This window comes from Sulfurospirillum sp. MES, assembly GCF_000789415.1.
Lineage (GTDB): Bacteria > Campylobacterota > Campylobacteria > Campylobacterales > Sulfurospirillaceae > Sulfurospirillum > Sulfurospirillum cavolei.
In genome coordinates this window covers 230,686-345,528 of the sequence record NZ_JSEC01000002.1, presented here as the reverse complement: position 1 = coordinate 345,528, position 114,843 = coordinate 230,686, and the positions used below count along the sequence as shown (strand labels likewise).

The 114,843-nt window shown below is 43.4% G+C and carries 115 protein-coding genes (2 of these 115 cut by a window edge); 71 read left to right on the top strand and 44 right to left on the bottom strand.

The window, feature by feature from the left end; all coding sequences use genetic code 11:
* The 4 genes from OA34_RS05245 to OA34_RS05230 all read left to right on the top strand — a co-directional run.
* A protein-coding gene (locus OA34_RS05245) for a primosomal protein N' (RefSeq protein WP_039673089.1) crosses the window boundary here: on the top strand, window positions 1–1,833 show its 3' portion. The gene continues 6 nt to the left of window position 1, outside the view; 1,833 of the gene's 1,839 nt are visible here — the last part of the coding sequence; its start codon lies beyond the left edge, outside the window; it ends in the stop codon at window positions 1,831–1,833.
* 146 nt (window positions 1,834–1,979) lie between these two features.
* Window positions 1,980–3,044: a flavodoxin-dependent (E)-4-hydroxy-3-methylbut-2-enyl-diphosphate synthase gene (gene ispG / locus OA34_RS05240; protein ID WP_039673087.1), complete on the top strand. Its 1,065-nt coding sequence runs from the start codon at window positions 1,980–1,982 to the stop codon at window positions 3,042–3,044.
* Complete coding sequence (dnaB, locus tag OA34_RS05235; RefSeq protein ID WP_286682865.1) at window positions 3,041–5,488, top strand: replicative DNA helicase; 2,448 nt, start codon at window positions 3,041–3,043, stop codon at window positions 5,486–5,488. The genes ispG and dnaB overlap by 4 nt, the downstream gene beginning before the upstream one ends.
* The gene (locus OA34_RS05230; RefSeq protein WP_039673085.1) at window positions 5,488–6,750 is read left to right on the top strand and encodes a ComEC/Rec2 family competence protein; all 1,263 of its coding nucleotides are present in this window, start codon (window positions 5,488–5,490) and stop codon (window positions 6,748–6,750) included. The genes dnaB and OA34_RS05230 overlap by 1 nt, the downstream gene beginning before the upstream one ends.
* Here the strand turns inward: OA34_RS05230 and OA34_RS05225 are convergent.
* The 3 genes from OA34_RS05225 to OA34_RS05215 are packed head-to-tail and all read right to left on the bottom strand — an operon-like array spanning window position 6,712 to window position 9,596.
* The gene (locus OA34_RS05225) at window positions 6,712–7,491 is read right to left on the bottom strand and encodes a YihY family inner membrane protein (protein ID WP_039673083.1); all 780 of its coding nucleotides are present in this window, start codon (window positions 7,489–7,491) and stop codon (window positions 6,712–6,714) included. The two genes, OA34_RS05230 and OA34_RS05225, sit on opposite strands and share 39 nt — an antisense overlap.
* Entirely contained in the window at window positions 7,491–8,873 is a 1,383-nt protein-coding gene (gene glcD, locus OA34_RS05220) for a glycolate oxidase subunit GlcD (RefSeq protein WP_039673081.1), read from the bottom strand. Before glcD ends, OA34_RS05225 begins: the two co-directional genes overlap by 1 nt.
* 3 nt (window positions 8,874–8,876) lie before the next feature.
* Window positions 8,877–9,596 (bottom strand): plasminogen-binding N-terminal domain-containing protein, encoded by a 720-nt coding sequence (locus tag OA34_RS05215; RefSeq protein ID WP_286682864.1) that lies wholly within the window; start codon window positions 9,594–9,596, stop codon window positions 8,877–8,879.
* Window positions 9,597–9,796: 200 nt separating this feature from the next.
* Here OA34_RS05215 and OA34_RS05210 point away from each other — a divergent pair, with 200 nt between their 5' ends.
* Genes OA34_RS05210 through OA34_RS05200 form a run of 3 tightly spaced genes read left to right on the top strand, consistent with a single transcriptional unit; the run spans window position 9,797 to window position 12,585 of the window.
* Window positions 9,797–10,978, top strand: coding sequence for a peptidoglycan DD-metalloendopeptidase family protein (locus tag OA34_RS05210; RefSeq protein WP_039673079.1), 1,182 nt, complete (start codon window positions 9,797–9,799; stop codon window positions 10,976–10,978).
* A gap of 53 nt (window positions 10,979–11,031) precedes the next feature.
* The gene (gene corA / locus OA34_RS05205) at window positions 11,032–11,994 is read left to right on the top strand and encodes a magnesium/cobalt transporter CorA (RefSeq protein ID WP_039673077.1); all 963 of its coding nucleotides are present in this window, start codon (window positions 11,032–11,034) and stop codon (window positions 11,992–11,994) included.
* A gap of 3 nt (window positions 11,995–11,997) precedes the next feature.
* Window positions 11,998–12,585 carry an NUDIX hydrolase gene (locus OA34_RS05200; RefSeq protein ID WP_041963586.1) on the top strand — a complete coding sequence of 196 codons (588 nt, stop codon included), beginning with the start codon at window positions 11,998–12,000 and terminating at the stop codon, window positions 12,583–12,585.
* On the opposite strand, the gene OA34_RS05195 is transcribed toward OA34_RS05200, so the two are convergent.
* The 5 genes from OA34_RS05195 to OA34_RS05180 form a co-directional block, all read right to left on the bottom strand.
* Window positions 12,578–13,003: a TOBE domain-containing protein gene (locus tag OA34_RS05195; protein WP_039673075.1), complete on the bottom strand. Its 426-nt coding sequence runs from the start codon at window positions 13,001–13,003 to the stop codon at window positions 12,578–12,580. The two genes, OA34_RS05200 and OA34_RS05195, sit on opposite strands and share 8 nt — an antisense overlap.
* A gap of 109 nt (window positions 13,004–13,112) precedes the next feature.
* Window positions 13,113–13,274, bottom strand: a complete 162-nt coding sequence (locus OA34_RS13565) for a hypothetical protein (RefSeq protein WP_156143411.1) — start codon at window positions 13,272–13,274, stop codon at window positions 13,113–13,115.
* 145 nt (window positions 13,275–13,419) lie between these two features.
* Window positions 13,420–14,256, bottom strand: coding sequence for a hypothetical protein (locus OA34_RS05190; protein ID WP_039673073.1), 837 nt, complete (start codon window positions 14,254–14,256; stop codon window positions 13,420–13,422).
* The gene (locus OA34_RS05185) at window positions 14,253–15,782 is read right to left on the bottom strand and encodes an AAA family ATPase (protein WP_039673071.1); all 1,530 of its coding nucleotides are present in this window, start codon (window positions 15,780–15,782) and stop codon (window positions 14,253–14,255) included. The genes OA34_RS05190 and OA34_RS05185 overlap by 4 nt, the downstream gene beginning before the upstream one ends.
* Before the next feature lie 69 nt (window positions 15,783–15,851).
* Window positions 15,852–16,724: a carbon-nitrogen hydrolase gene (locus OA34_RS05180; RefSeq protein ID WP_039673069.1), complete on the bottom strand. Its 873-nt coding sequence runs from the start codon at window positions 16,722–16,724 to the stop codon at window positions 15,852–15,854.
* Window positions 16,725–16,830: 106 nt separating this feature from the next.
* Between OA34_RS05180 and OA34_RS05175 the strand changes: the two genes are divergently transcribed.
* Together OA34_RS05175 and feoB are read left to right on the top strand one after the other, a co-directional pair.
* Window positions 16,831–17,058, top strand: a complete 228-nt coding sequence (locus OA34_RS05175) for a FeoA family protein (protein ID WP_039673067.1) — start codon at window positions 16,831–16,833, stop codon at window positions 17,056–17,058.
* Window positions 17,055–19,154, top strand: a complete 2,100-nt coding sequence (gene feoB, locus OA34_RS05170; RefSeq protein WP_039673065.1) for a ferrous iron transport protein B — start codon at window positions 17,055–17,057, stop codon at window positions 19,152–19,154. Before OA34_RS05175 ends, feoB begins: the two co-directional genes overlap by 4 nt.
* Here feoB and OA34_RS05165 read toward each other — a convergent pair.
* Complete coding sequence (locus OA34_RS05165) at window positions 19,151–20,062, bottom strand: cation diffusion facilitator family transporter (protein WP_039673063.1); 912 nt, start codon at window positions 20,060–20,062, stop codon at window positions 19,151–19,153. The two genes, feoB and OA34_RS05165, sit on opposite strands and share 4 nt — an antisense overlap.
* Window positions 20,059–21,054, bottom strand: coding sequence for an agmatine deiminase family protein (locus OA34_RS05160; RefSeq protein ID WP_039673062.1), 996 nt, complete (start codon window positions 21,052–21,054; stop codon window positions 20,059–20,061). The genes OA34_RS05165 and OA34_RS05160 overlap by 4 nt, the downstream gene beginning before the upstream one ends.
* A 108-nt stretch (window positions 21,055–21,162) precedes the next feature.
* Between OA34_RS05160 and OA34_RS05155 the strand changes: the two genes are divergently transcribed.
* The 6 genes from OA34_RS05155 to OA34_RS05130 all read left to right on the top strand — a co-directional run bounded on the left by OA34_RS05155 (window position 21,163) and on the right by OA34_RS05130 (window position 28,074).
* Window positions 21,163–22,377, top strand: a complete 1,215-nt coding sequence (locus tag OA34_RS05155; RefSeq protein ID WP_039673060.1) for a sensor histidine kinase — start codon at window positions 21,163–21,165, stop codon at window positions 22,375–22,377.
* A gap of 2 nt (window positions 22,378–22,379) precedes the next feature.
* The gene (locus tag OA34_RS05150) at window positions 22,380–23,057 is read left to right on the top strand and encodes a response regulator transcription factor (RefSeq protein ID WP_039673059.1); all 678 of its coding nucleotides are present in this window, start codon (window positions 22,380–22,382) and stop codon (window positions 23,055–23,057) included.
* 131 nt (window positions 23,058–23,188) lie between these two features.
* The gene (locus OA34_RS05145; protein ID WP_039673057.1) at window positions 23,189–23,503 is read left to right on the top strand and encodes a DUF485 domain-containing protein; all 315 of its coding nucleotides are present in this window, start codon (window positions 23,189–23,191) and stop codon (window positions 23,501–23,503) included.
* Window positions 23,500–25,140 (top strand): cation acetate symporter, encoded by a 1,641-nt coding sequence (locus OA34_RS05140; RefSeq protein ID WP_039673055.1) that lies wholly within the window; start codon window positions 23,500–23,502, stop codon window positions 25,138–25,140. Before OA34_RS05145 ends, OA34_RS05140 begins: the two co-directional genes overlap by 4 nt.
* Before the next feature lie 173 nt (window positions 25,141–25,313).
* Window positions 25,314–27,263: an acetate--CoA ligase gene (acs, locus tag OA34_RS05135; protein ID WP_039673053.1), complete on the top strand. Its 1,950-nt coding sequence runs from the start codon at window positions 25,314–25,316 to the stop codon at window positions 27,261–27,263.
* 121 nt (window positions 27,264–27,384) lie between these two features.
* On the top strand, window positions 27,385–28,074 hold the full coding sequence (locus OA34_RS05130; protein WP_039673052.1) for a SapC family protein: 690 nt from the start codon (window positions 27,385–27,387) through the stop codon (window positions 28,072–28,074).
* Between the two features lie 58 nt (window positions 28,075–28,132).
* On the opposite strand, the gene OA34_RS05125 is transcribed toward OA34_RS05130, so the two are convergent.
* Window positions 28,133–28,816 carry a flavodoxin family protein gene (locus OA34_RS05125; RefSeq protein WP_039673050.1) on the bottom strand — a complete coding sequence of 228 codons (684 nt, stop codon included), beginning with the start codon at window positions 28,814–28,816 and terminating at the stop codon, window positions 28,133–28,135.
* Between the two features lie 111 nt (window positions 28,817–28,927).
* Here OA34_RS05125 and OA34_RS05120 point away from each other — a divergent pair, with 111 nt between their 5' ends.
* Window positions 28,928–29,290, top strand: a complete 363-nt coding sequence (locus OA34_RS05120; RefSeq protein WP_039673048.1) for a winged helix-turn-helix transcriptional regulator — start codon at window positions 28,928–28,930, stop codon at window positions 29,288–29,290.
* Between the two features lie 54 nt (window positions 29,291–29,344).
* Here the strand turns inward: OA34_RS05120 and OA34_RS05115 are convergent, their stop codons facing one another.
* Together OA34_RS05115 and rpoD are read right to left on the bottom strand one after the other, a co-directional pair.
* Window positions 29,345–30,028, bottom strand: a complete 684-nt coding sequence (locus OA34_RS05115; protein ID WP_039673046.1) for a hypothetical protein — start codon at window positions 30,026–30,028, stop codon at window positions 29,345–29,347.
* A 2-nt stretch (window positions 30,029–30,030) separates the two neighbouring features.
* On the bottom strand, window positions 30,031–31,944 hold the full coding sequence (gene rpoD, locus OA34_RS05110; protein ID WP_256497168.1) for an RNA polymerase sigma factor RpoD: 1,914 nt from the start codon (window positions 31,942–31,944) through the stop codon (window positions 30,031–30,033).
* Between the two features lie 117 nt (window positions 31,945–32,061).
* On the opposite strand from rpoD, the gene OA34_RS05105 reads away from it, so the two are divergent.
* The 5 genes from OA34_RS05105 to OA34_RS05090 are packed head-to-tail and all read left to right on the top strand — an operon-like array spanning window position 32,062 to window position 34,884.
* Window positions 32,062–32,865, top strand: a complete 804-nt coding sequence (locus OA34_RS05105; RefSeq protein ID WP_039673042.1) for a flagellar hook-basal body protein — start codon at window positions 32,062–32,064, stop codon at window positions 32,863–32,865.
* A gap of 16 nt (window positions 32,866–32,881) precedes the next feature.
* Window positions 32,882–33,670 carry a flagellar basal-body rod protein FlgG gene (gene flgG / locus OA34_RS05100; protein ID WP_039673040.1) on the top strand — a complete coding sequence of 263 codons (789 nt, stop codon included), beginning with the start codon at window positions 32,882–32,884 and terminating at the stop codon, window positions 33,668–33,670.
* An 8-nt stretch (window positions 33,671–33,678) separates the two neighbouring features.
* Entirely contained in the window at window positions 33,679–33,849 is a 171-nt protein-coding gene (locus OA34_RS13560) for a hypothetical protein (RefSeq protein WP_156143417.1), read from the top strand.
* A 47-nt stretch (window positions 33,850–33,896) separates the two neighbouring features.
* Window positions 33,897–34,571 carry an AzlC family ABC transporter permease gene (locus OA34_RS05095; protein WP_039673038.1) on the top strand — a complete coding sequence of 225 codons (675 nt, stop codon included), beginning with the start codon at window positions 33,897–33,899 and terminating at the stop codon, window positions 34,569–34,571.
* On the top strand, window positions 34,561–34,884 hold the full coding sequence (locus tag OA34_RS05090; protein WP_039673037.1) for a branched-chain amino acid transporter permease: 324 nt from the start codon (window positions 34,561–34,563) through the stop codon (window positions 34,882–34,884). Before OA34_RS05095 ends, OA34_RS05090 begins: the two co-directional genes overlap by 11 nt.
* Before the next feature lie 55 nt (window positions 34,885–34,939).
* On the opposite strand, the gene OA34_RS05085 is transcribed toward OA34_RS05090, so the two are convergent.
* Both OA34_RS05085 and OA34_RS05080 read right to left on the bottom strand, forming a co-directional pair.
* On the bottom strand, window positions 34,940–35,281 hold the full coding sequence (locus OA34_RS05085) for a zinc ribbon domain-containing protein YjdM (protein WP_039673035.1): 342 nt from the start codon (window positions 35,279–35,281) through the stop codon (window positions 34,940–34,942).
* A gap of 38 nt (window positions 35,282–35,319) precedes the next feature.
* Complete coding sequence (locus OA34_RS05080) at window positions 35,320–35,802, bottom strand: YajG family lipoprotein (protein WP_039673033.1); 483 nt, start codon at window positions 35,800–35,802, stop codon at window positions 35,320–35,322.
* 96 nt (window positions 35,803–35,898) lie between these two features.
* Between OA34_RS05080 and OA34_RS05075 the strand changes: the two genes are divergently transcribed.
* The 6 genes from OA34_RS05075 to OA34_RS05050 are packed head-to-tail and all read left to right on the top strand — an operon-like array spanning window position 35,899 to window position 40,151.
* A complete protein-coding gene (locus OA34_RS05075; RefSeq protein WP_039673031.1) occupies window positions 35,899–36,315 on the top strand; it encodes a DUF1924 domain-containing protein in 417 nt (138 codons plus the stop codon).
* A 10-nt stretch (window positions 36,316–36,325) separates the two neighbouring features.
* Window positions 36,326–36,781, top strand: coding sequence for a diheme cytochrome c (locus OA34_RS05070; protein ID WP_039673029.1), 456 nt, complete (start codon window positions 36,326–36,328; stop codon window positions 36,779–36,781).
* Window positions 36,778–37,878 carry a cytochrome b/b6 domain-containing protein gene (locus OA34_RS05065; RefSeq protein ID WP_286682863.1) on the top strand — a complete coding sequence of 367 codons (1,101 nt, stop codon included), beginning with the start codon at window positions 36,778–36,780 and terminating at the stop codon, window positions 37,876–37,878. Before OA34_RS05070 ends, OA34_RS05065 begins: the two co-directional genes overlap by 4 nt.
* A gap of 4 nt (window positions 37,879–37,882) precedes the next feature.
* On the top strand, window positions 37,883–38,260 hold the full coding sequence (locus OA34_RS05060) for a Spy/CpxP family protein refolding chaperone (RefSeq protein WP_039673027.1): 378 nt from the start codon (window positions 37,883–37,885) through the stop codon (window positions 38,258–38,260).
* Window positions 38,257–38,931, top strand: coding sequence for a response regulator transcription factor (locus OA34_RS05055; protein ID WP_039673025.1), 675 nt, complete (start codon window positions 38,257–38,259; stop codon window positions 38,929–38,931). Before OA34_RS05060 ends, OA34_RS05055 begins: the two co-directional genes overlap by 4 nt.
* Window positions 38,931–40,151 (top strand): ArsS family sensor histidine kinase, encoded by a 1,221-nt coding sequence (locus tag OA34_RS05050; RefSeq protein WP_060825591.1) that lies wholly within the window; start codon window positions 38,931–38,933, stop codon window positions 40,149–40,151. Before OA34_RS05055 ends, OA34_RS05050 begins: the two co-directional genes overlap by 1 nt.
* Here the strand turns inward: OA34_RS05050 and OA34_RS05045 are convergent.
* Window positions 40,138–42,072, bottom strand: a complete 1,935-nt coding sequence (locus OA34_RS05045; RefSeq protein ID WP_039673023.1) for a diguanylate cyclase domain-containing protein — start codon at window positions 42,070–42,072, stop codon at window positions 40,138–40,140. The genes OA34_RS05050 and OA34_RS05045 overlap by 14 nt on opposite strands.
* Entirely contained in the window at window positions 42,072–42,902 is an 831-nt protein-coding gene (locus OA34_RS05040) for a PhnD/SsuA/transferrin family substrate-binding protein (protein WP_286682862.1), read from the bottom strand. The genes OA34_RS05045 and OA34_RS05040 overlap by 1 nt, the downstream gene beginning before the upstream one ends.
* Before the next feature lie 180 nt (window positions 42,903–43,082).
* On the opposite strand from OA34_RS05040, the gene OA34_RS05035 reads away from it, so the two are divergent.
* The 5 genes from OA34_RS05035 (at window position 43,083) to OA34_RS05015 (ending at window position 47,476) form a co-directional block, all read left to right on the top strand.
* Window positions 43,083–44,381, top strand: a complete 1,299-nt coding sequence (locus tag OA34_RS05035) for a DEAD/DEAH box helicase (protein ID WP_039673021.1) — start codon at window positions 43,083–43,085, stop codon at window positions 44,379–44,381.
* Window positions 44,378–44,851: a hypothetical protein gene (locus OA34_RS05030; RefSeq protein WP_039673019.1), complete on the top strand. Its 474-nt coding sequence runs from the start codon at window positions 44,378–44,380 to the stop codon at window positions 44,849–44,851. The genes OA34_RS05035 and OA34_RS05030 overlap by 4 nt, the downstream gene beginning before the upstream one ends.
* A complete protein-coding gene (locus tag OA34_RS05025) occupies window positions 44,848–45,351 on the top strand; it encodes a PaaI family thioesterase (protein WP_039673017.1) in 504 nt (167 codons plus the stop codon). Before OA34_RS05030 ends, OA34_RS05025 begins: the two co-directional genes overlap by 4 nt.
* Window positions 45,352–47,145: a DNA helicase RecQ gene (gene recQ, locus OA34_RS05020; RefSeq protein WP_039673016.1), complete on the top strand. Its 1,794-nt coding sequence runs from the start codon at window positions 45,352–45,354 to the stop codon at window positions 47,143–47,145.
* Between the two features lie 133 nt (window positions 47,146–47,278).
* Window positions 47,279–47,476 carry a YwbE family protein gene (locus tag OA34_RS05015; RefSeq protein WP_039673014.1) on the top strand — a complete coding sequence of 66 codons (198 nt, stop codon included), beginning with the start codon at window positions 47,279–47,281 and terminating at the stop codon, window positions 47,474–47,476.
* 17 nt (window positions 47,477–47,493) lie between these two features.
* Here the strand turns inward: OA34_RS05015 and OA34_RS05010 are convergent, their stop codons facing one another.
* From OA34_RS05010 to OA34_RS04985, 6 genes are all read right to left on the bottom strand, one after another.
* On the bottom strand, window positions 47,494–48,309 hold the full coding sequence (locus tag OA34_RS05010) for a phosphate/phosphite/phosphonate ABC transporter substrate-binding protein (RefSeq protein ID WP_039673012.1): 816 nt from the start codon (window positions 48,307–48,309) through the stop codon (window positions 47,494–47,496).
* Entirely contained in the window at window positions 48,299–49,771 is a 1,473-nt protein-coding gene (locus tag OA34_RS13555) for a diguanylate cyclase (RefSeq protein WP_286682861.1), read from the bottom strand. Before OA34_RS13555 ends, OA34_RS05010 begins: the two co-directional genes overlap by 11 nt.
* Entirely contained in the window at window positions 49,755–50,615 is an 861-nt protein-coding gene (locus OA34_RS05000) for a phosphate/phosphite/phosphonate ABC transporter substrate-binding protein (RefSeq protein ID WP_039673010.1), read from the bottom strand. The genes OA34_RS13555 and OA34_RS05000 overlap by 17 nt, the downstream gene beginning before the upstream one ends.
* 216 nt (window positions 50,616–50,831) lie before the next feature.
* Complete coding sequence (gene nrfD, locus OA34_RS04995; protein ID WP_286682860.1) at window positions 50,832–52,046, bottom strand: NrfD/PsrC family molybdoenzyme membrane anchor subunit; 1,215 nt, start codon at window positions 52,044–52,046, stop codon at window positions 50,832–50,834.
* Window positions 52,047–52,055: 9 nt separating this feature from the next.
* Window positions 52,056–52,619 carry a 4Fe-4S dicluster domain-containing protein gene (locus OA34_RS04990; protein WP_039673008.1) on the bottom strand — a complete coding sequence of 188 codons (564 nt, stop codon included), beginning with the start codon at window positions 52,617–52,619 and terminating at the stop codon, window positions 52,056–52,058.
* Window positions 52,620–52,621: 2 nt separating this feature from the next.
* Window positions 52,622–55,015 (bottom strand): molybdopterin-dependent oxidoreductase, encoded by a 2,394-nt coding sequence (locus OA34_RS04985; RefSeq protein ID WP_039673006.1) that lies wholly within the window; start codon window positions 55,013–55,015, stop codon window positions 52,622–52,624.
* A gap of 761 nt (window positions 55,016–55,776) precedes the next feature.
* Between OA34_RS04985 and OA34_RS13550 the strand changes: the two genes are divergently transcribed.
* The gene (locus tag OA34_RS13550) at window positions 55,777–56,157 is read left to right on the top strand and encodes a hypothetical protein (RefSeq protein WP_286682859.1); all 381 of its coding nucleotides are present in this window, start codon (window positions 55,777–55,779) and stop codon (window positions 56,155–56,157) included.
* Between the two features lie 77 nt (window positions 56,158–56,234).
* Here OA34_RS13550 and OA34_RS04980 read toward each other — a convergent pair whose 3' ends face one another.
* The 5 genes from OA34_RS04980 to OA34_RS04960 form a co-directional block, all read right to left on the bottom strand.
* Window positions 56,235–56,558: a hypothetical protein gene (locus OA34_RS04980; protein ID WP_286682858.1), complete on the bottom strand. Its 324-nt coding sequence runs from the start codon at window positions 56,556–56,558 to the stop codon at window positions 56,235–56,237.
* Window positions 56,559–56,626: 68 nt separating this feature from the next.
* Window positions 56,627–57,019: a tetratricopeptide repeat protein gene (locus OA34_RS13545; RefSeq protein WP_286682857.1), complete on the bottom strand. Its 393-nt coding sequence runs from the start codon at window positions 57,017–57,019 to the stop codon at window positions 56,627–56,629.
* A 129-nt stretch (window positions 57,020–57,148) separates the two neighbouring features.
* Window positions 57,149–57,508 (bottom strand): hypothetical protein, encoded by a 360-nt coding sequence (locus OA34_RS04970; RefSeq protein WP_039673001.1) that lies wholly within the window; start codon window positions 57,506–57,508, stop codon window positions 57,149–57,151.
* 9 nt (window positions 57,509–57,517) lie between these two features.
* Window positions 57,518–57,832, bottom strand: coding sequence for a hypothetical protein (locus tag OA34_RS04965; RefSeq protein ID WP_039673000.1), 315 nt, complete (start codon window positions 57,830–57,832; stop codon window positions 57,518–57,520).
* Between the two features lie 229 nt (window positions 57,833–58,061).
* On the bottom strand, window positions 58,062–58,640 hold the full coding sequence (locus tag OA34_RS04960; protein ID WP_039672998.1) for a hypothetical protein: 579 nt from the start codon (window positions 58,638–58,640) through the stop codon (window positions 58,062–58,064).
* Between the two features lie 887 nt (window positions 58,641–59,527).
* On the opposite strand from OA34_RS04960, the gene OA34_RS04955 reads away from it, so the two are divergent.
* The 6 genes from OA34_RS04955 to OA34_RS13540 all read left to right on the top strand — a co-directional run bounded on the left by OA34_RS04955 (window position 59,528) and on the right by OA34_RS13540 (window position 62,773).
* On the top strand, window positions 59,528–60,016 hold the full coding sequence (locus tag OA34_RS04955; RefSeq protein ID WP_039672996.1) for a hypothetical protein: 489 nt from the start codon (window positions 59,528–59,530) through the stop codon (window positions 60,014–60,016).
* The gene (locus OA34_RS04950) at window positions 60,006–60,521 is read left to right on the top strand and encodes a tetratricopeptide repeat protein (protein ID WP_039672994.1); all 516 of its coding nucleotides are present in this window, start codon (window positions 60,006–60,008) and stop codon (window positions 60,519–60,521) included. Before OA34_RS04955 ends, OA34_RS04950 begins: the two co-directional genes overlap by 11 nt.
* An 820-nt stretch (window positions 60,522–61,341) precedes the next feature.
* Window positions 61,342–61,719, top strand: coding sequence for a hypothetical protein (locus tag OA34_RS04945; RefSeq protein WP_039673302.1), 378 nt, complete (start codon window positions 61,342–61,344; stop codon window positions 61,717–61,719).
* 408 nt (window positions 61,720–62,127) lie between these two features.
* Entirely contained in the window at window positions 62,128–62,373 is a 246-nt protein-coding gene (locus OA34_RS04940; RefSeq protein ID WP_039672992.1) for a hypothetical protein, read from the top strand.
* Window positions 62,370–62,609, top strand: a complete 240-nt coding sequence (locus tag OA34_RS04935; protein ID WP_286682856.1) for a type II toxin-antitoxin system RelE family toxin — start codon at window positions 62,370–62,372, stop codon at window positions 62,607–62,609. The genes OA34_RS04940 and OA34_RS04935 overlap by 4 nt, the downstream gene beginning before the upstream one ends.
* Before the next feature lie 35 nt (window positions 62,610–62,644).
* Window positions 62,645–62,773 (top strand): hypothetical protein, encoded by a 129-nt coding sequence (locus OA34_RS13540; RefSeq protein ID WP_286682855.1) that lies wholly within the window; start codon window positions 62,645–62,647, stop codon window positions 62,771–62,773.
* Window positions 62,774–62,821: 48 nt separating this feature from the next.
* Here the strand turns inward: OA34_RS13540 and OA34_RS04930 are convergent, their stop codons facing one another.
* Window positions 62,822–63,421 carry a LysE/ArgO family amino acid transporter gene (locus OA34_RS04930; protein ID WP_039672991.1) on the bottom strand — a complete coding sequence of 200 codons (600 nt, stop codon included), beginning with the start codon at window positions 63,419–63,421 and terminating at the stop codon, window positions 62,822–62,824.
* Window positions 63,422–63,585: 164 nt separating this feature from the next.
* Here OA34_RS04930 and OA34_RS04925 point away from each other — a divergent pair, with 164 nt between their 5' ends.
* Entirely contained in the window at window positions 63,586–65,199 is a 1,614-nt protein-coding gene (locus OA34_RS04925) for a methyl-accepting chemotaxis protein (RefSeq protein WP_039672989.1), read from the top strand.
* A gap of 74 nt (window positions 65,200–65,273) precedes the next feature.
* On the opposite strand, the gene OA34_RS04920 is transcribed toward OA34_RS04925, so the two are convergent.
* Window positions 65,274–65,612: a c-type cytochrome gene (locus OA34_RS04920; RefSeq protein WP_039672987.1), complete on the bottom strand. Its 339-nt coding sequence runs from the start codon at window positions 65,610–65,612 to the stop codon at window positions 65,274–65,276.
* Window positions 65,613–65,853: 241 nt separating this feature from the next.
* On the opposite strand from OA34_RS04920, the gene OA34_RS04915 reads away from it, so the two are divergent.
* On the top strand, window positions 65,854–67,839 hold the full coding sequence (locus OA34_RS04915) for a TonB-dependent receptor (RefSeq protein ID WP_039672985.1): 1,986 nt from the start codon (window positions 65,854–65,856) through the stop codon (window positions 67,837–67,839).
* Window positions 67,840–67,842: 3 nt separating this feature from the next.
* Here the strand turns inward: OA34_RS04915 and OA34_RS04910 are convergent, their stop codons facing one another.
* From OA34_RS04910 to OA34_RS04895, 4 genes are read right to left on the bottom strand one after another with little or no spacing between them, the layout of a single operon-like run.
* Window positions 67,843–68,397: a protein-methionine-sulfoxide reductase heme-binding subunit MsrQ gene (locus OA34_RS04910; RefSeq protein WP_286682854.1), complete on the bottom strand. Its 555-nt coding sequence runs from the start codon at window positions 68,395–68,397 to the stop codon at window positions 67,843–67,845.
* Window positions 68,394–69,320, bottom strand: coding sequence for a protein-methionine-sulfoxide reductase catalytic subunit MsrP (msrP, locus tag OA34_RS04905; protein ID WP_039672983.1), 927 nt, complete (start codon window positions 69,318–69,320; stop codon window positions 68,394–68,396). Before msrP ends, OA34_RS04910 begins: the two co-directional genes overlap by 4 nt.
* Before the next feature lie 21 nt (window positions 69,321–69,341).
* Window positions 69,342–70,994 carry a GMC family oxidoreductase gene (locus OA34_RS04900; protein ID WP_039672981.1) on the bottom strand — a complete coding sequence of 551 codons (1,653 nt, stop codon included), beginning with the start codon at window positions 70,992–70,994 and terminating at the stop codon, window positions 69,342–69,344.
* The gene (locus tag OA34_RS04895; protein WP_039672979.1) at window positions 70,991–71,479 is read right to left on the bottom strand and encodes a hypothetical protein; all 489 of its coding nucleotides are present in this window, start codon (window positions 71,477–71,479) and stop codon (window positions 70,991–70,993) included. Before OA34_RS04895 ends, OA34_RS04900 begins: the two co-directional genes overlap by 4 nt.
* A 111-nt stretch (window positions 71,480–71,590) precedes the next feature.
* Here OA34_RS04895 and OA34_RS04890 point away from each other — a divergent pair, with 111 nt between their 5' ends.
* From OA34_RS04890 to OA34_RS04880, 3 genes are all read left to right on the top strand, one after another.
* Entirely contained in the window at window positions 71,591–71,806 is a 216-nt protein-coding gene (locus OA34_RS04890; protein WP_039672977.1) for a hypothetical protein, read from the top strand.
* Between the two features lie 69 nt (window positions 71,807–71,875).
* Window positions 71,876–72,532, top strand: a complete 657-nt coding sequence (locus tag OA34_RS04885) for a response regulator transcription factor (RefSeq protein WP_039672974.1) — start codon at window positions 71,876–71,878, stop codon at window positions 72,530–72,532.
* On the top strand, window positions 72,525–73,688 hold the full coding sequence (locus OA34_RS04880) for a sensor histidine kinase (RefSeq protein WP_286682853.1): 1,164 nt from the start codon (window positions 72,525–72,527) through the stop codon (window positions 73,686–73,688). The genes OA34_RS04885 and OA34_RS04880 overlap by 8 nt, the downstream gene beginning before the upstream one ends.
* A 19-nt stretch (window positions 73,689–73,707) precedes the next feature.
* Here the strand turns inward: OA34_RS04880 and nudC are convergent, their stop codons facing one another.
* Complete coding sequence (gene nudC, locus OA34_RS13535; protein WP_286682852.1) at window positions 73,708–74,511, bottom strand: NAD(+) diphosphatase; 804 nt, start codon at window positions 74,509–74,511, stop codon at window positions 73,708–73,710.
* Between the two features lie 213 nt (window positions 74,512–74,724).
* Here nudC and OA34_RS13530 point away from each other — a divergent pair, with 213 nt between their 5' ends.
* Window positions 74,725–74,901, top strand: a complete 177-nt coding sequence (locus OA34_RS13530; protein WP_286682851.1) for a hypothetical protein — start codon at window positions 74,725–74,727, stop codon at window positions 74,899–74,901.
* 86 nt (window positions 74,902–74,987) lie between these two features.
* Here the strand turns inward: OA34_RS13530 and OA34_RS04870 are convergent, their stop codons facing one another.
* Entirely contained in the window at window positions 74,988–75,302 is a 315-nt protein-coding gene (locus OA34_RS04870) for an ArsR/SmtB family transcription factor (RefSeq protein WP_039672972.1), read from the bottom strand.
* Between the two features lie 105 nt (window positions 75,303–75,407).
* Here OA34_RS04870 and OA34_RS04865 point away from each other — a divergent pair, with 105 nt between their 5' ends.
* Complete coding sequence (locus tag OA34_RS04865; RefSeq protein ID WP_039672970.1) at window positions 75,408–76,040, top strand: LysE family translocator; 633 nt, start codon at window positions 75,408–75,410, stop codon at window positions 76,038–76,040.
* 97 nt (window positions 76,041–76,137) lie between these two features.
* Here OA34_RS04865 and OA34_RS04860 read toward each other — a convergent pair whose 3' ends face one another.
* A complete protein-coding gene (locus tag OA34_RS04860; RefSeq protein WP_039672968.1) occupies window positions 76,138–79,239 on the bottom strand; it encodes an efflux RND transporter permease subunit in 3,102 nt (1,033 codons plus the stop codon).
* A 110-nt stretch (window positions 79,240–79,349) separates the two neighbouring features.
* Between OA34_RS04860 and OA34_RS04855 the strand changes: the two genes are divergently transcribed.
* The 11 genes from OA34_RS04855 (at window position 79,350) to OA34_RS04805 (ending at window position 88,871) form a co-directional block, all read left to right on the top strand.
* Window positions 79,350–80,141 carry an ABC transporter ATP-binding protein gene (locus OA34_RS04855; protein WP_039672966.1) on the top strand — a complete coding sequence of 264 codons (792 nt, stop codon included), beginning with the start codon at window positions 79,350–79,352 and terminating at the stop codon, window positions 80,139–80,141.
* 63 nt (window positions 80,142–80,204) lie between these two features.
* The gene (locus tag OA34_RS04850) at window positions 80,205–80,693 is read left to right on the top strand and encodes a 3-isopropylmalate dehydratase small subunit (protein WP_039672964.1); all 489 of its coding nucleotides are present in this window, start codon (window positions 80,205–80,207) and stop codon (window positions 80,691–80,693) included.
* Window positions 80,690–81,763 (top strand): 3-isopropylmalate dehydrogenase, encoded by a 1,074-nt coding sequence (gene leuB, locus OA34_RS04845; RefSeq protein WP_039672962.1) that lies wholly within the window; start codon window positions 80,690–80,692, stop codon window positions 81,761–81,763. Before OA34_RS04850 ends, leuB begins: the two co-directional genes overlap by 4 nt.
* Complete coding sequence (locus tag OA34_RS04840; RefSeq protein WP_025345259.1) at window positions 81,760–82,008, top strand: tetratricopeptide repeat protein; 249 nt, start codon at window positions 81,760–81,762, stop codon at window positions 82,006–82,008. Before leuB ends, OA34_RS04840 begins: the two co-directional genes overlap by 4 nt.
* A 4-nt stretch (window positions 82,009–82,012) precedes the next feature.
* Window positions 82,013–82,387 carry a CiaD-like domain-containing protein gene (locus OA34_RS04835; protein ID WP_039672959.1) on the top strand — a complete coding sequence of 125 codons (375 nt, stop codon included), beginning with the start codon at window positions 82,013–82,015 and terminating at the stop codon, window positions 82,385–82,387.
* Entirely contained in the window at window positions 82,384–83,508 is a 1,125-nt protein-coding gene (locus OA34_RS04830) for a tRNA nucleotidyltransferase/poly(A) polymerase family protein (protein ID WP_039672957.1), read from the top strand. Before OA34_RS04835 ends, OA34_RS04830 begins: the two co-directional genes overlap by 4 nt.
* A gap of 3 nt (window positions 83,509–83,511) precedes the next feature.
* Entirely contained in the window at window positions 83,512–84,354 is an 843-nt protein-coding gene (gene purU, locus OA34_RS04825) for a formyltetrahydrofolate deformylase (protein WP_039672955.1), read from the top strand.
* 121 nt (window positions 84,355–84,475) lie between these two features.
* Entirely contained in the window at window positions 84,476–84,955 is a 480-nt protein-coding gene (locus OA34_RS04820; protein ID WP_039672953.1) for a tRNA (cytidine(34)-2'-O)-methyltransferase, read from the top strand.
* A 131-nt stretch (window positions 84,956–85,086) separates the two neighbouring features.
* A complete protein-coding gene (locus OA34_RS04815) occupies window positions 85,087–86,223 on the top strand; it encodes a BaiN/RdsA family NAD(P)/FAD-dependent oxidoreductase (RefSeq protein ID WP_039672950.1) in 1,137 nt (378 codons plus the stop codon).
* 28 nt (window positions 86,224–86,251) lie between these two features.
* Entirely contained in the window at window positions 86,252–86,839 is a 588-nt protein-coding gene (locus tag OA34_RS04810) for a CHASE domain-containing protein (RefSeq protein WP_039672949.1), read from the top strand.
* Window positions 86,799–88,871, top strand: a complete 2,073-nt coding sequence (locus tag OA34_RS04805) for a putative bifunctional diguanylate cyclase/phosphodiesterase (RefSeq protein ID WP_286682850.1) — start codon at window positions 86,799–86,801, stop codon at window positions 88,869–88,871. Before OA34_RS04810 ends, OA34_RS04805 begins: the two co-directional genes overlap by 41 nt.
* On the opposite strand, the gene ppnP is transcribed toward OA34_RS04805, so the two are convergent.
* Window positions 88,831–89,142 (bottom strand): pyrimidine/purine nucleoside phosphorylase, encoded by a 312-nt coding sequence (gene ppnP / locus OA34_RS04800; RefSeq protein ID WP_039672947.1) that lies wholly within the window; start codon window positions 89,140–89,142, stop codon window positions 88,831–88,833. The two genes, OA34_RS04805 and ppnP, sit on opposite strands and share 41 nt — an antisense overlap.
* Before the next feature lie 222 nt (window positions 89,143–89,364).
* On the opposite strand from ppnP, the gene OA34_RS04795 reads away from it, so the two are divergent.
* The 11 genes from OA34_RS04795 (at window position 89,365) to OA34_RS04745 (ending at window position 101,671) form a co-directional block, all read left to right on the top strand.
* Window positions 89,365–90,009, top strand: coding sequence for a carbonic anhydrase (locus OA34_RS04795; RefSeq protein WP_039672945.1), 645 nt, complete (start codon window positions 89,365–89,367; stop codon window positions 90,007–90,009).
* Window positions 90,009–90,941: an endonuclease/exonuclease/phosphatase family protein gene (locus OA34_RS04790; protein WP_039672944.1), complete on the top strand. Its 933-nt coding sequence runs from the start codon at window positions 90,009–90,011 to the stop codon at window positions 90,939–90,941. The genes OA34_RS04795 and OA34_RS04790 overlap by 1 nt, the downstream gene beginning before the upstream one ends.
* A gap of 74 nt (window positions 90,942–91,015) precedes the next feature.
* Window positions 91,016–91,219 (top strand): DUF2892 domain-containing protein, encoded by a 204-nt coding sequence (locus OA34_RS04785; RefSeq protein ID WP_039672942.1) that lies wholly within the window; start codon window positions 91,016–91,018, stop codon window positions 91,217–91,219.
* Window positions 91,220–91,582: 363 nt separating this feature from the next.
* On the top strand, window positions 91,583–93,634 hold the full coding sequence (glyS, locus tag OA34_RS04780; RefSeq protein WP_039672941.1) for a glycine--tRNA ligase subunit beta: 2,052 nt from the start codon (window positions 91,583–91,585) through the stop codon (window positions 93,632–93,634).
* 129 nt (window positions 93,635–93,763) lie between these two features.
* On the top strand, window positions 93,764–95,452 hold the full coding sequence (locus OA34_RS13525) for a bifunctional diguanylate cyclase/phosphohydrolase (RefSeq protein WP_286682849.1): 1,689 nt from the start codon (window positions 93,764–93,766) through the stop codon (window positions 95,450–95,452).
* 40 nt (window positions 95,453–95,492) lie between these two features.
* Window positions 95,493–97,241 carry a molybdopterin-dependent oxidoreductase gene (locus tag OA34_RS04770; RefSeq protein ID WP_039672938.1) on the top strand — a complete coding sequence of 583 codons (1,749 nt, stop codon included), beginning with the start codon at window positions 95,493–95,495 and terminating at the stop codon, window positions 97,239–97,241.
* Window positions 97,193–97,951 carry a hypothetical protein gene (locus OA34_RS04765; RefSeq protein ID WP_286682848.1) on the top strand — a complete coding sequence of 253 codons (759 nt, stop codon included), beginning with the start codon at window positions 97,193–97,195 and terminating at the stop codon, window positions 97,949–97,951. Before OA34_RS04770 ends, OA34_RS04765 begins: the two co-directional genes overlap by 49 nt.
* Window positions 97,952–97,956: 5 nt before the next feature.
* The gene (locus OA34_RS04760) at window positions 97,957–99,837 is read left to right on the top strand and encodes an McrB family protein (RefSeq protein WP_286682847.1); all 1,881 of its coding nucleotides are present in this window, start codon (window positions 97,957–97,959) and stop codon (window positions 99,835–99,837) included.
* Window positions 99,834–101,069: an McrC family protein gene (locus tag OA34_RS04755; protein WP_286682846.1), complete on the top strand. Its 1,236-nt coding sequence runs from the start codon at window positions 99,834–99,836 to the stop codon at window positions 101,067–101,069. The genes OA34_RS04760 and OA34_RS04755 overlap by 4 nt, the downstream gene beginning before the upstream one ends.
* Before the next feature lie 103 nt (window positions 101,070–101,172).
* Complete coding sequence (locus OA34_RS04750) at window positions 101,173–101,457, top strand: BrnT family toxin (RefSeq protein ID WP_039672935.1); 285 nt, start codon at window positions 101,173–101,175, stop codon at window positions 101,455–101,457.
* Window positions 101,444–101,671, top strand: a complete 228-nt coding sequence (locus OA34_RS04745) for a BrnA antitoxin family protein (protein WP_060825633.1) — start codon at window positions 101,444–101,446, stop codon at window positions 101,669–101,671. The genes OA34_RS04750 and OA34_RS04745 overlap by 14 nt, the downstream gene beginning before the upstream one ends.
* 80 nt (window positions 101,672–101,751) lie before the next feature.
* Here the strand turns inward: OA34_RS04745 and OA34_RS04740 are convergent, their stop codons facing one another.
* Window positions 101,752–102,090 carry a P-II family nitrogen regulator gene (locus OA34_RS04740; RefSeq protein WP_025345241.1) on the bottom strand — a complete coding sequence of 113 codons (339 nt, stop codon included), beginning with the start codon at window positions 102,088–102,090 and terminating at the stop codon, window positions 101,752–101,754.
* 12 nt (window positions 102,091–102,102) lie between these two features.
* Window positions 102,103–103,419 carry an ammonium transporter gene (locus OA34_RS04735; RefSeq protein WP_039672933.1) on the bottom strand — a complete coding sequence of 439 codons (1,317 nt, stop codon included), beginning with the start codon at window positions 103,417–103,419 and terminating at the stop codon, window positions 102,103–102,105.
* A gap of 349 nt (window positions 103,420–103,768) precedes the next feature.
* On the opposite strand from OA34_RS04735, the gene OA34_RS04730 reads away from it, so the two are divergent.
* Window positions 103,769–105,703: a sulfatase-like hydrolase/transferase gene (locus tag OA34_RS04730; RefSeq protein WP_039672932.1), complete on the top strand. Its 1,935-nt coding sequence runs from the start codon at window positions 103,769–103,771 to the stop codon at window positions 105,701–105,703.
* Here the strand turns inward: OA34_RS04730 and OA34_RS04725 are convergent, their stop codons facing one another.
* Together OA34_RS04725 and OA34_RS04720 are read right to left on the bottom strand one after the other, a co-directional pair.
* Window positions 105,704–106,585 carry an EamA family transporter gene (locus tag OA34_RS04725; protein WP_039672930.1) on the bottom strand — a complete coding sequence of 294 codons (882 nt, stop codon included), beginning with the start codon at window positions 106,583–106,585 and terminating at the stop codon, window positions 105,704–105,706. It abuts the gene before it with no gap.
* A gap of 11 nt (window positions 106,586–106,596) precedes the next feature.
* Entirely contained in the window at window positions 106,597–107,217 is a 621-nt protein-coding gene (locus tag OA34_RS04720) for a LysE family translocator (protein WP_039672928.1), read from the bottom strand.
* 165 nt (window positions 107,218–107,382) lie between these two features.
* On the opposite strand from OA34_RS04720, the gene OA34_RS04715 reads away from it, so the two are divergent.
* A complete protein-coding gene (locus OA34_RS04715) occupies window positions 107,383–108,567 on the top strand; it encodes a methyl-accepting chemotaxis protein (RefSeq protein ID WP_039672926.1) in 1,185 nt (394 codons plus the stop codon).
* A 15-nt stretch (window positions 108,568–108,582) separates the two neighbouring features.
* Here the strand turns inward: OA34_RS04715 and OA34_RS04710 are convergent, their stop codons facing one another.
* On the bottom strand, window positions 108,583–110,466 hold the full coding sequence (locus OA34_RS04710; protein ID WP_039672924.1) for a methyl-accepting chemotaxis protein: 1,884 nt from the start codon (window positions 110,464–110,466) through the stop codon (window positions 108,583–108,585).
* A gap of 306 nt (window positions 110,467–110,772) precedes the next feature.
* Window positions 110,773–112,137 carry a hypothetical protein gene (locus tag OA34_RS04705; protein ID WP_039672922.1) on the bottom strand — a complete coding sequence of 455 codons (1,365 nt, stop codon included), beginning with the start codon at window positions 112,135–112,137 and terminating at the stop codon, window positions 110,773–110,775.
* Between the two features lie 80 nt (window positions 112,138–112,217).
* On the opposite strand from OA34_RS04705, the gene metH reads away from it, so the two are divergent.
* Window positions 112,218–114,843, top strand: partial view of a methionine synthase gene (metH, locus tag OA34_RS04700; protein ID WP_039672920.1) — the 5' portion only. The gene runs 845 nt beyond the window's last position; 2,626 of the gene's 3,471 nt are visible here — the first part of the coding sequence; its start codon is at window positions 112,218–112,220; its stop codon lies off the right edge, out of view.

The following is a 114,843-nucleotide window of genomic DNA, read 5'->3' as shown; positions in this document are numbered from 1 at the left end:
TACTACCAAATCTCTCTTTTAAAATCTCCGCTTTCGCCTTTAAGCTATAGCTCCGATGCGCCGCTTGCACGAGGTACGCTGGTGGAAGTGTCGCTTTCGCGTCGAACGATGCGCGGCGTCGTGTTGGAAAGCGTTGAAGAACCCTCCTTTACATGTGAGTGCATCGGATCTACATGTGAGCTTTTTTATCCTCCTAAAATCATCGAGCTTGCCCGTTTTATCGCGGAGTATTACGTCTGTTCTTTGGGGGAAGCTTTAGCCTTGTTCGTTCCTTACGACACGCACGCGTCTTGCGAACTGAAGGTACAAACGAGCACGTCGATTGTGCTTTCTTCGGAACAGCAAAAAGCGTTGGATTTTATTCAAGAGCATTCTTCGTCGTTGCTTTTCGGAGATACGGGAAGCGGTAAAACCGAAATCTATATGAAACTTTTCGAACAGTGCATTGACGAGGGCAAGCAAGCGATCTTTTTGCTTCCCGAAATCGGCTTAACCCCGCAAATGAAAGAGCGCTTGAAGAAGCATTTCGGTTCCCATGTCGCCATTTGGCACTCCAAAATTAGCGCGAAGAAAAAAGAGCAGATTTTAAGCGATCTTTCTGAGGGCAAAATCGCCGTCGTGGCGGGAACGCGTTCGGCACTTTTTTTACCGTTTTCGCATTTAGGGTTTATCGTCGTTGACGAAGAACACGACGAAAGTTACAAATCGGGTTCACGTCCACGCTATAACGCCAAAGACTTGGCACTTTTGTTCGGGCAGAAATTAGGCATTCGCGTGCTTTTGGGTTCGGCGACGCCAAGCCTTGGAAGTTTTCAAAAACTGCCGACGTTTCGACTCAAAGGGACGTTTTTCCCTTCGCAAAGCAAGGTTTTGTACGATGAGGGCGAACACGGCATTTCGTACGTGATGACGCAAGCGATTCAAAACGCGCTTAAAGCGCACCGTCAAGTCGTCGTCTTTTTACCGACGCGCGCCAACTTCAAATACGTGACATGTAAAAAGTGCGGCGCGCATATCGAATGTCCGTTTTGCAGTGTTGCGATGAGCTTGCACCATGCCGCAAACGCGTTGAAGTGCCATTACTGCAATTACGCCGAGACGATTCCGAGCGTTTGCCCGACGTGCGGTCACGACGAGATTATCGCCGAACGCTTAGGAACGGCGGAAGTCGCCCAAAAACTCCAAGCGCACTTTGAAAGCTTTGTCGTTCAACAGTTCGACCGCGACGTCGTGCGTACCGAAAAGCATTTAAGCGAAATTTTAACGCGCTTTAACGAACATCGCATCGACATTATGGTCGGAACGCAAATGCTCTCCAAAGGGCACGACTACCACGACGTCGGGCTTGCCGTTATTTTAGGAATCGACGCCTTAATGGCTATGAGCGATTTTCGAGCCAGAGAAAAAACGCTGGCGTTGGTCAAACAAATCGCGGGAAGAAGCGGGCGTAAAGGTTACGGAGAGGTACTGATTCAAACCAAAAACGCCGCTTTTTTCAAGCGTTATTTAGACGATTTTGAGGCATTTTTACACGAAGAAGCCCAGAGTCGAAAGGGGCTTTATCCGCCGTTTAAAAAGATGCTTCGATTGATGAGTTCGCATGCCAAAGAGGAAAAAGCCCAAGCGATTATCGAGCACGTCGTAGGTATCGCCGCACACTTTCCAAACGTCGAAGTCGTGGGATTCGGCAAAGCGAATATCGCTAAAATCGCGGGTAAATACCGTTACGAACTTTTAGCAAGAAGCGACTCAAGCAAAGCATTGCTTGAATTTGCCCATGCGCTTCGATCCTTACATGTCGAAGCCGATATGGATCCTCTGTCTTTTTCTTAAAAACAAAAAGTGTATAATCTTTTCTATTCTCAAACCCTCTGTAACAACGGCGTATGAAACACGATCTCCAAGGGAACGTATAGTTTCTACCGTAGAGAGTCGTTTTGAGAAATGAATGTTACAGATACGATAAAGTTGGATCAATCATGATAAAACGCTACCCAACCAAACAAATTTTTGTCGGCAACGTGCCTATCGGCGGCGATGCCAAAATACCCGTTCAATCGATGACGTTTTCCAAAACGCACGACGTGGACGCGACGGTCGAACAGATACGTCGGTTGCATTTTGCCGGATGCGACATCGTTCGCGTCGCCGTTCCTAACGAAGAAGACGCTCGCGCTCTTAAAAGTATCAAAGCGCAAAGTTCGCTTCCTTTGGTCGCAGATATTCATTTTAACTACCGTTTAGCACTCATTGCCGCGGAAGTCGTGGATTGTATTCGCATCAATCCGGGCAATATCGGCACTAAAGCACGCGTGAAAGAGGTCGTCAAAGCATGCAACGAAAGGGGTATTCCGATTCGTATCGGCGTTAATAGCGGTAGTTTGGAAAAAGAGTTTGACGAAAAGTACGGCCCGACCTCCAAAGGTATGGTCGAATCGGCACTTTATAATATCAAATACCTTGAAGACTTAGGCTTTACGAATATGAAAGTCTCCCTCAAAGCCAGCGACGTGGAGCGCACCGTCGAAGCGTACCGTATGCTTCGTCCTTTGGTCGATTACCCGTTTCATTTGGGCGTGACCGAAGCGGGCACGCTTTTTCACTCAACCGTCAAATCTTCCATCGCGCTTGGAACGCTCTTGTTGGAAGGTATCGGCGATACCTTGCGCGTATCGATTACGGGAGAGTTGGAAGAAGAGATCAAAGTAGGGCAGGCTATTTTGAAAGACAGCGGCGTGCAAGCCGAAGGTCTCAACATCATTTCCTGCCCGACGTGCGGACGTTTGGAAGCCAATCTCGTCAATGCCGTTGCCGAAGTAGAACGTCGTACGAAGCACATAAAAGCACCGCTGAATATCTCGGTAATGGGATGCGTGGTCAATGCCATCGGCGAAGCTAAACATGCCGATGTCGCCATAGCGTTCGGTAAAGGACAAGGACTCGTGATGGTCAAAGGCGAAGTGGTTGCCAAACTCAAGGAAGAAAATTTGGTCGATACCTTTTTAGAAGCCGTCGAACGTGCCGCCAAGGAGTATAAAGCGTGAATAACCTCCACAATATCAATATCGAGCGTTCCGTTTTAAGCTCTATTTTGTTTAATCCCGCAACCTTTGAAGATGTCGCGGCAAACCTGAGTGCAAAAGATTTTTACTTACCGAGCCATCGCTATATTTACGAAGCGATGGAAGCGTGCGAGCGGGAAGATTTACCGATCGATGAAGAGTTCATCAAGAAGAAGCTGAATCAACAAGGGCGATTTGATGAAGACGCAATGTTGGAAATCCTCTCGACCAATCCGCTTCCGGCAACCAAAGCGTATGTCGAAGAGATTAAAGAAAAAGCGATTAAGCGGGAGTTGGTGCAACTAACCAGCGACATCAAAGAGATTGCGGTCGAAAAAGACCTTCCCTCAAGCGACGTCGTGGACTTGGTGCAGCAAAAACTCTATCAAATTACGCAAGAAAACAGCTCGCGAGAATTCCGTGAATCGCCCGAGATGACGCATGCGACCATCGCGCACATTCACGAGATGAAAAAACGCGGTAATTCGGGCGTCGTCGGCGTCGACACGGGTTTTGCCGAGATCAACAAACTGACGACCGGCTTTGGAGAAGGCGATCTCATCATCGTCGCGGCACGTCCGGCGATGGGGAAATGTTTGGCAAAAGGTACGAAAGTCCTGATGTTTGACGGAACGTTGAGAAATGTTGAAGATATTGCCGTAGGCGAACTGCTGATGGGCGATGACTCGACACCGCGAAAAGTGCTCTCTTTGGCACACGGTACGGAAAAAATGTATTGGGTCAGACAAAATAAAGGCATCGACTATCGCGTCAACGAGTCGCATATTCTCTCTTTAAAACGTTCGCGTAATGAAGGCAAACACCGACACGGCGATGTCGTCAATATTTCGGTTCGAGACTATTTACGCAAAAGTAAAAAATTTAAAAATAATCATAAGGGATATAAAGTTCCCGTGAAATTTATGGAAAAAAGCGTTGAAATTGAGCCTTATTTCTTGGGTTTATGGTTAGGCGACGGTCGAAAATCCGACGTTCGAATCGCGACGCAAGATCGTGAAATCGTAGCGTATCTTCACGCGTATGCGACGCGATTGGGCTTAGGCGTTAGTCGCTCCGACGAAAACGAAAAATGTCCTATGTATGCGATCGTCAATACCGACAATACGAAAAAAGAGAGCTTACAGGCTCTCTTACGTCAAGAAGGATTGATCGATCATAAGCATATTCCGCAAGATTATCTGATTAACTCTACGCAAAAGCGTTTAGAGCTTTTAGCAGGATTGATCGACAGCGACGGGCATTACGATGCACAATGCAACGGGTATGAAATTACTCAAAAAGACGAGCATCTTGCCGAGCAAATTAAATTCCTTGCCGATACTTTAGGCTTTAGAACCTCCCTCAAAGCAAAAGAGGCAAAAATCAAGTCTCGGGATTTTACATGTAAGGTGTATCGGGTTCGCATTTTCGGGAACGTCGATTCGATTCCCGTGAAAGTGAAGCGTAAAGTAGCACAGCCTTGGAGCGTTAAACGTAGTTGGAACCAAACGGGTATTCGCGTCGAATACGATCAAGTCGACGAATATTTCGGCTTTGAAATAGACGGCAATAGCCTCTTTTTATTGGAAGATATGACCGTAACCCACAATACCGCGTTTTGTCTCAATTTGGCTCAAAACGCTTTGAATGAAGGGCGCGGCGTGGCGATCTTTTCGTTAGAAATGCCGGCTGAACAGCTGATGCTTAGGATGCTCAGTGCTAAAACGTCGATTCCGCTTCAAAAACTCAAAGTCGGCGACATGAACGACGAGCAGTGGGGACATTTGACGCGTGCGGCGGACGAAATGAGCAAACGCAAATTTTTCGTCGACGATAACGGCTCGGTGGACATTCACCAAGTGCGCGCGAAACTTCGAAAACTCAAGTCCCAACATCCCGAAATTTCGTTGGCGATTATCGATTATTTGCAGTTGATGACCTCCGGCGGCAATCGTGATCGGCATTTGGAAGTCAGCGATATTAGCCGAGGATTGAAGCTTTTAGCGCGTGAATTGAGTATTCCGATTATCGCGCTTTCTCAGCTAAACCGAGGTTTGGAAGCCAGAAGCGATAAGCGACCGATGCTGAGCGATCTTCGTGAATCCGGAGCCATCGAACAAGATGCCGATATGATTTTGTTTGTTTACCGCGACGACGTGTATAAAATTCGCGAAGAGAAAGAAAAAGAGCAAAAAGCACGCACGGAAGGCAAAGAGTACAAAAGCAATTTCTTTGAAAAACCTGAAGAAGACGCCGAAGTGATCGTCGGTAAAAACAGAAACGGTCCTGTGGGCGTGGCAAACCTCGTCTTTCAAAAAGCGTGCACGCGCTTCGTGGATCGTAAAATGGGTATTCCGATCGAAGTGGTGCAGTATAACGCTTCGATCAATCCTCCCGAAGCTAAAATCGACTTACCGCCGTTGTAATGCGCGATCTACCGCTCTTTGCGAACAAAAAAGAGTTTTTTGTTTTGATGGGAGCGGTCGTTTGCATAGCGTTTATTTCACTGCTTTTTGAATTTTACCGTTACCAAAGCTTGGTCAAAGAATCCTTACATGTAGGAAAAGCGACCGTTTTAAACCATTACCGCAAAACCAACGATAAAGGCAAAACCTACGACGTTTTAAAGCTCAAACTAGATTTAGGCGGTGCGGAAGTTTACACGACGTCGTGGCGTGCGATGGACGTGACGTTTCAAAGTAGGGTAAAAGTCAAGTTAAAAGTCGATAAGGTCACTTTTTACGATTACGTGAAAGGTTTTTACGCACCCAATCTTTCGATCTACGAAATCTATGAAGACGCTCCGCCGTGGAATGCCAAAGCGTGGTATCGCTTCATTGCCGAGCAACACGAAAATGAAAAGCTTGCCGAGTTGTACCAAACGCTTTTTTTTGCCACGCCGATTTCCAAAGAGTTGCGAGACGAGGTGCAAAAATGGGGTATTTCGCACTTGATCGCGATTAGCGGCTATAACGTCGGCGTGATTAGCTTTTTACTTTTTTTCTTCCTTCGCCCGATCTATCGTTTTTTTCAAAGTCGCTATTTCCCGTATCGTAACGCAACGTTTGATTTGAGTTGTATCGTTTTTGGCGTTTTGTTTGGCTATATGGTCGTGCTTGATTTTATGCCTTCGTTTTTAAGGGCTTTTGCGATGAGCGTCTTTGGCTTTTTCCTTTTCTCCCGCGGTATCAAACTTCTATCCTTCGGAACACTTGGACTGACGTCGTTGTTTTTACTGGCACTTTTTCCCTCTCTTTGGTTTTCGCTTTCGTTTTGGTTCTCCGTTGCGGGCGTGTTTTATCTTTTTTTACTTTTGCATCACTTCGGAACGCTACCAAAAGGCGTTTTAGTGCTTATCGTCGATTTGGGCGTTTTTTTCTTGATGCTACCGCTCGTGCATACGTTTTTCCCCGTCTTTACCTTTTTACAATTAACGACTCCGATAACCAGCCTTGTGTTCGTGGCTTTTTATCCTTTGGGCGTTTTGTTACATGTCATGGGTTACGGAGGGCTTCTCGATGGTGTGCTTTTAGCGTTTTTAAGCGTGCCCTCAACGTACTATTTTCTCAATTTTCCCGTATGGTTTTTAGCGCTTTTTGTTCTTTTATCGTTGGGGGCGATTCGTTTTAAAAGCCTTGTGTTCGTCTGTTTAGGCTTGAGCGGCGCGAGCCTCTTTTTGATTCAGTAAAAAGCAAAGTTTTAACCCGTAAAGGTAGATAAACCACGAGAGGTAAATCCAGATAAAGAAGAAAAGTAAAATACTAAAAGAGCCGTAAATGCTGAGGTAGGTTTTGTTGTACGTGACGTAAAGGACGAAGACGATTTTGGAGCAGTACCAACACAACGAAGCGATAAACGAGGCGATCAGTACGCTTTTAAAGTAAATTTTGATTTTGGCGGAGATGCTGTAAAGCGTAAAAAAGAGTAACCAGATGACCGCATATGCCATCAAGTTGACGACAAACGGCGAGTCGCTCGTCACAAACGATTGAACGTAAAAAAAGACGATAAGCCCCAAGGGCATTAACGTTACGGTCGTCCAATACGTCGAAAGGGCTTCCCAAAAACTACGGGTCGGAATTTCAAAGATTTTGCTGACGATTTTTTCGTAATCCAAAAAGAACATAACCGAGATATACACCACAAAGATAAGCCCTACGACGCCCATATTGCCGGTGTTTTCCATAAAATCGCGCAAGTAGCGTATCATAACGTCTTGTTGGGTCGGAATCAAAGAACTGAAGATAAACCCTTGAAGCTTTTCGTAGTAAACTTCAAACAGGGGCATTTTGGTGAAAATACTAAAGGTAACGAGTAAAATAGGAATCAACGAAAGAATCGTATGAAAGCTTAAAGAAGAGGCGTAGTGCGCTAGTTCTACGTCTCTTAAGGTTTTGAAAAAGTCTTTACACTCTTTCGCGCTTAACACTAAAGCCCCATTTTAGACGGATTGAGAATATTGTTGGGATCAAACGCTTTTTTGATCGAGCGGAAGAGTTCCATCTCCGCATCGCTGAACGCCAAATGCATAAAAGGCGCTTTACTGAGTCCGATACCGTGTTCACCGCTCAATGTTCCGCCTAAAGCAACGGTAGCTTTGAAAATTTCTTCGATGGCATGATGTCCGATTTCGAGCTGTTTCGGATCGCTTCCGTCGACCATCACGTTAGTATGCACGTTGCCATCACCCGTATGCCCGAAGCATGGAACCGTGACGTCGTATTTTTGTGCAATTTCACCGATCGCTTTAAGAAGTGCGGGAAGCTTGCTTCGCGGAACGGTAATGTCTTCGTTGAGTTTTTTACTGCCGTAAATCGTGATAGACTGGCTGGCATTGCGTCTGGCGAACCACAAATCTTTGGATTCTTGTTCGTTTTGTGCGCGTTTAAAGTGAGAACAGCCGTTTTCATGGAACGCTTTTTCGATAATGTCGAGTTGTTGGCTTAATTCGTCTTGGCTATTCCCGTCCACATCGGTAATCAAAATAGCACCCGCATCGATCGGGAGGCCTTTATGGAATTTTTGCTCGACCGCACGAATCGAGTAATTGTCTAAAAACTCCATCGCAACGGGCGTGACGCCTAATGCCATCGTTTTATAAACCGCGTTCATCGCATCATCGACGCTCGGGAAAACGCCCATGGCGGTTTGTGCCATTTTGGGTTTGGCGATGAGTTTAAGCGTGATTTCGGTAATTACGGCGAGCGTTCCTTCGCTGGCGATTAAAATACCCGCGATATTGTAACCCGCAACGTCTTTAATGGTACGTTTGCCCGCACGAATGATTTCGCCGTTTGGAAGTACCGCACGAAGTGCCATCACGTAGTCTTTGGTAATTCCGTATTTTGCCGCACGCATACCGCCGGCATTTTCGCTGACGTTTCCTCCAAGGGTTGAATACTCTTCGCTCGCCGGATCGGGCGGGTAAAAAAGACCTAGCTCTTCGACCGCTTTTTGAAGGTGCATGTTGATAACGCCCGGTTGCACGACCGCGACCATATTTTCCATATCGATTTCAAGGATTTTGTTCATATGTTTTTCAAAGGCAAGGACGATACCGCCGTTTGCGGGTAATGCACCGCCGGTAAATCCGCTTCCCGCCCCGCGAGGCGTGATCACGATGCGGTGTTCGTTACAATACGTTAAAATCGCCGCGACGTCTTCTTCATGGCGTGGAAACAAAACCGCGTCGGGTAAGTAACGCGTACGCGTCGCATCGTAGCAATACGCTAGAAGATGGGCTTTATCGTCATAGACGTTTTCTTCGCCTAAGAGGCGTTTAAAATGGCTAAGATGGCTTGTCTCTAACATTGTTTATTTTCCGATCAACGTTTTATAGTAGCTATCGTAGTCGCTAATTTTGGAGCTACTCCAACTAAACCATGACGTTTCGATGTCTTTGACGCGTGCGTAAAACGGCAGTTGCGTTTCGCCCGAGTTGGAAATTTTAACGGTTTTGATCGTATTGAAATTGTGGCAATCGACGAAATACCCTTGGTCTTTGATACCGAAGAAGATCAAAGAAGCCGTGTTTTGATAGCATGCTTGTCGAAAAATCGCTTGATCGGGGTTTGGACGATAGAGTTTACTAAGGTATGCCGCAACAAGATCGGGGTGAATCCACGTAATGTCCGAATACTCTTTGGTAATGTCGCGAAAGACGTTGGCGTTTGGAACGACGATCAATGCACGATCGTACAGGTAGTTCATAATCACTTCGTCGCCGACGATCGGTTTGACGCCCGCTTCGGGGAATGCGCCTTGAGAGAGCATTTCAAATTTAGCAAGTTTTAAAACGGCTTTCGTACCGTCTTTTTGGACGACGTCGCCGCGGGCAATAATCGTGGTCGTTTTAGCATCAAAAGAGTGTTTAATAACGCCGCTCGCACCTATAACAATCTCCGGAGAATCGGCAATGACGACTTGGGTGTCGGACGTCTCAAGAACCTTCGTCTTGTATTCTTTAAAGAGGGTTTGAGCTTGCGCAAACGTACATAACACCAAAAAAGATAGAGCTAAAACGAGCTTATTCAATACGAACTCCTTGAAGGGCAAACTAACCCTTTATTTTTTGCCAATGATTATACTATAGAGTTCTTTCATAACGCTTTATGGACGGGGTATTCTTGAGGGTTCGAAGCGGCAATCGGAGAAAAATTTAGGGATTTTGCTAGGCTTTCTTAGGCGTTTTGTAAGATTTGTTCCGCTAAAATCCATCCAGACGAGGAGGGACAATGACTAAACTAATCATCGCGTGGCTGCTACTGCTATCCTTCTCCGCCGCGGCTTATTTAGAAGAGCTCAAATGGCCTAAAGGCGAAACTTTCTTAACGTTTCTAGAACACAATCAACTTCCTTCATCGATTTACTACAGTTTGGATAAAGAAGAGCAAGAATTGGCCGCCGAGATTATCGCCGGCATCAAATACCAAGTCCTCCGCAATAGCGATACGAGTGCTTTAGAGCAAGTGCTGATTCCGATCGGTGAAGAGCTTCAGATGCATATCAAGCAAAAAAACGATCAGTTTATCATGGAGATAGAGCCGATTGCCGTCCAGTTGGAAGAGCATGCTTTGGTTCTTGATATTCAAAATTCTCCTTTTGTGGATATCGTCAATGCGACGAAAAACAATCTTTTAGCCAACGAATTCGCGCAATCGTTTCGCGACAGCGGCGTCAATCTTCGCAATTTGAAAAAAGACGATCAATTGGTATTACTGTATCGCCAAAAACGAAGGCTCGGCAAACAGTTCGGTTCTATCAAGATCGACGTTTCGATGATCGAGACCAAAAATAAACAAAACTATATTTTTTATTATAAAGAGAGTTATTACGACGCTAAAGGTCAGGAACTCGAAAATTTCTTGCTCAGTACGCCCGTCAATTATACGCGTATCTCTTCGCCGTTTACGTTGATGCGCTGGCATCCCATTTTACAAAAGTACCGTGCGCATTTAGGTATCGACTATGCCGCAAGCGTGGGAACGCCCGTCAAATCGGCAGGTAACGGACGCGTGAATTTCGTCGGCGAAAAAGGCGGTTACGGCAATACGATCGAAGTGAGTCACGACGGCAGTTATAAAACGCTTTACGGACATCTTAACGGCTTTGCCAAAGGGCTTCGTAGCGGACAAAAGGTTAAACAAGGGCAAGTCATAGGCTATGTCGGTAATACTGGGCTTAGCAGCGGACCGCACCTGCATTTCGGACTTTACCGTAATAATGTCGCTATCAATCCCGCAAGCGTCGTCAAAATCGCTAAAAGTGCTTTAAGCGGTAACGACCTTCGCGGATTTTTGGAGTATACTAAAGCGCTGAAAGAGAAGGTTGAAACGGCTTTAAAAGAACATGTGCCTCCCGTAGAAGAAGAAAATTTCGAATACGCGTATCCGTTCGATAAAAAAAGCGACATGTAAGCAAACGATAACCGTTTTGCGATAGAATTTAAAAAAAAAGAGAAGAAGAGTCCATGATACGATGTTTCTTTAAAAACAGCAATAAGCTAGAAGTCATTACGGATTTGAGCGAATTCGACGATAACGAAGATAAAAAAAGCAAAGTCGTTTGGCTTGACATGTTACTTCCGACCAGCGAAGAGATCGTCTTTGTCGAACATACGTTCGGGATCGATTTCCCGACCAAACAAGAGTCCGAAGAGATCGAGATCTCGTCTCGTTATTGGGAAGAAGATAAAAAAATCGAAATCAACAGTTTCTTTTTGATCGCCAACGACGATAGTGCGCATAACGAAACGGTTTCGTTTATTTTGCAGGGCAATCTTTTGATCTCTATTCGCTATAAAGAGCTCAAAACCTTTGAAGAATTTAGCAAACGCTTTTACTATGCCCCGCGCGAATTTAAAAACGGTTACTACATCTTTTCGCAACTTTTAGACATCAGAATCGACGCGGACGCCGACATTATCGAAAAACTTTCCAAAGACATCACGCGTTTACGTAAACACGTTTTTACCGACTATACGAACGATGATGAAGAGATGTTGGAGAAAATCTCCTCGTTTGAAGATTTGAATATGAATATTCGCGAAAACTTGATGGATAAGCAACGCATCTTAACCTCTTTTTTAAAATCGAACAAATACGACGACAGTTCGCTTCGAGGCGACATCGTCATCATGCTTAAGGATATTAAGTCTTTGATCGACTATACCGAATTTAATTTTGAAAGACTTGATTATTTGCAGAACATTTTCGTGGGCGTTTTGAACATCGAGCAAAATAAAGTCATTAAAATCTTTACGATTATGAACGTTATCTTTTTACCGCCGACGTTGATCGCGAGTATTTACGGAATGAACTTTAAAGTTTTGCCCGAACTTGATTGGCAATACGGATATGCCTTTTCACTCTTTTTAATGGCACTTTCGGCGATTACGCCTATCTTGTTTTTTAAGAAAAAAGGCTGGATTTAAGCGATGGACCATACGATTGAGGTGCTCAAAATCGAGGAGTGTATCGACTCGTGCTATATTAAACCCAAAAGCATGTACTACATGCACAACAATGTCGAAAAACGTTGGGATATCGTCGATACGCATAACAGCGTCGCCATTTTACTTTATCATAAAGCCTTAGACTCTTTTGTATTCGTCAAACAGTTTCGCCCTTCTATTTATCTGAAAAATCATGACGGCTTTACGTACGAGTTGTGTGCGGGCATCGTCGATAAAGACAAAAGCCTAATCGAAATCGCGCAAGAAGAGATACTCGAAGAGACGGGCTATGACGTACCCTTAGGTAAAATAGAAAAAATTTCGTCGTTTTACACGGCGGTAGGTTTTGCGGGCGGTCGTCAGACGCTTTATTACGTCGTTTTAGATGAAAGTATGAAAGTGAGCGAAGGCGGCGGAATCGACAATGAAAATATCGAAGTGATTTATTTGAAGCGGGAAAAAACGATCGAATTTATGTTCGACGAGAGTATCGCGACCACATCAGGGCTGATGTTTGCGCTGATGTGGTACTTTAAAACGTATGAGCCTACGAAAACGTTTGTTAATTAACACCGACTAAAATATTGGAAGCTTTGATGATAGCGTAAATGCTATCGCCTTTTGCCAAAGAGAGCTCTTGTTTCGCATCTTCGGTAACGACGGCGGTAACGACGATACCCGCTGGCGTCGTGATAACGACTTCACAATTGACCGCTCCGTTTTTAATCTCCGTGATCGTTCCTTTGATTTTATTGCGTGCGCTAACTGCCAATGCGATGTCGGCTTTTGCCAGTAAAACGCTTTGCGCTTTGAAAATACAGACCACTTCGCTCCCCGCTTTCAAGCCGAGCATTTCAACCGCATCGTTGGTAATAACGGAAACAATTTTTTCGCCGCTAGCGGGAGTGACGATCACTTCACTGTTAACGGGTCCTTTTTTCACTTCGACGATTTTTCCTAAAATTTGATTTCGTGCGCTAATCTTCATATGCAATCCTTTTTAGTGTGTCTATCAAGCCAAAACTTAATACATGTGAGAATTATGTCACGGACGGATATGTATTGTCAATTGCTAACGCAATCATCGCGATGCGTTGCTATTTTTTCTTTCCGGCTTGTGCGATTTTGTCAAACGAAATATACGATGCAAAGCATTTATACGTCAGGACATATACCGTACCGATGAGCGTTGCGATGCCCAAAGTAACGATAAAACTTGAAAAAACGGCGGACAAAAAGATAGCGTAAACTTCACTCATCGTGCTTCTCCTTAGTGCAATGAAACATATTGTATCGTAATATAATTAAAAATATAACGTATAGCACGAAAATTGCCGCAATGTCACCCGAAGTACCTACAAACGAGTAGCCAAAAAAACATACGCAAGATCGAAAAAAACGGTTTTAGACGATCTCTAACTGCTCTAAAATGTCTTTAGTCAGTTTGGAAAGAGGGCGTTTGCCCAAATCTTCATCGGCGATGTAACCGCCAAAAATAAGGCGCAGTAAATCTTCTTCGTTTTTAAAGAGCGTTCCCTCGTAGTTTTTCATCAGCTCTTCGATGTAGCTTTCATTGTACATAATGGATTTTTGGATGAGTTCTAGGACGATGTCTTTGTGGTTTTTATAAATCTCTTCCAACGCAAAATCTTTGATGTTTTTTTTGGCTTTTGCGTCGTTTGAACTAAGCTCTAAATCAAACCCTTTTTCATCGTAATAAAACGAACTATCCTTTACATGTAAAGCAAAACGAGCTTTGTCATCGAAGCCCTCAACGTAAGGATGCACATGCGTCGTAAGTGAAAATCGCTTGCGCCCTTTTATGCTTGAGTTACATGTAGGGCAACTGGGTATGAGATTGTAAAACGACAATGCCAAGATCGGATAGGTCGCTTTATCGTAAAAATGGTCAAATTGAGGGCGTGTTGAGCCATTTTTAGAGTGAACCGTAAACGTATAATTGCGATTGCAATACGGGCAAACATTTACATGTAAAGATTCGGCAAGGTCGTAGGCATCGTATCTTTTCTTTTTATTGCAAAAATTATCGTATAGATTTATCATAAAATTAAAAGTAGTATTGCCTTTGTACGCCATCGCAATTTCATGCAGTTTTTGAGGTTTGGCGGTAATGACTTCTTCAAGAGAATATTTACATGTAGGAAATTTTATTTTTGATTTCAATACTTCAAAATGCTTTTGCGCCAGCTCTTCCAAATTTGGCGTGGCAATTTTTATCATGAGTTATTGACCAAAATATCTAAGCGATTTTTGAGACTCTCTATTTGGTTTTTAAGCTCATCGATCTCTTTTATTTTGTCCAGTTTTTTACTATCAAGCATACGCTGTAATTGCCTTTTGACGATAGGCTCACCAATGATGTGAATATACTTTTGCGCTTCATCATCGTCTGTAATGGGAGACTTTTTACCGTTTAAATAGTCAATCACTTCATTGATTTTACTTTTCGCAAACTCGCCCATAAGCCCCTCTTTCATAAAAAAACCATGAGAGAGTAGGGTGTGGATATTTGCTCCAAAGGTTTCGATATTTGGGTAAACTTGTTTTCCTTTTTCTAGGAAAATGACGTTTTCTTTGGGGATGTCTGAAAGGAGAAATGGGGAATGCGAAGTAATAACTAAATGAGCATTTTTTTTCAATTTCGTTAAAATATTCATCATTTCATTTAGAAAACTTTTTTGCCAATTTGGGTGTAGAGTATTATCAGGCTCATCCAATAAAAACAAAAAATCACTATTATTAAAATGAACTAAATTGACAAAAAAGCTATAAAGCGTTTTTTCTCCATGGCTTAATGAACCATATGAGCTACCATTTTGTGCCATATAGTCAAATGATAATTCGTCAATCATACGGCGAAATAATAATTGAATATAATTTTCTCCAAAAAGTTCTCTTAATTTTTTAATTTTTATCATTTTATTAGCATGACTTATTAACTGAGTAAATTCGCTTTCATCTACAAAATCTATTTTCATACCTTCTAATATTTCTTGTATTTCTTCGTAATTGACTGTAAGATAAAAATCTTTTGGATGTAATTTTTCAGTTAAATCAATATGTTCAAAAATTTTTGCAATTGTCCCAAATTTATTGAGTAAATAAATCATATATTCATTATCTAGGTCTCTAAGTGCTCGTAGTGTATCAACGATAACACTTGTATCTGCAGTATGTTCCCAACCTAAAGCTGAATGAACTTCTTCAATATCCTTTTCTTCAAATTCATAATCAGAAGCTATCCAATCATTGATAAATTCATAACCAATGTAGTAAGGTTTAAAATTAAAAAGCGAAAAATCAATTGTTTGTAATTTAGCATAATTTTCTGTAATGAGCTGATTTGTTTGAGATAAGTCAATAACTGTTAATCGACTTTGTGTTTTTGCTAAGGAAAGATGATGATTATCCATAGAAAAATATAATATTTTTTTAAAAACCTCCCTTGTAGAGCGTTTTTGTTTTAAAGGGGTATTTATAAGAATATTATTCGAATAAACAGTAAGTTGATTATTCTCAGACATAACACAAAAAACTTTTTCTTTTGTTATCATACTACTTAGAATTGCACTCTTCCCGCTCCCATTTTCCCCAACAATCGCCGTGATATTGATATTGTCAGGAAAGATTGAAATGTAGTCTTTTTTCTCTTCAATCGTGAGTTCGCCATTTTCATATTTACATGTAAATCTAGGCGAGAAATTAAATCCTTGATTTTCGATATTTTTATACTCTTCAACCCACAAATAAACCAGTTCTATGTTTACTCCAAATGTTTACATGTAAAGCCAAAAAACTTTACATGTAAAAAGGTTTTAATCACAAAATCGTTTCGTCAAATCCCCGTATGTCTCGATTCTTCGATCGCGTAAAAACGGCCAGATGCGTCTGACGTGTTCGCCTCTTTGTAGGTCAACATCGACGATGAGCACTTCTTCTTGGTCGTGGCTGGCTCTCACGATGATCTCGCCTTGAGGTCCAGCTACAAAGGAGTTGCCCCAAAAGCGGATGCCGTCTAACACACCGTGGTTGTCCGCTTCTTTGCCGATGCGGTTGACGCTGATGACGGGTAAGCCATTGGCGATGGCGTGTCCTCGTTGTACGGTTTCCCATGCGTCGCATTGTCTTCGTTTTTCATCTTCCGTGTCTTCATCAAACCAACCGATAGCGGTGGGGTAGATGAGCATTTCAGCACCTTTAAGTGCCATCAAACGCGCGGCTTCGGGGTACCATTGATCCCAACAGACCAAAAGTCCTAGTTTGCCGACACTGGTTTGGATGGGGTTGTAACCCATGTCACCAGGGGTGAAGTAGAATTTTTCGTAAAAACCGGGGTCATCGGGGATGTGCATTTTGCGGTATTTGCCTGCTACCGTGCCATCTTTTTCAAAGACGACGGCGGTGTTGTGGTACAGACCGGCGGAGCGTTTTTCAAAAAGGGACGTGACTAAAACGACGTTATTGGCTTTGGCGATGCCTGACCAAAAAACGATGTCCTCTTCCCAGTTACTGGCAAGGTCAAAACACGCTACGTCTTCGTTGATGCAAAAGTAGCGGTCTTGGTGGAGTTCTTGCAAAACGACAAGCTGTGCGCCTTCATGAGCGGCTTTTTTGATGAGCGAAACGGTTTTGGCTATGGTTTTTTCTGACGTGCTTTCAATGGCGTGTTGGATGAGTCCGACTTTCATAAAAAATCCTCTTGTGCGCTTAGGTTATAGGGTTTAATTATACATTAATGAGCTTTTAATCGGTTTTAATTTAGAATTTTGATGAGTATTATCAAGAAGGAACATTATGAAAGCACTCTCGGATCTCAATGCCGGAGAAAAAGGCAAAGTCAAAAAAATCGACGCCGAGGGAGAATTGAAGCAGCGGCTTTTTTCGTTGGGGCTTCGAAAAGGAAGTCTCTTGGAAGTGAAAGCCATGAGTATGGCAAAAAGTACGATGGAGATCGAAGTCGGTACGACACTTTTGGCACTGCGTTTTGAAGAGGCCAAACGCATCGGAATCGAGACGCTATGAACGAGCTGATTATCGCCCTTGTGGGGCAACCCAATGTCGGCAAAAGCATGCTCATCAACTCGATCGCCGATGCGAGGCTTAAGGTCGGCAATTTTTCGGGCGTTACGGTCGAAAAAGCCGAAGTCAATTTTAGTGCGCAAGGGCATTCGATTAAAATCGTCGATTTACCCGGCACGTATTCGCTCAACGACTACACGCAAGACGAACGCGTGACCAAAGACTTTTTGCAAAACGAGCATTACGATTTGATTATTAACGTGGTCGACGCGACCAATTTAGAGCGCAACTTGTATTTGACGACGCAACTTTTGGAGCTCGGCAAAAAAATGATCGTCGCGCTCAATATGATGGACGAAGCCCACAAAGAAGGGCAATGCATCGATCATGAACAGCTGAGTTCTATTTTGGGCGTGCCGTGCGTCAAAGTCTCCGCCGCAACGAAAAGAGGCATCGGTAAGTTGCTCAACCGCGCCATCGACGTTTCGCTTTTCCCGCTTGAAAAATCCAAACTGATTTACAGCGACGTCGTAGAAGAAGAAATCGGCAAGCTCGCTTCGTTTTTAGACCGCAAGCATTATGCTTCCCGCCTTTCGTCGCGTGAAATCGCACTGAGGCTTTTACAAGAAGACCCCGCAACTTACCGCAAGATGCACGAAGAGCCGATTTGGGTCGAGCTCTCTTCGTTTTTGAAAGAGGCGTTAGAGCATCTTTACGTTCATTACGAGACGAAAGACGTCGCCGAAATTTTTGCCGAAGAACGCGCCGCATTTGCCAAAGGCGCGGTCGTTGAGACTTTAAGTTGTAAAAAATGCACCTCGCAAACGCTCACGCAAAAAATCGACGCCGTGTTAATTCATCCCGTTTACGGCATTCCCATCTTTTTCTTTTTAATGTGGAGTTTGTTTCAGTTAACGTTTACGCTAGGATCGATTCCGATGGATTGGATCGATGCTTTTTTCGTTGCTTTGGGCAATTATGCTAAAACGATTTTCGGAGAGGGCGAGCTAGGCTCTATTATCGCTGACGGCGCAATTTCGGGCGTGGGTGCGGTGGTGATGTTCTTACCCAATATCGTCATTTTATTTTTAGGCATCGCTTTGTTGGAGACGACCGGATATATGGCGCGTGTTGCATTTTTACTGGACGGATTTTTCCACCGTTTCGGACTTCACGGCAAAAGCTTTATTCCTCTTGTTACGGGTTTTGGTTGTTCGGTACCTGCGTATATGAGCGCGCGCACGCTCAAAAACGATAAAGATCGGCTGATTACGCTTTTTATCATCGGGTTTATGAGTTGTGGGGCGAAACTTCCGGTTTACGTGTTGTTCGCCGGAGCGTTTTTCGGGCAAGAACATGCGGGTAACGCTTTGTTTGCGATCTATCTTGCCGGAGCGTTTATCGGGCTTTTGGCGGCAAAATTTTTGAAACGATTCGTCTTTAAGGGTGCAGACGAGCCGTTCGTCATGGAAATGCCCAAATACCGCCTGCCTTCGTTGAAGCTCATTTGGCATACGGTCGTAAGCAAGGCGATTATGTACCTTCAAAAAGCGGGAACGTTTATTTTAGCGGCATCTTTGTTGATTTGGTTTGCGAGCAACTATCCCAAATATCCCGACCTTGAAGCCTCTTTCGATCAGAAAATCGAACAAGCAAGCGACGAGGCTTTAAAAGTCGAGTACGAAAACGAAAAGTCCAAAGTTTTGCTGGAAAAAAGTTTCTTAGGCAAAATCGGAAAATCGACCGATTGGTTGTTTACCCCGTTGGGATTTGATTGGAAAATGACGGTCGCCTTGGAGTCAGGATTGGCGGCTAAAGAGGTCGTCGTTTCGACCTTAGGGGTTTTGTATGCGCTCGGTTCGGGCGTGGACGAGGGCAACGAAAGTCTCATTGCGGAGCTTCAAAAGCAAATACCTTTGGCTTCGGCGGTCTCTTTTATGATCTTCGTGATGTTTTATTTGCCGTGCCTTGCCGCTTCCATCGTTTTTACGAAAGAGAGCGGCGGTTATAAATATTTGGCGTATCTGTTCGTCTTTACGACGATCATCGCTTGGGTTTTAGCCTTCATCGGATACCGCGTGACCTTGTTGTTTAGCTAAAGGTCTTCGTCGATCTTGAACGACGACACGCGATCGTTCATCTCCGAATCGTCGTAAGGATCAAGGTGTGCGGTGATGACCCATTCGTCGTTTGGGATCAGCTCTTTGATCTTCTCTTCGATGCGATCTCCCGCGTGGTGCGCACGTAAGAGTGAAATACCGGGGCTAAAAACCAAGTGAACGTCGACGAAGTTGGTATTGCCCGATTTACGAGTTTTCAGGTAGTGAAAATCGCTAATCTCTTTTTCCGCGACGATGATGTTGCGAATATCTTCTACGATCTGTTCGTCTAAGGAGGCGTCTAGCAAAATATACACGCCGTCTTTAATGAGCTCGTACGCCGAATGAATAATATAAATCGAAATAACCACGCCCATAATCGAGTCGATCAGCTCAAAATGCGTTATTTGGATAAGAACGAGCGAAATTAAAATAGCACCGTTGCTTAAAACGTCCGTTTGGTAATGAAGCGCATCGGATTTGACGACCATACTGCGCGTTTTTTTCGCAACGTAGTTGAGAAATGCGACCAATGCAATCGTCAACACCAAAGAGATTGCCATCACGAGGATGGAACTTCCCAAATATTCCAAAGGCTCATGCACGATCGCTTTTTTAATCGACGTGTAAAAAATAAAAAGTCCCGAAACGCTAATGACCGTACCTTCGATCACGGCGGCTAAGGCTTCGATTTTGCCTTTACCGTAATTGAACGTTTTATTGGCGGGTTGTTCGGATTTTAAAATCGCAAAATAGTTGAAGGCGGAGACGATAAGGTCTAAAACCGAATCGATCGCCGAAGCCAAAACGGCGACGGAGCCGCTCATCAAGCCGATAAAAAGTTTGACGATAATTAAAACGCTTGCCGTGGCACTGGAGACGACGGTTGCTTTTTTTTGGAGTGTCACGAGAGGTTATCCTTCTTTTTATAAATATTCATCGAAGCGCAATGCAAACTGCCGTGCTCGCGAATCAACACGGAAGCGTCGATGCCGACGATTTCACGCTCAGGAAAATAACGCGCAAACGTTTTAAGTGCTTTGGTATCGTAGGCGTCGTTGTAAAGCGGTACTAAAACCGCGTTGTTGATTAAAATAAAATTGAGGTATGTCGCGGGAAGGCGATGATCGTTAAAGAACTTCGCCGAAGGCAAAGGCAGCGGAACGAGATCGAAAGAGGTTTTTTTGAGCTCTTTTTCCATCTTTTTAAGTTCGTCGTAGTGTTCGTCTTCTTTGTCGTAGCATTTCACGTAAGCGATCGTATTTTTGTTTAAAAAGCGTGCCAGCGTATCGATGTGCGAATCGGTGTCGTCGCCCATAAGCGCGCCGTGCTTTAAGATAATCAACTCTTTGAGTCCGAAAAGCTTAATCAACGTTTTTTTGATCTCTTTTTTTGAAAGGTGTGCGTTGCGGTTCTCTTCAAAAAGGCAATATGCGGTCGAAAGCATCACGCCATGTCCGTTGCTTTCGATGCTTCCGCCTTCCAGTACGAAATCGATGCTTTTGAGCTTTCCTGTTAAAAAGCCCTCTTCAAAAAGGCGTTTGGTAATCGTGTTGTCGATACTTGCGTCAAATTTATTGCCCCATGCGTTGAAGATGAAGTCGTAAGTACGGCGTTGATGGTTTTTGTAAACGTTGATGCCTCCAAAATCGCGTATCCACGTATCGTTCGTGAGCATTTCGACCAGCGTGATATTTTGAAGCGTGGGCAAAATGTTGGCAAGGTGTTGTTTATCTTCGCAAACGACGATGCACGGTTGAAAGCGCGCGACGGTCGAGATAAACGTGAGATACGTTTGATGAATTGCTTCGATGGAGTGCGCCCAGTCGCTCTTTTTGGGAGGGAAAACGACGATGAGAGCCTCTTGTTCTTCCCATTCGGCGGGTAATCTTAGTTTCATTTTGTGCTCCGTCTTTCGTGTATTTGGGCTAAATTATACCAAAATAGGTTTGAGCGAGGCTTTTATAAGGTAAAATAGGGACGAAATTGTTTTTCCAAAGGCTCTTACATGTTATGGCAAGATAAAACCAATAAAAGCATCCGCCAAATCAATTTTATGGCACTTTTGTTTGCGGGCTTGTTTGTTTTTATTTTTGCTTGTTTGATTATCGCGAACGAATATTTTGCTTACCAAAAAGAGATCGAACGCATCGAAGCATCGTATCCGTCGACGTTGTTAACGCTTGGAAACAGCGTCGAAGCGTCGCATTCGCTTGAGGTCGTTTTGGAGCATAAGCACAAAGAGTACAAAGATAAAATCATCGACTTTATGGTCAAAATTTATGCGTTAGCACTCGTGATGTATATGATCAGTACGATCGAGTACCGTTACGTCAACGAGTTGATGGCGCGCGAAGTGCGTTTGATCGTCGCGTCGTTTAAAGAAGCGGCGCAGAGTTACCGTTTTATCGATACGGAAAAGATGCGTTTTCGGGAATTTCGCGAGATTGCCAACCACGCCAACGCGATGATCGAGGAGATTCACGGTAAAAACGACGATCTCGCAAAGCTCAATGCCAACTTGGAGGCGATCATCGAGCAAAAGACCGAAGAGCTCAAACGCTCGGTCGCCTATACGCAAGAGCTCTTGGAAACGCAAGACCGTTTTGTGAAAAATGCGATCCACGAGATCAATACGCCTCTTTCGATTATTTTGATGAACATCGATTTGTACAATCTCAAATTTGAGAAAAACCCTTACCTCGTCAAAATCGAAGCGGCGGTGAAGGTGCTGGACAATATTTACGAAGATTTGGCGTACGTGGCAAAAAAAGATCATGTCGTCTATGCCAAATCGATGGTCGATTTTTCATCGTTTTTACAAGAGAGGGTGCATTATTTCGAAGATGTTGCCGAAGGAAACAAGCTGACGCTTTGTACCGACATAAGCCCCGATCTTTTTATCGTTTTCAACGAGATCGAGTTGCAGCGTATTTGCGACAACAATATCTCCAATGCGATAAAATACAGTTACGAAAAACAAAACGTACATGTCAAGCTTTACGCGCAAGAGGCGTTCGTCGTCTTTGAAGTACAAAACGTCGGCGATACGATTCAGTCCCTTGAAAATCTCTTCAGCCGATACTACCGTGAAAACGACGTTCGCGGCGGTTTTGGCTTAGGGCTCAATATCGTCAAAGAGATTTGCGATCGTAACGACGTTGAGGTCAGCGTGGCTTCGGACACGTCGACGCGCTTTACGTACCGTTTTAGGAAAGTATAACAATGAAAATTTTACTCTTGGAAGACGAATGGATGCTTCGCAGTTCGATTGAGGAGTATTTGGAAGCGTTAGGGCACAAAGTCGTGAGTTTCGGTAAAGGAGACGAAGCGTATGCCGCGATCCGCCAAGAGTCGTTCGATCTTTTGATTTTGGACATTAACATTCCGAAAATGACGGGTTTGGAACTCTTAAAATCGCTCAACGAGATCGAACAAAACTACCCGAGTATTTTTATTAGCGCCAACGTCGATATCGACGATATTACCCAAGCGTTTGAACTCGGAGCGTCGGACTACCTTAAAAAACCGTTTCATCTGAAAGAGTTGGGGCTTCGCATCGATAAAATTAAAAAAGAGTATGAGATCAAACGGATGCAACACATCATCTTAAGTCCCAAATACGTCTTCTCCAAACAAGAGCAAATGTTGTTTTACAATAACAACGTTCAAGTCCTGACTAAAAAACAGTTACGAATAGTGACACTATTGTGCGAGAACATCGGCATCGTGGTGGACTTCGAAAAATTTCGCAGTTACGCATGGAACGACGAACCGGTCGACAATGCCACAATTAGGGCTGAAATAAGCCGTTTTCGTAAGCTTCTTAAGGAAGATTTTATTGTCAATCTCAAAGGCGTCGGCTATAAAATTGAACGTTACTTACCGGAGCAAAAGCGTTAAAAGTTACAAAAATACACATTTATTTTAAATATCCTCACGGTTTTTCTGCTATTTTGAAAATGCTACGATAATGCTATGTTACTTATTTACAATTTCTTCGTGATTCACACATTTACTATGAAGGAGCATTTATGAGCCAACATGTCTACGACAGAGTTAAGGCAAACCCAAAATTTGCCGAACTCGTACAAAAAAGAAGCCGCTTTGCATGGCAACTTTCGATTGTGATGCTTGTCGTGTATTACGCGTTTATTCTCGTAATTGCTTTTTCTCCCGCAACCTTTGCGCAAAAGATCGGAGAGGGCGTTACGACGGTCGGAATTCCGGTAGGGTTGGCGGTCATCGTGATCGCGTTTGTGCTTACGGGTATCTACACTCAACGAGCCAACGGAGAATTTGACGATATGACGCATCAAATTAAAGAAGACGTAAGGAGCGGCGAATGAAATGGGGCTTACTCCTTTTAAGCTTAAGCAGCTTTGTTTTTGCGGCGGACGCACAATTTAGCGGTAAACGCGACATCAACGTATCGGCGATCGTGATGTTCTTGATTTTCGTTTTAGCAACGCTGGGCATTACGTATTGGGCGGCAAAACGAACGAAAACGGCGAAAGATTTTTACACTGCCGGAGGAGGAATTACGGGCTTTCAAAACGGTCTTGCAATCGCGGGAGATTATATGTCCGCGGCATCGTTTTTAGGCATTTCGGGCTTGGTTTACCTCAAAGGATTTGACGGATTGATCTACTCCATCGGATTTTTGGTCGGTTGGCCGATTATCTTGTTTTTGGTGGCGGAGCAACTTCGAAATCTCGGAAAATATACGTTTAGCGACGTGGCATCGTACCGTTTACGACAAACACCGATCCGAACGTTGGCGGCTTTAGGCTCTTTAGCGACGGTGGCATTGTATTTGATCGCGCAGATGGTCGGTGCGGGGCAATTGATTCAGATTTTGTTCGGGCTTGATTACGAATACGCCGTCGTGATGGTCGGTATTTTGATGATTCTCTACGTAACGTTCGGCGGTATGTTGGCGACGACGTGGGTGCAAATTATCAAAGCGGTTTTGTTACTTTCCGGCGCATCGTTTATGGCGATTATGATTATGTATCAAGTCGGGTTTAGCTTTGAAACGCTCTTTTCGCAAGCGGTTGCGGCCAAGAAAAGTGCTGCGATCATGGCTCCGGGCGGGTTAGTCAGCGATCCGATTTCGGCGATTAGCTTAGGTATGGCGTTGATGTTCGGAACGGCGGGATTACCGCATATCTTGATGCGATTCTTTACCGTAAGCGACGCAAAAGAAGCGAGAAAGTCGGTCTTTTTTGCGACGGGATTTATCGGTTACTTTTATATTTTAACGTTTATTATCGGATTTGGTGCTATCGTATTGTTAACCAATAATCCGACCTATCTCGATCCGATCAAAGGCGGTATTATCGGCGGGGGTAACATGTCGGCGATTCACACGGCCCATGCGATCGGCGGAAACCTTTTCTTAGGGTTTATCTCGGCGGTTGCGTTTGCGACGATCTTGGCGGTTGTTTCGGGATTGACGCTTGCGGGTGCGAGTGCCGTCAGCCACGACCTTTACGCGAACGTCTTTGCCAGAGGTCGCGTGGATGAGATGATGGAGATGAAGGTATCGAAATACTCGACGATCGCTTTAGGTATTGTTGCGATTTTCTTGGGAATTGCGTTTGAAAAACAAAACATCGCGTTCATGGTAGGACTTGCGTTTGCAATTGCGGCAAGTGCGAACTTCCCTATCTTGTTCTTATCGATGTTCTGGAAAAAGTTGACAACCAAAGGCGCCGTTTGGGGCGGATCGTTGGGACTTTTAACGGCGGTCGTGTTGGTCGTCTTGAGTAAAGCGGTTTGGGTGGACGTCTTAGGTAATAAAACCGCGATTTACGCTTACGGCAATCCGGCGATCTTTTCTATGGCGGTTGCCTTTATCGGAATTTGGCTCTTCTCTTTAATGGATCAAAGCGAAGATGCTAAAAAAGAGATCGCGGCATACGAGCACCAATTTATCCGAAGTCAAACGGGTATCGGTGCGGAAGGCGCAAGCGCACATTAAAGGGCTTTGCCTTCACATGTAAAGAATTCTGCTTCGTTAGAAGCAAGCTTTAGTAGGTGTTTGGGCTTTGCCTTGACATGTAAAGAAATTCTGCTTCGTTAGAAGCAAGCTTTAGTAGGTGTTTGGGCTTTGCCCAAACACCGTGTAAAAATGAACTTTTAAGGATTAGAACAATGTCACACGTTTTTGAACCTAACAGAACACTCAGCAAAGAGGCAAGAATTAAAAATATGTGCGAATACAAAGAGCTTTGTATTCAAGCCGATGAAAATTTCGAGGGGTATTGGGATAAGCTTGCTCGCGAAAAAATCGAATGGTTTAAACCTTACGATCGCGTGCTCAACGAAGACAACGCTCCGTTTTACAAATGGTTTGAAGGAGGAAAACTCAACGTTACGCATCAATGTTTAGGCCGGCATTTAAACAGCCGTAAAAATAAGGCGGCGATTATTTGGGAGGGCGAAGACGGCAAACGTCGCATCATCACCTACCTTCAACTTTTTTATCGCGTCAATCGTTTAGCGAATTTGATGCGCAATCGTTTCGGGATTAAAAAAGGCGACCGCGTCGTTTTGTACATGCCGATGATTCCCGAAGCGGCGTTTGCGATGTTGGCGTGCGCTAAAATCGGAGCGATTCATTCGGTCGTATTCGGCGGGTTTTCGGCAGATGCTTTAAGAGATCGTATTCAAGACGCGCAGGCTAAACTCGTCATCACCGCCGACGGTGCGTTTCGACGCGGCAAACCTTACATGTTAAAACCCGTCGTCGATGAAGCATTGAAAGAAGGGTGTGAATGTTGCGACAAAGTGTTGATCGTTCAACGCAACTTTGAGGACATCGAGTACGTTCCGGGGCGCGATTACGTGTACAACGAAATTATCATGAACGAATCGCAATACTGCGAGGCTGAGTGGATGGATGCGGAAGATCCGCTTTTCTTACTTTATACTTCGGGAAGTACGGGTAAACCTAAAGGCGTTCAACACAGTAGTGCCGGTTATATCCTTTGGGCGCAATACACGATGGAACACGTTTTCGACGTTAAAGAAAACGATACGTTCTGGTGTACGGCGGACGTGGGTTGGATAACGGGGCATACGTACATCGTTTACGGCCCTTTGGCGATGGGCGCAACGACCATTATGTACGAGGGCGTTCCGACGTTCCCCGATGTCGGTCGATGGTGGAGTATGATCGAAGAGCATCGCGTCAATCAGTTTTACACCGCGCCGACGGCGATTCGATTGTTGCATAAAGAGGGAGCCGATGCACCTAAACGTTACGATTTGAGTTCGCTCAAAGTCTTAGGAACGGTCGGCGAACCGATCAATCCCGATGCGTGGATGTGGTACTATGAGGAGATCGGCGGCGGACGTTGTCCGATCGTGGATACGTGGTGGCAAACCGAAACGGGCGGTCATATGATTACGCCGCTTCCGGGTGCGACACCGATTAAACCGGGTTCGGCGACGTTTCCGCTTCCGGGCATTAAAGCAGAGATTTTAGATGAGCATGGACAACGCGTGAGCACGCCGCATGAAAAAGGCTTTTTATGCATTACGCGCCCGTGGCCGTCCATGATTCGCAATATCTGGGGTGATAGCGATCGCTTTGTGAAGTCGTATTTCGGCGATCATAAAAAAGACGGTGTTCCCGTGTACTTTTCGGGAGACGGTGCGATGTACGACGAGGACGGTTATATTATCATTACCGGACGAACGGATGATGTTATTAACGTTTCGGGTCACCGCATCGGAACGGCGGAAATCGAAGCCGTCCTAGGGCATCATGAGAACGTTGCCGAAGTGGCGGTCGTCGGACGCCCCGATCCGATCAAAGGAGAGGGTATTTTTGCGTATATCGTGATTAAAGGCGACGATACCATCGGCGAAGAAGTTTACATGATCCAAGAGCTCAACAAGCTGATCGTCAAAGAGATCGGCAATATCGCCAAACTCGATGCGATTCGTTTCGTTCCGGGACTTCCGAAAACCAGAAGCGGCAAGATCATGCGAAGAATTTTACGTTCGATCGCAAAGAAAGAGCCGATCACTCAAGATATCTCAACGTTGGAAGATCCAAGCATCGTTGAGAAGATCCAAAATCTCGTCCAGTTCTAATCTTTCCAAACGGCTACACCGTGACAGTGTAGCCGTCCTTTCTGATCGTTTCTACAGTGCAAATTGCACCTTAAAATGCTATGATATGTTTTATTTTACTATCCATAGAGGAACATTCATCATGGCATTACATGTAATCAACCAACCGCACGACCAAACCAAAGCCGTTAACGACGCAATGCGCTATCCCAATCTTGAAAAAATCATCAGCGTTCCTTTGGGGATCGGGGAGTTTTACGAAGCGTGTAAGGATTATCCGATTTTGTTTACGAAAAACCAAGAGGGCGATTGGCTGGCGATTGCATTACTCGGTTTTAACGACAAAAACGTCTCTTTGGACGAAAACGGACGTTTCAAACGAGGCAAATACGTTCCCGCATTTTTGAGACGCTACCCGTTTGCATTGGTTCAAAACGAGGCTCAAGAGGGATTTTCGTTGGCGATCGAAGAAGAGGGCTTGGAAGAGCTTAACGCGTCCAATCAAGCAAGAGCTTTGTTCAAAGAGGATAAAACGCCAAGCGATTTAACCAAAAATATTTTGGATTTTTTAGTGCGTTTTCAAGGCGAACTTCAATCGTGCAGTGCGTTCATCAAAGAGCTCTACAAAGGAGAGTTGTTGGTACAAAAAAGTGCGAACGTCATCGACGAAGAGGGCAAAACCCATACGATCAACGGTTTTTTGACGCTCGACGAAGAAAAATTCAACCGTTTGAACGATAAGAAAAAACTCGACATGTGCAAAAAAGGGGCAACGCCTTTAATCACGGCTCATTTGATCTCTCTTAGCAATATTCGACGTTTAGGTATGTAGGTTTGACGACGTTTACATGTCGGTTTACCTTTTGACATGTAAACGCGTATAACCGCCGTTAATGCGGTTCGATTTTAGCGTTAAAATCGTTTGAAAAACCCTTTAGGGCAAATCGTGCTCCCATCGCATACGCTTTTTCGCAATCCAGCGGAAAAAACTCTTGGCGTCTTTTGGCTTTAAGCGGTTCGCTAAATGCGGTGATGTCGTATTTGGAATAGTCTTTAAACTGGTACGTATCGGTCACGTAAAGCCCTTCCGAAGAGCCAAAAATGCTTCCCAGCCTGTTTTGAAGACCGCTTAGTGCTTCGACATAACCCCACTCTTTCATGCGTTTTTCATCCAAGTTCATCGTGTAGATAAAGCCGATGGGGATTTTGCGAGGAAAGAGTGAAGAGTAGTGTGTGTCGTACACGGTGTATTGAAACGCTAAACGTTCGATGAAAGAGCGCATCATGCCTGTGAGATTGCCAAAATAGATGGGCGAACCAAGCACGATCGCATCGGCATGGTGAAGTTTTTCTAAAAGCGGTTTAAGCTCGTCTTTGTGCGCGCATCTGCCGTGTGATTTGCCGTTAGGAAGTTTGCAGGCAAAGCAACTGACACAGCCTTGGTAGGTAAGATCGTAAAGGTGGATCAGCTCGGTTTGCGCACCGTTTTGACGTGCTCCTTCAAGTGCTTTTTTAAGCAGTGTTGCGGTGTTGGCATTTTTTCTAGGGCTTCCGTTAATGGCGACAATGTTCATTCTGTTTCCTTTGAGAGTATGATGCGGTGCATTATAGGACAATATGTAACTTAAGTATAGAATGAACTTTTTAGTTATATACTAACTAAAAGGGAAGTAAAGGAGCAATGGATGGAAAATTTCAGTGACAAATATGAAAAATGCCCGATGTATTATGCAATGTCGATTTTGGAGGGAAAATGGAAATGGATCATTTTGTGGAAGATCTATGAAAACAAAGTAGTACGCTACAATCAGCTCAAAACGATTTTGCAGCCTATCGCGCATAAAACGCTGACACAACAGCTCAAAGAGCTTGAAAGCCATAATATCATTCACAGAGAACAGTACAACCAAGTACCGCCTAAAGTGGAGTATTCGCTTACCGCTGAGGGTGAAACGCTCATACCCATTTTAAGCTTGATGTACCAATGGGGTAAAGAGCATAGGAAGTCTGAAGATAGAAGCAATGATACGGGGTGTGAGCATGGGTAAAGCGAGGAAAAAAAGTTTACATGTAAAGCTTTTTGGTTTTACATGTAAACAAGATTACGAGACCAATGCGGCGTGAATAACGGTTTCGTCTTTTTCAAAATGAATCGTGCAGTTACTTTTTTGAGCAATCTCTTCGATGCTTTTTTCGTAACCTTTATCACGATTTTCGCCTTTGATCGAGATGGAAAAAATAGGGTATTTCTTGGTATTGAAACGAATGTACTCGCCCGTAATAAGGGCTAAACGCGTCGTAATCGTTGCCGAAACGGCATGGGATTGATACACTTTCGTGAGCAGTTTCATAAAGTCCTCGACTTTCAAGCGAACGTCGGGAAACGTCGGGTCGAACTCTTTGCGAAATTTGATCGTCGTATTGGTCGAAGAAGCGCTGATACACAAATCTAAAAGCGCGTAAATATTGACGCTCTCTCCGTACTCTTCAACATTGGCAAACTTTTTGGTAGCACTTTTATACAGCTTGATTCCGATGGACGTTTCATCGTCGTATCCGACCGTAATCGCGTAAAATTTATACGATCCGAACGCAATATCGACGATCGTCGTTTTAAAGCCGTAGGTCATGCTGGCATACGTCCCGGCGATGTCGAAGATTTTTTTATGGTTGACCTCACCAAGAAGGTATTGTGCTTCTTGGTTGAGGGAGAGGATTTTACCGTTGGTATCGAATACGATAAAAGGATTGTAGTCGTGCTCAATCCACGCTTCAGCGAACGTCATCGTTAGCTCTCGATATAGTTTTTAAGTTTACGTCCCACTTTCGGGTGTTTGAGCTTTTTGATCGCCGAACTTTCGATCTGACGAACGCGTTCACGCGTGACATTGAGCTCTTTCCCGATCTCTTCGAGCGTCCGATCGCTCTCGTCGTGCATTAAACCAAAACGCATACGAATGACCGCTTTTTCACGGTCATTGAGTTGATCGAGCACTTCATCGATCTGATCTTTAAGATCGGATTTTAAGATATGATCGATCGGTGCGATGGAGTTTTTATCTTCCACGAAATCGCCGAATTTACCGTCGTCTTCGTTACCGATAGGCGCTTCAAGCGAGATAGGCTCTTTGGTAATTTTAATGACGTTTTTGACTTTATCCGCACTCAAACCCACTTCCAAAGCAATGGTCTCGATGTCGGGTTCTTTGCCTTCTTCTTGAAGATGTTTACGAATGATTTTGTTGATACGGTTGATCGTCTCGATCATGTGGATCGGAATACGAATCGTACGGGCTTGATCGGCAATCGCACGTGAGATCGCTTGTCTGATCCACCATGTGGCATAAGTTGAAAATTTGTAGCCTTTTTTGTACTCAAATTTATCAACCGCTTTCATCAAACCGATGTTGCCTTCTTGAATCAAATCCAAAAACGGCAAACCGCGGTTGGTGTAACGCTTGGCGATGGAAACAACCAGACGAAGGTTACTTTTTGCCATACGTGTTTTAGACTCGTCGGCGATGCGTTTACCGCGTTTGATTTGCTCTAAAATCTCTTTAAGGGTTTCCGGTTCCAAATCAAACCCTTGTTTGCTGGCTTCTTTGGTTTGAAACAGTTTTTTGATCTCCATGTACGTCGAAACCATCGTCGCTTCGGGTACCATCGTCGTAATATCTTCTTTGTTCAAATCGACGATGTTTTTAAGAAGCTTCATATGGTTTTCTTTGAGTGCGTCGTTAAAAAGCGGCAAACGGTATTCAAGGCGTTTGAGTTCTTTGTCGAATTCAAAATCGCTCTTAAGTGCGGTTTCCATCGACTTTACCAGTTCGTTAATCAGTTTACTGGTCGGTCCTAAATCCATCAGCGCTTCTTTGAGCAATTTTTTCTTATACGCAAGCCCTAAATCGTAGTTCATACGCTCTTCGGCATCCAGCACTTCTTCGGGCGGTCTAGAGAAACTTTTCAACCAATCTTTTTTGGCTTTCTCCAAGGCTTTAAAACTTTCGATTACTTTTTCGGTACGCGTGTTGTCTTTTTTAGAAAACGTACGTTTTTCTTCGCCGTCCTCGTCGTATTCTTCGCCTTCATCATCGCTATCGTCGTCGCTATCGTCGTCGTCTTCAAACGTTTTAAAAAGCTCTTTAACGCGTCGTTCTCGGTTGATTAGGGCTTCTTTATAGTCCAAAATAAAGTCGATGAGGTACGGAACGGAACAAAACGCGTCGATGATAATATCTTCGCCGAATTCGATTTTTTTGCTGATCTCAATCTCTTCGTCTTTGGTCAAAAGAGAAATCTGTCCCATTTCACGAAGGTACATTCGAACGGGGCTATCACTTCTAGACCATTCTAAAAGCTCTTTTTCGCTGGCAAGATCAAACTCTTCTTCAAGGGCTTCGTCTTGGAGTTTTTGACGCTCTTCTTCACGTTTTTTGGCTTCCTCTTTGTTTCGAAGTTTGGCAATTTCAGCGGACGAAATAAGCGAAACTTTGTACTTTTCGAGCAATGCCATTAATTTTTTTACGTTTGCCGGAGTCGGGGGTTTGGTAAAAAGTTCCATGACGTTTTCATACGTTACGTATGATTTTTCATGTTCGACAAAAAGTTCTTCCAACTCGGTGTAAAGTTCTTTTGAAGCCATAGGGTAACTCTCCTTAAGAGTGTGGGTGTAGGAGTTTGATTTTTTCTTTAAAATTCTCATAAAAAGATGTGGATTATACCGAGTTTTTTTTTAAACGGCGTTAAAAAATAATTGGGGCAAAGATGGAACGGGAGTTGCTTTAGTGTATCAACGAATGAAAAAAGCGAGACATAAAGTATGCAAAACGGCTATTACGGCGTTACCGGAGCGATGGTTACCCAGTTTAACAAACTCGACGTCATCTCCAATAATCTTGCCAATCTGAATACGCCTGCATTTAAAAGAGACGATGTCGTTATCGGTGATTTTAAACGTATTTTTCAAGAATTTCAAGAAGAGATGCCTTTAAAAGATAATACGAAAGAGGCGAGTAAATTTATGAACGCAACGATCGATCGCGTGCCTCAAATTGTTGAAGGATACGTCAAGTACGAGCAAGGCGGCATCAAAAATACCGGCAATACATTTGACTTCGCATTGAAACGCAACGACATTTTTTTTATGGTCGAAACGCCGCAGGGCATTCGCTTAACGCAAAACGGTGCATTTACGCTGAATAACAAAGGAACCTTGGTCACGAAAGAGGGCTTTCCCGTACTTCCCTCAACCTATTTTCAAAACCGCCAATACGTTACGCTTCCCGATGACGGTGAACTTCGCGTCGATAAAAGCGGCAATTTGTACAACCGAGAAGACGAGATCGGACGTCTTTATATCGTTCAAAGCGATGATGTGAAATCACTTTTAAAAGAGGGTGCGAATCTTTTCAAGTTCAAAAGTACCGACGAATTGACCGAACTGGATACGGGCGAGCTCGTGGCGCAAGGCTTTTTAGAAACGAGCAATATTAACCCCGTATACGAGATGACGAATTTGATTGAAGCCAATCGTATGGTCGAGATGTATCAAAAAGTGATGAAATCGCATATGAACGACCTCAATTCCGAAGCCATTAGTAAATTGGCTTCGACTAAAGCTTAATTTTAAAGGATAGCCTATGATGCGCTCTTTGTATACCGCAGCAACCGGTATGATCGCACAACAAACACAAATCGACACGACGTCTAACAATATTTCAAACGTCAATACGATCGGATATAAAAAACAACGTGCCGAGTTTGCGGACTTGATGTATCAAACCATGACGTATGCGGGTACGTCTACCAGCGGAACGTCTGTTTCTCCTACCGGTATCGAAGTGGGTTTGGGAACGCGTCCGACGGCGATTGCGAAACAGTTTACGCAGGGCAATTTTAAGGAGACCGGCGGTTCTTTGGACTTAGCAATTACGGGTAACGGCTTTTTTCAAATCTTACTTCCTGATGGCACGACTGGCTATACGCGAAACGGTTCGTTTAAACTTGACGCCGACGGCAATGTCATCAATAGCGACGGGTATCAGCTTATTCCTCAATTAGTTATTCCTGCCGATGCAACCCAAATTACGATCGGCGTAGACGGTATGGTTTCCGTACTTCAAGCGGGACAAACGGCAACGCAGCAAATCGGGCAATTGGAATTGGCAAATTTCATTAATCCCGCAGGTCTTCACTCCTTAGGCGATAATAACTATATCAACACCACCGCTTCGGGCGATCCGATCGTGAGCACGCCCGGACTCAACGGTCTTGGTCAGACACGACAGCAATTTGTCGAGATGAGTAACGTGCAGTTGGTTGACGAGATGACCGATTTGATTACGGGGCAACGTGCGTATGAGGCAAACTCCAAAGCGATTACGACGAGCGATCAAATGCTCAAAATCGTCAACGACCTTAAGGCATAAACGCTAATATGATTTTTTTGCTTCCGATTGTCGTGATTATCGCTTTGATCGTCACGGTGGATTATCTTTATTTCAGCGACGTCAAACCTCACAACGTACCTCCTTCCAAAGAGGTACGTCAAACGTTGCACGATTCCAACGTCTCCAAAAACTATTTGGATCGATACATTCAAAAATAGCGTTTTACATAACGCCGATACTAATCTTTACATGTCAAAGGATTTGAGTGTCTTTTTTTACTATCGTTAAGTTGACGATTCCCGTAATGATGGGCTATATTCCGCTGGGTATGGCGTTTGGGCTTTTACTCGCAAAATTATTGATTCCGTGGTATTACGCTTTTTTTATGAGCGTGTTTATTTTCGCGGGTTCGGGGCAATTTTTGGCCTTAACCTTGTTTGCTTCGCAAGCGACGATTTTGGAAATCGGCATCGCCACGTTTTTACTTAATCTGCGCCATACTTTTTACGGACTTTCGATGATCTCGGCGTTTAAAGATTTTTCATGGAAAAAACACTACTTGATATTCGGGTTAACCGACGAAACGTTTGCCCTTTTAAAAACGAGCGAAGTTGACAAGGACGAACGCGAGCGGGTCTATTTGTGGATTACGTTTTTAAATCAATGCTATTGGATTATCGGAAGCGTTGCGGGTGCGGTGCTCGGTAATATCGTACCGTTTAATTACCAAGGCATCGAGTTTTCGCTGACGGCTCTTTTTGTCGTGCTTTCCATCGAGCTGTATACGAAAAACAGGCTTCATAAACCGTTTTTTGTGGCACTGATTATCGGGCTTTTCGGCATGGTTTTCTTTCCGCCGCAAAAAATGTTGATTTTGTCGCTCTGTTTAGCGGCGTTTGTTTTGATTGTTTTTAAGAGGAGTATGGAAAGTGGAAAGTAGCTATCTTATCGGAAGTATCGTTGTCGCGACGCTTGCGACGTATGCGACGCGCATCATTCCGTTTTTGGTGTTTCGCAACCGCGAACCTTCGCCGCTGATTAAGTATATCGAACTTACGATGCCCGTAATGATTATGGTCATTTTGGTTTTTTATGCCCTTAAAGACGTGAAGTGGGAAAGCTATCCTTACGGGTTGGCGGAGATCATCGGCGTAGGCATTGCGATTTTCTTACATGTCAGGTTTAAAAACGCGCTTCTAAGCATTTTTGTCGCGACGCTGGCGTATATGATTTTAATTCAAAACGTTTTTTAAACACGTCGAATTTGCGACATTGCGTATGACGCTCTCTCGCAAATTCTCTTTAGATTTAGGCTTTTTTTACAAACTCCGACTTTAATCCCATCGCTCCGATACCCTCGATTTTACAATCGATATTGTGATCGCTCTCAAAATTCAGTCGAATATTTTTGACTTTCGTACCGCCTTTAATGACTGCCGAAGAGCCTTTGAGTTTGAGGTCTTTGATGACCGTGACGGTATCGCCGTCGTGTAAGATCGTTCCGTGAGCATCTTTGACGACTTCGCTCGATTCTTCGTCGGAAGCGGCATTGTTAGACCACTCGTAGGCACATTCGGGACAAATGATCGTATCGGCGTCTTCGTACGTGTATTCACAGTTGCATTTTGGACACGGAGGCAGTTGACTCATTTCAAGACCTTTTTCTTTTTAGTATGGCATAGCTTCGCTTAGAGATCTTTAAGCGGCGGCACTCTTCGGTCTCGGTCGTAACGCTTCATTTTGTCTTCGTAAGCGTTGATGGCATCGACCATATCGTGTGCGAATTTCGTATCGATGATAAACTCTTTTTGATTGATATGCAAGGGTTGCATACCTTTTTGTTCCGCGGCGTACATCAACGCATCTTTGATCGTTTCGGCATGATTATCCGTGAGGCGTCTTAAGTCGTGTCCCAATCCCGTCACCCACAAATCCATAAATAAAACGCGAAACGGCAACAATTTTCCCGAACTGTTTTCGATCAATTTTCCGTTTTCTTGCGTATACGTGTAAAACAAAATGGCATCTTTTTTCGTATCGTAAACGCTGATTTCACCCGCTTGCAACAGGTTCACGGAAGTGTTGAAGGACGCGGGATTGACTTCTTTGGAAGCACAGCCGCTTAAAAGAAACGCCAACGTAGTGACGCATAAAAGCAAAAGACGACGCATAGAAACTCCTTACATGTAAAGAAAGTGTCAAGAAAAAGTCAATACGAAATTGACACCGTTATTTTAACATTTCAATATAAAAACCGAGGAGTTGTAATGAAAAAAATATTTTTGATGCTATCGTGCAGTGCGGTTATACTGCTTGCGCAGGATTTTAATGCGCCGATGAAAGCTTATATGAATGAGCTTGAAAAAGAGGCCAAAGCCCAAGATGCTTCTTTTGAGAGGTTTGACGCCAAACGAGGCGAGAGCATTTTTACGAGTCAACATATCGGAAAAAAAGCTCAAGAGATGCGTTGTACGACGTGTCACAAGAGTGATTTGAAAGCGACGGGACTCAATGTCAATACCAATAAAACCATCGCTCCTTTAGCACCTTCAGCCAATGCGCAAAGGCTCACCGACGTTGAAGAAGTGCAAAAATGGTTGCGTCGCAATTTTAACGACGTTTACAATCGCGAAGGAAGCGCGCTTGAAAAAGGCGACGTTTTAACCTATCTTATCAATCAATAAGGAGAAAAAAATGAGACGTATTATCTTAGGGTGTGTTATGTTGGCATCGATGACATGGGCCAAAAACGTTCCTGCGGCAAACGATGCGTTGTACCAAAAAGAGTGTGCGAGTTGTCATTTCGGGTATCAACCCGCCCTTTTAAATGCGAGCGGTTGGCAAAAAGTGATGGGAAATTTGCAAGACCACTTTGGAACCGATGCGTCGCTTTCCCAAAAAGAGCACGATGCTATTTTGACGTACGTGACACAAAACGCGGGAAATAGTAAACTAACGCAAGGCAATACGACGATGCGCATTTCGCAATCGCCGTATTTTATCAAAGAACACCGACGCATTCCAGAGCGTCTTATCGATCAACCGGAGGTCAAATCGCTCAGTCAATGTGCGGCGTGTCACACCAAAGCCGAGCAGGGCGATTATAGCGAGCGTACTATCGTGATACCCAACTACGGGAGATGGGAATGAAAAAAATACTCGTTTGGAGCATCTACACAAGGGTGTTTCATTTTTTGGCAATGGTGTTGATGCTAAGCTTATACCTCAGTAGCGACGAAGATCGGTGGTTGTCCATTCACGCCTCTTTAGGCTATGCAATCGGCGTGCTTTTTTTGGGGCGCGTCGCGTGGGGATTTTTAGATATTCCCTATTCGAAATTTAAAGATTTTAGTTTCAAAATCGCCGATTTAAAAGCGTACATGTTAAGCGTTTTCGGCGCGAAAAAAAGCTATGTCGGGCACAATCCGGCATCCAGTTATGCGATCATCGGAATGATGGTGCTTTTGTTTTTAAGCATCATAAGCGGTGCTTTGGCGTACGGCGCGCAAGAGGGAATGGGCATTGCCTCGTTTTTAAACCACACGTGGTTTGCGAAGATGAAGCTCTTTAAAGAAGTCCATGAATTTTTTGCCAATGCGTTGATGTTTCTTATTTTCGCGCATATAGCAGGTGCATTGCTCGATAGGCTGCTTCATTCTAAGCTGATTTTACGCTCGATGGTGGACGGCTATAAGGAGGGCGAAGGTGCAAGCGTTAGTCTCAATTTTTTTCAAAAAATATTTGGATTCTTTTGGTTGGGCGCAACGATTACTACGTTGATTTATCTTTTAGCTTCGCCCAATGCTTTACTTTTAGCCGATAACAACCCGAAGGTGGATTATGCCAAAGTCCACCCCGCTTTTGCGAAAGAGTGCGGCAGCTGTCATATGCTTTATCCGCCGTTTTTATTGCCTAAAACCTCGTGGGACGAGATGATGAGCTCTTTGGACAATCATTTCGGCGATGATGCCTCGCTAGAGACCGCAACGATGCAGTCGATTAAAGCCTTTTTAGACGATAACAGTGCCGAGCACTCGACCAAAGAAGCCGCCGTGTATATGCTCTCGCGTCTCAAAAATGATACAATGCCCAAGAGCATTACGCAAACGTCGTTTTGGAAAAAACGCCACCACGGAATCGAAAAAGTAGCGTCAAGCGACCCTAAAATCGGTAAAATTTCTAATTGTAAAGCGTGTCATCCGATGATAGAACAAGGCTCGATTAACGACAGAGATATTAAAGGTTAAAACGATGAAACGGATCGTAGCGTTCTTATTGGTCATAGTCACTTTAGGCGTTGCCGACGGACATGAAAAGCACCATTTGAGTAAAGATTTGTCTTCTTTAGAATTGAGTCTTGAACAACAAAACGACGTTAAAGAGATCGTTAAAGCGTATCGACACGAACTTAAAGCTTTTCGCGACGAAAAAGAGAGCGTCGAAAAACGCAAAGAGAGATTGTTTCGCGAAAAGCAGCTTGACGAGCGCGCCTTGGTTGCCTTACAAACCTCTTTAGCCCAAAAAGCATCGCAAATCGAAACGCGTTTTTTACTGCAAATGCACGCTATCCTAACGCCCTCACAACGTGAAAAATTCGCTCGTAATTTAGACGAGTGGGAGGTCGAATGAGCGAGAAAATTTTACTCATCGAAGACGATTTGGAGATGCAATCTCTCATCAAAGAATATTTAACGAACTACGACTTCGAGGTCGTCGCGATCGATAAGCCCAAAGAAGCACTTGCGTACGTCAAAGCACATTCTCAAGAGATTCAACTGATCGTACTGGATTTGATGCTTCCTCAAATGGACGGTTTTGACGTATGCAAAGCGTTACGGGCGTTGAATGAAGAGGTGTACATCATCATCTCTTCCGCGCGCAACGAACTGAGCGATAAAATACTCGGATACGGACTCGGTGCGGACGATTATCTCGCAAAGCCGTATGAACCTAGAGAGTTGGTGTTAAAAATCAATTCCGCCCTTCGAAGAACGCTCAAAAGTAAAAAGAAAATCGGCGACTTCGAGATTGATGAGGAAAAAATGCAAATCGCCTTAGAGGGTTACGTTTTGGATTTGACCAAAATCGAGTTTGATTTGTTGCACTTACTTCTTTCAAACCCCGGAAAAGTTTTTTCGCGCGAAACGCTTTTTAATGCCATTAACGGCATCGGATATAGTTCCAAAGACCGAACGGTCGATATGCATGTAAGCAATCTTCGCGCAAAACTCGGCGATGATTCTAAAAATCCCAAGTACATCAAATCGGTGTGGGGCGTGGGTTACCAGTTGGTGCATTGATGTCGATTTTTACAAAACTTTTACTGCTTTTTCTAGCCAGCCTCGCGGTTATGTTTTTTGTCGGTAAAGAGACGCATTCTTTAGCCAAAACCAATATCGAAGCATTACTCAGGGAAAAATACCTTCAAGCGAGCAACGAACTCTTTAAAGATTTGGCAAACAACGATATGGTCGCTTTTCAAAAAAAGCTCGATGCTTGGGGTTTTGAAAGCGTTGCGTACGATATTTACGAACAAAAAGCACGTCGAATATACGAAGAACAAAGTAGTTTTGGCGAAATGAAAATCTATGAGGATGCCCAAGGTTACTATACGCTTTTGTTGCGCTATTTGGACGAACCTTTGCTCGTACGCGTTAAAAATCAAGAAGAGTATTTTGACCAACAAGCGCGCCTTGGCTATCTCATCGATGCGGACGTAGCACTGCTCGTCGTCATTTTCCTTCTGATCGCGAAGCTTTTATTGCCGTTAAAAACGATGACGCAAACCTTGAAGCGTTTTGGAGAAGGGGACTTACATGTCAGAATGTCGCAGCAAGGCTCCAACGAGCTTGGGCGGCTTGTGGAGAGTTTTAACGCAATGGCGTCCAATATCGAAAATCTGCTCAGTTCACGGGAACGTTTGCTCCGCGACATCGGGCACGAGCTACGAACGCCCTTAGCCAAATCAAAATTGGCATTGGAAATGATGCCCTCAAATCCGCATCAAAAAATTCTCCAAAAAGCGATTTTTCAAATCGATCGACTTACGAACGAACTTTTGCAAATCGAGCGTTTGGGTGCAAATATGGCGGAATTTAAAACAGAGCGTTTTGAAGTCGAGACGCTTCTTTCCGAGGCACTGACCAAACTGATGATTGAGGATGAATCGCTTTTGGAGATTCGTATCGCAGACTCTTTTACGATCGAGGGCGATTTGAATTATCTCGCAATTGCGTTAAAAAACCTTATCGACAACGCGCTCAAATATGCCGTGCATCTGCCTGTCGTGATCGATGTGGAAAACCGTACGATTGCCGTCAAAAACCAAGGCGAGGCTTTGAGTCGTCCTTTAGCGTATTATTGCGAGCCGTTTGTGAGAGGCAATGATGCGCGAGACGGTACGGGATTTGGGCTTGGGCTTAGCATCGTTCAGAAAATTCTCCAAAAACACGGCTTTTCATTACGGCAGGATTACCGTGAAGGGTACTACACGTACGCAATCGTGTTTAAGCAATATTAATTTTGTTTTTACCGCTTCTTTTGACCGCATACATCGCAATATCCGCATCTTTGAGAATGTCGTTGATCGTTTTGGAATTATCCCAAAAGAGCGTTCCTCCGATACTGGCGGAACATTCGTAGTCGCAATCGATTAAAGAAAAAGGTTTAGAAAATTCTTTGAGAACTTTGTGCGCGATACGGCGTAGTTGTTCTTTGGATGGATGTTCGTTCAATCCGAGTTGCGTAATCAAAACGACAAATTCGTCGCCGCCGAAACGTGCGACCGTATCGCAATGACGCAGTATTTTTTGAAGACGTTTGGCGACTTTTTGGAGCAAAACGTCGCCGTATTCGTGGCCTAAAGTATCGTTGAGGTTTTTAAAATTATCCAAATCGATAAACAATAAGCCGCAGTATTCATGCGAGCGTGCACACATCGCCACGGTATAATTCAAGCGATCCAACAAAAGCTTACGGTTGGGAAGTTCGGTTAGGGAGTCGTAATAGGCTAAATGCTCGATCGTCTCTTTGGCTTTTTTCTCTTCGGTAATATTTCGAAAAATCATCACCGAACCGACACTTCGGTTTTCCTGAATAAACGGCGTCAAATTGACATGTACGAAAATATGCTCTCCTTGCGCCGTTCGAAAGAGCTCTTCGCCGACATAGGAACGCTGATGCGCGATGCTCTCAATGATAGGGCAGGGTACTTGATCTAACGATTGGGGATGCACATGAATCAAACGGTGCGCGTTTTTCCCCAACATGTCGATTTCACGATACCCTAATATCGTGAGTGTTGCGGCGTTCACGAAGCGAATAGCTCCGTCGTTCGTGAGAAGAATAACGCCGTTGACGGTAGAGGTCACGATCGTTTCAAATTGAATTTTTTCAAGGACGATTCGTTTGCGCTGTACTAAAAGAAGATAAAGTCCAAACGTTAAAATCGTAAGCGTGATAAAGCCCAAAAGATAGATCGTAAGGTACTTGTTTTCAATGTCAACGAGTTCGGGTGCACAATCGTAAGTCGTGACGTATCCGCCGAGACGATTGTCGATCGCAAAAATAGGATAAAAATTGATGCTGTATCCTTGGTGCTCTAGCACTAGAGGAATCGAAAACGATTGATTGTGAGCAAGCAACTTTTGTACGCGCGGATTGTCGCGAAGCAGCGTATTGATGTGTATCAGTAAGGGCGATTTTAAGGCTTGGTCGCTTAAAGATGAAATGGAAGGATTTTCGATCATAAAACGCTCGGAAATCATCGACGGTACAAAATGGTCTCGGTGCTTTTCAAATACGACGTCCGTCGTCGTCTCCTTATTGAGTAGCAAAAGATAGTGCTGTGCGTTGAGAAGTTTCGAAAGTTCGGCAACGATGCGCTCGTAGGAAAGCGAAAGTTCTACGGTTCCTAAAAACGTCCCTTGATCGACGATCGGATAGACGTAACGAAATCCGGGATAAATACGTCCGCCTTCAAAGCCGGAAACGAAGGTGCGCTCTTCGTTGGCTTTTTTGATCGTCGCCCGAACGTCGATCAAAAGGTCGCCGTTTTCGTTGGGTTGGTGAAACCGTAAGAAACTTTCGCCTTTTTCGGTGTGAAAGTGCAGTTGTCGAATACCCTGAGCGATGAGTTCATGCTGATAAAGCGGGTACAAATAACGGTACAAATTCCCGCGTAAGAGTGCTTTTTCCTCTTCGGATGCGTGTAAAGATCGGCGTAAAATTTCGATGACGCGCGGTTGCATGATGACGTATTTAAAATAATTTTCAATCGAGATGCGATACATCTGCGTGACCGCTTTATACGAAGACTCCAAACTTTGATTTTTACCGTCTAGAATAATCTGAATTTCCCGCTCTTTCACGGCGTAACTGTTGAGAAAAAAGAGAAGATACAACGTGCACAAAAGAGCAAGGGCGGGTACTATCTGTTTCATCAAAAATTCCCTTCTTGAGGGATGCTTTCCACGTCGAAAAACAATTGCATATGACGGTACGTATCGGGGTGCACGGCTTGAACACCCCAAGAGATCTCTTTTCCCCACGAAGCATACTCTTGGGCGGGAGCATTTAAAAGGCGCGTGCGAATCGCTTCGATCTGTTCGGACGAGAGCGTTTTGGTATTTAAAATCAGCGCAAAGCTCGGAACGATAGGCGAATAAGCAATGATCTCCAATCCGAGCGATCGGTACGACTCGGCGATGCTTTCTTTCATTCCGCCCAAATGAAACTCGCCGCGAAGCACGGCAAGAGCGACTTCGTCGTGCTTATGAACATAGCGATAGTGCATCGTCGAAAGCGGTGCTTTCGCGTATGTTTGCACCAACGGGGCGGTTGAAAAATAGCCGCAGGTTGAAAGCGGCTCGGTGAGGGCTACTTTAAGCGTTTGGGGGTGTTCAAGTTCTAACATGTCAGGCGTAAATTTGACTAAAACGCAACGATAGCCGTTTTTGCCCTTAGCGTCGTTAAACGTTACGACGGGGAGGGCGGAAGCATCTTGTTTCATCAAAGCAAGCGTAGGCAAAGGTCCCATATACGCTATATCGATCTTATCGTCGATAAAATCCGCAATCAATTTTTGGTAAGAGGGTTCAAACCGAAACTCTACGGATCGATTGAGGTCGCGTTCGAGATAGCGAAACATCGGGGCAAAATCTTCTACGATAGCAGTGTTGTTTTTATAGGGCAAAGAGGCAAAAATAAGCGCTCTTGCTTCCAAAGAAAAAGAGCCTATCACCATCAAACCGATGCAATAAATCCATCGCATGGATTCACCTTTTTCTAAAATCTCGACATATATCATACATAAGGAACAATAAAGAAAGTCTTAACAATTAGTAAAAAAATCCAACTAATGATAGCTCTTAGGTACGATCAAAACGTAAAAGTAACTTTCAATAAAACTTAGGTACAATTAAAGATTATCTTAATTATACAAAGGAAATAGATGGTCTTTGAAAAACTCGGTTTACTTTCCGTGATTCAAAAAGCGATCGACGAACTAGGCTATCTTAAACCGACCCCCGTTCAAGAAAAAGCTATTCCGATCGTTCTTGAGGGAAAAGACGTTATGGTAACCGCCCAAACGGGTACGGGAAAAACGGCGGCGTATGCTTTGCCTCTCTTAGAAATGCTCACGAAAAAAAGCCAAAAAGCGACGCTTCCGAAGAGTACGCGTTCGTTGATTTTGGTTCCGACGCGCGAATTGGCGTCGCAAGTCGGACAAAGCATTCAAGCGTACGGCAAATACACGTCGTTGCAGATTTGCACGGTGTACGGCGGCGTCAAATTTACGCCCCAAACGAAGAAATTGGAAAAAGGTACGGATATTTTAATCGCGACGCCGGGGCGATTGCTCGAACATGTCAAACTGGACAATATCGATCTTGCGCGCGTGGAAGTGCTTGTTTTTGATGAAGCCGATCGTATTTTGGATATGGGTTTTTGGGATGAGGTCGAACTGCTTTTATCGTTGATAAGCAAAAAACGTCAAACGCTTTTATTTTCGGTCGGTATGACCAAATCGCTTAAACGTTTGAGCGAGATCAGTTTGAAAAAACCTCAAAAGATCGCTATCAACAATCAAGGCAATTTTGCCAAAAAAGTCGAGCAGACCGTTTATTTGGTCGATCAAGAGCGAAAAAGCGAACTGCTTTCGTATATGATCGGCTCAAAAAACTGGCAACAAGTTTTAGTTTTCACCAAAACGAAACAAAGTGCGGACGAAGTCGGACGCTATTTGGAAGAGAGCGGTTTGAAAACCTTGGTGCTTCACGGCGATAAAGCTCATGCAAAGCGTTCGCAAGCGATTAAGGCGTTTAAAGAAAATGCCATTCGCGTTTTAGTCGCCACCGATATTGCTTCCCGCGGACTCGATATTGAAGATTTGGAGCATGTTATTAACTACGAATTGCCCGGCGACGCGGAAGATTACGTGCATCGCGCGGGACGTACGGGGCGTGCCGGAAAAGAGGGATGTGCTATCTCTTTGGTTTCCCAAGAAGAAAAGCAAAAGCTCAAAGAGATCGAAAAGATTTTAAAATACGCCATTAACGTTGAATCGTATGCCGGTTTCGAAACCAAAAAACAGTTGGAAAAAGAGGCAAAAAAAGGGACGGTTAAGGCAAAAATAGAGTATGAAAAAGCCAATAAACGCTCCGTTTCGATTCAGAAAAAACGTGAAGCGTACCACAAAACCAAAACGAAAAAGCAAGCGCAAGGCAAGGATAAAGGAAGTAAAAAATGACGGTTGAAATGCAAAAATTGCACTATTTTAAAGCATTTATCGAGCAAGAGGAAAACCCCTTGGGTAAAAACCTCTATGTGATGGTCTTGGCGGTAGAAGCGTACTACGAGTTTGTCGCCGAAGTGCTGATCCCCGGAACCTCTCGCAGTATGACACAGTTTAAACTGCTTGAGGAACTTCGGGCGTTAAAGACGATTAGCGAGCAAGAGTTTGTCATTATGAACGAGACGCGAAAGCTTAAAAACGAACTGACGCACCGGTTGGATTATCAGATCGATCTGACCTATCTTTACGATTTTTGCAACAACTGTGCGGTCAAAGATAAAATCGTTCCCGAGAACAAAGACGATCAAAACGAACTGGATGCGGCACTGCTGGATGGATTACTCAAAAGTTATAAAATCGTTGATCTAAAACTCTACTCCAAAGTGCGCAAAGAACTTGAAAAGGTGCATGGAGCGGGGAAATGAAGTTTAAAGTAACGGGCCAACAGCACATCTCAAAAAACTGTTTGGTCTGTGGGATTGAAAACCCTTTCGGATTGAAAACTAAGTTTTACGAATTGGAAAACAAAGAGGTCGTGGCGTACTTTACGCCGCATACCTACCTTCAAAGTTACCCCGGCATCTTGCACGGCGGCATCTCGGCGACCATTTTGGACGAAACGATCGGTAGGGCGATTATGGCGCACTACGGACAAGATAAATTCGGTATGACGATCGAATTAAACGTCAAATACAAAAAACCCGTTCCTTTGGATGTCGAACTCAAAGTCGTCGGGCGCATTACGCTTGATAAAGGGCGCATTTTTGAAGGCACGGGAGAGTTGATCTTACCGGACGGTGAAGTTGCGGTCAGTGCAACGGGGCGTTATATGAAACGCGACGTCAATCAGATCGTTGAAAACGATTTTATCGAAGATGAATGGTTTGAAAGTGACGGAAAAGAACGAGACGAGATAGACGTTTAGGTGGAGAAAAAATACCGAATACTTCAAAGCGTCTTTGGACATAAGTGTTTTCGTGCCAATCAAGAAGCGACGGTCGATGCGATCTTAGCGGGGCACGACGTGATGATGATCGTCCCCACGGGTGCCGGCAAATCGCTTTGTTATCAGCTTCCCTCTTTGGTGATGGAAGGACTTAGTGTGGTGGTTTCGCCGCTTTTAGCCTTGATGCACGACCAGATCACGGCACTCTCCGCCTTTGGCATCAAAGCGGCGATGATCTCGTCGATGCAATCAGCCGATGAAATCCATGAAAGCATGCACGCGTGTCGCAAAGGTGAGCTGAAACTCTTGTATGTAGCACCTGAGCGCTTAAAAGGTGAGTCGTTTTTGCACTTTTTGCAAACGCTTTCCATCAACTTTTTTGTCATCGACGAAGCGCACTGTGTGAGTGAGTGGGGGCATGAGTTTAGGGAAGATTATAGGCAACTTTTTCGCCTGAAACACTACTTTCCGAACACGCCCATTGCCGCATTTACGGCGACGGCGACGAAGATCGTCGAGCAGGACATCGTGCATCAGTTGGGACTGGCAAATCCTCTGATCGTTCGAGCCAAAGTCGAGCGGGACAATTTGCACATCAGTGCTACCTATCGAAACGGCAACGGACGCGATCAACTGCTTGAATTTTTAAAAGCGTTTGCGCATGAAAGCGGCATCGTCTATACGCTAAGCCGCAAAGAGACCGAAAGTCTCGCTTCGTTTTTAAACACCCGCGGCATTTCTGCCAAGCCGTACCATGCGGGACTTTCAAGTGAAGCAAAAAATGCGACCTATAAAGCGTTTCTAAGCGATGAGATCGACGTGGTGGTGGCAACCGTGGCGTTTGGCATGGGGATCGATAAGAGCAATATCCGCTTTGTCGCGCACATGTCTTTGCCAAAAACCATCGAAAATTACTACCAAGAGATCGGGCGTGCGGGGCGTGACGGGCTTGCTTCTTCGACCTTGCTTCTTTTCTCAGCCTCTGACATCGTGGAGCACAAGCGTCGCATCGGCGAACAGCCGGCTTCTGCGTACCAAAAAGTCGCGTACGAAAAACTAGATGCCATCGCCAAATTTGCGACCTCGCAAGTGTGTCGTCATCAGCAGATCGCGCGCTATTTTGACGATGCGATTCTTACATGTCAAACGCGGTGCGATAACTGTGTCGAGGGAGAACGCCAAAGCGTAGACATTTCGCAAGAGGCGTTGAAGTTTTTATCGACGGTGTACCGCACGGGTCAGCGTTTTGGGCTTGCGTACGTGGTCGATGTCTTATTGGGGTCTGCCAGTGAAAAAATTGTACAAAATGCGCATCAGGATTTGTCGGTTTTCGGTATCGGCAAGGAGCGAAGCAGGGCACAGTGGTTGAGCATCGCCGAACGGTTGCTGGAACTTGAAGCCCTCAATGTGGGCGAATACCGCGTGGTGAGCCTCAGCGAGTACGGTGCAAAAATCCTGAAAGAGCGTTTACATGTAAGCATTCACGCCAAACGTTTGGAAGAGAAAAAGAGGGCGTCTAAAAAAGCCGAAAAAACACTCAGCGGTGCGTTTGAATTTTCCGTTTTCGAGCAGTTGCGCGCGCTACGCTTGGAGATCGCCAAAGAGAACAGTTTACCGCCGTATGTCATCTTCAGCGATAAGACGCTTAAAGAGATGGCGGAGAAATTGCCTTTGGATAAAGAGGCGATGCTTCAGATCAGCGGTGTGGGCGAAGTCAAGTTTGAGCGTTACGGTGAGGCTTTTTTAGAGCGTTGTGCGACGTTGGTTTCATAGATTTTTTACATAACCCTATTTCGAGACGGTTGTTCACGATGGGTACCCCAAAGCTAAAGCTTTGACCCATCGGAACAAAGTCTCTCTTGCGGATTATGCAAAAAATCTATTGCTTACATGTAAAGGATAAACGATGAACGAAGGACAACAACGCAGTAACATCAAAAAAGGCGTACGCGTACAGATCGTGCTCAAAGAAGATCAACGAAGCGGTAAGCTGACGGAGGGCGTGGTCAAAGACATCCTGACCAACTCCGCCAACCACCCGCACGGTATCAAAGTGCGGCTTGAAAGCGGCGAAGTCGGGCGGGTGAAAGAGATCGTTCTCTAATTACATGTAAAAGCGTTTTACTCCAAATGCAGTAAACGGTCGTACAAAAACAGCGGCTTTTCTTCAAATCCTGCGATACTGCTTTGCGTGTTGGTGGAAGAGTGAAACGCTAAAAGAAGTGTTTTGATCTTCGCTACAAGGGCTGGGTCTAGATGCCCTGAGGCGATCATCGCATCGTAGGGGATCTCTTCGGACGTGCTTAAAATACGAATCTTACGTTGCGTCTCTTCGGGCAGCGCACGGTAAATACCATCATACACTGCTCCCGCGTCAATCGACTTTTCCAAAAGGGCATCGATGATCTTGGAGTGTTTTTTCAACATGTAGATTTTCCCTAACTCTTTACTCGGGTCAATGCCGTTTTGGCGCATCGTAAAACACGGGTAAAGATAGCCCGAAGTGGAGTCAACGTCGGTAAAGCCGAAGCTTTTTCCCTTAAGATCGGCAAGTGTTTTAACGCTACTCTCTTTTGGCGTGAGGATCAAGCTACGGTAGGTGCTGCGTTTGAGCGTTTGGGTGTCTGCAAACTGAATCGTTCCTAGATAATCGGCATTGACCTCTTTTTGACGCAACATCGCAAACAGTTTGGGTGAAATAGACGCCATGTCCACACTGCCTTGCTCAATCAGCGTGATAAGCTGGTTATAATCTTTGGAAACAACAAAAACAATCTCTTTATCGAGAGCTTTTTCAAGGTACGCGATCAATTCAGCGTGAATGGCTTGAAGTTCGGGCGTCGTTTTGTAAGGGTTAACGCCTAAGACGAGTTGGTCTTTAGCGCACAAGCAGGTACAGCACAACAGCACGATGCCGAGGAGTTTTTTAATCTTCATGTTCAACCCTATCCCTTCCGTTATTTTTAGCGCGGTACAGCGCGGTATCCGCACGTTTTAAGATCGCATTGGGTGTGTCGCCCGAGCGGTACGTCGCAACACCCAAGCTCATCGTGACGGTGTTGGCATAATGATCAAACGTATGGTGTTTGACGTTGGTACGCATTTGCTCGGCGATCACGCAAGCCCCTTGGGTATCGGTTTGCGGGAGTATCAGTAAAAACTCTTCACCGCCCCATCGTCCTAATATATCGCTGGCGCGAACGCTTTGGCGCATCAGCTGCGCCGTCACTTCTAAAACATGATCGCCCACCTCGTGCCCGCACGTGTCGTTAATGGTTTTAAAACGATCTATGTCGATCATTAGCACGGAGAAAAAACTTCCCCGCTCACTCTCTTTAAGCTTTTGATCTAAAAACTCTTCCAATTTGCGTCGGTTCCAAAGCGCAGTCAACTGGTCGATGGAGCTTAGATGCTCCAGTGCATCTTGTGTTTCGGCGACTTTTCGGCTCATATTGAAAAGGGCTTCGGCGATTTTTTTCACTTCAGGCGTCGAGCGCTCTTTGGTGGTATGTTTGATCGTCGTGCCGACTTCTTTGATGTCCAAGCGGTCTTCGTAAAAATCGATCAGCACTTGAGAGAGTGATTTGTACTCTTTGAGGTGTTTTAAGAGGGTAAAATGCAGCGCCAATACAAATAAAATCAACGCTATGCCAATGCTCACGAAAAAATTGGTACGCGCTTCTTTCAGGGCTTGAAGTTCATCTTCGGATGCCAGCCCAATGGTAAAGCTTGCCTCTTTGATACTGCCTGCTTGAAGCATGACATGTAAGGACGATGCATTGCTCAGCGTTTCATGTTTGATCGCAGAGAGCGTTTGGTTTTCGGAGTGGTAGGCGATGTTCATCGTTGTGCCTTGCACCAAGGAAGAGAGCAAATCATCATCGATGATGAGCGCAACGCTGATCAAACCGATGGGTCTTTCGCCGTATTGTTTAATGCGTTTGGCGAAGATGAGACACTCTTTGTCGTCGACTTTATCGATGCCTAAAAAGGTGTCATTTTGAAGTGCTTGTTGTACGTAAAAGCGTTTGGACGCATCGTCTCCAAATCGAAACTCGGACTCACCACGGCTGATGATCGTTCCATCCAGATCAATGAAATGGATTTTATGTGCCGAAGATGAGAGGAAGAGTTTGCTCCAGTTGTAGAGCATGTCGGTGTCGTTACTGATGATGCCTGTGATGACCTCTTGCGAGTTGATGAGAATTTGTGCCGTTTTTTGAAGCTGATCCAACTTTTCTTCAAAACGTTTTTGAATCATCTCCGATTGGATCAGGTTTTTTTGGTCAAACGCCGCTTTTTGCGTCACGTAAAGAGACTGGATTTGATAAATTCCGAAACTAAAGATAGCTCCCAACTGAACAAGGGTGAGAAAGAGGATTTTATTGTACAGTTTCATAGATGCGTGCTTTTAAAATGCGCTTAAACGGTTCGTAAAAGCGTTCATCTTTGCGGACAAATCCCGCGCTTTCCCAGCCTAAAAACGCTTCAAAGGCTTTGTTGATTGCAGAGTCGATGGGAATTTGCTCCAGTAAGATTGCGATGCGTTTGCTCTCATCTTGCGAGACATTGGCTGATGCGACAATGGCATCCAGTGGGATCGGCTCTGAGGCGGCTAGGATGGTGAATTGATCGCCGTACTTTGCAAGCGCATTGTAGTAAGTGCCATCGGACATCGCTCCCACGTCGATGGAGTGGTTGACGAGTGCTTCGACCACTTTGTCATGTTTTTTGAGAAAAAAGGCTTTTTGAAAAAAGGTGTAGGGGTTGATGTGGCGTTCTTCCAACATCAGCATCGGGTACGCATACCCTGAGGTCGAGTCTTTGTCGGTAAAGGCAAAATGCTTGCCCTTTGCCTCTTCAAGTGCGTTTACATGTAAACTTTTCAGAGTGACGATAAAGGACTGATAATACGGCGTAATCTGCCCGTTTTTGGAGTGTTCCAAGTACGTTACAAGGTAGCGTAGTGAGGGAGTTTTTTCTTTTAAAAGCACAAAGCTTTTGGTGTTGACCCACGCAAAATCGACACTTTTTTCTTCGATGCGCGAAAAGAGTTCATCGTAATCTTTGGTCACGACAAGTTTGAAGGTATCGTTTGTATTCGCACTCAAATACTCCATCAAAGGGGCAAAGGCATGCATGATTTTTTCGGGGTTGTTCGAGGGATAGGTCGCAAAAATATACTCTTTAGCGTGTAAAGAAGTGCAAAAAAGAAGACCGATAAAAATGCATTTAAAAAGCATATGTTCCTGCTGCGTGATGAAAAAGTTTATTAGGTACGTATGATTTTAGCATAATAGACTAGAAGAAAAATAAAACCAACTTAAATATGTAACCTTTCTGAAATGTACCTAAAAAGGAAGTGTTAATGTCAAGCGTCTAAGGCAAAAACGACCTTAAACGCTTGACATGTCAAATGCTAAACGCACGCGATTTTACGATTGCGCTCTCACGCGTGCTTAAGCTTCTTCGCTATAGTTTTGAAAATACGCGTCGTCTTGATTGGGGTCTAGAAAGAAGAAATTCTCGCCGACGTAATACAACGCTAAACAGATGCCGATCCCTCCAAACGCAATCGCCCATTCCGTCATCGTCGGCATATACTCTACCCATGAAGGTGCGAGTTGATACTCTTTGAGCTTCATCGTTTGCATTGGATAGACAAGCGTGTCGTGTACAAGATCGTAGCGCATAAAAAAGATGCCTATCATGCCCGAAACGGATGCGTAGATCATCGCTTTAAGCGCTTTGGCTTTGCTGTATAAAATGATGACGAAAGGAATCGCCATACCCAAAAGCACTTCGCCGACCCAGAAGTTAAACGAGCCTAAGATATGCAATGCCGTTTCGGCACGCTCGGGAAAGTTACCGTAAATCGCCGTTAAAAAACGCCAAAATTCAAAAAAGACGAGAATCGCGATGAGCAATCCCAAAAGCCGCCCCAAGTGCATTAAAAACTTTTGCATCTCATCGTTAAAAACCATTTTGTACTTGTAACCGTACATCAGAAACAGAAGATAGCACCCCGTAATCATCGCCGATAAAATAAAATAAACGGGATAAAAAACGCCGTTTGCCATAGGTCTCCCGATCAAAAAGCCAAAGACGGCCCCCAAGTTGGAGTGTGCCGCAATGCCGACCAACAAACCTCCAAGACCGAAAATGCGCGACCATTTATGATCGTCGCGCGAAAGAAAGATAAACTCTAAAATAATCAAAAAAAGATACACGGAGTACAAGACGCCCATACCCCAAATCGCGGAAGAAAAACCGGGCGAGAGGGTATTGTAGATGACCATACGCACGGGATGACCGATCTCTAAGCCGATTACTACAAAGCCCGAAACAATCGTAATGATCGCACCGAAAATGGCGCGTTTGCCGATAAATTCAAAGCTTTTGATATGAAAAACGTGTCCCAATGAGGAGATGATGCAAAGTCCCGTCGATGAAACGACGAAAAAGATATACATCGCGATCAGCAATCCCCAAGGATGCTCTCTCGTAACGCCGTAAGCGTGGTGCCCGTGCATCAGATAGTGCACGAATCCTCCCGCAAACGCCGCCAAAAGAAGCAGGGTCGTCAGTGCCATAACGAGATTAAACGGGGTTCTCTCAAAATCGAAAACGGATCGTAACGTAATGCTTTTATGCGGAATCAAATGATCTAACATGCGTGTTCCTTATTTGATGTAAAAGAGTCTCGGTTCCGTACCGATACCGGCTTTAAGCGTAAAGTGCTCTTTGGTGCGAAGAATGTGCGAAACTTCGCTGTTGGGATCTTCCATATCGCCGAAGATGCGTACTTTGGTCGGGCAGGTCGCTTGGCATGCCGTGGTTTTGAGCCCTCGCGCCAGACGCGTATCGCTGCAAAAATTGCACTTATCGACGCTCATCGTGCGCGTATCGACGTAGCGTGCGTCATACGGACATGCGACCATACAGTAACTGCACAAAATACACTTTTGCGCGTCGATTTGAACGACGCCGTTTTTGTCGTAGTAGGTTGCATGCGTCGGGCAAACCTCTTCACACGGCGCATTGGCGCAATGTTGGCATTGGCTTGGGTAAAACGTGCTGGATGGAATGCTCAAAAACGGGTATTTTCCTTCGATCTCATACGTACCGACCCAAATACGATGCGCTTTAGCTCCCAGTTCGATTCCGTTTTCTTCTTTACAGGCGACTTCGCACGCCTTACAGTTAATGCAGTTTTTATAGTTTAAGATCATTGCGTACTTTGCCATGATTACACCTTTTTAATTTCGACGTTGGTTTCGTGCATGATCGAAGAGCCGTACACCGGTTCGATAATATCTTCGATGAGGGCGTTATCGTTGGCACCTTGTCGGTAAGCAAGCGTTAAAGCTGAGCTTTCGCTTCCGAATCCGTGCACGAAAAAGACGACTTCGTGTCCGATTTTTTCCGTCGGATACGCTTTAAGGCGCGTTTTGCCGACTTTGCCGGAGACTTCGACCGTATCGCCGAAACGAATTTGCATCTTTTTGGCGACGCTTGCATTGATCCAAAGATAGTTTTCGTCCATCAAGTCCCGCAACATGGCGTTATTGGCGGTTCCGCTTTGCGTAAATTGTGCGTGCCGTCCCGTAATCAGTCTAAATTTTCCCTCAGGTACGCTAAAGGCAAACGCTTCGTGCCATGTCGGCATTGCGTCTACGCCTTGCTCCGCCATCGTCGAGAGTTTGCATTCGATTTTTCCCGAAGCGGTTTTCGGTTTGCCGTTTTGAACGCTATAGGCTTTTTCGTTTTCGGGGTAGTATTGAAATTCATTGGCGTTGATGGCTTTAAAACGACGTTCCATCTCAGGATAAAAAACCCCTTTCGTGCACAAGGTTTCATATGCGCCCGCGTATTTTGCGACCGCCGCTTTATTGGCTTCTTCTTGCGAATGTTCAAACGCTTTAGAGATGTCGAAATCCGCATAAACTTCTTCTTCCGAGCTCTCTTCGATAGCGGTTTGGACGTCTTCGTCGTATTTTTTCGTCACGTCAAACAGCGGCTTGCTTATCATGTGACTCAAATCGTTCAAAATTTCGCGGACCGGTTTGCTCTCAAACATCGGATCGACGACTTTGTTTCTTTGCGCGATCGAAGGTTCCGCTCCCGCGAAAGAGACCACGGGATCGGTACGCTCCAAATAGGTACATTCGGGCAGAATCACGTCGGCATACATCGCCGTATCGCTCGGCATCGTGTCGATGACGACGACCAAGTCCATTTTTTTAAGCATTTCGATACTTTTAGCACTATTGGGCATATTTAAAACGGGATTGTGTTTGTAGATGAAAGCACCTCTAACGGGATAGGGCATTTTCCCTTCCAAAAAGCGGTTTCGCCACCCGATCCACGATCCACCTCCGGAGATAATCGCGCAATCTTCATAGCCGCTTTCGCCTTTTTTGACGTTCTTTTTACGCGCGATTGCACGCGATTTTGCTTGGGCGTAAATCGGGCTTGATACTTCGTGCTCGGCTAAAGGAAGATTTTTCCCGAAAATCAGCCCGCCTTTCGTGTCGATGCCGCCGCTTAAAGCCTGAAACAGAGCCATCGCGCGTCGAAGCTGAAAATCGCTTTGCGAAAACGTACTGCGCCTTCCGGGATAATAGATCGCTTTGGGTGCATAGAGCATAAATTCGCGTGCGATTTCCCGAATCTGTTTGGCACTGATTCCCGTGATGTTTTCCGCCCATTCGGGAGTGTACTCATGGCTTAAAATATGCTCTTCATACGCTTCAAAGTCCGAAAAATAGGTTTCGACGTATGCAAGGTTGTACATTTTTTCCTGAATGACGACGTAGGTTAACGCCAAGACGAAAGCCAAGTCGGTTCCGGGTTTGATCGGTAGCCATACGTCGGCTTTGGCGGCGGTATTGGTAAAACGAGGGTCGACGTAGACCAATTTAGCACCTCGACCTTGCGTTTTTTTGAAAAGCTCCGTCGAGTCGGGCGTCACGATCGCCTCCGCACGATTGGCTCCCGCCATAATCACGTACTGGGCGTTTTGCAAATCGGCAAACGGATAAGCACCTAAAGTAACACCGTAAGCCGAAACAACGGTTTGAAGGCATAAAGAAGCGTGGTTGAGCCAGTTAGAAGAGCCGAAAAGTTGGTAAAACGTTTTGAAGGTATGTTCCGCCATACCCTCTCCGGCACAAAATAAAAAGGAAGAACGGTTATCTTTTTCTTCGTCTAAAATCGTGACGATCTTTTCTTTAAGATAGGTATTGACTTCAGCCCATGACGCACGTCTAAATTTGCCTGAGCCTTTTTCTCCGCTACGAATCAAAGGATATTTGAGCCTGTCCGGATCGTACAGGGCTTGAATGCCGGCATTACCGCGCGGGCAGAGCATATTTTTAGACTTCGGAAACAAAGGGTTGGGGTCGAGTTTGGTTACGACGCCTTTTTCAACCCGTGCGAGGAGGGCACATTTGTTGACGCATACTTCGCATAAAGTCGGTATTTCGATACCGCCGGTGGAGGTTTTCGTAATGCCGTAAGCGCTCGCGGGCATGTGCGTATTGTCCTGCGGCTTTGTACCGCCAAAAGTGCTACTTGTCGCAACAATGCTCAAAGCAACGCTTCCTTGTAAAAACCGTCTACGAGATATTTCTACTTCCAATGGGACTCCTTCAAAGATTTATGTTACGATTTGAATCGATTGCAAGGCCATAGTTATTATTTTATAAAATAATTTTCATTAATTTATAAAATGATACGCCATAGTAACAGTTCGTCTCAAAAAAATCCTTAACATAAGTCAATTAAAATTAAATCATTATAATAAGTAATTTTTTAGAGAACGTGTTTCAAGATAAACGAAGCTATCAAAAAGAGAGGCTTACATGTTATTTTGCTCAGAAAAAGTCTTATAAATAATAATATCGTAAGATTAGTGTGATAAACTTTCGTTATTATTTTTGCCTTCCTTCTTTTGCCTTCTCCCAAAATAGATAAAATCGTTGCTTTACAAAAGCGCGTTCATCGCTTTTAAGGAATAAAATGCTTTCTTTATTGAAAAGTAAATCTCTTACATGTAAACCTATGTTAAAGTTAAAAGTTAAAAGTTAAAAGTTAAAAGTTAAAAGTTAAAAGTTAAAAGTTAAAAGTTAAAAGTTAAAAGTTAAAAGTTAAAAGTTAAAAGTTAAAAGTTAAAAGTTAAAAGTTAAAAGTTAAAAAGTTAAAAGTTAAAAGTTAAAAGTTAAAAGTTAAAAGTTAAAAGTTAAAAGTTAAAAGTTAAAAGTTAAAAGTTAAAAGTTAAAAGTTAAAAGTTAAAAGTTAAAAGTTAAAAGTTAAAAGTTAAGCCCTGACCCCTTAATTTCAATCAATTGCCCATGCGCAAGTACAGGTGAAGTGCTTTCACCCACGGATGAAGCTTTATTGATGGCAACAAAGAAACATGTACTCAAACTCCTACGTCCACATGACTTTGTACTGATCAACGGGATTTACGAAGCTAAACGAGATGGGCTCATTAAAATTCTCTCTTCTCTTCCCATTAGCTATGAATGGCGTTTAACCAAGACAGATGTGCGTGATACCTACTCAAAGATTGAAGGCAAATTAACAGTTAACGTGGGTGATCTCATACGTTCATCCTCGGGATTAGGTATTTGTGAGTTCAGTGAATTAAGAGGTAATGGAGGTTTGCACTTTTGTACAGCTCGTGCTGAAACAAGAGCACTAAAACGTGCCATTGAGGTGTTGTTTGGCTCGGTTATTAACTATTTCGTGATGAATTATTTGGAGGTGAAAGTAGCTTGATGACAAGCCATCGGTGTAAATCGGTGGCTTGCATATATTTTTTGATAAGAATAAAAATAGTACGAGTTTGTCTAAATTTATTTATTAATTGTTGTATAGCTACCATCACTATGAAAAATGGTATTCCCAGTTTTAGTACTATAAGAACCATCACTGTTATATTGAGTATTGCCACTTCTAGTGCTATAAGAGCCATCACTATTGTATGTTGTACTTCCACTACGGGTACTATAACTACCGTCACTATTGTATGTTGTACTTCCACTGCGTGTACTGTAGCTACCATCGCTATGATACATGGTATTGCCACTTTGCGTACCATAACTACCATCACTATTTGTGTACCCACCTCCAAAAGAAGCTGTTAACAACAAAATACAAACAAAACACACCTTTTTCATTGTCATTCCTTTTAGAACGTATTTTTATCAATTTACTAAACTTCACTAACACTCTTATTTTATTACAACTAATTGGATAATTCTTTTATTCTTTTACAACTAAGCTCTATACCGCCATCGCAAGCTCTTTGATAAAATTTAATTGCTTGTAAAGTATCTATATTCCTACCTAACCCTTGCTCGTACATCACCCCTTGAAATGCGCAACCTAATGGATTGTTTTGTTCACAAGCATTATAAAAAAGATCATATGCTCGTTTAAAATCTTGTGGCGTATCTTTACCATCTTTATATGCGAGCCCAACGTATACACAAGCACTTTGATTACCCTCTAAACATTTTTTTTTGTAAAAACTTAGAGTATAAAGCCGATCATCAGGCAATGATTGTTCCTCAACAGCATTTGCATTATTGCTTAATAAACATGAAATAACTAGATAATACAACAACTTTAATTTCATCATAATCTCATATTTTGTGTTATTTTAGAACAATTCGAAAATCATTGAAAAGACACCAATCGACATAAAAACGCCTAAAAGAACCATTGCTTTAGCTAGCAATGCCCATGCAATAAAATTTGTGTCTAGTCACTCCCGAACATGAATACCCATTTTTTTAAAATAGGGTAGGCAAAGGGTAATTTGTCTTTGGAGTTCTTTGTCATTTTTGTTCATAATCAACTCATTGTTGTTTTCTTTATGAATTTTCATGGCAACTCTTGAAAAATCGTCAGGAGAGTAATCTTTAAGCAAATCATATCTAATATTCTGTGCTGCAGTATTCATGTGTTGAAAAAAGTCGTAATTTTCAGCATCTTGTGCTATTGTTGCCATATATGCTATTATCGAAAAACATTGGAATCTGAAATCCGTATCTGCTTTTTGTGCAGCATTTATATTTGAATAATAAATCGAACAAATCACTAAAATGTGTATCATCTTTTTCATACTTAATCCCTAATATTTCATGCATTCTGTTAATGCTTGCGCTATTTTATCGCTATCTTCACTTTTGAGAAGTACTAAAACATTATCCATTTCATCATGCATTAACTTCATAAGCGCATTATCAGAGTAATTCTTTTTTACTTTATTTAGAATAATTTTATACTTGCTTTCATAAAATTTTCCAGTTTCAATATCATTATTTTGAAAAGACATAGTGGACACGCTGGTAAAAAGCATCGCGCAATATACCCTTTCATCTTTTGCTTGCAAAGAGCTAGCTACAATAAAAATAAATAATAAAATAATATTAATCATTTTATTCATTGAAATGACCCCAAAGTACTAGTTGTTTCATTTTTATTGTTAAAGAAGTTTTTATTTTTCTTCCTCAAACTCTTCTTTAGTAAGTAATTTTTTTTCTAAAAGTTCATTCCATTTTAGCATCTCATCAGAAATCGAAAATGAAGTAAAGCCTTATATCCCAGATTCTAATATTTGTGCTTATTGCTGGTTAAAAAGAAGATCAATAATTTATCCATAGAAACTCAAAGAATTATTTTTCATAAAATCCTACAAAACATCCTTCTTTAAGTAAATAATATTTTAATTCATCAATATTATAACTGTGAATCAATTGGTCTTTTTTGGGGTCAAAAATAATACCCTCTATTCCAGAATCACGCTTATAAGTCCAATCTTCATGTGGTGCTCTTACACATAATGTATGAGATGATTGAGGTTGAATATAAAAGTCTTGCTGTTTATCATCTTTTAAATTGAGTTGAATCTTTTCTATAAAAAACATATTCCCATTTTTTTTCTCTAAAAATGAACCTATCTCTATTCGCATACGATCAATAGGCAAGTTACTATTATTAAAAATTTGAATAAATAATGGGTGCTCTGGATTCGTACATTTAGATTTATTCAATTCTACATAAATTTCTACTTTGCCAGCGTCATTCTGGGGAGGGAATAAGTAATCTTTAGCTTTTCCTAAAGTACTATTATCTTTAGGCTTAGTAAATAACATACTTGATATACCTTCTTTAGGATATTCACCTTTTGGTATCAATAAGCAACTTCCTGCTAATAAAAAATATGGTAATATCAAAACTAACAAAAATCGCATACTAATCCTTTTTTAATTTTAAGAAAAAATAAATTAATGGTGTAGCTAATAATCCATAACCTAAAAATCGACCAAAGATTTCTCCATAAATTTCGGGAGAAACAGAAATTCCCATTTTAGTCCTTAAAAATCCTAAGGATCAATTTTGTAGTTTATCAATAAGCCAATTAGCATTGCAATTACAAGACCTATGCATGTTTTCTATAACATGAAAACTATCGACCATCTTCATCCAAACAACAAAAATACTTATTCCAACAACTAAAGAAATAATGAATGCAAAGTTTTTCTTCATAGCTTGTCTTATAAAAAGCTCTATAGAACTAGGCGCTATAAGCGATTGATAAAGAATGTTACTCTAGCCAACCTTTTAAATAAATAAGTTCCATAGGGCTAGGTATAATGGAAGAATTAGATATTGATAAAGTTCATCAGCAGATTGGTAAAAATATTGCCGAACTTAGAAAGAAGAAGAATATTAGTCAATTAGAATTATAAAAGTATAGGGGTCAGGTCTAAACTTTTAACTTTTATAATATTCGTCCGTACAGAAAACTATAATAAGGGACATGAATGAGTCGCCAGTACAGTTTTTTTATTCAAAATCTTTTTACATGTAAAGCTATGTTAAGTCAAAAAGTTAAAAGTCAAGCCCTGACCCCTTTTATGTGCGATAAATAATTTTAGCATGATATTTCCATAATTTTTAAGTTATCGTTTAGATTATCTTTTGTCCTCTTTATTAAATGTTAAAATTTGATATTTTAATAAGATTTAAGATATGGCTATGATATGATTATTAAATGTTTTAAATTGATTTATAAGATTTGTAATTGATGTCGAGATTAATTACCTACTATGATGCAACTTATAAGTGAGGAGTGCTAATGACTGCATACAAAGAACTAACAAATCAATATGGCAAACTTTGGGGTAATATTTTTAAATTTGCCAGAGCCCTAGCATATGGTACATTTTTTCTCTTTCCATTCATGGGTGTTGGTATGTATACTGAAACAAATCATCCTATTGTGTATGGCTCAATTCATGGGATACTTAATATTTTTATTCTTTTTGCGATACTTGGTCAATTTGTGAGTGAAATTGGAGAAAAAACAAGTCTGCTTTATAATACTGTATCAATATTTTTAATGGTTTTTATAGGGGTATTAGTGGTAAGGGTTGTCCAAAATTATTTTTTGCCAATTAATATTCAAAATATCGTATTTGATTTTAATGTGTTATTGAAAATGTCTATAGAATACCTACCAGTAGCAATTTTTTTAGGACTTTTAAATATGATTTACCAATTAATTTTTAATTTTATCTGTATGAAAAAAAGTTTTAAAACGATTCATGCAGAGCATGAAAAATAATTTATTTTGGAAAAAAAGAATGTTGAATCAATTGAATATATTTTGTTTTTTAATTATGTCGATAATATCTTTGAGTTTTGCAAAAGATTCAAGTAATGAGTTTAACAATGCAGTAATTGCCTATAAAAATAAAGATTTCTTTGTTGCATTTGAGCTTTTTGATAAACTTTGTAAAAATGGTAATTTAGTAGCTTGCAATAACCTTGGAATCTTGTATGATAATGGATATGGTACCAGACAAAGTTATCAAAAAGCTTTTGAGATATACAAGAATCTATGTGACAAAAAAATTTCAATTGGTTGCTATAATCTTGGAGCTATGTATTCATCAAGACTTGCCGTAGAAACCGTAGATCGAGAAAAGGCATTAGATTTTTTTGGTAAAGGATGTGATTATAAAAGTACTATAAGTTGTGAACGTTATGCCCTTTTTAATAAAAGTAAAAGCTATATTTCAGATACCAATAGAGAATTTATTTTTTCAGAAGAAAGCAATAATTACTAAACTGAGGAAAAGAAAGAAATTTGTAAAAATTTCAGAACATAAACAGGAAGTATTTAGATTAGTGAAGGAAAGATTGGCTTTTTAGAAAATTACTTTTTAACTTCCATTCATAGAATAAAAATCTTCATAGAACGCTCAAAAACATCAAAAAAAGACCAATAGAAAGATTAGTCAATACAAAACATCAGAATGAAAAAAATTGATATAGAAATCGCTCTCTTTTAATTCTTTTTCTTTTAGCGCGTAATTTTTCTTTTTCTTTGGTATGAGTTTATTTACTACAAATGAACAATTACAAACGTATCTAATCAAATTTATTATGGCTTTCTGAGAAATTTTATGCAAAGAATTTGATGCGGGGAAAGACTTTAAAACGTAAAAAGAAAGGGTAAAGGGGACAGGCTACTTTAATGAAATTGAGCAATAAATCTTTTACATCTAAAATAAAAAGTAGCCTCGTATCATTCAAAATCCACTCGAAAGAGGGATAAATGGGACAGGCTACTTTGACTCTAGGGGGCAGGGTTAAACTTTTAACTTTTGGTACGTAAGTTCAAGTAATTAATGCAAGTTTGCAGATAAATATCTTTACATGAAAGTATAGCAGGATAAAGGGGACAGGCTACTTTAATGATGAAATTAACTAATACATTTTTTACATATAAACTATGTTAAGTAAAAAAGTTAAAAGTTTAGCCCTGACCCCTAAAAATTGTTAGTTTGCCAATTCAATAAATAAGCGCAATTAAAACAGGAGGGAAGGTTACTTTAAATATATACATTTGTTCCATAATTATAAAATCAATCCAAAAGGAAAAAAATGAAAAATACAAAACAAAATTTAGTTTATGTACTCTTTGTACTGATAGCATTCATGTTTACAGGCTGTGCTGTAACACAACCTTCTGAGCCTTTAAGTGGGAAAGTAAAATTTGAAAAAATTACTCTAAATTTTATACAAAAACATACCCCTACAACAAAACAATATCAATCACAAGATGATGTTGAAAGAAAACTCAATGATGAAATCATCAAAAATTTAGAGCTCAACACTATGTTAGATGCTAATTCAACAGATGAATTGGTCATTACGATTGATTTTAGAAGAATTTTTATGGGTGAGGATATGCCTATTGCAAAATTAAGAAGCGATACAATAGCTTCCCCAAAATTAGGTTATGACATAAAAAAAGTCTAGGGGTCAGGTCTAAACTTTTAACTTTTATAATATTCGCCCGTACAGAAAACTATAATAAGGGAAATGAATGAGTCGCCAGTACAGTTTTTTTATTCAAAATCTTTTTACATGTTAAGCTATGTTAAGTCAAAAAGTGAGTCTAGGGGACGAGGGCTAAACTTTTAACTTTTGAGTTGCTAATTTACCAAATAAATACAATCTTGCAGATAAATATTTTTACATGTAAAAATAATGAAATGGAAAATAATGAGAAGTAAACGCATTGTATCGCTTATCGTTAGCCTTCTTTTACTTCTCAATCAAAAAAGCATAGGGGTCAGTTTCCATCTTTTACCATATGACTAATCATTAATTTATTATGTGTTATAATGATGTTTATACATCACTACATCATAAAAGGAGCATAGGATGCATAGAATCAGTTTAACCATAGATAAAGAGCTTTACGAACAAGCAAGGGCATTTGGTTTTATAGAAAAAAAATCTATTTCTCAAATTTTACGTGAAAGCTTGGAAGTTTATTTTAAAACATCAAATTCCAAAGATAAAGCAGCTCTGATTTTAGATGCCAAAGACAAAGAAGATGTTTTGCACATCTTGAATTCAGATACGTTTACAGATCAAAATGATTTCGCTAAAAAGTATAATGTGTGAAAATATCATTCTCCAAGACATTTGAAAAAAGCTTTTCAAAATATGACCATACTTTACAAAAACGCATTTATGATGCGATTGTAAAATTACCAGAAGGTGATGTCAAACGATTGGCGGGTGATGATATACCACCCCTTTTTAGATTGAGGGTTTCTAAATATCGTATTCTTTTTTATATGGATGACATTGAAATCAAAATTTTAAAAGTCGATAGTCGAGGCGATATCTATAAATAAGATTTTCCACCTCCGATACCGATAGAATCGTCTCTATGGTAACCAATATTAACGCTCTAACGAGTGAAAATGCCAGAAGTGTCGAAGAGATCGCAAGCGCGGTAGATCACCTCTCAAAATTGGCGGAAAGCCTCAACGCTAAGTTAAATCAATTGAAATCTTAATCCTCTTTTGCACGGAGATAATGTTTTCAGACGTTATATCCGCTTTGTTTACAATCGAAAAAGCATCCATGCTAAAGAAAGCATGATGATTCCGATGAGCACTTCTAAAATCTTCCATGAAAGCGGCTTTTGAAAAAGAGGGGTTAAAATCCTCGCTCCGTATCCTAACGAAAAGAAGAAAACAAACGACGCACTCATCGCCCCCAAGCCAAACATCGGAGCAAGTGAGCCAAATTTAGTCGAAACGGAGCCTAGTAAAATAACCGTATCAAGATACACATGCGGGTTGAGCCACGTAAAGGCAAGCACAATTAAGACGGTTTTCAAAAGCGATGCCGTCGGTTGGTCGAGAGGGTTTAGCTCATGCGTCATGCTCCATGCCGTGTAAAAACTCTTCAACCCATAGGTCACTAAAAACATAAAACCGCCGTACTTCGCGACCGTTTGCAGTGTGGGAAACTGCTCTACCAAATACCCGAAACCAAAAACGCCCGCGAAAATTAAAACAGCGTCGGAAAGTGCGCAAATCAAGCAAATGACAAACACATGCTCTTTTTTGATACCTTGTTTGAGCACAAAAGCATTTTGCGCACCGATGGCTAAGATCAGAGAGAAACCGAGACTAAAACCGGAAATAAATGCGTTCATAAAGGGCTCTTTTTGGGAAAAAATTGATGGATTATAACCAAACCTCTCTAAAAAATTTGACTCCTTAGTTTAAGATATTTCCTCATTTTCCTTTTATATTTACGTATAATTTACGCAGTTTTGCTATTCTAGCTTTTGAATATGAATACAATTGAAAGGGTATTATGTTTTTAGCGACGATTAACAACAAGCTCGTCTTTTTACTGGCGATCATTTTTTTAGGGTTTAGTGCCATCGGGTATGAGATTATCAAGGAGGCGAACGATGCCAAAATGGCGGCGATTCGCTTGACGACTATCGCCGAGATCGAAAATGCAACACTGGAATTGCGCATTCAACAACGCGATTATCAGATCTATTTTAAACCGGTCAATCTCGAAAATTACGAAAAAACGTACCGAAAGCTCTTGGCTGATTTGGATGAGCTTAAGACGATTTTGATGAGTTCTTCCAACCATAAACGTATCGAAACGCTAAAAAGTCTGCTCATCGAGTGGCATGAGATCAACGTGCCGCGCATGAAACTCTTCGGAACCTACGGCGTGAAAATCTATGACGAAGCTTTTGCGCAAAATTTTCCCGAAGATGCCAAAAAACTCGATGAATACTACCAAAAAAGCAGCAAAATGTTTCGAGGACTGAGCGAAAAACTAGACGATTTAGCTTCTTCGGTTAAAACCAACAACTTTGAGCGTTTAGATACCAACAAATTTGCCTCGCAGCTCTCTTTGGGGATTATTTCTCTTTTTGTGGTCAGCATTTTCTTTCTTGTTACCCGCTCTATCAAACGGTCCGTTTTGCATGCCAAAAACGCCTGTGAGCAGATGCGAACGAGTAAAGATTTAAGCGTACGGATTAATACGGGAAGCAAAGACGAGATCAACGATATTATGAATGCCATCAACATGTTAATTGCCGACGTCGCTAACGCATTAAATCTTGCCAAAAGTAACGCCCTCGAAAACGCTTCCGTTGCCGAAGAACTCTCAAGCACGAGCTTGCAAATCGGTAAGCGTGCCGAAGAAGAAGCCAAAGTCGTTTTTGAAACCACCAACGACGCCCAAGAAGTTGCCAAAGCCATCGGTGATGCCAGCGAGCGGTCACATAGCGTTCAAGAAATTACGTTTGGGGCACACAAAAGCTTGCTGAGTGCGCAAGCGTTGCTCGATGAAACGCTGACGCAACTGAGTCAAACGGCGGAAGCGGAAGCGACGATCAACGATCGACTGAACCATCTTGCCGGCGAAGCCGAACAAGTGAGGTCGGTCTTAGACGTTATCGGAGACATTGCCGATCAGACCAATCTTTTAGCCCTGAACGCCGCCATAGAAGCGGCACGTGCGGGAGATCACGGGCGTGGATTTGCCGTGGTTGCCGATGAGGTACGCCAACTTGCCGAACGCACGCAAAAAAGCCTTGTGGAGACCAATGCCACGGTCAATGTGATCGTCCAGTCTATCGGCGACATTAGCGGTGAAATGAACCAAAACGCTAAACGCATTCATGAACTCAGTACATTTTCCAACCAAGTCACGATCCAAACCAACGATGCGGTGGGAATGTTGGAGCAAAGCACGCAGGCAACGCAAGAGGTCGTACACAATGCCAATGCCAACGTTAAGCTCATTAAATCCGCCGTTATCGAAAAAATCGGTGCGATCAATACGCTCTCAAGCTCCAATGCCAGAAGCGTCGAAGAGATTGCGGGTGCGGCAGAACACCTCTCCAAGCTCTCATCCAACCTCAGCGATACCCTCGCACAATTTAAAACCGCTTAAACGTCATCCCTTCTCGTTAACGCCGAAGCAACCGTGAGGGCGTTAACGATGGTGTTTGCGCTTTAAGAAACGCTTTAAAAAGAGCCGTCGTACAGAAATTCGGCGATCGCTTCAAGGCTCTCTTGGTCGACGCCTATGGTCGGCATAAGCTCAAATTTTTTGACCGCATCTTGTAAAATCGCACGCTTCGCATCAGGGGCGTTTAACCATCGCACCGTAAACGACACGAAAGCTTCTTTTGTCTGAAACACGTTTTTGTAACGCGCTTGTATCTCTTTTATCGCAGGTGCGGAGAGGGTTTTCGTATAGTCGTGACATGTCACGCAGTTGCCTTGAAACAATGTTTCGCCGCTAGGGGCGGCATACAAAGAGACGCTTAACAAAGAGATCAATCCCCAAGAAATGACATGCATCGCTGCTCCTTTTTGTCGGATTGTAGCCAAAAAAGGGCTTTTTTGTCGTTGCGTTACGTCAAGGAAAAGCGAAGAAAAACCTTACATGTGATGCTAGGGGAAAGACTCGTCGCTTCAGCCATAATGACATGTAGGTTTTAACTGACGATAAAACGTGTCAATATTTATTGAAATAAGTTTTATTTAACACACTTTTAACACTAGGACTTTAAGATTGATGCACCATTTTAAGGGAGAATGTATGAAAAGAATGATTGGAGTGTTTTTGGCGGTCTCGACGCTTTTAATTGCGGAGACGATAGATCTTGGAGCGATTAGCGTCGAGGGTGAGCGTTTTTCGACGGAAATTAAAAATATTAGCGGCGAAGAGCTAAAATCGGCGGACTTAGCCGAGGCGCTTTCTCGTAATAGCGCGTCTATTACGATGATCCGAGGAAGCGGTGTTGCCAACGACATTATTTTACGCGGGCAAAAAAGGGATAACATCAACGTTTTGATCGACGATGCCAAACTTTACGGAGCATGCCCGAATCGGATGGACCCTACCGTCACGCATATCAATGCCGATAATATCGAAAGCGTTAAGATCGTCGAAGGTCCTTATGACGTCGAAAATTTTGGAACGCTGAGCGGTTTGGTCGTAGCGGAAACCAAAACTCCGACCAAAGAGCCAAACGGCGACGTTAATTTGGGTATCGGCAGTTACGGTTATCGTAAAGCATCTGCGAGTGCTAGCGGCGGAAACGAGTATATTCGAGCTTTGCTCAGTGCGTCTACCGAGCGAAGCGATCAGTACAAAGACGGTAACGGCGATACGTTTTACGACCAACTTGCTAAAACGACGACGGGAACTTACCAATATAAAACGGATGATTTACGTTCGTATGAGAAAAAAACGTTTATGGGAAAAGTTTTCATCACTCCCGTGGACAATCAAGAACTTCGTTTAGGTTACACGCTCAATCGTAGCGATAACGTGCTCTATCCTTCGCGTATGATGGATGCAGACTATGACGATAGCGATATTTATACCTTAGGTTACAGTCTCTACGATTTGGGAACGCTCTCTAAAGAACTTGCTTTAGAAGCGTTTTACTCCACCGTCGATCATCCGATGTCAAATAAATACCGTAAAACAAGTTCGTCAACCAGTTATACGGTCAATAAACTCGAAACGGAAGTCCAAGGTGCCAAACTTAAAAACATAATGGATTTAGGTGGCGGAGAACTCACATACGGTGTTGATGCGAGTAAACGTAATTGGGACGGTAAAAAATACACCTATACCATTGCAACCGGAGCGGAAAGCGGCGTGACGCGAACGGGGATGCCCGACGTCGATACGACCAATAAAGCACTGTTTGCCCATTACGATAAAACGATCGATCGCGTGAACGTTCAAGCAGGCGTGCGTTATGACGATACGGATATTAAAGCCCATCGCCAAGGCGTAGCGACGGTTCAACGCTACGACAATGATTACGAAGCTTTTTCCGCCAATACGATTGTGACGTATAAAGCGACCGATAACGTGGATTATTTTATCGGTTTCGGAAAAGCGTCGCGCGTACCGGACGGCAAAGAACTTTACGGTGCGACCAAATCAACGGGTATTTTAGAACAAACGACCAATTACGAAACCGACTTAGGGTTTAAGGCGCATTATGAAGCTGTGGATATCAAAGGAAAACTTTTCTATTCGGACTTAAGGGATTATATCTATTATAACGCGACGGCGCAAAAATACGTTAACGTCGATGCCGCTATTTACGGTGCGACGTTAGATGCTTCTTACGAGGTTGCTAAAGCATGGACGCTCGGTTACGGCATGAGTTATTTAAAAGGCGAAAAAGATAAACCGCTTGCGGGACAAAGCGATAAGGATTTAGCGGACATTGTACCGCTTCGCGCCGTAACGTCGCTGACCTATCATGAAGCGGAACATACGTTAAAAACGGAACTTGTCGCGGCAAAACGTTGGGATAACGTCGATAGCGATAACGGAGAGCAAATCCTCGGTGGATACGCCGTTTTAAACCTCAAATATACCTATAAAATCAGTCAAAACTTTGACGTCACGGTCGGTATCGACAATCTCTTCGACAAAACGTATGCCCTTTCCAATACCTATAAAGACCTCAGTTTATTAACCGGAACGGACGGAGACGTTATGCTTATTAACGAACCGGGTCGTTACGGTTATATCAACTTGCACTACTCGTTCTAAATCCTAGTGCCGCTTTGACATGTCAAAGCGGCACTCATGCCAAACCCTTTCGCCCAGTAACACGATGCCGATCGCCATCATGCCGTACTCAAACGCTCCGGCGACCTTTTGCGCCCAAAAATCGTGAAGCAAAATCAGCACCAGTGCACCGTAAACGGCTTTATGATAGCGTGAAAAACGCGCAAAAAGTTTTTTGGTAGACGTCAACGCCATCAATAAAAGAATCAAAAAGGCGATAACACCGACGTAGATAAAGGGTTTTTTGAGGCTTTTTGCAAAGAGCGTCACGAAATCCAATTCGCTGTCTAAAACGATAAAAACGCTTACATGTAAAAGAGCGTAGACAAACGCAAAAAGTCCGAGCGTTTTGCGAAAACGAAGCAGATTGAGGGCGCAAACTCTTTGACATGTAGAAGGTGCTAAGGAAAGTAACAGAAGCAACAAGGCTCCCACGCCTGTCGTAGTGTAGAGCATTTTGATGGGGTCGATGGCACTTTCAAGCGCGTAGTACGTATAGCCTAGCGGTAAAAGGGCTAAAACAACGATGAGTGTTTTCAATACTGCTTCCTCAAATCCATACCGGCGTATAAATGCGAAACCTCTTTTTCGTAGCCGTTAAACATCAGCGTCTCTTGCTTGGTGAGTTTACCTAAAAGCCTTTCTTTGGCTTGGCTCCACCTTGGATGATCGACTTGAGGGTTGACATTGGCATAAAAGCCGTACTCTTCCGGTGCCATCGCTTGCCACGTGTTGAGGGGTTGTTCTTCCACGCATTCGATGAGATCAAGCGATTTGATGGATTTAAAGCCGTATTTCCACGGAACGACGAGACGAATGGGCGCGCCGTTTTGTTTGGGCAAAGGCTTGCCGTACATACCGACCGCTAAAAAGGTAAGCGGATGCCTTGCTTCGTCCATACGAAGTCCTTCCACGTAGGGGTGTTTGATGGAGGCAAAAAGACCTTTGGCTTGGTCTGGGAAGATGTCCGGTTCGTGGCGCGTGGTAAATTTGACGTATTTGGCTTTGGAGCCGGGACGCAAATAATCAAGCAGTTTATAAAGCGGAAATCCGATCCACGGTACGACCATCGACCAACCTTCGACGCAACGAAAACGGTAAATCCGCTCTTCCAGCCCGAATTTCGCGATAAGATCGTCTACTTCGACCATCTCTTCGCGTGCGATTTCGCCGAAAAATCCTAAACTCCACGGTTTCAGTTTCATTACTTGCGCCATTTTCACGGGGGCGGTTTTATCGGTGGAAAACTCGTAGAAATTGACGTAGTTGCTGACTTGCTCGAACGTATTGGGTGTCAGTTTTAACGGGTTGGGGTCTTTCGTGAAAGAGAGTTGTATCTCTTCGGGCATAGAAGCTAAAAGTTGCGAGAGTGCGGTGGAGCTTACCAGTGCGCCCGCTCCGAGTTTGAGAAAATGACGGCGTGCCTCAAAGAGGATTTCCGGCGTGATAGAAGGTGTCGGCATGTTTATTCCTTTGTCCTGCGCTTATACGAGGAGATCAAAATGGTTTTTAATATAATCGGCGATACGAAAGGCGTTTGCATAAATCGTCCATGTGTAAGGAACACTGCCTCCTGTGGGCATAAAACTCCCGTCTGTTACGAAAAGATTGGGAATATCGTGGCTTTGGCAATAGCGATTGAGCACGTGTTTTTTAGGATCGTCACCAAAACGGCAGCCTCCCGCTTGGAGATTTTGAGACGGTAAAGGAGAAATTTCGTACGTTATATTCTTCGCTCCCATGTGTTGGAGTAATTGAGTCGCTTTGGTGGCTAAAAATTCTCCTACCCTTACATCTTCGGGATGCGCCCCTATGCGAATGTTTGCAACAGGAATGCCGTATTTATCTTTGTATTTTTCATCAACGGAGACGAAACAGTTATCATTGGGCATCCAATCGTTAAAGATTTCAAAATTAAGCACTCTGATTGTTGTAAATGTTTGAAAGATTTTATCTTGAAGCTTTTGCCCAAAGATGAGTTTGTCGTCTTCTCGTTTCAAAGCGTTGGCACGTCGAATCGGATTGGCATGCTCAAATAAAAAGTCAATCAATCCACCTTTAAACTTTGGTGTAAAATACCAATCTTTCAAGGCACGATTTACAAAAAGCCCCGGTTGCAAAAGAACTTCTTGACTAAAATGGCTTACATCAAACTCACCTGAACCCATACCCCCACCTGAAAAGAGAAGATTTTTTCCAACGGCTCCTGAAGAATTGGCTAACCCGTTCGGAAATGCCTCATTTTTGGAATTTAACAATAAACGTGAACTCTCAACTGCTTGCGCTGCAAGGATAAAAAGTTTAGCTTTTACCTGTTTTTGAGTGCCTTCTTTTGTAAGATAGCGTGCTTTTTGAACCTTGTGCGTACCATCGGTTTCCAATTTGACTACAAAAGCGTTTGCTATGATATGTAAATTACCGGTTGCTAAAGCAGGTTGAATTAAAGCAGCTCTTGAGCTTCCTTTTGCTCCGCTTGAACATGCGTAAGAACCGCAATAATGAGAATAGTAACACGGGTTTCGGTTCCCTTTAGGTTCGGAAAGAATGGCTCTTGGTGTCATGAAAGAGGTGAAGTTTAACTCTTTACATGCCGCATCAAATTTTTCAACAATGGGGTGTTCTGCTAAAGGGGGATACGGGTATGCGTTAGTGCTTCTTGGTTCTTGATGCGCATGTTCGCTAACACGTCCTGAAACACCAACGATTTTTTCAACCATATCATAGTAAGGCTCAAGCTCTTCATAGCGTATAGGCCAATCTTCAATATTGGCTCCCTCATACGCGCCGTAAACAGATTTTAGCTTAAAATCATTTGGTTTAAGGCGATGAAAAAAGCCGCTCATGAAATTGGAAGAGCCTCCCAGAAGACTTCCGTTCCAAAAATTCCAATTATTTTCATAGGTAGGCGTTTTGATCCATTTTCCCTCTTCCAAGGTTTCAATCGTATGGTACTCATCGCTTAGTTTGGGCGTAAAAACTGGGCGTTTGGTATAAGCGATTTCATCTTTGGAAAAATCTTGTTCACTGTAAATATCGCCTTTTTCAAGAATAACCACTTTTTTCCCAGCATGTGAGAGTTCATAAGCAAGCGGTCCTGCTCCCGCACCGCTACCGATAATGCAAACATCGTACTTCATGCTTTTCTTCCGTATTTTTGCATAGGGCGAGGATTTCCATTGACATGTAAGGTTGCATTCCACCCTCGTTCATGGGTATTTCCACCGTAAATAGGATCGCTAAACATAGCTTCAAGCGTATAATAGATAAGTCTTGAAAGCCATTTTTCTAAGTCATCATCTTTTGTTGCAATCTCTAAGATTTTGTTTTTGGATACAGTATCTTTCTCCCAAAAATCCGGAAATTTTTGATGAAAAACAAAAGCTCCTTTGATAAGCAACTCTACATCATTTGCATCAAAATATTCGGATGAACTGTTCGATACCAAATAAAAAAGTGCATTTACCTCCTGTGCTGATGGCATGTGTTGGGTTTTGGGAAATAAAACGTCTTGCACACTTGCTATGGTTTCCCATACGTCTTTAGGAATTTCTCGAGCGTGCGTATCCATTCTCAAAAACAAAGGTGATGTAGCACCGAGTGCTATAAAGGTTCGTCTCTTCATGGTAGCTATTTTAGCACACCGCATGTAAAGGATTTGTGTAATAAAACTACATAATGACTACACGTAAAATCATTATACTGCCACTATCCAAACCCCAAAAAAGGAGATTTTATGCAAGTTAAAGTTAAACCTCTTGTAGCGTTAGGTATGGCTGCAATGTTCGTAAGCGGTGCAATGGCGGCCGAAGGTAAATGCGGCGGAGAGATGAACGCTACCAAAGATACCAAAGAGATGAAAAAGCCTGCCGATGCAAAATGCGGCGGCGATAAAATGTCTCAGGATACCAAAAAACCCGCCGATGCAAAGTGCGGAGCGGAAAAGAAATAAGTAAGGCTCACAGTCATACCGTAGCCTTCGCAAAGGCTATGGTATAATGGATGAAAAAGGGAACGCTCGATGAAGATTTTAGTGTTGGAGGACGATCCTATTTTGTCCGACATTTTACTCTGTCATCTCAACGGACATAGGCATCAAACCGTGCATTTTTGCGATGGACGATTAGCTTTTGATGCACTAAACGATCAAAAATTTGACCTTTTAATTCTTGACATCAATGTCCCCAAATTAAGCGGTATCGACCTTCTTAAAGAAATTCGTACGTATCAAAACAATACTCCTACCATTATTATAACCGCCTTTCAAGATACGGCTCATTTAAAAAAAGGCTTTGAGAACGGCTGTGATGATTATATTAAAAAACCTTTTGATCTGGAAGAGCTGGATTTAAGAATTAAAAATATTCAAAAACGCTTTCACATCGTCAATGAAGAAGCCTTAAAATTAGACGACGATATTTCGTTAATCGTTTCAAAAAATCGTTTGCTTGTCAATGGAATATCCTACACGCTTACTCGCAAAGAGTGTAAAATTTTACTGTATCTGTGCAATCAAAAAGGGAAAGTCGTTTCTTCGGAAGAGCTTATTCAAAATTTATGGGATTATCATGAAATGCCCAGTGAAGCGACGATTAGAGTTTATATTAAAAATTTACGCACTATTTTAGGAAAAGATAAAATTCAAACCGTTAGAGGAAATGGATACCTTTTTGAATAAAGAAGAACTTAAAACATTATGGGGATTTTTAATCGTCTATGTTGCCTCCGCTTTGATCCTTATGGTGATCATTGCTATTTTGTATTACCGCAGCGAGACATATAAAATTAACGAAAAACGCTTAATGGAAATTAAAACCGTCATCATGGGTTATGAAAAAGAGCTGATGAGGGCGGAAATGGATAAAGTACCTTATGCGTTTCATCCACCGAAAGAGTTTTTTAGCGTGGCATTGTTAAACAGGGAAAAACAACCTCTTTTTTCGAACTTCAAAAATCAGATTGTTGATGTGAATGCAACACGTTACGCCGTTCGCGAATTAGCAACGCCTATCAATGAAGTCGCCTATATTGTTGTCGATGAAGCCAAGAGCGAACAAGAGATATTCACGTTAAAATTCATTATTTTCTTGAGTATTTTTATATCCGCTATTTTTGTCGGTATTGAAGGTTATTTTTTAAGTCGGTTTTTACTCAAGCCCGTTCATTCGCGCATTGAAAAACTCAATAAATTTATTAAAGACAGTTCGCATGAACTCAATACGCCCGTAGCGGCTTTGATGATGAGCGTTTCAAGCCTTAAACAAAGCTCTTTTAGCGATAGACGCATTATTAACCATATCTCTATTAGTACCAAACTCATTTCACAGATTTACAATAGCTTAAGCTACATCGCTTTTAACGATATCGATGAAGTCTTTGAAGAGTCCTTTGATCTTGCTCTTTTAATCCAAGAGAGCGTTAGCTATTTCAATGAAATCGCCGTGACGAAAGAAAATACGATTACCGCGCAACTTCAAACAACCTTTATTCATATGGATAAGTCCCGTATTCAAAAAGTGATTCACAATCTTTTATCCAATGCCATCAAATACAGTTATCCCAAAACAACGATTTCCGTGAAACTTTCCGAGTACCTTTTGACGGTTACCGACAAGGGTATCGGTATTAGCGAAGAAAATAAAAAAACTATTTTTAAGCGATTTGAACGTAGAAGCACCACAGTCGGTGGTTTTGGTATAGGACTGGATATTGTGAATTCTGTTTGCAAAATGTACCGTATTAAAGTTTGGGTTGAATCCGTAGCCATGAAGGAAACCACGTTTTACTTACAATTTCCTCCGCTTCGAAACGGTGGTACAAACCTATCGGTTTGAAAAAGAGTTCAAACGCGATTTAGTGTTTTTGTAGCCACGTTTGGATCATTTGATAAGCGATACTTGTGGAATAGGGCAGGTCGGGAAGCGTCTCTTTGGTAAACCATTTGGCGTCTTCGAGCTCCTCTTCTTGAATGATGATTTCTCCGCTTTTGTATCGGGCGAAAAAGCCGATCATAAACGAATGGGGAAACGGCCACGGTTGCGTACCGAAATACTCCAAGTCTTCGATTTCGAGTCCGACTTCTTCTTTGACTTCCCGCACCACACACGCTTCGGCACTCTCTCCGGCTTCGACGAATCCGGCGATCAGGCTGTACATGCTATTGGCATAATGGTACGAACGCGCTAAGAGTATCTCGTCGCCGCGCGTAATCAGTACGATGCACGCGGGGGAGAGTTTGGGGAACGAAAGTTGTCCGCAAGCGGTACATTTGAGGGAAGACATGGTTGCAAAGTAGCTAAAAGGCGCACCGCATCTGCCGCAAAAACGGTTGTCTTGAAGCCAGTGTACGAGTTGTTTTGCGCGAATTAACGGCTCTAAGAGATCATCGCCGACCAAAGGAAGAATGCTTCGAAGTTGTCTTTTTTCAAAAGGTGCATTCACTTCCAAGGCCGCGTCCCAAAGGTAGAGGCTAAAGGTTTGTCGATCGTTTTTGGCGATGTCGAATCGGTGCGTCGGTTCTTGAAGTCTCGCTAAATCTTCTTCCGAGGGAAAGGTAAGATCGGGAAGCAGTAAGACTAAATCATCCGAAAATGCTAAAATAAATCGGTTTGGTTCGTGTTGCGTCGGTTTAAAAAACGGAACAATAGGGTTCGCCATCGCAAAATCCTCTTTTTTTTGATCGAAGCATCATAGCACAAACCCCCTAAAGAGCCTTAAAAGTGGATTTTTGAGAGGAAAAAGAAAAAAATTGAAAAATTCGTTATGTTTTAAAATATATTACGATATACTATGTTTCTGATTTGAGCGTCAAGGCTTCATGCGCTTCCCCATGTTTGAAGCTTTGACGGTTCGTTGATCAAAGGAGTCGCGATGGAAGTTTTCAATACGATTTTTTGTTCGCTATGTGAAATTAGCAGTATTTTGACGCTTTTTTGCTTAATGCTCATTGGTATTTACGGATTAACCTTCAAATGTTTTACCCTGTTTTTAAGGTTTGATAAAACCGTTTCTTCCCAAAACGAAACCCACCCGCGGCTTCCGTCCTAAGCTTCTCTAAACGGCAAGACGGGCAATATGACCGTTCTCTTAGGCAATGGGGCGATTCGTTCAACATAAACTGGAACAAAAGAAAATCATTTTTCACTCTTACATGTAACGTTGCAAAGCGGAACGGGCATCTCCAAATAGCCGATCTCTTCTAAACATGCCAGCCTAAAACGATCTAAGGGCGAGCGAACTTTATAGTAGGCCCATTTCCCGCGCCGCTCAACGCGCAAAAAGCCGGCATCTTTGAGGATTTTAAGATGGCGCGAGACGCGCGACTGGATCATGCAAAATGCCGATTCGATTTCGCAGACGCAAACTTCGCCGTTTTGATGAATGAAATTTAAGATTTGCACGCGCGTTTCGTCGTTGAGCGCGCCGACGGTTTTTAAAAAGGTTTCCATAAGCACTCTTTTGGGTTTAATGTGGAGTAGTATAGCATAAGAAGATTTCATATCAAGATATATTGATTTATAAAATGCGCTATAATTTTATAAAAAAGGTTTGTCATGGAACTTCATACATGGCTTTTGTACCTGACGGTTGCGCTTATTGCTATCGTAAGCCCAGGTCCTGCAGTACTTTTGGCAATCAATAACTCCATTATCTACGATCTCAAAGCGACCGCTTTTTCCTCTTTGGGCAATATCATCGGTCTTTTTGTCCTCTCAAGTGCCGCGATGCTCGGGCTTGGCGTGATGTTAAAAACGTCCGCAATACTTTTTGCGGTATTTAAAGTTTTAGGGGCATGCTATCTTATTTACATCGGTATCAAGCAGTTTCGTGCCTTCGGTAACATTTTCCAACAGGTTGAACTTGAGCATCGTAAGCGCAAAGCGCAAGATGTAAAGATCTTCCAAAAAGGGTTTTTGGTCTGCATCACCAACCCCAAACCGATTATCTTTTTTACGGCACTTTTCCCGCAATTTATCAATCCCGAAGCACCGCTTTTGGAGCAGTTTTTTATTTTGACGTTGACGTTTATGATGCTTTCGTTTAGCACGTTGATGGGATATGCGTATTTTGCTAAACGACTTAAAGCGTGGTTTTTGACTTCGCAAAGAGCTTCGTGGTTTAACCGTGCCGTAGGGGCGATTTTCATCGCTTTGGGTTTGGGGCTTTTAGGGCTTGAACGCAAATAAGATTCTGAGACAATAAGCGTGTGCAAGCGATGAACGCACCCGTGTGGAGCTTCTTGTCGAAGAAAATCTAGTATTTGCGTTACCTTTAACGTAATGCTTATAAAATTTTTTCTTTGATCTTCATCATCCCGTAAAAAAACAACGGCGTAAAGAAAACGCCGATCAAGGTTAACGTCAACATTCCACCCACCACGGTCGTTCCGATAATATGGCGACTGTTAGCACCCGCACCCGAACTTAACGCCAAAGGTATCGTTCCGGCGATAAATGCCAAAGAGGTCATAATAATGGGACGAAAGCGGATTTTTGCACCCTCGATCGTTGCGTCGATGAGGCTTAAGCCTTCCTCCATCTTTTGCAACGCAAACTCGACCATTAAGATCGCGTTTTTCGCCGAAAGACCGACGAGGGTAATCAATCCGATTTGAAAATAGATGTCGTTTTGGAGTCCGCGAAGCCAAACACCCGCATAAGCACCCAAAAGTGCGAACGGAACGGCAAGGACGATCGCCCAAGGGATCAGCCAACTCTCATACAATGCCACGAGAATTAAAAAGATAAACAAGACCGCGAAGACGAACGAGAGATTGCCTTTGCCTAAGAGTATTTTCTCTTGGAGTGACGCTCCGCCCCATGCAATTGCATAGTTTTCGGGCAGGACTTCTTGGGCGATCTCTTCCATGATGCGCAAGGCGTCGCCCGAGGAGTAGCCCATCGCCGTTTCGCCTAAAATTTGCGCCGAGGGGAACATATTAAAACGTTTGGTAATGCTAGGATTGAGCGTGCGTTGAAGCGTCATTAGCTCGTTTAACGCAATAAACGCCCCGCTTGAAGATTTGACGTAAACGTCGCCGTAATTTTGAATCGTTTCGCGAAATTCGTCTTTGGCTTGGACGTTGACTTTGTAGTTGCGCCCGAAAAGATTGACGTCGTTGACGTAAACGCTTCCGAACATCGCCTGAATCGTCGTGTACACGTCGGCGATGTTGACGCCGTAGGCTTTGACTTTAGCTTCGTCGACGTCGATGCGGTATTGGGGCGTACCGGCACTGAGCGTGGAGCGAACCGCTTGTAGCTCTTCGCGTTTTGAAGCTCTTTGGACGATCTCTTTGGCATAGGTTTCCAATGCGGCGTAATTACCGCCCGTTTTATCTTGAATATACATCTCAAAACCGCCCGAAACGCCGAGTCCGATGATAGAAGAGGGCGCAACGGCGATAATACGCGCCTCTTTGTTCTTCGAAAACTCTTTGAGCATGGCTTTGGAAAGGGCTTCTACGCTTTGGTTGGCGTCCTTGCGTTGATCCCAGTCGTTTAGCCTGACGTAGCTGTACCCCGCATCGGTCGTGTAGGCTTTGGAGCTAAAGTCCGATCCCGAAAACCCGCCGACTTTGGCTACGTCGGAAAAACGCATCGCCACTTCTCCCACGAATCGATTGACTTCATGGGTACGGCTCAGCGATGCGCCGGAGGGTAGCGTGCTAACCGCGAAAAAGACGCCTTTGTCCTCTTTGGGAATCAAACCGGTGGGAATATGATGCGACAGTTGGTAAATCCCGAAAATCATTACGCCGAAGAGAAGCAGGTTAAAAGCTCCGTAGCGAATCGTTTTCGTGACGATTTGCCCGAAACGCTGCGTTAAAAGATCAAACAAGGCGTTAAATTTTCGAATCAACCATAAAGGCTCTTCTTCCTCTTGTTTTAAAATCAACGCACACAATGCAGGCGTAAGCGTTAAGGCAACCAATCCCGAGATCGTGACCGAAATGACGATCGTAACGGCAAACTGGCGTGACATCGTACCGCTTAACCCGCCCATAAACGCCGCTGGGATAAACACCGCGCTGAGAACCAAAACGATGGCTAAAACGGGTGCGGTAATCTCTTGCATCGCTTTGATCGTCGCTTCTTTGACGCTTAACGCCTCTTTGCGCAAGATGCGCTCGATATTTTCAATGACGATAATCGCGTCGTCAACGACCAAACCGATGGCAAGGGTTAATCCGAAGAGTGTTAACAAGTTGATCGAAAAGCCGCTTGCGTAAAATCCCGCGAAGGTTCCGACGATCGAAACGGGGATCGCCAAAACGGGAATCAGCGTTGCGCGAAGATTGCCCAAGAAGAGATAAACGACGCCGATAACCAACACGATCGCTTCTAAAAGCGTGACGATCACTTCATGAATGGAAGCTCGTACAAACGTCGTCGGATCGTAGGTCGCGTCGATGCGAAGACCTTCGGGAAAATGGCGTGAAAGCTCTTCGATTTTTTGATCTAACAAGTCCGAAACCTCCAAAGCGTTTGCCGAAGAGGTCAAATAAACGCGAATCGCCGCCATAGGTTGGTTATTAAAAAGCCCTTTGAAAAAATACTTTTCCGCTCCAAGTTCCACCGAAGCGACGTTTTTCAGGAAAAGAGAAGAGCCGTCGCTTTGCGTTTTAATCAAAATATCGCCGAAGGCTTCGGGTGTTTTTAGGCGTCCTTTGGAGGTGACGGTATAAGTATAAGCCAGCGGTTTTTCCATCGGCTCTTGCCCGAGTTGACCGACGGGAAACTGTTCGTTTTGCGCTTGAATCGCGCTGATGACTTCGGAGGGCGTTACTTCGTAAAAGGCGAGTTTTTGCGGGTCGAGCCAAACGCGAATCGAATACTCTTGATTGCCCACGACGCTTGCTTCGGCAACGCCTGGAATACGTTTGAACTCTTCTAAGATATTGTTAATCGCGTAGTTTGCCATGTAGGTCGTGTCGTAGCGGTTGTCTTTGGACGTTAACGCCAAAACACGTAAAACGTCCGCGGATTTGTCGGCGACTTCTACGCCTTGACGTTTGACCGCGTCGGGCAGTTTGCTCTCGGCGATACGAATCCGGTTATTGACGTCGAGTTTGGCTTGCGCGATGTCGGTATCGACTTCAAAGTAGAGGTTCATCGTCAGCAAGCCGCTAGGAGACGTCGTCGACATCATATAGAGCATATGTTCCACGCCGTTGAGTTGTTGCTCTAACACCGAAGCGACGCTCTCTTCCAAAGTTTTGGCATCCGCACCCGAATAGGTCGTCGAAACGACGATTTGCGGCGGCACGACGTCGGGATACTCTTGAACGGGAAGCGTACGAATCGCGACGATACCCGCAATAACGATGAGCAGCGAAACGACGATAGCAAAATTGGGACGGTTGATAAAAAATTTGGAAAACATCGAGACGACGACCTTTGGCATGGATTAGGAATGTCACATTTTAACTAAATTTTCTTAATAAGGAAATGCGCTATAATCGTCCTATTGTTTCGTAATTGAGGGGTTTAGGGATGAAAATGATCGATTTTGAACATGTCAGCGTTGCGTACGATGGAGAAAACGTCCTCCACGACATCGCTTTAGGGATTGAAAAAGGGCAACATACGGCGATTTTGGGCGCGAACGGTTCGGGCAAATCGACGCTTTTGAAACTCTTTTCCAACGATATTTATCCGCGTTTTAATCCGAAAATGCGCAAAGAGATTTTCGGCAAGAGCATTTGGGATATTTGGGAGCTGAAAAAACATCTGGGCATCATCACGAACGATCTGCACTACCAATTTAGCGAACGCGCTCCCGATTTAAACGGCTTTGAAGTGACGCTTTCGGGATTTTACAGTAGCTTTCACATCTACGAGCATCAAGAGTTTTCACCCTTACATGTACAAAAAGTGAAAGAGGTTTTGGAGTTTTTGGAGATTGCACATTTGCGCGACAAACGCATTTCCCAAATGTCCACGGGAGAGCTTCGTAAATGCATTATCGCAAGAGCCTTAGTGCATGAACCCCAAGCGATGATTTTGGACGAGCCGACCGTGGGGCTTGACATTAAAGCGCAGATCAATTTCATTCAATTGGTACGCAAAATCGCGCGCGAACGAACGATTATTTTGGTAACGCATCATCTCGAAGAGGTTTTTGAAGAGATCGCTCAGGTGGTGCTGATTCGCCAAGGGCGCATCTACGCGCAAGGCGATAAAACGGAACTTTTAACTGACGCACATTTGAAAAACGTCTTCGATCTGCCTTTACATGTAGGATGTGAAAACGGACGTTATTTTGTGCAAAGCATCGGGGATTAAACTTTTTCACAAGCCTCTTTGGCTAAAATTTTATCATATCAAGAGACTACGAAGGACAATGTCATGAGTACCATTAGCGGAAAAGTGTGGTGTTTTGGCGATAATATCGACACCGATTTGATTATCGCGGCACGCTATCTCAATACTTCCGACCCTAAAGAATTGGCAAAACACGTGATGGAAGACGCCGATCCCGAATTTGTTAAAAAAATGCAAGCAGGCGATATTATCGTTGCGGGCGAGAATTTTGGATGCGGCAGTAGTCGCGAGCATGCGCCTATCGCTTTAAAAGCGGCGGGTATTCGAGCCGTAGTGGCGAAGAGTTTTGCGCGTATTTTTTACCGCAACGCGTTCAATACGGGACTGCCTATTTTCGAGCTTTCCAATACCGAAGCGATTCAAGAGGGCGATAATATCGCTATTTCGATGGAAAGCGGCGAGATTAAACACGGCGCACAAACATACCGATTTACGCCGATTCCTCCGTTTATGCAAGAGCTTTTAGCGTGCGGCGGTTTGATGAATTATGCAAAAAAAGAGATAACAAAATGAAAAAAATTTACAATATAGCAGTCATTCGAGGCGACGGTATCGGTCCTGAAATCGTCGATGAGGCGATTAAAGTTTTAGACAGCGTGTGTGCGAAAGAGAATTTCGAGTTGCGTTACGAAGACTATTTGATGGGCGGCGTGGCGTACGATTTTAAAGGAACGCCGCTTCCGGAGGAGACGATCGAGGGATGTTTGAAAAGCGACGCCGTCCTTTTCGGTGCGATCGGCGGCGAAAAATGGGACACTTTAGCGCGTGAATTTCGCCCTGAAACGGGACTTTTAAAACTTCGCAAAGCGTTGGGGCTTTTCGCCAACCTTCGACCGACCAGCGTTTACGACGAATTGTTGGAAGCCAGTACCCTCAAACCCGAAGTGCTTCAGGGCGTAGACCTTTTGGTCGTGCGCGAACTTACCGGCGGTATCTATTTCGGCGAGCCTAGAGCCAACGACGGTTTTAAAGGCTACAACACGATGGTTTATACCAAACCCGAGATCGAACGTATCGCACGCGTCGCGTTTGAATCGGCGATGAAACGTCGTAAAACGGTTTGCTCGGTCGATAAAGCCAACGTTTTGGAAGTCTCTCAGCTTTGGCGCGATACGGTCATCGAAATTTCCAAAGAGTACCCCGAAGTAACGCTTTCTCACATGTACGTCGATAATGCGGCGATGCAGTTGGTTCGAAATCCCAAACAATTCGACGTCATTTTAACGGGCAATATTTTCGGCGATATTTTAAGCGACGAAGCGAGTATGATCAGCGGTTCTATCGGCTTATTGCCTTCAGCTTCGATCGGCGGAACGGTCGGACTTTTCGAGCCGATTCACGGTTCGGCTCCGGACATCGCGGGACAAGGCATCGCCAATCCTTTAGCGACGATTTTGAGCGCGTCGATGATGCTTCGTTTTGCTTTAGGCGAAGTATCAGCCGCCGATCGTATCGAAACGGCAATCAAAAACGTCTTAAAAGAGGGCTATCGTACGAAAGACTTGGCAAATTACGGTGCGAAAGAGGTCTGTTCTACGACGCAAATCGGCTCGATTATCGCGGATTACGTTGCGAAACTATGAAAACCTTAACGCTGGCTTCGATTTACGAACTCCAAGGTCTCAAAAACGAGGCTTTGGAGATTTACAAAGAGCTTTTGCGTGAAAATCCCGACAATAAAGAGGCGAAAATCGCCATCAAACGGCTTTCGGGCATTCGTAAAAAATACTTGGGCGTCGATGAAGAGATGAAAAAGTTTTTTTTAACGATGAATTCGGAAGTGGAGTTTTTAGAGTTTGAGCGTTGGCTAGTAAAACTATGGAAGTGAGAGCATGGAACTAAAAGAGATGATTTTATCCACCCTCAAGGAGCTTGAACAAAGCGTTCCTCAAGAGGAAAAACAATCCCTACAGCCTCCAAGACGCCCTGAAGTACAAGACGTCGAATTTCAACCCGAACCGCTTTTAGAGTTTGCCGAAGAGCCGAATATGCTTAAAGTCTACGACGACGAGCCGACGCATGAAGACGACAAGCACAAGCAGTTTTATCTGAATTTGCGCGAACGTATTTTGGTTCTCTTCGAGGGCTTTCAGTCGCCGAACAATAAAAACATCGAAGCCAAGATCGATTTGACGCTGAATTTTTTAGAGTATCTTTTAGCGACGATCGACGAGCAATTGGAGAAGATGGAATCTCGCGTCTCATGAAGCCGCTTTGTTCGATTCCACGGCACTTTTATACCCAAGTGTCGCGCGCGGTTGAACTGCTGAAGCCGTACACGAAACGTGCGTATTTAGTCGGCGGAAGCGTACGCGATTTACTGACAAACACGCCTTTGCACGATCTTGACATCGAAGTTTACGACATGACGCCCGAAACGTTTGAGCGCGTGATGCTCCAAGCCGGAGCGGTGGGCGTGGGAAAAAGTTTTTTCGTGTATAAACTGGGCGACATCGATTTTGCACTGCCGCGTGTCGAGCGTAAAAGCGGTGTCGGACATAGCGCATTTGAGATCGAAGTGTGCCAAGACGAACGCGAAGCGTCCAAGCGTCGCGATTTTAGTATGAACGCGATGATGCTCAATATTTTCGACGAAACGCTACTCGATTTTTGGGGCGGACAAGCCGCCATTGCGCGCAAAACGCTGGCGATGATCGATGAAGCGCGCTTTAGGGAGGACAGTTTGAGGGTTCTGCGTGCGGTGCAATTTAGCGCACGGTTGGGCTTTAAGATCGAGCCTCGAAGTTTGGACGTGATGCGAAGCATCGACCTTAGCGATCTAAGTCGTCCGCGCATTTTATGGGAGTTTGAAAAGCTTTTTCGCGCCCCGTTTTTGCATTACGGGCTTTTTTACATGTACGCTCTTTGTTTGTTTGAAAAATGCTTTACATGTAACGTCGAAAACCGCTTTTTTGAGATCGCGCACGAATTGCTACGATGCAAGCAAAATTTTGAAGAAGCGTTGCTTTCTTACTATTTTGTTTACATCGTCGCCAATCGTTTGGGCGAAGACCCGCTTCGCTGGCTCAACGTGTTGGAAGCTCCCAAGCACTACCTTCACGCTTTGAGGCGGCAGCCGTTTTTTGAAGGAAAGATCGGCGATGAGGCACTCTTACATGTCAGTCTTGAAAAACCCCTTTCGCAATGGCTCGGCAATTACCGTCGCGGCGTTAAAGAACGCGCGATCGCTTTGGGGATTTGGGATCAGATCTTTACCGGCGGTGTGGACGTTCAAGAGGTAATATCAGACGGGTTTGAAAAAGAGGCGATCGGCATAGAATTGAAACGAAGACGAATCGAAAAAATACAACAACAGTGTGAGGCATAAGGTATGCAAGAGAATAGAAACTATATTTTAAAGATCGATTGTACCGACGAAAAAGGGTTGATTTACCGTATTTCAGACGTGGTGTTTAAGTACCAACTCAACATCATCAAAAACGACGAATACGTCGATCGGGAAAACGGCAAGTTTTTTATGCGCGCGGAAGTAAGCGGCGAAGTCGATATGAACGCGTTTAAAGGAACGCTTGAGGCGATGTTGCCCTCAGGTGCCGAGATTTACGTCGCCGAAGCGCGCAAAAAAGATATTATTTTAATGGGAACGAAAGAGACGCACTGCTTGGGCGATATTTTACTGAAGCACGACAGCGGCGATTTAAACGCAAACATCTTGGCATTGGTTTCCAATTACGACGATTTGCGGGATTTGAGCGAAAAATTTCATATTCCCTACCATTGCGTGAGCCATGAGGGACTCAACCGTGCGGAACACGAAGCCAAAGTTTTGGAAGTTTTGGCGGGCTATACGATCGACTATATCGTTTTAGCCAAGTACATGCGTATTTTATCGAGCGAGTTCGTGAGCCATTACGAAGAGCGAATGATCAATATTCACCACTCCTTTTTACCGGCGTTTATCGGCGCAAATCCGTATAAACAAGCCTATGAGCGAGGCGTAAAGATTATCGGCGCGACCGCGCATTTCGTGAACAATCATTTGGACGAAGGTCCCATCATCGCGCAAGACGTGGTGAGAGTCAATCATGAAATGAGCTGGAAAGATATGCAACGAGCCGGGCGCAATGTCGAAAAAGTGGTGCTTTCCAACGCATTGGATTTGGTCTTTGAAGAGCGCATTTTTGTGCATGATAATAAGACCATTATCTTTTAAGACCATTTTGACACGCTTTATGGGCAAAGCTCATAAAGCTACGTTGCACTAGGCACTGATGAAGCTAGCCACTGTGTGGCAGAAAAAAAGCCAACCGTTTTTCTTCTGAGGAGATAAGTTTATGTTTAATATCGTTTTAGTTCACCCGCAAATTCCGCAAAATACCGGAAGTATCGGGCGTATGTGCGTGAACGCCGATTGTGCGCTTCATATCGTAAAACCTACGATGTTTGAGATCAGCGATAAAACGGTCAAGCGAGCAGGGTTGGATTATTGGCCGCTTTTAGATTTACATGTGTGGGAAAGTTTGGACCATTTTTTGGAAGCGAACCGTGCCTCTTTGGAGCGTTTCTTTTTTGCAACGACCAAAAGTGCCAAACCCTATTTTGAAGCCGCGTTTCAGCCGGGCGATTTTCTCTTTTTCGGCGGTGAATCCACGGGGCTTCCGATGGAACTGATGCAGATGAAATGGGAAAATGCCGTGACGATTCCGATGGGAAAACACGGTCGAAGCCTCAACCAAGCCACCTCCGCAGGCATTATTCTCTACGATGCGATCCGTCAAAACTTTGACGCGTTTAAAGCGACATCACTCGCGTAAAAGGGGCATTTATGAAAAAACGGATTTTTGCGCTAAGCCTTGTTCCTTTTTTGCGTGATGAAACACTCTTTTTAGATGCGAATGTTCATTACACCTGTATGAATGAATAGCCTTTTGATGAAGCGTTGCGTTTGAAAATCCACGATATTCTCTTCATCGGTGCGGGGGCGAGTGCGCTGATGGCGGCTTCGCAGTTGCAAGGACGCGACGTGGCACTTGTAGACTCTAACCCCAAAATTGGCATGAAACTGCTGATCTCGGGCGGAGGCAAATGCAACCTCACGAACCGTTTTGCCACGGCTGAGAACTATCTAGGTGATGCAGCGTTTATCGCGCCCATCTTAAAAGCGTTTGATGCGAACGCGACACTTTTGTTTGCCAAAGAACATCGCCTTGCGTTAGAAGAGCGTGCGCACGGACAGATGTTTTGTGCGAACAGTGCGAAAGATCTGGTCTCCATTTTTGGGCGATTGACCTCGTTTTGTACGTTTTACATGCATACGAATGTTTTACATGTAAAGAAAGAGAAGCACTTTGTGGTGCAGACGAACAAGGGTGAAATCTATGCTAAAAAGCTTGTGGTCGCGAGCGGCGGACTAAGCTATGCCAGCATCGGTGCGAGCGATATTGGCTACACAATCGCCGAACATTTTGGGCACACGCTCATCACACCTTCTCCTGCCCTTGTGGGTTTGACGCTTCAAAAAGAGCAATTTTGGATGAAAGAGCTTAGCGGCATTGCCATTCCTGTAGTGTTCCATGTCGAGGGAAAACAGTTTCGCGAGAACCTGCTGTTTGCCCACAAAGGCATCAGTGGACCTGCTGTTTTAAGCGGCTCGTTGTACTGGAAAAAAGGGGCGGTTTGCATCGACTTTTTACCGGGTGTCAACATGGAATCTTTATTGAAAACGCACCGCCAAAAGCAGATCAGCACGGCACTTGCACTTCCTAAACGCTTTACCAAAGCTTTTTTAGAAGCACTGGGTCTGGAAGATAAAACCATCGCAAAACTCACACCAGCCGAGCGCGAGAGCGTTGCGTCTCTTAAAGCCTACACATTCGCACCCGCGGGCAATTTTGGCTACACCAAAGCCGAAGTCACTAGAGGCGGTGTTTCGACTTTCGAAATTGACGATTTAACGATGCAAAGTCGTTTGTGCGAGGGGCTTTATTTTTTAGGCGAGGTCGTTGACGTGACCGGAGAGCTTGGCGGATTTAATTTTCAATGGGCGTTTGCTTCCGCGATGCGGTTTGTGAAAAATTTTTGATACAATAGCATAAATGCGAGGGGTAGCCGTGATACATACGATCGTTCAACGACTCAATCAACCTAAAACCGTTTTGGTCTCGGTTTTTATGAGCACGTTTGTTTTACTTTCTTTGGTCGTATACCGTTTTCATACCTTTGAACTCGATACCGAACGAAAACAAGTCGAAGCCATTGCAACAAACTACGGATATGATATTCGGTCGATGTTGGAAAGAGCACTTTCATCGACGTATATGCTTCAAGCACTGCTTAACGAAAACAACAATACCCGTATTGAAAATTTTGAAAGCGTCGCCAACGATATTTTACCTTTTTATCCCGGCGTTATCGAGCTAGCGATCGCACCTAAAGGCATTATTCAACAAGTCGCACCTTTGAAGGGTAACGAAAAAGCGTTAGGGCTTAACCTCTTTGAAACGGCTTCGCAACAAACCGAAGCACTCTTGGCCAAAGAGACGGGAAGTTTAACGCTGGCAGGTCCTTTTAATCTGGTTCAAGGCGGCGTCGGGCTTGCCGGACGGTTGCCGATTTTTGAAACGCAAGACCAAAAAGAGACGTTTTGGGGGGGTTGCCGTGGCGATTATTCGTATCTCGGAGATTTTCGAGACCGTTAAAGCGGCCTCTTTGAGCGGAGAAGCGATGGCGTATGAGGTTTGGCGAATTGAGCCTCAAAGTCACGAAAAACAGGTTATTTACGCTTCCGATGCTTCGAGTTTAACACAGCCGGTCGAGTACGGTTTTGATGTTCCTAACGGTCGATGGATGGTTCACATGTCACCGCATCGAGGCTGGGGCGACGCTTCGGCGTTGATGTTGCGTGAGTTGATCGTGTTGGCATTTTCACTTTTATCGGCGTATATGGCAAAGTTTTTCGTCGATTTGCGTATCGCCAAAAAAGCTTTGGAAACGAGAATTATTCAAACCCACAACGAAAAAGAGATTCTTGAACAGCGTTTATCGACGCTTTTAGATGCCGTTCCCGATTTGGTTTTTTTAAAAAATCCCGACGGTGTTTTTTTATTTTGCAACCGTGCGTTTGAGCGGTTGTACGGTGCTAAAGAAGCCGATATTACGGGAAAAACGGATTATGATTTTGTCGATAAACAAGCGGCGGATTTTTTTAGAACCAACGATTTGATCGCGATCGATGCTCAAACATCGGTGACCAACGAAGAAGAACTTTGCTTTAAAGAAGACGGCTACAACGGCTTGTTCGAGACGATCAAAACGCCGATGTACGATACCAAAGGCGAGCTTATCGGCGTTTTGGGAATCGCCCGCGACATTACGGCGCGCAGGGAAAGCGAAGTTAAATTGGAGCGTTTGGAATACTTTGATCCTTTAACGTCTCTTCCCAATAAAGTTCAATTGCATTTACGCCTCGAACACGATTTGACGATGATGGAGAAAAAACAAGAGCAATTGGCGGTTTTATTTATCGACTTCGATCATTTTAAAAACATTAACGATACGTTAGGGCATGCATTCGGCGACGAATTGCTCATCAAGGTCTCCAAGCGGCTTAAAAGCCTCATTCGTCCCGTCGATACGCTTTCAAGACAAGGCGGGGACGAATTTGTGATGGTCTTGCCCAGCGTGCGCGTCGACGATGCGGTGCATACGGCAAAACGCGTGTTGCAGACGATTGAGCAGCCGATCGTTTTGCAAGAACACGAACTCGTGATTACCGCTTCGATCGGTATCGCGTTGTATCCTAACGACGGAAAAGACGTTGAGAGCTTGTTTAAAAGTGCCGATGCGGCGATGTATTTAGCAAAAAAAGACGGCAGGAACAATTACCGCTTTTTTACCTCCGAAATTCAAAGCCGTTCGGCACGCCTTTTAAGCCTTGAAAATGCCTTGCGTTACGCGCACACGCGAGGAGAATTAAGCCTTCATTATCAACCGCAAATTTCGTTGCAAGAGGGGACGATCGTCGGCGTTGAAGCTCTGTTGCGATGGACGCATCCCGAACTCGGGACGATTTCTCCCGCCGAATTTATTCCGATTGCCGAAGAGAGCGGGCAAATTTTGTTGATCGGCGAGTGGGTGATGCGAAGTGCGGCAATGCGGATGAAACAGTGGATCGAGGCGGGATTTTCCCCGATTAGCGTGGCGGTAAACCTCTCGGCGGTACAGTTTCACCATACGCACCTGTCGCATTTGGTCGGAACGATTTTGGACGAGGTAAAGCTTCCGGCGGAGTATTTGGAGTTGGAACTGACCGAAAGCGTCGCGGCGCAAAACCCCGAACATGCCATTGCAACGATGAATGCGCTTGTCGCGCAAGGCATACGGCTTTCGATCGACGATTTCGGTACGGGATATTCGTCGTTAAGTTATTTGAAGCGTTTTAAAGTCTATAAACTCAAAATCGATCAATCGTTTATTCGCAATATTCACAGCGATCCTGAAGATAAAGAGATCGTTAAGACGATTATCGCCTTAGGAAAAAGCTTAGGGTTGAAGGTTATTGCCGAGGGCGTTGAGACGCAAGAGCAGCTTGATTTTCTCAAAGAACACGGGTGCGACGAAGCTCAAGGGTACTACTTTAGTAAACCCTTAAGCGTAGAAGATCTCGAAGCGTTACGCTTGCATCCCGAAATTATAGAACGTAAGAACAACAATAATCCGCAAACGTCGTGACATGTAACGTAAAAGAGGAATTTGCCGGAACGCGAAACGTCGCTTCTCCGCAAATATTAAGAGGCTCTTTACGATCGGGTAACTCGACGCTTAATTCACCGCTTAAGATTTCCATCACTTCGGCGACGCCGGTACGAAAGGTATAATCGCCTTTTTGCATAAAACCGAGCGTTTTGGTCGTTCCGTCTTCAAACTTAACGGTGCGGCTGACCACGTTTCCGTCGTAATAGACGTTGGCTTTTTTGACGACCGTAACATTGCTAAATTCCATCGTTTTCCTTTAAAGAGAGTTGGTATGCGAGCCTTTGAAGCAAAGCTTCCAAATGAAGTTTGCGTGAAAAGCGACGCTAGGGTTAAAGATACTTGCGCACCTTAATGTTTTTTTCTTACAAAACGTGTTTTGAAGAGCTCTATTATAATCGTTTCGAGCTTGTAATTTCTTTTTCATGCTCTTTGTATATAATGACGTCGTTGAAACTACCGAGGAGCGACGATGAAAATAGCGGATTTGATAAGCGGTTACGAGAAGTTTAAAGACACGAAGTTTAAAAAATACGAAAATAAGTTTATAGACTTGGTAAAAAACGGACAAAAGCCCAAAGTTCTTTTTATTGCGTGCAGCGATTCGCGCGTTGACCCGACTTTGATTACCGATGCGGCTCCGGGAGAGTTGTTTGTTTTACGCAATATCGGCAATTTCGTGCCGCCGTTTGCGCCGGACGATGATTATCACGCGACGGCGGCGGGAATCGAATATGCCGTTTCGGTTTTGGGCGTGAGCGATATTATCGTATGCGGTCACTCGCATTGCGGGGCGATCGAGACGATGTATACGAAAATTACCGACATTAATTTAGTACATGTTAAAAAGTGGTTGCAATTAGGGCTCGATGCTAAAAACTACGTGGAGGCCAAGCTGGGTCAAAACATCGACCATGCCAAACGTTTGGAGTTGACGGAAAAAATCTCGCTTTTATTTCAGTCTAAAAATTTGCTAACGTATCCGGACGTCGAACGACGCGTGAATGAAGGAGAGCTTTTTATTCGTTCGTGGTATTATCATTTGGAAACGGGCGAATTGGAGTATTTCAATACCGAAACGGGCGAGTTTGAGCCCATGCTCGGATGCGAGGGTTGATGCGTTTTTTGTGGCTTCTTTGTCCTTTAGTGCTAGGAGCACTCGAGTTTAAAGTCGCCAATTATAACGTCGAAAATTTGTTCGACGCCAGCGTTCAAGGCGGCGAATACCAAGAGTATACCCCCAATGCCAAACACGGTTGGAACGAAGCGATGCTTCGCATCAAAATCGCCAACCTTGCACGCGTCATACGCGATATCGACGCGGACGTGATCGCCTTGGAAGAGGTTGAAAACCAAGCGGTTTTGGAGCGTTTAAACGCCGCGCTCGGCGATAAAGCGTATGCGTTCGTGTTTTATCCCAAGAAAAAAGAGCGCGTAAGCGTCGAAACGGCACTGCTTTCGCGTTTTGCGATCGAAAAGACGCAAACGTTTTGGTTACCCGACCAAGCCCGAGGCATTCACAAACTTTCCCTACGCGTCGGTGCGTATCCGCTCACGCTTTACGTGAGCCACTGGCCGGCGTATAAAGAAAAAGAGGACGAACGGCTTGTTTATGCGAAAACCTTGCACAACCTCTTAGAACAGGATAAAAACGCCGAAGTCATCGTGATGGGCGATTTAAATTCGCCGTATCAGGAACGCAAAGGGCATTGGGGCATGGGGCTCTCAACGTTTTTAAAAGCAGGCGATAAAAACGCACCGTTGTATAACTTGTGGTACGACCTGCCTCAAAATGCGCGCTATTCTCACAGTTACGGCAAAGAAAAAGAGACTTTGGATCATATTATCGTCTCCAAAACGCTTTTCGACCGCCAAAAAATCGAGTACGTTCCGTTTTCGATGCGGGTCTTTATTGCGCCTTACATGTTAGACGAAAAAGGAAATCCCAATCGCTGGCAAATCAGCGACCGAGGACGAGGACAACACCTCGGTATCGGTTATTCCGATCACTTTCCGATAACTGCGATTTTCCATACGCCAAAAGAGTAATTTTAAAAAATAACACGTTTCTAAGTGCCTTCTTTTTATAGTTCTATCTTATAAATGAGATAAAAGGATACGATATGAAATGTGCGGAAAAACTTCAACGTTTGATGATGGCGGCGGTACTTTTTATCGCATGTTGCTTGATGAGTGCCGGCTCGATTTACGGTACGATTCTCTTAGGCTTCGTGATCGCGATGATCGTCGTTTGGGCGATTACCGATTTTTGCCCTTCGATTTGGCTTTTAAGCAAGTGGGTCGGGCATTGTAAATCCAAAGCCTAAGGCGTTTGCGACCTTGACATGTAAAAGGACGATTTAACCAACTCTTGGTTACAATAAAGCTAAATTACTGACCTTACGCACTCTTTGCGACTTTGCACACAACAAAGAGGTATTAGCTACGAGGCAGATTTTTGAGCCCTAGCTAAAGCTAAGGCGATAAAATCTAACGAAGTAGATGATATTTTTTTGTTGTGCCCCTTACGGGGTGAGCTTACATCAACACATAGGCGTCGTTAAGATGACCTCGATTTAGCTTTGGCTAAACCTTTGTCATCTTGCCTAGCCTCTGCATTGATGTAAGCTCATGCAACGTTGTAAAGAGTGCGTAAGGTCAGTAAATTATTTACATGTAAAGGTCGATCGATGATCAAACCCCTTTTAATTGAAATAGGCGTCGAAGAGCTTCCCGCCGTTCCCTTCTTAAAAGAACTTCCCAACATTGAAAAACTCTGGCTCGATATTTTAGAAAAAAACGCTTTGGCGTGCGAATTTCAATTTTACTATACGCCGCGTCGTCTCGTCTTATGGCATCAAGCGTTTCCTACCGAACAAGAAGCGCGTGAAGAAGAGTTTTTCGGCGCACCTTTAAACGTTGCGTTTAAAGACGGCGAACCGACTCCCGCGGCACTCAGTTTTGCTAAAAAATGCGGCGTCGATTTTAGCGAAATCGCCCAAGGCGAAAAAGACGGTAAAACGGTTCTTTACTACAAAAAAACCGTTGAAGGACAAGCGAGTCAACGCTTGCTCAAGGGGATGATCGAGACGTTTCTCAAAGGGCTCAATTTCGGTAAATCGATGCGTTGGGGCTTTTTAGAGGAGCATTTTATTCGTCCGATTCGTTGGATCGGATGTATGCTCGGAGACGAACATGTGAGCTTTTCGCTCTTCGGTGTCGAGTCGACGCCGTTTTCGTATCCGCATCGAACGGTTTCGTACGAACCTTTTGCTTACATGTTTGCGGGTGATTATTTCGAGCGATTGGAAAAGCGCGGCGTCGTATTGTATCCGCACAAACGCGAAGCGATTATTTTGGACGACTTTAAAGCGATCGAAGCCAAAGAGGGCGTTCATATCGAAATTGATGCGGATCTTTTGGCGGAAGTCGTTGCGATTACGGAGTATCCCAAAGCATTGATCGGTTCGTTTGAAGAGCGTTTTTTACAATTGCCTCCTGAGGTCATTATTACGTCGATGAAAGAGAATCAACGTTATTTTCCCGTCTTTAAAGAGGGCAAATTGAGCAATCGTTTTATCGTCGTTTCCAACGCGATCAGCGATGATTACGATTTGATCGTTAAGGGCAACGAGAAAGTGCTTCGCGCTCGCCTTTCCGACGCGCTTTTCTTTTGGGAAAACGACCTCAAAAACGGTCTTCGTTACGAAGGATTGAGCGATATTACCTACCTTGAAGGCTTAGGATCGCTTTTGGATAAAGAGCTTCGCGAAAAAACGATTGCCGATTATTTGACGCACCGATACGCATCGACGCTTTTAGCCCAACATGCGCCGATCGACGAAGCGGCGTTAAACGCTTTGATGCACAAAGCCGTGATGTACTCTAAAAGCGATTTGCTTTCGGAGATGGTGTACGAGTTTACGGAGCTTCAAGGTTTGATGGGCTACTACTACGCGACGGCGGCGGGCGAAGAGCCTCTTGTGGCGTTGGCGCTGAGAGAACAATACCTGCCCAATTCCGAAGAGAGTGCTCTTCCGAGCACGCTTTTTAGTGCTATCGTCGCATTGGCGTATAAATTGGATTCGTTGATTGCGCTCTTTAGCATTCAAAAAATTCCGACGGGCAATAAAGACCCTTATGCGCTTCGACGTGCGGTCAACGGCATTATTAAAATCGTCTTGGATCAACGCATCGCGTTTGATATTAAAAACGATTTGCAGGCTTTGGCGCAAGGGTATCGTCCGTTTGATTTTGCCGTGTTGGAAAACTTCTTTTTGGAGCGTTTATACCAGTTCTTCGACGTCAATCCTTCGATTATCACGGCAGTTATCGATAGCGGAGAACGGGACGTCGTTCGTCTTGCCGACAAGATCAAAGCTTTATCTTCGATCGCGACGAGCGAAGGATTTAAAGAGATGTTCTCGACTTTCAAAAGGGTCGCGAACATCATCAAAAATATGCACCTAACGAACGAGCTTCGTATCGACGAAGCGTTATTTGACGACGCGCACGAAACAGCGCTTTTTCAGGCGTTTCAAGCCCTCAATGCACAACATTACGCTTCGTACGAAGAGCACCTCGACGCGCTTTTTGGACTCAAACCCGCTATCGACGCCTTTTTCGATAACGTCATGGTCAACACGGACGATCTTGCGCGAAGAACCAATCGTCAAAACCTGATCGCTTCTATTTATCTTGCGTTTAAATCTATTGCGGATATTAAAGAAATTAGCATTTAACCCTTGACGAGGAGATACGCTCTCCTCGTTTTTTCTTCCTCTTTTTCCTCTTAAATCGTTGCTTAAGCTTTGTTGGGGCATAATTGGTAAAATTATTTTTACTAAATTAAAAAAAGATGACAAAAAAAGATGTCCTTAAGCAAGAAAATTAAATATTTTAAACAAATCGCTATTTTGCTGACGATTTGCTGGACGTTTTTAACCTCTCTTTTTGTCGTATACCAATTTATCAACGAAGAGAAGCATATCGAGCAAAGCTCTCTGGAAAAAATAAAAGGCGTTGCCGAGCAGTCGATCGCTTTTGTGTATTGGGCGTATGAACAAAAAGCCAAAGCGTTAAGCGACGAGCAAAAGTACAGCATTCGCAATAATTTTTCCCTACGCGACCTTCTGGCCGTTTTGGCACGCCATAGCGATATGGATCTTTCCATTAACTCGATTTACAAAGATATTCATGCGATGAACGTTCCTGCTAGCGTTAAACAATCGCTTTTAAGCGTCAAAGAGACGAAACAAGATACGTACAATATTTTTTACAAAAACGAACGCAAATACCTTTTTTACGCCGTACCGATGTTGGCAAACCACTCGTGCATCTCCTGCCACGTTCACGACGACGAGAAGATCGGTGCGTTGTTGGGTTTTACGACGATTTCGATGCAAGTTCCCACGTTTCGGGAAGCTAATGCGCAAAGTTACTATTTTTTAATCGGTATGTATTTGGGAACGTGGTGCTTAGGACTCTTTGCGATTTGGTGGATTCACGCCAAAGGACGCAATTATTTGAACGAAAAAACGAAACTCTACGAAGAGAGCATGTACGCGCTTATCGATATGGTCGAGAAACGCGACAGTTATACCGCCGGTCACAGCCAAAGGGTTGCCGAGTATGCCAAGCTTCTCACGCTTGAGCTCGGCTACTCCCACGATGAAGCCGATTTTATCTATAAAGCGGGAATGTTGCACGACATCGGAAAGATCGAGATTCCAGACTCGATCCTCCTCAAACCCGATACGCTCTCTTCGATGGAATATTCACTGATTCAACGCCATTCGACCGCCAGCTACGAATTGTTGTCGCGTGAACCTTTTAGCGCATTGGCAACCATCGTTTTGCACCATCACGAACGTTACGACGGACGAGGGTATCCGAGCGGATTGAAAGGGGAGCAAATTCCGATTTTCTCGCAAATCATTACCGTAGCGGATGCCTTTGACGCAATGACGACGAATCGAGCGTATCGTAAATGCTTACGTCGCGAAGAGGCACTTTTTCTTTTGGAAGAAGAGAGCGGCAAACAATTCAACCCTTCCATCGTTGCCGCTGCCAAAAAAGTGTTTAAAAACGTAAAATTGCCTGAAAATACGACGCAAATGCCTAAAGATTTATTGGAAGAGATGCGCTTTTCATACTACTTCCGCGATCAACTGACCGGTTTTTACAATATCAATTACCTCAAATTTCTCTTCGCGCACGCAGGGGACTGTTCCATGAAATTGTTATGCATCGACCATCTCAACTGTACGCATTTTGCCGAGTACAATAAACGTTACGGTTGGAAAAAAGGCGATCTTTTTTTAAGGCGTATCGCGCAGTGTATCCATGAAATTTATCCCGAAGCGATGATCGTTCGAGCCTACAGCGACAATTTTTTGGTAATCCATACGCAAGAGCATACGCATATGCGCTACGAAGCGTTAGACGCCATGTTGGAAGAGTACGCTTTAAGCATGGAATACCAACATCTGGATATTGACGTGAATGAGCCTTTAAGCTTGGAAATCTTGGAAGATAAACTTTTGCGTTTGGAGAATTAGGGTATAATTAACGCCATTTTTCATCGTTAAAGGGGATCAAATGCGTCTTACGACCTGTCCTTTGGATTGCTTCGACGGGTGTAGCATCGTCGTTAACGAGAACCGCGTGCTTAAGGGCAATAAAGCCCACCCGATTACGCAAGGCTATCTTTGCCACCATCTCAACCATTACCATCAATTTGATCGCATCGAAGAGGCTCGCTACCTGGGGCAAACCGTCTCATTAGAGCGGGCATGCGAAATTTTGGAAACACAGCTTCGAACGTATCTGCCTTCACGCACGCTTTATTTTAAAGGAAGCGGCAATTTAGGCGTGATGCAAAGCGTCACGAAAATGTTTTTTGCCCGACACGGAGCCGTATTTGCCTCCGGTTCGTTGTGCGAAGAAGCGGGAGCGAGCGGAATCGTACAAGGAAGAGGGGCGGATCTTTCGCTTTCTCCCTTACATGTTAAAAAGTCCGAAGTTGTCATCGTATGGGGACGAAACCCGAGCGTGACCAATTCTCACATGTTACCCGCCTTAAAAGGGAAAACCCTTATCGTCATCAATCCCGTTAAAATAGATCTTGCCGAACGCGCGGATATGTTTATTCCGATTCGTCCGAAAAGCGATCTGTATTTGGCACTGCTTCTATGCCGTTTAATCGCAACGAAAGGCATGGAAGATCGCTCCTTTTTAGAGTCGCGTTGTTTACATTACACGGCTTTTTCAGCTCTGATCGAAAAATTCTCACTACCGTATCTTGTAGAAAAATCGGGAGTAAGTCTTGAAGAAGCAAGCGCGTTGCTCTCCTTGATCGCTGGGAAAAAAACTTCCGTTTTGGTCGGCATCGGCGTGCAAAAATACCGTTTCGGACACAGCGTTTTGCGCTCAATCGACGCTTTCGCGGCGATGTTGGGGCTTTTTGGAAAAGAAGGGTGCGGCGTAGGGTATATTAGCGACAGCGGTTTTGGGTTTAGCTCGCCTTTTAAAATTGATGCTACGAAAGTAACGCTACCGACCGTCAATTTCGGCGATTACGATTTGGTGTTTATTCAAGGCGGCAATCCGTTGAGCCAAATGCCCTGTTCTTCCAAAGTTCAAGAAGGACTCTCCAAGGCAAAGTGCGTCGTTTATTTCGGGCTTCACGAAAACGAGACGTCTGCGAAAGCGCATTTAGTGATTCCCGCCCAATCGTTTTTGGAAAAAAACGACCTCAAACTCAGCTACGGACACCCGTTTATCGGACGTATGCCTAAACTTGAAGAGGCAACCTTCGCGATCAGCGAATACGCATTGACGCAGCGGCTCTTAAAAACGTTTAAACACGCGCCTTTGGAAGAAGATACGGTCATATTAGAGCGTATGATCGCAACGAACAGTGTTGAAAAAGAGGGCTTTTTGATGTCGAAAACGTATGAAACGCTACCCTACGAAGAGCGTTTTTACACGCCTACCGGTCGTTTTGAATTTATGGACTCTTTTGATGAGGGAGAGGTTTTGGAAGAGGGGGGATTTTTTCTGATCGCCGCGAAGCAAAACCGATCGCTCAATTCACAATTTGTAACCGACGATTATTTGTACGTACCGCAAAGTTTGGGGCTTAAACAAGAAGAACGCGTCAGGCTTTCGAATCGTTACGGCTCTTGTATTTACTCCGTGATGCCCAGTTCTAAGCTTCGAGACGATTGTTTGTTGCTCTACAGCGGTGCGAAAAACGCGAACATGTTAACGCCTTACGCAACGAGTCAAGAGGGACAATGTGCGGTTTTTCAGGATATGAAAGTGCATTTGGAGCGACTCTCGTGAGCGATACGGACGTTTTGTTGGACGATGCTTTGTTACTCGTCGAGCAAAATTTTTATTTTTTGCATATGGGCGAATTTCTCGGTAAATTGACCAAAACGGAAGATTTAAGCGATCGAAGTCTATTTGTCGTCAAAAAATACGACAACGATCAAGCGTACTATTTTAACGCCGAATTGATTCACGAACTTTTAGTCAATGCAAGAGAGACGCAAAACGAAGCGATTTCGTTGTTTGAATATTTTGTCGAGTTCAATGCGTTTCGGGGTATTTGTATGGCGATGGTCGAGAGCTTGCGGTTTGAAAGTCCGTTTAAAGTCTTTATGCAACGCCTGTGCGGCGAGCAATACGAGAATTTTGTCGATATTCTCTCTTTCGTGCGCAACGTACTTTCGCACAATATCCATTCGGAGATTCGCCTCAGCGAAAAAGATTACGACGGGACGCTAAAACGCATTCGACGTATGGGACGCAATCCGAATATCGCCTTTGCGTTTCAATACGCTTTGCGCCTTCCCGAACTCGGTGCTCCCAACGACGCTTATACCTTTACATGTCAGATCGATTTTGAAAGTCTTGAAGAAGGAATGCCGTTTTTAGAGATTCTTTCGATGTGGGATTTGATGATGCTTAGTGAGCTTTGTTTTAATCTGGTGATGACCTATCGGATGCAAGAAGAGAAGAAAGTTAATGTGTTAGAAAACGAGGAGTAGAGGTGATGAGCGAGATAGATTTAGAAGGTTTTGAAAGGTATTGTAAAAATATTAATTTTCTAAAATCAAGAGGTCAATATAAACGATATTTAGAACAAGGCATAAAAGTTTTAAATAAAATTTCAAAAAACACTATTGAAGATTTTGTTGAAGCTGAAAAGAAAGATAACAAGTATCTAAAAGCTGAATTTGAACATCAAATTAGCCTTGAAAACCTTCATAGGGATTTGTACAGTGATTTTAAATCCGCAGCAAAAAAGTATGTTAGTTTTTTAAAAAAAGAATATCCACTCACAAAAGAAGAAATTGCACACAAATATGATGCAATTTTTAACGATATCCGAGAACATGGAACACTAAAATTAAAAACCCAAGATAATTCATTGTTTAGTCTTGAAACCAATTCTCAATCGTTGTGCGCTAGAGGAAGCGATGGTGATGGAAAAGTCTGTAATCCCATTGCTAAAGACAAAATTTTAAGAATTTTATATGAAAATGAATACTATACATATAAATCTTACGAGCCAAGCGTCATTAATTATATATTTAATCTCATAGATAGGCAAGACACCATGAAAGAAAAATCAAAAATAGAAAATTATAATCTCAAACAAACTCAGCCTCTAAATCAAATCCTCTACGGTCCTCCAGGTACTGGCAAAACGTATCATACGATTAACAAAGCGATTGAAATTATTGAAAATAGAGTGGTCGAAGAGACTGAAGACAGAGAGACTTTAAAAGCAAAGTTTGAAGCGTATAAACAAGCAGGGCAAATCGAATTTGTCACCTTTCATCAAAGCTATGGTTATGAAGAGTTTGTGGAGGGGATAAAAGCTATACCTGCTGGAAAAGAGGGGAATGAAGAAGGTAAAGAGATGATTTATACCGTCGTAGATGGTATTTTTAAAAAACTTATTAATCGGCTTATCAATAAGAATATCTTTATTAGGCAGTACAATAGAAGTCAAATAAATAGGATAAACTTTAAATCTTATATTCAATTAGAAGAAAGTAATAACATTGTTGATATAGGAGATTTTATTTTTGTACATATTCTTGATGAGCACATTATAAGTAAGATTTTTGTTGCAAAATCAAAATGTGGTGATGATAAAAAAGTAAAGGTAGATTTACTTTCGGATGATTTAAATTTTAAATTTGATAAAAAACTCAAAGAACCTTACTTTGAAAAATTGGAAGACGAAAGTGCATACGTAAGCCTTTATAAATTAATTGATAAATTTATACACAAGATTATAATCATCGATGAAATCAATCGTGGCAATATCTCTAAAATCTTTGGGGAGCTTATCACGCTTATTGAGCCAAGTAAACGCATAGGTGCGTCAGAATCTTTACATGTAAGACTTCCATACTCCAATGAGCTTTTTGGCGTACCTTCAAATCTTTACATCATCGGCACGATGAACACAGCCGATAGAAGCATCGCTTTGATGGATACGGCACTAAGAAGACGATTTGATTTTACGGAGATGATGCCTCGACCTGAGGTGCTGGATTTTAAGATTGAGGGTTTACAACATGTAAAGCCTATGCTTGAGACGATAAACAAGCGCATTGAGTATCTTTATGACCGTGACCATACCATCGGACATGCGTATTTTATGAGTTTAAAAGATGAAAAAATTACGGATAAAAAAGCAGAGCTTGATAATATTTTTAGAAATAAAATCATTCCATTGTTACAAGAGTATTTTTACGATGATTGGGAAAAGATAGTGATGGTTTTAGGTGAAGGATTTATAGAAAAAAGTGAAATAAAATCTGATATTTTTACGTACAAAAATGACGACTATATCGAAGAAGAACAAGCAATTTATACCATTAAAGATAGATTTGACTTTAGTGAATTTCAAAAATGATACTAAAAGAGTTTGAGTCTCTTCAGTACAAAGATGAAGCAAAACCTCATTTTATCAAAGAAGAGACATTTTTAGCCATTGAAAAGTTTATCTTAGACAACGAAGAGCGCGCGCAGTATCTTAAAATAACCACCAAAAAAGGGCTTGGAAAAGTCCTGCAAGCCCAAAACTACGTCGGACTCATCCAAACCAAAGATGGCACGACGATAGAAATACTCCCAAAAATTCAAAATGTTGAAGAAGATAAAGCCAAAGAGATTTTAATCAAAATGCTGAAAACACTTAAAAAATCTCCCTTTAAAAACATCAATACCGCACATCTTAAAAGCACAAAAATGCCACTTTTAGAAATCTTCATCACGATGTTTTTAGAAGAACTTGCCGTTCTTGTTCGTAAAGGTATTAAAAGTGATTACATCACCAAAGAAGAAAATCTAGCATTTTTGAAAGGCAAACTCAAAGTAGGTGAGCAGATAAAGAAAAATAGCATTCATAAAGAGCGTTTTTATGTGGAATATCAAGAATTTCTAAGCGATAGAGCCGAAAATAGGCTGATAAAAACCACCCTTCACTATCTTTATAAAAAATCACATGCTACTAAAAACCAACAACGCATACGAGAGTTTTTATTTGTTTTTGATGAAATTTCACTCTGCAAAGATGTTAAAAATGATTTCTTACATGTAAAGCCAAATCGCCAGATGAAAGAGTATGAACATATCCTTTTATGGTGTAAAACCTTCTTGTTAGAAAACGCATTTAGCCCGTATAAAGGTGATGATATCGCTTTTGCACTTTTGTTTGACATGAATCTTCTTTTTGAGAGTTATGTGGGAGCATACTTGAAGAAAAAAGGTTTACATGTAAGCTTGCAAGACAAGGGGAAACATCTGGTTGAAGAGCCTAGAAAATTTGCGCTCAAGCCCGATATCGTTATAACCAAAGAAGATAAAATCATTATCGCCGATACCAAATGGAAAATCATAAAAGAAGAAAAAGATATAAGCCAAAGCGATATGTATCAGCTTTTTGCGTATGGTAAAAAGTACAATAATGAAGAATTGTATCTTATCTATCCCAAAGATGGAGAGATGCAACCAGCACTAGCCTATGAATATGAAAAAGAAAAAAAACTGAACTTGAAAGTACTCTTTTTTGATGTCACTGTCAATGAGAGGTGTTTTGTTGAACACGACACACCCTATAGGCTTTTTGAGTTGTTAAATAGATAGAGTATAGGGGTAAACTTTTAACTTCTTAGAGAAAAATTTTAAGTTTATTGACAATGTACATACAAAAGCGTTATACTTTTTACACTATTCATAAAGGAAACATGTGAAATTTGAATGGAGTCAAGAAAAAAGTGCTTCAAATCTTCAAAAGCACGGCGTGAGCTTTGAAGAAGCCAGAGAAGTGTTTGATGACCCGTTTCATATCTCAAAGTGTGACGCAAGGTTTGATTATTGTGAAGAGCGTTGGATAACCCTTGGTGCAACGACAAAAGAGAAAATTTTAGTCGTTGCCAATATGTTTTTTGATGAATTTGGCGAAGAGATAGTGCGCATCATCAGTGCAAGACATGCCAATAAAACCGAAAAGGAATTTTATGAAAACCATTAAAGAAAGAGAACACTACGATAGCTATGAGCTTGAAGAGTCGTATGATTTTGAAGGCGGTGTACGAGGGCGATTTTATGAGCCTAAAAAAATCCCAACGACACTCAGACTTGATAATGACATCATTTTATACTTTAAGAAAAAAGCGAGTGAGCAAAAGGTTTCGTATCAGTCATTGATTAATGCGTTTTTACGGAAAGAGATAGGCTCTTTATAGGTTTTGCTATAAACTTTTTGCATGGATCGGGGAGATATTCAGAAAAGAAGGTGGGGAGGGGAAGCCCCACCTCATTAAGATTATACCGCTTCGTTATCGAGTTCGCCGGTTCTAATGCGAACGCTTTTTTCGACGTTGGAAACAAAAATCTTTCCGTCGCCGATTTTACCCGTACGGGCACTTTTTACGATGACGTCGATGACTTTATCGACCAGCTCGTCTACGACGACGACTTCAATCTTGATTTTCGGTAAAAAATCGACGACGTACTCGGCACCTCTGTAGAGTTCCGAGTGACCTTGTTGGCGTCCATAACCTTTGACTTCACTGACCGTCATACCCGTAATATCAAGTTCTGCTAGCGCATCTTTGACGTCTTCGAGTTTGAAAGGTTTAATAATAGATTCTATTTTTTTCATCTTCAGTCCTTCTTATCTTAAGTTAAAAGCTTTTTCGCCGTGTTCGACTTCATCTAAACCTTGAGATTCGGCTTCGGCACTGACTCTTGCACCGCCCGTGAGGATCGAAGCGATTTTAAAGACTACTGCCGTTACGATCGCCGTATAGATGATAGTGACGACAACGCCTTCGACTTGTACGAGCACTTGACCTGCATTACCGTAAAGTAAACCTGTTCCTAGTTCGTTGACTTCAGGGTTTGCAAAAATACCGGTCGCAATCGCACCCCAGATACCCGCAACACCGTGGATACCGAATGCATCGAGCGAATCGTCGTATTTAAGAGCTTTTTTAAGTCCGTTAACACCGTAAAACGCTACGATACCCGCAACGACGCCGATCACTAATGCACCTGCCGTATCGACAAAACCTGCCGCCGGCGTAATGGCGACAAGACCTGCTACGATACCCGAAGCGATACCCAAAAGCGTGAATTTTTTATACGTAACGTATTCAACAAGCATCCATGAAAATGCCGCAACCGCCGCCGCCGTGTTGGTGACCAAGAAAGCACTTGCCGCGATACCGTCCGCTCCAAGCTCGCTACCGGCGTTAAATCCGAACCAACCGAACCATAGCATACTTGCACCCAAAACCGTTAGCGTTACGGATGAAGGGAACATCGCTTTACCGTAGTCGCTTCGTTTGCCGAGCATTAAAGCCATAACAAGACCCGCAACACCCGCATTGATATGAACAACCGTACCGCCGGCAAAGTCTAAAACACCGTCAGCCGACAAGAAACCGCCGCCCCATACCCAGTGTGCAATCGGTGCGTAGCATGCAATAATCCAAAGTGCCGCAAAAACGATCCATGTCGAAAACTTAAGTCGCTCGATGACCGCACCGCTGGCAAGCGCTACGGTAATGCCCGCAAACGTCATTTGGAAGGCCGCAAAAAGAAGTACGGGGATATTTCCGGTTGCCCAAAGGTCCGTCACCTTAATACCGCTTAAAAAGAAGCTATCGAAACCGATAACGCCGCTGATGTCCGTACCGAAAGCTAAGGTATAACCGCAAACGACCCAAACGATAGAGGCGACGATATAGCCCATAACGCTCATTGCAATCGTGTTAAGCAAGTTTTTAGAGCGAGCCATACCGCCGTAAAAAAGTGCTAAACCCGCAGGGGTCATAAACATAACGAGCGCCGTCGCCGTTAAAACCCATGCCGTATTACCGACGTCTAAAGTCGGTGCCGCTTCAGCCGCTTCGGCTGCCGCTTCTTCTGCCGCCCACAATGTTGATAACGGCAACATAGTTGCAAGAGCAAGTAGTTTACTTCTCATTGATTCCTCCTAGTAGTGTTGAACTGATGAAATTGTATCACTTAGCGGTTTTTAATCTATGCATTAAAATGATTAAATTTTAACCAGTTAGCTAAAATGAGGCTGAGGTTTCGGTTCGCCATGATGCTATACGTTGCTAGACCTCTTAAAAAACGCAAACCATCCTCCGTCGCGAAAGAGTCTTCTTGTGAAAAAAACACCGAGCATAGCTTTTAGCCTTGGCGACTGATCAATTTTCGCCGAAGTTTGTTGTTATTGTAACGCGAATACGAAGGTTTTGAAGCACGCTATTAAAACAAAACGGAAAAAGATATAATGCGCTTTTAAAAAAAGGGGTACATGTAACCGAATGAATACGCTATTGGGGCTATCGATCGTACTTTTTTTTCTTTCGTTGTTGACGGCAAGGCATAAGGTTTACAAACCGCTACATGCTTTTTTCTCGACGCTGATGATCTTTGTTTATTTAGTGTTGAGCACCTTTTATATCGTATCGAATTATTTTACGGGCGAGGGTATCAACGACGCCGTTTTATTTCATCTTCGCTACGGGCTAGACGGTTCAGGATATGCTGATTATTATTTAATCATGGGTGTCGGCGTCGTCTTGTTTATGAGCAGTTTGGTATTGTGCATCGTTTATTACAAAGCGTTGCAAAAAGAGTCTTCGCAACGTTATGTCCGTTTCAAACGCATCGTATCGGCTTTCGCACTTTTCTTGGCATTTGCGATTCATCCGAGCAGTCGGTTCTTAGCCGAAACGTTTTTGAAAAGCGTCGGCGTGGAAAATCCTTTAAGTATGGTTTACCGTTTTAGCGATTATTATCGAGAGCCGAGTCTGATAGCTTCGAGCGAAGAGCATCTGAATTTGGTTTACATTTTTGCGGAGAGTTTCGAGGAGACCTATTTTGACGAAACGATTTTCCCCAATTTGGTCACGAAGCTTCGCTTGTTGCGCGAAAAAGGTTTAGTTTTCACTCAAATCGAGCAAGCGCACGGAACAAGTTGGACGATCGCCGGAATGACGTCCGTGCTGTGCGGTCTTCCTTTGGTCACGCCGAGCACGAATCTCTATTCGCCTCAGGGTAATTCCATGTCGAAAATGAGTTCGTTTTACTCGGGTGCGACGTGTTTAAGCGATATGTTGCATAAAGAAGGGTACAAACTGATCTATCGAAGCGGATCGCCCTTAGAATTTGCGGGCGTCGACAAACTGTATCGTACGCATCGTTTTGAAGACGTAAAAGGCGATAAAGAGCTCAAACCGCTCCTAAAAACGCCAAGTTACCAAACGCCTTGGGGTTTGTTTGACGATACGCTGTTGGACATTGCGTTTAACGATTTTAAAAAGTTTTCCAAATCCAAACAAAAATTTGCGATGTTCCTTTCGACGATGGATACCCACCATCCCTACGGACACGTATCGAAAAGTTGTGAGGCGCAACGCTATAAAGACGGGAGCAATTCGATGCTCAATGCGGTGACGTGTTCGGATGAATTGCTGGCACGGTTTATTACGCGCATTCAAGAATCGCCGTACGGGAAAAATACGCTGATCGTCATCGGTTCGGATCATTTGGCGATGCACAATATGGCAATCGACGACTTGATGAAAGGGACGCGTCGCGATCAATTCGTTATTTTAGATCCCCGTATTACGGAGCCTAAAACCGTCGATAAAGTCGGATCGACACTCGACATCGGCGCGACGATTTTACCGTTTTTGGGCTATGACGCGCAGTTGGGACTTTCGCGAAACCTTTTAAGCGACGAACCCTCTTTGGAAGCTTCTTTCGAGAGTTTCGATGCCGTTTTAAGCGCATGGTCGCATGAGATCAGCCGCTTTTGGGAGTTTCCGAAAATTGAAGAAGACCTTGTTCTCGGGAGTACGACGCGAGCCGTTAAGATCGGAAAAAGTACCTACAAATATCCCGTCTTGCTTCGTTTGAACGAAACCCTTGAGGTCAGCCCGTTCTTTGAAGTCAAAATCAAATTTTTCGAAACGATGAAGCTCTTTAAGTATCTGCAAGAGTTTCAAGACAACGATCTTTTTTTATGGATCGATCAATGCTCGCGTATCGGGGTTTTGAGCGATGCTAATCAAAGCGTTAAAGGTAAGTATTGTTACGCTCTTGGAAAACTCGGCGGCGAAATGCTCGTTGATGCGCTCAAAAACGATACGACGATACCTTTAGATACCTTACAAAAGATGCTCGAAATCCCATCCGGCGAACCCTTGGCAAAGCCTAGAAGAGAACGATTGGAGCAGATTAAAGAGAAGTAATCAAACGCGCTTGCGAGAAAAGAACCATCGATCCGCGTAAAGATTGACGACGAGTCCCGTGACGATCAAAGCGGCGGCAAAAAGTTTCCACAAGGGAAGGGCTTCTTGGAGTAAAAGTGCCGAAGAGGTAAATCCGACGACGGGAACCAAAAGCGTAAACGGCGCGACGGTCGTGGCGGGATAGCGACTCAGTAACCAACTCCAAATCCCAAAGCCGAAAAACGTGACCGGATACGCAAGATAGGCAAGGGCGGCGATACTTTTAAACGAGAGGTGCGTGAACATCTCGGTATGCCACAGATGCGATTCGAAACAATAGGCTAACACTCCTAAAAACGGAAGCGAAATAAAACTTCCCCAAACGACGAGTCCCAACATATCGACGTGACCGATGCGCTTGGAAACGAGATTGCCGATCGCCCAGGAAAGTGCGGCGCATTCGACGAAGAAAAGCCCTAAAAGATTGACGTCGCCTCCGGTATGAAAGCCGACGAATACGATACCGAAAAAGGCGATAGTCGCTCCTAGCACTTTTGCGGGCGTCATTTTTTCTTTAAAGACAATAACCGCCAAAGCCGCGGTAAAAAAGACTTGCGTTTGAAGGGCCAGCGAGGCGATTCCCGAACTGACCCCGACATACATTCCCGAAAATAAAAAAGCAAAATCAAGCACGAACATACTTAATGCATACGCTAAAAGCAGTTTCCACGAAGTATTTTGAGGCTTTTTAAAGAAAAATATCCACGGAAAAGCGACGCACGAAAAGCGCAAGAAGGTCAGCAATAAAGGAGGAATTTCGCGAAGGGCGACTTGAATAACCACAAAATTCACACCCCAAATGACGACCACGCTTAGCGCTAAAAGGCTCTCTTTAATCGGCATCAATCAAACGCTTAACGGTTATTGACGGCAAGTTTGACGCCAAAGGCAATGAGCGCAAAACCGGCAAGTTTGGTCGCCAACGTTCGCGCAAAAGGAAAGGCTTTCAACCGAAGAGCCAACGCGTTACCCAAAAGTACCAAGAGCGTTTGATAGATCAAACTCATCATACTGACGTGAACCATCATCGCGATCAGCGTGACATGTGAAGCGTCTGCTTTGAGAAAAAGCGGGAAAAACGCAACGAAAAAGAGCATGACTTTTGGGTTGGTGATGCTGACGAAAAAGGCTTGCTTCAAATAGATCCAAGCGGATTTTTTCGGCTCTTGATGTGCTTTTTCCGGCGTTATTTTCGCACGAATCAGCCCCAAGCCGAGCCAACACAAATACAAAGCACCGAAGTATTGAAGGCATTCGAATAAGAACGGATTTTGTTGCATCACTGCCGCAAGTCCGGCTAAAGCGGCTACCATAAAAACAAAATCGCCGAGCAAGGTTCCAAAAACCGCTCCAAGCCCCGCTGAAATGCCGTTGCGTGCGGTTGCGTTTAAGATAGCGATCGTTCCTGCTCCCGGAATCAATTGAAAGACGATGATGGCACCGATAAAACCGACGTAGTTTTGAATCTCGAACATACTCTAGCCTTTTAGTGGGATGATGGGTACGATTATACACTGATTTTCATCGATCGTTTGATGAATTTTCGTCCTATTTATATCCCATCGGTTGATTTATAATCAAGCGTTCTTGTATTTTTAGGGTTGGTGATACGGTAAATACTTTGCGTTAAAAGGACGGATATGAGCGTTAATCTTCTCTTAATCGGGGCAAATGAAGCAACGACGCAAGAGCTAGTGTCTTTGGTCGATGCCACCTTATCGACGACGGCGGTGTATCAAAAAGCTACATTAAGTAACTATCAAAATTTCGACGTTCAACAATTTGATTTGGTGGTCTGCTTTACCAATCGTTACGACGAAATGGTTAAAAAATACGGCAAAGAGATCGTCGTGGCGGTCGAATTTGTTCCTCCGACCGATTTTTTCGTTGCGGTGAGCCGTATCCAAGCGGGCGAAGAGGTCGTGATTTTCAATAACAGCACTTCCGGAGCGAACGTATTATTAAAATTTTTAAAATTCTACAAACTCGACCACGTCACGTATCGAATCGTTGCGTTTGAAGAGTGCACGGAGAGCGAAACGAAAGAGGCGTTAAGTCGGGCACGCTACATTATCGGAACGGACGGTTACGTCTCAAGCGGAAAAGCACTTTACAGCAAATACCAACACTACCTTCTTCCTGACGTCGTCGTGATTCCGAGTCCTCCGCGTTCGGCGACGGCGGAGAGCGTCAGTGCTTTAGCGCAAGTCGTTACGGCGATCAATAACGATAAAGCTCTTAAAGAGGCTCGGGATATTTCGCACAAATTGGCAGAGCAAACCAAGGAGATTTCGGGCATTATCCAAAGTGCGTCCCAATCAATCGAAGATACCGCCAATACGATCGTCGTCGTCAACGATAAATTGGCGGCCGAAGTCAAAAACGTGCAAGTCACGAACGGCATGGCAAAAGATTTGAGTTCGGCGGTCGAGCAAATCGGTACGATTACCACCGCAATCAAATACATTGCGAGCGAAACCAACCTTTTAGCCCTCAACGCTACTATCGAAGCCGCACGTGCGGGAGATCACGGACGCGGTTTTGCGGTGGTTGCGAGCGAAGTGCGCAAGCTTTCCGATCAAAGTAACAAATCGACCGATAATATTCGCGTTTTTATTATGGACGTGCAAAAAGTGGTCGATCAGATCGTTCCGGCGTTGCAAAAAACGGTGGACGAGATTATCAAGACGCAAGCCGAAGTCGAGCGCATCAGCATCGCCGCGCAAGAAGAGAGCAAAGCGATGAATGAGATTATTCAAAAGCTTCAAGTTATCGTCAACGTTTCGCAAGAGCTCAATACCGCGGAAAATACGCATTTTCATTAAAAGTTTTTCGAGAGCTTAACTTTGAAATTTCCCCAGTTCGTTTTTAAGGCTTTCGGTCATCCCGTGAAGGTGTTCGGAAGCCTGAGAGACGTTTTTGATACTTTGTACGTTTTCGTGTGAAAGCGTATTGATCTTATCGATTTCTTCAACCATCTTTTTAACTTTTTGAGCATTGTCGATAAAGCGTCCGACCGATTCTTTGGTATGGTCGATCGTTTCGGCGATGATAGTATCGATGTAGCCCATACCTCCTTGAAGCTTTTGGGAAACTTCGGCTAAACGGTGAACTTCTTGCGTGTTGGACGCGATATCGCCGTTGGCGTCCAAGATCGACTGAACGACGACGTTAATCGTCGCGTCGATTTCGACAAGGCTTTTTTGCGTACGCTCGGCTAGCTTTCGCACTTCATCGGCAACGACGGCAAAACCGCGTCCGTGCTCTCCCGCACGTGCGGCTTCGATGGCGGCATTGAGGGCTAAAAGATTGGTTTGATCGGCTATATCTTTGATGATAATCAGCACGTCTTTGATCTCATGGGTATTTTTACTGACGGCTTCAAGCTTTTGTGCCAAATAGTACTCTTTCTCAACGGTCGTTTTCATCGTCTCTTCGAGTTGTTCGACATGAAGCTTGACGTCTTGAATGTCGTGTTGCGTTTGCGTCAGCTTCTTTTTTGACTCTTGCGCTAAATCGACGGAATTTTCCAACGTTTTTGAAATGATTTCGCCGTCGTGTTTCGTTTGCGCGATAATCGACGATTCGGTGGCGACGTTGTGTAAGACGGCTTGTGCGGTGCGTGAGAGTTCCTGCGAAATCGAAGCATTTTCATGGCTGATGGATTTGGACGTCGTCACGATGTCGTGTAGTTTTTCGATAAACGTATTGATATGTATCGTTACCTCCGCAAACTCGTCTTTTCCTTTCACTTCCAGTCGTTGGCGTAAATCCGCATCGTTGCTTGAGAGTGCGGATGCAATCGTTCCCAACCTGCTTAACGGGCGTAAAAGTGCTTGCGTCGTTAGCACGATGACGACGAGGGAAGCGCACAGCATAAGCGTCGCGATGATCAGAAGCTTTTGGACTTGCGCGTTTAAAAAGGCATAAGAGTTGGCTTTGTCGTAAGCGATGCCGATACGCCAGCCGCTTTTTTCAGACCTTGCGTAAGCGTACAATTTTTCTTTTCCTTCAAAGGAATAATCGACGATACCCTCTTTTTGCTCTCCCAATTGTGCGCTTAACGAAGGCGCAATACTCTCAAGTGCGACGCCTACATGTTTGGGATTTGGATGTGCCGCGATAATGCCTTTGGTATCTTGCAAAATGCCGTAGCCGCCCTCAAAATCGATATGCGAAAGGGCATGCGTGAGGTTCTCGAGTAAAATATCCGCACCGATGACGCCGACGAATTTTTTCGTATCGTCAAAAATCGGGCTCATCACGGTGACCATCAAGCGTGTATCGGTTGCACCGCGGTAAACATCGCTGATGGCGGTTTTTTGCGTCTGTTTGACATGAAGATACCACGGGCGTTTTCGAGGGTCGTAACCTTGCGGACGTTGTTTTTCGCTTCCCCAAACCATATCGCCGTTTTCAAAGCCGACGTAAGTGTCAAGCGCACCGATGGTTTTAGTCGTTTCTTGAAGTTTTTGTACCATTTGATGATAGCTAATGAGATCGATGTCGTGAAAAAAACGTGCGGCACTTTCGACGTCGTTTTGCTTCGTGGCGATCAGAAGATCAATATAGTCGGTAAACGAGCGAGCCGTGGAGCGCAAACTCGACGTGATCTGGCGAATACTGTTTTTTTGAGTGTCTTGGTAGCTAAAAAGTCCGAAAGAGAAGAGACATACGGCTATGAGCAGTGAGACGACAAGCATAATTTTCGTTTTAAATCGCACGGAAAACCTATCCTTTGGAAAGCAAAATCGACGTTCATTGTAACTTCAAACGACTACGATTTTATTACATGTCAAACCTTGAAATTATAAAAATTTTATTAAAAGAATGTAGGCTTTTTCAGCGTGTAAGTATTAAAAAGTTGTTGTGATATTACTGTTTCCAAAAGATTTTGGAAATAAACATCTTCTTAAAAATAATATTTTTTGTTGAGATCACTTTATTTCTATGTGTCAGACAACTTATGACACAGTAAGTTAGGGATAAAAATATTTTTTACACGCTAAACATATTTTATTTTATACATATCATCGCCCGTAAACAGTGGTATTGCGTTTATCGAATCCTTTGCCATTGATCTCATAAAGGACATCACTTTTTTTAATGCGATAGACTTGTGTATTGGTATATTTTTTTGTTTGATCTTTATCGGATGCGTCTTTTAACGTAGAAGTATTCACTTCATCTGCTGGTTGGAAGTGAAAATCTTTGAATGTATAAGTTTTATTATGGTCTTTATTGTACCAGTAAATTGTATTGTTATAGTCAATGGCTGAAAGAGATATATTATCATCAACAAAAAAAATAGGAGATCTTTCTCTTACAATGTACTCATCGCCAATACTGTTTAAAATGAAAAAAACATTAGAAGTGATATTCCTATCTTTCATATTGAAGAAATTTGTGTTTTGAATAAACTCTTCTTTGAAACGAAGTTCTGCTGGGTAGTAGCCAAGTTTTAAATTTGCAAAAGGTGCTACAACGAGAGGGTTTGGGCGACTATAAAGTGAAGAGATATATGTAAATAGAAAAAAGCTTATAAAGAATAAAAGCAGTACAGAATGAATGGCAGTTTTCAAATATTTGTTTTTTTGACGTAGAGTTTCGTTCTGTTTAAGAATCAACACATTGGCTACAAGGATGGTAACATAGACTAATGCAACTGAAATATAATATGTTTTTTTATCATCGTCTATATCAACATTGAGAAATGAATAAACCAACATAATTGCAATACAATATATGCCAATAATATACATGTAAAATACAGATTCCCCTAGATTGAGTTTATAAAAGGGTTTGCTATGAAGCATTTGATAGATGAGAGGAAAAAGAAAAGCTAAAAGTAACCATATTTTATTGACACATATAATTGATAATATCAAACTTACGGCAACAAGTAAAGTGGAGTAACCGAAAAATAGGTGTTCTTCATTATTCCAACAGCATAAAAGACAAATTCCTAGAGCAATAAAAGCTCCTAAGAGCAGTGCATTATGAAATGGTTCTTGTCCAATTTCATAATATACGAAGATAGCAAAAAAAGGAATACTTATATAGCGAAAAAAGAGTTGTAAAGGTTTAATATGATTTGCTTTTTGTGAAAAAGTAAATGCCAAAGAACTGGGAAAAACCATCAAAAAAGTAAAACAGCCAATCATCACAAATGCAATACTACATGTTGCAATTAAGAGTCCAAGAAGTTGAGAAATATCTCCCAATGCAGGTAATCCATTCGCATAAAGAGTAAAATAAAACATACACAAAATAACTCCACCAGTTAAAGAAGCATGGTAAATAATTTTAAATACATCTTGGGTGGTTGTTAACGGATTTTTATCCACAGACTTTTTAGGAAAATTATTGACTGAAATTATTCGAGGTGTTTGCATCAAGACTCTTTTTTGATTTATTATAGCATTACCAAAGTTTCGATACCATATAGCATGTTATAACACACTAGGAATTCGACTTGGCAACACTTCAAGAACTGATCAACGAAAAAATTTTAGTCATCGACGGTGCGATGGGCACACAGATACAAGCTTTGCAGATTGAGCCTGAACTTTGGGAGGGCAAAGAGGGCTGCAATGAGCTTTTGAACGTTACATGTAAAGATGCCATTTCAAAAATTCATCGCGGTTATTTGCTTGCAGGCGCGGACATCATCAAGACCAACACCTTTGGTGCATTGCCGTGGGTTTTGGAGGATTACGGCATCGGTGAGAGAGCCTATGAACTTGTCCGTGCGGGCGTTGCTATCGTTAAAGAGGCGTGTGCGGAGTTTTCAACGCCTGAAAAACCTCGCTTTACTGCCGCGGCATTTGGTCCGGGAACCAAGCTACCCTCTTTAGGGCATATCGGTTACGATGAGATGTATCAGGGCTACAAAGAGGCGGCACGCGGAGCCGTGGACGGCGGGGCGGATCTGTTCCTTATCGAAACGGCACAAGATCCGCTTCAAATCAAAGCCGCCCTTCACGCCATTTTTGATGCTCAAAAATCTTTACATGTAAAGCTTCCCGTGATGGTTTCGGTCACCATTGAACTTAGCGGAACGATGCTTATTGGCACCGACGCAACCACAATAGCGGCGATCTTAGAACCCTTTGACATCTTAAGTCTGGGTTTTAACTGCGGTACAGGACCTGAGCAGGTTGAAAAGCATGTCAAAACGCTGAGTTCCGTTTGGAGCAAACCCATCAGTGTGCATGCCAACGCGGGACTTCCGCAAAACCGCGGAGGGTACACGTTTTATCCGATGGGACCTCGCGAATTTGCCGAGCTTCAAGAAAAGTTTACCGACATCGCGGGTGTGGCGATCTTGGGAGGGTGTTGCGGTACGACGCCACAACACATTTTAGAGCTCTCCAAACGCGTGGAGGGCAAAAAACCGCTTCCTCCTACAGGAAGCATGCCTCGCTCCATCGCATCGCTTTTTGAAACCAGAGCACTCAAACAAGACCCCGCACCCTTTTTGATCGGTGAGCGAAGCAATGCTACAGGGTCTAAAGCGTTTCGTGAGCTTTTATTGGCGGAAGATTACGATGGAACACTGAGTGTCGCACAACAACAAGTACGAAGTGGAGCACATGGCATCGACGTGAGTGTCGGCTTTGCAGGACGTGACGAGATCAAAGATACCAAAGAGGTGATAGGGCGTTACGTGCAAAAGATTCTTTTGCCGCTTATGCCCGATACCACGCAACTACCTTCCTTAGAGTGCGCGTTAAAACTGATCGGTGGAAAGCCCATCATCAACTCGGTGAACCTAGAAGACGGCATCGAAAAATTCGATAAAGTCTGCTCTCTAGCCAAACGTTTTGGTGCGGCACTCGTGTGTTTGAGCATCGATGAGCAAGGTATGGCAAAAAGTAAAGCACAAAAAGTAGCGATTGCCGAGCGCATTTATGAGCTTGCGACCACACGACACGGCATTCACCCCGAAGATTTGGTGTTTGATCTTCTCACCTTTACCGTGGGCAGTGGCGATGCGGAGTACCACACCGCGGCGATTGAGACTATCGAGGCGATTCGTGAGTTTCACGCACTTCATCCTGAAGTAGGCTTCGTACTCGGTGTTTCGAACATCTCGTTTGGTTTAGCCAAACACGCCCGTGAATACCTAAATTCCGTCTTTTTGCACCACTGTGTGGAAGCGGGTTTAAGCATGGCGATTGTGAATGTTAAAAATACGCTTCCGATGCACAAAATCAGCGATATTGATAAAAAAGTGTGTGAAGACTTACTCTTTAATCGCCGAGAAGAGGGTGACCCACTTTTTAAATTTATCGCGCATTTTGAAGGTGTGGTGGAGAACAAAGACGAGAGTGACGCGGCGTACCTTGCGATGAGTACGCAAGAGAAGATTTCAACCTTGTTGATCGACGGCGATAAAGAGCGTATGCTCACATTATTACCGACGGCTAAAGAGGAGATCGCTGCGGAAGTTATCGTTAATGAAACCCTTATCGATGCGATGAAAGTGGTCGGTGAGCTTTTCGGAAGCGGAAAAATGCAACTGCCTTTTGTGTTGCAATCAGCCGAAGTGATGAAAGCTTCGGTCGATTATCTGCAACCTTTTTTACCTAAAACCGAAAAAAATACGACCACAACGCTCATTATCGGAACCGTTAAAGGCGACGTGCATGACGTGGGTAAAAACTTGGTCGACATCATCTTAAGCAACAACGGTTTTAAAGTCGTCAACATCGGCATCAAAGCCGAGCTTGAACAGTTTTTGCAAGCGCTCAAAGAGCATAATGCCGATGCGATCGGTATGAGCGGGCTTTTGGTGAAGTCCACCAACGTGATGAAAGAAAACTTAGAAGCGATGCAAAAAATGGGCATCAAAATCCCCGTGATCTTAGGCGGTGCGGCACTGACGGACAATTTTGTGGAAGAGTTTTGCCGCCCGATTTACGATGGACCGATTTATTACTGCAAAGACGCGTTTGAGGGCATAACGGCAATGTCGCGCATCGAAGCAAAAAACTACGACACCTCCTTTAGCCGTGTTGTCTTGGAAAACAGTGTCAATCGCGCCACCAAAGAAGCCAAACCAATGCCTCCGTTTCATGAGCTTAAAATGCCAAGCC

Bases quoted from the DNA above. Each gene is read 5' to 3' on its own strand.
- OA34_RS05060 (WP_039673027.1), top strand. From the start codon at position 37,883: ATGAAACGGATCGTAGCGTTCTTATTGGTCATAGTCACTTTAGGCGTT.
- OA34_RS05120 (WP_039673048.1), top strand. From the start codon at position 28,928: ATGGAAAATTTCAGTGACAAATATGAAAAATGCCCGATGTATTATGCA.
- OA34_RS05125 (WP_039673050.1), bottom strand. From the start codon at position 28,816: ATGAACATTGTCGCCATTAACGGAAGCCCTAGAAAAAATGCCAACACC.
- OA34_RS05025 (WP_039673017.1), top strand. From the start codon at position 44,848: ATGAAGTTTAAAGTAACGGGCCAACAGCACATCTCAAAAAACTGTTTG.
- OA34_RS05175 (WP_039673067.1), top strand. From the start codon at position 16,831: ATGAAAGCACTCTCGGATCTCAATGCCGGAGAAAAAGGCAAAGTCAAA.
- OA34_RS05050 (WP_060825591.1), top strand. From the start codon at position 38,931: ATGTCGATTTTTACAAAACTTTTACTGCTTTTTCTAGCCAGCCTCGCG.
- OA34_RS04950 (WP_039672994.1), top strand. From the start codon at position 60,006: ATGAAAAATAATTTATTTTGGAAAAAAAGAATGTTGAATCAATTGAAT.
- OA34_RS05010 (WP_039673012.1), bottom strand. From the start codon at position 48,309: ATGAAGATTAAAAAACTCCTCGGCATCGTGCTGTTGTGCTGTACCTGC.
- OA34_RS04865 (WP_039672970.1), top strand. From the start codon at position 75,408: ATGGAACTTCATACATGGCTTTTGTACCTGACGGTTGCGCTTATTGCT.
- OA34_RS04790 (WP_039672944.1), top strand. From the start codon at position 90,009: ATGCGTTTTTTGTGGCTTCTTTGTCCTTTAGTGCTAGGAGCACTCGAG.
- OA34_RS05145 (WP_039673057.1), top strand. From the start codon at position 23,189: ATGAGCCAACATGTCTACGACAGAGTTAAGGCAAACCCAAAATTTGCC.
- OA34_RS04705 (WP_039672922.1), bottom strand. From the start codon at position 112,137: ATGCAAACACCTCGAATAATTTCAGTCAATAATTTTCCTAAAAAGTCT.
- OA34_RS04860 (WP_039672968.1), bottom strand. From the start codon at position 79,239: ATGTTTTCCAAATTTTTTATCAACCGTCCCAATTTTGCTATCGTCGTT.
- OA34_RS04795 (WP_039672945.1), top strand. From the start codon at position 89,365: ATGAAAATAGCGGATTTGATAAGCGGTTACGAGAAGTTTAAAGACACG.
- OA34_RS05195 (WP_039673075.1), bottom strand. From the start codon at position 13,003: ATGAAGATTAGCGCACGAAATCAAATTTTAGGAAAAATCGTCGAAGTG.
- OA34_RS05200 (WP_041963586.1), top strand. From the start codon at position 11,998: ATGGACCATACGATTGAGGTGCTCAAAATCGAGGAGTGTATCGACTCG.
- OA34_RS05210 (WP_039673079.1), top strand. From the start codon at position 9,797: ATGACTAAACTAATCATCGCGTGGCTGCTACTGCTATCCTTCTCCGCC.
- OA34_RS04855 (WP_039672966.1), top strand. From the start codon at position 79,350: ATGAAAATGATCGATTTTGAACATGTCAGCGTTGCGTACGATGGAGAA.
- flgG (WP_039673040.1), top strand. From the start codon at position 32,882: ATGATGCGCTCTTTGTATACCGCAGCAACCGGTATGATCGCACAACAA.
- OA34_RS04955 (WP_039672996.1), top strand. From the start codon at position 59,528: ATGACTGCATACAAAGAACTAACAAATCAATATGGCAAACTTTGGGGT.
- OA34_RS05055 (WP_039673025.1), top strand. From the start codon at position 38,257: ATGAGCGAGAAAATTTTACTCATCGAAGACGATTTGGAGATGCAATCT.
- OA34_RS04720 (WP_039672928.1), bottom strand. From the start codon at position 107,217: ATGTTCGAGATTCAAAACTACGTCGGTTTTATCGGTGCCATCATCGTC.
- OA34_RS04900 (WP_039672981.1), bottom strand. From the start codon at position 70,994: ATGAAGTACGATGTTTGCATTATCGGTAGCGGTGCGGGAGCAGGACCG.
- OA34_RS05105 (WP_039673042.1), top strand. From the start codon at position 32,062: ATGCAAAACGGCTATTACGGCGTTACCGGAGCGATGGTTACCCAGTTT.
- OA34_RS05180 (WP_039673069.1), bottom strand. From the start codon at position 16,724: ATGAAAGTCGGACTCATCCAACACGCCATTGAAAGCACGTCAGAAAAA.
- OA34_RS13565 (WP_156143411.1), bottom strand. From the start codon at position 13,274: ATGAGTGAAGTTTACGCTATCTTTTTGTCCGCCGTTTTTTCAAGTTTT.
- OA34_RS04870 (WP_039672972.1), bottom strand. From the start codon at position 75,302: ATGGAAACCTTTTTAAAAACCGTCGGCGCGCTCAACGACGAAACGCGC.
- corA (WP_039673077.1), top strand. From the start codon at position 11,032: ATGATACGATGTTTCTTTAAAAACAGCAATAAGCTAGAAGTCATTACG.
- OA34_RS04885 (WP_039672974.1), top strand. From the start codon at position 71,876: ATGAAGATTTTAGTGTTGGAGGACGATCCTATTTTGTCCGACATTTTA.
- OA34_RS04945 (WP_039673302.1), top strand. From the start codon at position 61,342: ATGAAAAATACAAAACAAAATTTAGTTTATGTACTCTTTGTACTGATA.
- rpoD (WP_256497168.1), bottom strand. From the start codon at position 31,944: ATGAGAATTTTAAAGAAAAAATCAAACTCCTACACCCACACTCTTAAG.
- OA34_RS04920 (WP_039672987.1), bottom strand. From the start codon at position 65,612: ATGCATGTCATTTCTTGGGGATTGATCTCTTTGTTAAGCGTCTCTTTG.
- OA34_RS04760 (WP_286682847.1), top strand. From the start codon at position 97,957: ATGAGCGAGATAGATTTAGAAGGTTTTGAAAGGTATTGTAAAAATATT.
- OA34_RS05080 (WP_039673033.1), bottom strand. From the start codon at position 35,802: ATGCGTCGTCTTTTGCTTTTATGCGTCACTACGTTGGCGTTTCTTTTA.
- OA34_RS05065 (WP_286682863.1), top strand. From the start codon at position 36,778: ATGAAAAAAATACTCGTTTGGAGCATCTACACAAGGGTGTTTCATTTT.
- leuB (WP_039672962.1), top strand. From the start codon at position 80,690: ATGAAAAAAATTTACAATATAGCAGTCATTCGAGGCGACGGTATCGGT.
- OA34_RS05015 (WP_039673014.1), top strand. From the start codon at position 47,279: ATGAACGAAGGACAACAACGCAGTAACATCAAAAAAGGCGTACGCGTA.
- OA34_RS04930 (WP_039672991.1), bottom strand. From the start codon at position 63,421: ATGAACGCATTTATTTCCGGTTTTAGTCTCGGTTTCTCTCTGATCTTA.
- OA34_RS05155 (WP_039673060.1), top strand. From the start codon at position 21,163: ATGTTATGGCAAGATAAAACCAATAAAAGCATCCGCCAAATCAATTTT.
- OA34_RS05085 (WP_039673035.1), bottom strand. From the start codon at position 35,281: ATGAGTCAACTGCCTCCGTGTCCAAAATGCAACTGTGAATACACGTAC.
- nrfD (WP_286682860.1), bottom strand. From the start codon at position 52,046: ATGTTAGATCATTTGATTCCGCATAAAAGCATTACGTTACGATCCGTT.
- OA34_RS05190 (WP_039673073.1), bottom strand. From the start codon at position 14,256: ATGATAAAAATTGCCACGCCAAATTTGGAAGAGCTGGCGCAAAAGCAT.
- OA34_RS04925 (WP_039672989.1), top strand. From the start codon at position 63,586: ATGTTTTTAGCGACGATTAACAACAAGCTCGTCTTTTTACTGGCGATC.
- OA34_RS05000 (WP_039673010.1), bottom strand. From the start codon at position 50,615: ATGCTTTTTAAATGCATTTTTATCGGTCTTCTTTTTTGCACTTCTTTA.
- glcD (WP_039673081.1), bottom strand. From the start codon at position 8,873: ATGTTAGAGACAAGCCATCTTAGCCATTTTAAACGCCTCTTAGGCGAA.
- OA34_RS05160 (WP_039673062.1), bottom strand. From the start codon at position 21,054: ATGAAACTAAGATTACCCGCCGAATGGGAAGAACAAGAGGCTCTCATC.
- OA34_RS04840 (WP_025345259.1), top strand. From the start codon at position 81,760: ATGAAAACCTTAACGCTGGCTTCGATTTACGAACTCCAAGGTCTCAAA.
- OA34_RS05150 (WP_039673059.1), top strand. From the start codon at position 22,380: ATGAAAATTTTACTCTTGGAAGACGAATGGATGCTTCGCAGTTCGATT.
- OA34_RS13550 (WP_286682859.1), top strand. From the start codon at position 55,777: ATGGCAACAAAGAAACATGTACTCAAACTCCTACGTCCACATGACTTT.
- OA34_RS04830 (WP_039672957.1), top strand. From the start codon at position 82,384: ATGAAGCCGCTTTGTTCGATTCCACGGCACTTTTATACCCAAGTGTCG.
- ppnP (WP_039672947.1), bottom strand. From the start codon at position 89,142: ATGGAATTTAGCAATGTTACGGTCGTCAAAAAAGCCAACGTCTATTAC.
- OA34_RS04740 (WP_025345241.1), bottom strand. From the start codon at position 102,090: ATGAAAAAAATAGAATCTATTATTAAACCTTTCAAACTCGAAGACGTC.
- OA34_RS04715 (WP_039672926.1), top strand. From the start codon at position 107,383: ATGAGCGTTAATCTTCTCTTAATCGGGGCAAATGAAGCAACGACGCAA.
- OA34_RS04765 (WP_286682848.1), top strand. From the start codon at position 97,193: ATGTGCGGTTTTTCAGGATATGAAAGTGCATTTGGAGCGACTCTCGTG.
- purU (WP_039672955.1), top strand. From the start codon at position 83,512: ATGCAAGAGAATAGAAACTATATTTTAAAGATCGATTGTACCGACGAA.
- ispG (WP_039673087.1), top strand. From the start codon at position 1,980: ATGATAAAACGCTACCCAACCAAACAAATTTTTGTCGGCAACGTGCCT.
- OA34_RS04735 (WP_039672933.1), bottom strand. From the start codon at position 103,419: ATGAGAAGTAAACTACTTGCTCTTGCAACTATGTTGCCGTTATCAACA.
- OA34_RS04835 (WP_039672959.1), top strand. From the start codon at position 82,013: ATGGAACTAAAAGAGATGATTTTATCCACCCTCAAGGAGCTTGAACAA.
- OA34_RS04965 (WP_039673000.1), bottom strand. From the start codon at position 57,832: ATGAATAAAATGATTAATATTATTTTATTATTTATTTTTATTGTAGCT.
- OA34_RS13560 (WP_156143417.1), top strand. From the start codon at position 33,679: ATGATTTTTTTGCTTCCGATTGTCGTGATTATCGCTTTGATCGTCACG.
- OA34_RS05230 (WP_039673085.1), top strand. From the start codon at position 5,488: ATGCGCGATCTACCGCTCTTTGCGAACAAAAAAGAGTTTTTTGTTTTG.
- OA34_RS04980 (WP_286682858.1), bottom strand. From the start codon at position 56,558: ATGAAAAAGGTGTGTTTTGTTTGTATTTTGTTGTTAACAGCTTCTTTT.
- msrP (WP_039672983.1), bottom strand. From the start codon at position 69,320: ATGCCGACACCTTCTATCACGCCGGAAATCCTCTTTGAGGCACGCCGT.
- OA34_RS05130 (WP_039673052.1), top strand. From the start codon at position 27,385: ATGGCATTACATGTAATCAACCAACCGCACGACCAAACCAAAGCCGTT.
- OA34_RS04745 (WP_060825633.1), top strand. From the start codon at position 101,444: ATGAAAACCATTAAAGAAAGAGAACACTACGATAGCTATGAGCTTGAA.
- OA34_RS04850 (WP_039672964.1), top strand. From the start codon at position 80,205: ATGAGTACCATTAGCGGAAAAGTGTGGTGTTTTGGCGATAATATCGAC.
- OA34_RS04890 (WP_039672977.1), top strand. From the start codon at position 71,591: ATGCAAGTTAAAGTTAAACCTCTTGTAGCGTTAGGTATGGCTGCAATG.
- OA34_RS04990 (WP_039673008.1), bottom strand. From the start codon at position 52,619: ATGGCAAAGTACGCAATGATCTTAAACTATAAAAACTGCATTAACTGT.
- OA34_RS04820 (WP_039672953.1), top strand. From the start codon at position 84,476: ATGTTTAATATCGTTTTAGTTCACCCGCAAATTCCGCAAAATACCGGA.
- OA34_RS05140 (WP_039673055.1), top strand. From the start codon at position 23,500: ATGAAATGGGGCTTACTCCTTTTAAGCTTAAGCAGCTTTGTTTTTGCG.
- OA34_RS13540 (WP_286682855.1), top strand. From the start codon at position 62,645: ATGGTAACCAATATTAACGCTCTAACGAGTGAAAATGCCAGAAGTGTC.
- OA34_RS13530 (WP_286682851.1), top strand. From the start codon at position 74,725: ATGGAAGTTTTCAATACGATTTTTTGTTCGCTATGTGAAATTAGCAGT.
- OA34_RS04770 (WP_039672938.1), top strand. From the start codon at position 95,493: ATGCGTCTTACGACCTGTCCTTTGGATTGCTTCGACGGGTGTAGCATC.
- feoB (WP_039673065.1), top strand. From the start codon at position 17,055: ATGAACGAGCTGATTATCGCCCTTGTGGGGCAACCCAATGTCGGCAAA.
- OA34_RS05115 (WP_039673046.1), bottom strand. From the start codon at position 30,028: ATGACGTTCGCTGAAGCGTGGATTGAGCACGACTACAATCCTTTTATC.
- acs (WP_039673053.1), top strand. From the start codon at position 25,314: ATGTCACACGTTTTTGAACCTAACAGAACACTCAGCAAAGAGGCAAGA.
- OA34_RS04785 (WP_039672942.1), top strand. From the start codon at position 91,016: ATGAAATGTGCGGAAAAACTTCAACGTTTGATGATGGCGGCGGTACTT.
- OA34_RS05070 (WP_039673029.1), top strand. From the start codon at position 36,326: ATGAGACGTATTATCTTAGGGTGTGTTATGTTGGCATCGATGACATGG.
- OA34_RS13525 (WP_286682849.1), top strand. From the start codon at position 93,764: ATGTCCTTAAGCAAGAAAATTAAATATTTTAAACAAATCGCTATTTTG.
- OA34_RS04730 (WP_039672932.1), top strand. From the start codon at position 103,769: ATGAATACGCTATTGGGGCTATCGATCGTACTTTTTTTTCTTTCGTTG.
- OA34_RS04970 (WP_039673001.1), bottom strand. From the start codon at position 57,508: ATGAAAAAGATGATACACATTTTAGTGATTTGTTCGATTTATTATTCA.
- OA34_RS05030 (WP_039673019.1), top strand. From the start codon at position 44,378: ATGACGGTTGAAATGCAAAAATTGCACTATTTTAAAGCATTTATCGAG.
- OA34_RS05040 (WP_286682862.1), bottom strand. From the start codon at position 42,902: ATGCGATGGATTTATTGCATCGGTTTGATGGTGATAGGCTCTTTTTCT.
- OA34_RS13555 (WP_286682861.1), bottom strand. From the start codon at position 49,771: ATGAAACTGTACAATAAAATCCTCTTTCTCACCCTTGTTCAGTTGGGA.
- nudC (WP_286682852.1), bottom strand. From the start codon at position 74,511: ATGGCGAACCCTATTGTTCCGTTTTTTAAACCGACGCAACACGAACCA.
- OA34_RS04915 (WP_039672985.1), top strand. From the start codon at position 65,854: ATGAAAAGAATGATTGGAGTGTTTTTGGCGGTCTCGACGCTTTTAATT.
- OA34_RS13545 (WP_286682857.1), bottom strand. From the start codon at position 57,019: ATGAAATTAAAGTTGTTGTATTATCTAGTTATTTCATGTTTATTAAGC.
- OA34_RS04725 (WP_039672930.1), bottom strand. From the start codon at position 106,585: ATGCCGATTAAAGAGAGCCTTTTAGCGCTAAGCGTGGTCGTCATTTGG.
- glyS (WP_039672941.1), top strand. From the start codon at position 91,583: ATGATCAAACCCCTTTTAATTGAAATAGGCGTCGAAGAGCTTCCCGCC.
- OA34_RS04755 (WP_286682846.1), top strand. From the start codon at position 99,834: ATGATACTAAAAGAGTTTGAGTCTCTTCAGTACAAAGATGAAGCAAAA.
- OA34_RS05045 (WP_039673023.1), bottom strand. From the start codon at position 42,072: ATGAAACAGATAGTACCCGCCCTTGCTCTTTTGTGCACGTTGTATCTT.
- OA34_RS05075 (WP_039673031.1), top strand. From the start codon at position 35,899: ATGAAAAAAATATTTTTGATGCTATCGTGCAGTGCGGTTATACTGCTT.
- OA34_RS04895 (WP_039672979.1), bottom strand. From the start codon at position 71,479: ATGAAGAGACGAACCTTTATAGCACTCGGTGCTACATCACCTTTGTTT.
- OA34_RS04960 (WP_039672998.1), bottom strand. From the start codon at position 58,640: ATGCGATTTTTGTTAGTTTTGATATTACCATATTTTTTATTAGCAGGA.
- OA34_RS05035 (WP_039673021.1), top strand. From the start codon at position 43,083: ATGGTCTTTGAAAAACTCGGTTTACTTTCCGTGATTCAAAAAGCGATC.
- OA34_RS04940 (WP_039672992.1), top strand. From the start codon at position 62,128: ATGCATAGAATCAGTTTAACCATAGATAAAGAGCTTTACGAACAAGCA.